The organism is Burkholderia seminalis, assembly GCF_001718535.1.
Lineage (GTDB): Bacteria > Pseudomonadota > Gammaproteobacteria > Burkholderiales > Burkholderiaceae > Burkholderia > Burkholderia seminalis.
This window is the reverse complement of the sequence record NZ_CP013400.1, coordinates 2628668-2744010: the sequence shown is the minus strand read 5'-3', so window position 1 is coordinate 2744010 and position 115343 is coordinate 2628668. Positions and strand designations below refer to the sequence as shown.

Genomic DNA, 115343 nt, shown 5'->3' with positions numbered 1-115343 from the left:
ACAACTTCATCTCGATCGCGCCCGGCACGATCATGAAGATCGGCCTCTATTCGAAGAAGGTGAAGCGCTTCGACGAACTGAAGGACGGTGCGCGCGTCGCGATCGCGAACGATCCGGTCAACGGCGGGCGCGGCTTGCTGCTGCTGCAGCGCGCCGGGCTCATCACGCTGAAGCCGGGCGCCGATTACCGCGCGACCACGCACGACATCGTCGCCAACCCGAAGCATCTGAAGATCATCCCGCTCGAGGCGTCGCAGCTCGCGCGCTCGCTCGACGACGTCGATCTCGCGCAGGGCTACCCGAGCTTCATCAAGCTTGCCGGCACGACCGATCCGAACAGCGCGCTGCTGTTCGACGGCACCGAGAACAAGAACTTCGCGATCCAGTGGGTCGTGCGGCCCGAGAGCGCGAACGATCCGCGCATCCGCAAGTTCATCGCGATCTACCAGCACTCGCCGGCCGTGCGCCGTGCGCTCGACAACGCGTTCGGCTCGCTGTACGCGATCGCGTGGTGACGGAGGCAGGCATGACGACGGCGAACCGCAAGAAGATCCTGCTCAACGCGTTCAACATGAACTGCGTCGGGCACATCAACCACGGGCTGTGGACGCATCCGCGCGACCGCTCCGCGCACTACACCGATCTCGACTACTGGGCCGATCTCTCGAAGACGCTCGAACGCGGCAAGTTCGACGGGATCTTTCTCGCGGACATCGTCGGCGTGTACGACGTGTTCGGCGGCGGCCCCGAAGCGGCGCTGCGCGAATCGGTGCAGGTGCCGGTCAACGATCCGCTGCTGCTCGTGCCCGCGATGGCGCAGGTCACGCGGCATCTCGGCTTCGGCGTGACCGCGAACCTGACCTACGAGCCGCCTTATCTGTTCGCGCGCCGCATGTCGACGCTCGATCATCTGACGAAAGGCCGCGTGGGCTGGAACATCGTCACCGGCTACCTCGACAGCGCCGCGCGCGGGATGGGCCTCGCGCAGCAAATCGGCCACGACGACCGCTACGAGCGCGCGGACGACTACATGGACGTCGTCTACAAGCTGTGGGAACAGAGCTGGGACGACGACGCGGTGATCCGCGATGCGCAGGCGCGCGTGTTCGCGCAGCCGGGCAAGGTGCGGCGCGTGAAGCACGACGGGCCGTTCTATTCGGTCGACGCGATCCATCTGAGCGAGCCGTCGCTGCAGCGCACGCCGGTGCTGTACCAGGCCGGGTCGTCGGCGCGCGGCGTCGAGTTCGCGGGCCGTCACGCGGAATGCGTGTTCGTGAACGGGCAGAGCAAGGCGGCCGCGCGCGCGGCGGCGCTCGACATCCGCGCGGCCGCCGCGCGGCAGGGCCGCGATCCGGCATCGATCCGGATCTTCGCGGGCGTGAGCGTCGTGACGGCCGAGACCGAGCGGCTCGCACGCGAGAAATTCGACGAATACCGGCGCTATGCGAGCCCCGAAGCCGGCCTCGCGCATTTCGCGAGCTCGACCGGCATCGATTTCGCGCAGTACGGCCTCGACGAGCCGATCTCGTACGTGAAGACCGATTCGATCCAGTCGGCCGTCGACGCGATCTCGCGCAAGAGCACGACCGGCACGTGGACCGTGCGGCGCATGCTCGAACAGATGTCGCTCGGCGGCCGTTACGCGCCGATCGTCGGCTCGCCGTCGCAGGTCGCGGACGAACTGCAGTCGTGGATCGACGAGACCGGCATCGACGGCTTCAACCTGACGCGCACCGTGATGCCCGAATCGTTCGAGGATTTCGTCGACTGGGTCGTGCCGGAACTGCAGAACCGCGGCGTCTACAAGGAAGACTACGATCCCGCGCCGACGCTGCGCGAGAAGCTGTTCGGCGCGGGCCCGCGCCTGCCCGCGTGGCACACCGGCGCGCAGCACCGGCCGGCCGCCGCGGCGCAAACCGAACCCGCGCATCCCGCGCATGCGTGAACCTGACGGAGCGAAGCGATGACGCAATTGTTCGATACGCTGGGTTTCATCGAGCCGTCGGCCGTGCGGGCCGGCGCGGGGGCCGCGGCGCGTGACGAAGCGGCCGCGCGATATGACGGCGTGGCCGTCTCGCTGGAGCAGGTCGGCAAGGTATTCGCGACGCCGCGCGGCCACGCTGCCGCGCTGCGCGACGTGACGCTCGACGTGCGGCGCGGCGAGGTGTTCGGGATCATCGGCCGCAGCGGCGCCGGCAAATCGACGCTGCTGCGGCTCGTGAACGGCCTCGAACGGCCGAGTTCGGGCCGCGTGCGCGTGCAGGGCGTCGACGTCGGCGCGCTCGACGAGGACGGGCTCGTCGCGCTGCGACGGCGCACCGGCATGGTGTTCCAGCATTTCAACCTGCTGTCCGCGAAGACGGTGTTCGAGAACGTCGCGCTGCCGCTGAAGATCGCCGGCGTGCCGAAGGCCGAGCGCGTGCGCAAGGTCGAGGCGCTGCTCGATCTCGTCGGGCTCGCGGCCAAGCGCGATGCGTATCCGGCGAGCCTGTCGGGCGGGCAGAAGCAGCGCGTCGGCATTGCCCGCGCGCTCGTGCACGATCCCGAGGTCCTGCTGTGCGACGAGGCGACGTCGGCGCTCGATCCGGAGACGACGCAATCGATCCTCGCGCTGCTTGCCGACATCAACCGCCGCCTCGGGCTGACGATCGTGCTGATCACGCACGAGATGGAAGTGATCCGCGCGGTGTGCGATACGGTCGCGGTCATCGAACAGGGGGAAGTGGTCGAAACGGGCGCCGTGTGGCGTGTGTTCGGCGATCCGCGCCACGGCGCGACGCGCGCGCTGCTCAGTACGCTGCAGCATGACCTGCCGGCCGAGCTGGCCGCGCGTGTGCAGCCGCTGCCCGAACAGGCCGCGTTGCCCGACGGTGCGCAGGTCGTGCTCGACGTCCGCTATACGGGCGAGAGCGGCGGCGAGCCCGACGTCGGCGCGCTCGCGGCGGCGCTCGGCGGCTCGGTGCGGTTCCTGCACGGCGGCATCGAGCGTATTCAAGGCCATGCGCAGGGGCGGCTCGTGATCGCGGCCGAGCCTGGCGTGGACGACACGGGCGCGCAGCCTGCGCGCCGCGCGGTCGCCGTGCTGCTCGAACGCGCACGGCGCCACGCGAATCACGCGGAGGTGCTCGGTTATGTTTGAGCTCTGGTGGCCCGAACTGCTCGACGCGATCCGCGACACGCTGTCGATGGTCGCGGCATCGGCCGCGATCGCCGCGCTGCTCGGCATTCCGCTCGCGGTGATCCTCGTCACTACCGCACCCGGCGGGATCTACGCGCGGCGCGGCGTGAACGCGGTGCTCGGCGCGCTCGTCAACGTGTTCCGCTCGACGCCGTTCATCATCCTGCTCGTCGCGCTGCTGCCGTTCACGCGCGTGCTGATCGGCACGACGATCGGCGTGTGGGCAGCCGTCGTGCCGCTGTCGATCGCCGCGATCCCGTTCTTCGCGCGGATCGCCGAAGTGAGCCTGCGCGAAGTCGATCGCGGGCTGATCGAGGCGGCGCTCGCGATGGGCGCGAAGCGTCGCCACATCGTGTGGCACGTGCTGCTGCCGGAGGCGCTGCCCGGCATGCTCGGCGGCTTCACGATCACCGTCGTCGCGCTGATCGGCTCGACCGCGATGGCGGGCGCCGTCGGCGCGGGCGGGCTCGGCGATCTGGCGATCCGCTACGGCTATCAACGTTTCGACACCACCGTCATGGCGACCGTGATCGTGATCCTGATCGCGCTCGTCTCGGCCGTGCAAATCACGGGCGACCGCCTGGTCCGACGCGTGACCCGGCGTACCTGAGCGACGCCACAAGCGTCCGCTCGTTTCATTCCTGATCCTGAGAGAACCTACCCATGACCTTGCCCATCGGCGCTCCGCGCGAGTGGAACGGAGCATTCGAGGAAGCGCTGTTCCTGGACGTGGCGCGACGCCACCGTCCGGACTTTCCGGCCAAGCTCGCGACACCGCCGCGCGAGCCGCGCAACGACGACGAACTGGCCGCCGTCGCCGACTACTACACGAAGATGGCGTCGCACGACCTGTTCATCGTGCAGGTCGTCGCGAAGGCGATCGACACGCTGTTCCGCGACGATCCGCATTTCCAGCTGATCCTGTCGCGCCAGCTCGGCGACGACGGCGCGCACGCGGTGATCGGCCGCGAACGCGTCACCGAACTGACGGGGCGCGATCCGCTGCCGGAAGTCGACCGGCTCGTCGCCGCGCACTGGGCGCGCATCGGCGACATCGCGGTGCGCGACGTCGCGGGTTTTCTTGCGTTCGAATGGCATTACGAGCTGCACATCCTCGCGAAGCTGTGGATCCAGCGCAAGACCGGCCGCATCGGCGACAGCGCGATGCGCGAGCATGGCGAGAACCGGATCCGGCCGGACGAGGAGTGGCATCGCGTGCAGATCGTCCAGTGGTGGTTCGACACGCTGAAGGCGCTGCCGGCCGCCGAGCGCGACGCGCTGATCGATCGCGTGATCGCGGCCGACGAGGAAACGCAGGCACGGCTCGACGGTTATCTGCACGACGAATACGCGCACACCGCGCACGTGTTCGGCGCCGATATCGCCGAATACCGCGCGATCTACGACGACTGGCGGCGCGAGATCCTGTCGCGCCTCACCGGCCGCCGGCTCGAGGCGCTGGTGCCGCTGTCGGGCGCAACCGTCGCACAGGAAGCCCTTGCATGAACGATCCACGCGGCCCGGCGACCTTCGCGCCGGATACCGATGCACCGGCCGTCGACCGCGACGCGCTGGCGCGCGCGATCGACGCGCTGCGCGTGACCGCCGCCGAGCGCGACCGAACGGGCGGTCACGCGGCGCAGGAGAAACAGTGGCTTGCCGACGCGGGCCTGTTGACGCTCGCGGTGCCGCGCGCGTTCGGCGGGCAGGAAGCCGCATGGCCCGAGATCTACGACGCGATCCGGCAGGTCGCGCGCGTCGACAGCGCGCTCGCGCATCTCGTCGGGTTCCAGTGCCTGCAGGTGGTGAGCGTCGACGTATGGGGCAACCCTGCGCAGCGCGAACGCTATCTGCGCGGCACGGTCGAGCAGCGCTGGTGGTGGGGCAATGCGGTCAATCCGCTCGATACGCGGCTCATCGCCACGGCGACGCCCGACGGCGGCTACCGGCTCGACGGCGTGAAGGGCTTCTGTTCGGGTACGCGCGGGTCGCAGCGCATGACGGTGTCCGCGCACGATCCGGCAACCGGCCGCACCGTGTTCGGCGTCGTGCCGACCGATCGTCCGGGGATCACGGTCAACGAGGACTGGGACCCGATCGGCCAGCGCCAGACCGACAGCGGCAGCGTGCGCTTCGACGGCGTGACGCTCGCGGCGGACGAGGTGCTGCATCGTTCCGAAGCGCCGCCGACGCCGCGCGCGACGCTGCGCACGCTCGTGTCGCAGCTCGTGCTGACGAACCTGTTCGTCGGCCTGGCGGAAGGCGCGTTGGCCGAGGCGCGCGATTACGTGCGGCAGCACGGCCGCCCGTGGATTCACGCGGACGTCGCGCAGGCGGAAGACGATCCGTACACGCTGCAGCGTGTCGGCGACATGCGCGTGCGCGCGATCGCCGCGGCGGCACTGGCCGATCGCGCGGCCGCTGCGTTGCAGCGCGCGTGGGCGCGTCAGGATGCGCTGACGGCCGACGCGCGCGCCGACGTCGCGCTTGCGGTATCGGAAGCGAAGATCGTCGCGCAGCGCGCGGCGCTCGACAACGGCGAAGCACTGTTCGACGCGTGCGGCGCGCGCGCGACGGCCGCGTCGCTCGGCCTCGACCGTTTCTGGCGGAATGCGCGCACGCATACGCTGCACGATCCGCTCGACTACCGGTTGCGCGATGTCGGCCGGTTCGCGCTGACGGGGGAATTGCCGCAGGCGTCGCTTTATACGTGACGGCAATACGGGCGCGGGGCCGCTGCGCGGCGGCTCCGCGCCGACGGTCCGGTGCGGGCGCTTGCCGTTCCGGCCGGCACGTCGTTCGATCGGAGCGCTGGACGTTCAAAATGATATGTTATATCGTTGCGATACAATATATCATCTGCTCCTCGACCTCCTCTTCCGGAATCGCCCGATGCGCACCGCACCCCGTCCGTCCACGCGGCTTCCCGTGACCGTCCTGTCCGGCTTCCTCGGCGCCGGCAAGACGACGCTGCTCAACCACATCCTCAACAATCGCGAGGGCCGGCGCGTCGCGGTCATCGTCAACGACATGTCCGAGGTCAACATCGATGCGGCGCTCGTGCGCGACGGCGGCGCGGGCCTGTCGCGCACCGACGAGAAGTTGGTCGAGATGAGCAACGGCTGCATCTGCTGCACGTTGCGCGAGGATCTGCTGATCGAGGTCGACCGGCTCGCGCGCGAAGGGCGCTTCGACCAGCTCGTGATCGAATCCACCGGCATCTCGGAGCCGCTGCCGGTGGCCGAGACGTTCACGTTCGAAGGCGAGGACGGCCGCAGCCTCGGCGAAGTCGCGCGGCTCGACACGATGGTGACGGTGGTCGACGCATTCAATTTCCTGCGCGACTACGCGTCGCGCGACAGCCTGCGGTCGCGCGGCGAATCGCTGGGCGACGAGGACGCGCGCACGGTCGTCGATCTGCTGGTCGACCAGATCGAGTTCTGCGACGTGATCGTGATCAACAAGATCGACCTGATCGACGCCGGCGCGCGCGAGCGGCTGGTCGCGCTGCTGCGCGGGCTGAACCCGCGCGCGCGGATCGAGATCGCCGAGTTCGGCAAGGTGCCGCTCGAGCGCGTGCTCGACACGGGCCTGTTCGACTTCGACGAGGCGTCGCGCGCGCCGGGCTGGCTGCAGGAGATGCGCGGCACGCATACGCCGGAGACCGACGCGTACGGGATCCGCAGCTTCGTCTACCGCGCGCGGCGGCCGTTCCATCCGCGGCGCTTCTTCGAGCTCGTCGAAAGCGAATGGCCGGGCGTCGTCCGCTCGAAGGGGTTCTTCTGGCTGGCCACGCATCCGACCGTCGCCGGGTCGTGGTCGCAGGCCGGGGCGGTCGCGCGGCACGGGCCGGCGGGTTACTGGTGGGCGGCCGTGCCGCCCGAGCGCTGGCCGCGGGACGCCGAGGCCGTCGCGCAGATCCGCGCGCGCTGGGACGAGCGCGTCGGCGACGCCCGCCAGGAACTCGTGCTGATCGGCATGGACATGGACGAGCCCGCGCTGCGCGCGCGCCTCGACGCGTGTCTGCTGACCGACGCCGAGATGGCCGCCGGCCCCGAACACTGGGCCACGTGGGACAACCCGTTTCGCGACTGGTCCTGACCTGAACGCGCGCTGCCTGCATCGATCCGGATGGACAAGGCGCGCCACCGGAATCCGAGCATGAATGCAGCCCTTCCCGATGTTTCCCTGACCGATGCCGCGCCCGGCCGCCGTCCGCTCGAATGGGTCGGCATGCAGGGCATCGACCTGCCCGTCGCGGTGGCCGAGCCCGGCTGCCGGCGCGACGTGCATGCCCGCGCCGACGTGCAGGTCGATCTGCCCGCACCGCACGTGAAAGGCATCCACATGTCGCGGCTGTACGGGCTGCTCGACCGGCTCGCCGACGGCGAAGCGCTGTCGCCGGCCGGTCTCGGGCGCGTGCTGCGCGCGATGGTCGACAGCCATCGCGACTGCGACACGCGCAGCGCGCGCGTGCGGCTGCGCTTCGACCTGCTGGCCCGCCGCCCCGCGCTCGTGACCGAGGGGCTGGCCGGGTGGAAGGCGTATCCGGTGCGGATCGACGCGACGCTTGCCGGCGAAGCGTTCGAGCTGCGCGCCCAGGTGACGGTCGCCTATTCGTCCACATGCCCGTGCTCGGCCGCGCTGTCGCGGCACTGGGTCGAACAGGCATTCCTGGCCGCGTTCGGCCGCGAGGATCGCGTGGCGCCGGCGGCTGTCGCCGCATGGCTGAAACGGCATGCGTCGGCCGCCACGCCGCACAGCCAGCGCAGCGAAGCCGTCGTCGGCGTGGCGCTGCCCGCCGCCGGCGCGACGCTGGGGCTGATCGACCTGATCGATCGCGTCGAGCACGCGCTCGGCACGCCGGTGCAGACGGCCGTCAAGCGCGCGGACGAACAGGCGTTCGCGGTGCTGAACGGCGGCAACCTGATGTTCGTCGAGGATGCCGCGCGCCGCGTGCAGGCCGCGCTGGACGGTCGTCACGCGAATCCGTGCGTCCAGGTGCGCCATCTGGAAAGCCTGCACCCGCACGATGCGGTGGCCTGGGCCGCGCCGATGGCGGAAGGCGCCGGCGCATGCTGATTCGCAAGCTGTTCCGGTTCGAGAATGCGCATGTCGTGCGCGGCTGCAGCACGCGGCGCTGCTCGCATTCGATCCACGGCCATTCGTACCGCGTCGAGTTGCTGCTCGAAGCGCACGCGTTGGACCACGGGCAGATGGTCTACGACTTCGGGCTGCTCAAGGGCGACGTGCGTGACCTGGTCGATGCGTTCGATCATGCGGTGACGCTGTGGTCGGACGACGATCCATGCTACGTCGAAAGCATGCGTCGTTTTTCCGAGCGCTGGGTGGTGCTGCCCGTGTCACCGAGCGCCGAACAGTTCTCGCGCGTGTTGTTTCGCCTCGTCGACGCGGCGCTGAGCGGCACGCGCATGTCGAACGGCGAAGCCGACGTGCGGCTGCATTCGGTCATCGTGCACGAGACCGAGACCGGCTACGCGCAGTGTTTTCGCGACGACGCCTTCAATCCGCGCATGGGCCCGATCGACCTCGATGCGATCGTGTTCGCCCCGGCCATCGCCGCGCAGTGGCGCGATCCGGGCCTGTTCGAGCGGCTCAGGCGCGGCCCCCTCCTTTCCCGGCAGGAATCCTCATGATCCGAAAGAACCCGCGCGGCGACCTGCCGCGGATTCATCCGAACGCCTTCGTCGACCCGACCGCCATCCTGTGCGGGCACGTGATCGTCGAGGAGAACGTGTTCATCGGCCCGTACGCGGTGATCCGCGCGGACGAAACGGATGCCGACGGCCGGATCGCGCCGATCGTGATCGGCGCGCATTCGAACATCCAGGACGGCGTCGTGATCCATTCGAAGTCGGGCGCGAGCGTGACGATCGGCCGGCACACGTCGATCGCGCATCGCGCGATCGTCCACGGGCCGTGCAAGGTCGGCGACGGCGTATTCGTCGGGTTCAACAGCGTGCTGTTCAACTGCACGATCGACGACGGCTGCGTGGTGCGCTACAACGCGGTCGTCGACGGCTGCCATCTGCCGCCGGGCTTCTACGTCCGTTCGACCGAACGCATCGGGCCGGAAACCGATCTCGCCGCGTTGCCGCAGGTCACGGCCGATGCGAGCGATTTCTCCGAGGACGTCGCGCGCACGAACAATGCGCTGGTGCTCGGCTACAAGCACATCCAGAACGAGTTCTGAGTCATGGGCGAGCGGATGGGACGTGACGCAACCGACACGCCGACGCGTCGCCACGTCGACCTGCTCGTGCAGGGCGGCACGGTGATGACGCCCAACGGCGCCGAACGGATCGACGTCGCGTGCGCGGCGGGCCGCGTGGTCGCGCTGGGCGCGTTGCAGGGCAGCTGGCGGGCCGACGTCGTGCTCGATGCGCGCGGATTGCATGTGCTGCCGGGCGTGGTCGACAGCCAGGTGCATTTCCGCGAGCCGGGGCTGACGCACAAGGAGACCTTCGAAGCCGGCACGCGCGGCGCGGTGCTCGGCGGCGTCACGACCGTCTTCGAGATGCCCAACACGCATCCGTTGACGCTGAGCGGGCAGGACCTGCAGGCGAAGCTGGACCTGGCGCGCGGTCGCGCGTGGTGCGACTACGCGTTCTATATCGGCGGCTCGGCCGTGAATGCGGAGCGGTTGCCGGCACTCGAGCGCCTGCCCGGCTGCGCGGGCGTGAAGGTATTCATGGGCAGTTCGTTCGGCGACCTGCTGGCCGACGACGCAACCGTGTTACGCCGGATCCTGCGCAACGGGCGCCGGCGCATGGCCGTGCATGCGGAGGACGAGGCGCGGCTGCGCGAACGCAAGGCGATCGTGGAAGCGAGCGGCGACGTGCGCGATCATCCGCGCTGGCGCGACGAGGACAGTGCGCTGATCGCGACGCGGCGCATCGTCGGGCTGGCGGCCGAAACGGGCCGTCGGCTGCATGTGCTGCACGTGTCCACGGCGGACGAAATGGCGTTTCTTCAACACCATCGGCGGCGCGTGACGGTCGAGGTCACGCCGCACCACCTGAGCCTCGCTGCGCCGGATTGCTACGAGCGGCTCGGCACGTTCGCGCAGATGAATCCGCCCGTGCGCGAGCGGCGTCACCGGGACGCGTTGTGGCAGGCCGTCCGCGACGGCGTGGTCGACGTGATCGGCAGCGATCACGCGCCGCATACGCGCGACGAAAAGCGCCGCCCGTATCCGCAGTCGCCGAGCGGGATGACCGGCGTGCAGACGCTGCTGCCGCTGATGCTCGACCACGTCCATGCGGGCCGCTTGAGCCTCGAACGGCTGGTCGACCTGACCAGCGCCGGGCCGGCGCGCATTTTCGGCATCGAGGGGAAAGGGCGCATCGCGGCCGGCTACGACGCCGATTTCAGCATCGTCGACCTGCAGGCGCGACGGATCATCCGCGACGAATGGATCGCCAGCGTGAGCGGCTGGACACCTTACGACGGGTGCGCAGTCACGGGCTGGCCCGTGCATACGGTCGTGCGCGGGCAGGTCGTCGTGCGCGACGGCGCGCTGAACGGGCAGCCGGCCGGGGAGGCCGTCACGTTTCTGGACGCCTAGATCGGCAGGCGAACCGTCTGCTTGATGCGCTTCAGCGGAATCTCGGTTTCGACGTTGCGGACGCCTTCGATCTGCGTGAGCGTTTCCATCTGGAAGCGCTGGTAGTCGTCGAGATCGCGCGCGATCACGCGCAGCAGATAGTCGTAGCTGCCGGCCATCAGATGACATTCGAGCACTTCGGGCGCCTGCTCCATCTCGCGCGCGAAGCGCTCGACCGTCGTCTTGTCCTGGCGCTCCAGCGTGACGCGCACGAACGCGCTGAATCGCAGGTCGACGGCGGCGGGATTCAGCAGCGCGACATAAGCGTCGATCACGCCCTGTTCCTCGAGCAGATGAACGCGGCGCAGGCAGGGCGTGGCCGACAGCCCGGCCTGTTGCGCGAGTTCGGCATTCGTCTGATTCGAATTCCGTTGCAATGCGCGCAGAATGCGCCGATCGATCGCATCCAGTTTGATTGACATTTTTGACTGCCATGAGCTTGATTGCTAGAGAATAGCGCCAAATCAGGCCGGTACAGTAGCCAAATTTGCATCCAATCTCCACGGAAGGGCGTCGATAATCTGACGACCGGCCGGGCGATTCCCGTCCGTCGGCCATCCCGTTCTGGAGTGCTCCCATGTCGCATCTATCCTGGTTGCCGTTCATTGCAACGTCGCTGCTGGTCATCGTCACGCCGGGCCAGGACATGGTTCTCGTGATGTCGCGCACGCTGTCCGGCGGCACGCGCGCGGGCCTTGTGACCGCCGCGGGCGTCAGCGTCGGGTTGCTCGTGCACACGATGCTCGCGACGCTCGGGCTGGGCGCGCTTCTTCAGGCATCCGAATGGTTGTTCACGGCACTGAAGGTGATCGGCGCGCTGTACCTGCTGTACCTCGGCATCACGTTGCTGCGTTCGTCGGGCGAACTGTCGCTCGCGAGCAGCAGCAGCGGCGGCGCGCAGGTGTCGCGGCTGCGTACGTTCGCGCAAGGCGCGCTGTCCAACGTGTCGAATCCGAAGGTCGCGCTGTTCTATCTGGCGTTCCTGCCGCAGTTCGTGCCGGCGGGCACCGCGCATCCGATGCGGTCGCTGTTCGTGCTGGGCGCGACGTTCGCCGGCCTGACGTTTCTCGTCAAGGGGCCCGTCGCGCTGTTCGCCGGCCTGCTGTCGGCATCGATCCGGCGCAACCCGCGCATCCTGACGCGCCTGCACCGCGTCAGCGGCGTGGTCCTGCTGGGGCTTGGCGTGAAGCTGGCGCTCGAGCGCCGCTGATGGCGGTCATGACGCGGGCAGGGTGTCCGCCAGCGCCCGCATTGCGTCGACCGTCTCCGGATTCGCCGGAAAGAACGCCTCGATCGCGAGTTCCGACAGCGTCACGTCGACCGGCGTGCCGAACACCGTCGTCGTACTGAAGAACGTCAGCTCGCCGGCCGCCGTGCGCAATCGCAATGGCACGGCGATATCCGCGAAATCGGCGCGTGCCGGCGGGGTGTCGGGCTGGCCGCCCGGCGCCGGATACGCGGCGAGCTCGTCGCGCAGCGCATGCAGCGTGCGGTCGCCGCTCGCGTCGATCTGCCGCTGCAGCCGATGCAGGATGTGCGCGCGCCATTCATGCCAGTTGGCGATCTGCGATGCGAGGCCGTCCGGATGCAGGCTCAGCCGCAGCACGTTGACGGGCGGCTGCAGCAGCGCCGGATCGGCCTGCGCGACCAGCGCGCCGAGCATCCGGTTCGCGGCGAGCAGCACCCAGTGGCGGTCGACCGCGAGCGCCGGGTAGGGCTCGTGGCCGCGCAGCACGGCTTCGACCGCGTGGCGCGCGGCGTCGAGTTGAGGATCCGAAAACGGCCGTTCGCGAAACAGCGGCGCGAAGCCGGCCGCGACGAGCAGCGCATTGCGTTCGCGCAGCGGCACGTCGAGGCGTTCGGCGAGGTGCAGCACCATCTCGCGGCTCGGCTGCGCGCGGCCCGATTCGACGAAGCTCAGGTGGCGCGCGGAGACTTCCGCGTCGAGCGCGAGCGCCATCTGGCTCAGGCGCCGGCGCTGGCGCCACGTGCGCAGCAGCGGGCCGACGCCGGACGCGCGGCCGGCGGACGGGGAGGGCGAATGGGCGGTGGCGGTCGGGTTCATGACGCGGATGATAGGCAATCTCGCGCACCTTGGGCATTACCTGTCAGGTAAGCATCGCGCCGCTCCCCGGGCCCTGGCGCGTCGCGGCGCTGCGTTACCATGGCGACCGTGCCACCTGAGAGGCGGCGCCGGACCCGCGAGACCAATCACGGGCCGGTGCCGCGCACATTCACGACAAGGCATTCCAGGGGAATCCAACAATGAAAAGACTTGCCGTCCGGCTCGCCTGCGTGGCGACGCTCGCACTTGCCGCGACCAGCGGCCACGCGCAGACCGAAGCTGCGCAGGTGGAAATGAGGGCCGCCGCCGCGGCCGCCAACGAAGCGGTCGTGAAAGGGCCGACCGACATCGACGTGAAACACGAAGCCGTGCTGAAGCTGAAGGCCGGCGAGTCGTTCGTGCCGGCCGCCGAGGCCGGCCGCTACCTGCGCTCGATGGGTAATTCGATCGACGAAGCCAAGCTGGTCGGCCTCGTGCTGCCCGACGACCCGGACGCCGACTGGATTTCGGTCGTGTCGTTCGAGCCGAGCGGCTATATCCGCGACGACGACGCGAAGGACTGGAAGCCCGACGAGCTGCTGAAGAGCCTGCAGGCCGGCACCGAGGAAAACAACCCGGCGCGCAAGGAGCGCGGCCTGCCCGAAACCGAGGTGGTCGGCTGGGCGAAGGCGCCCGCGTACGACGCGGCCACGCACCGGCTCGTGTGGTCCGCGATCATTCGCGACAAGGGCGCGGCGCCGAATGCCGCAAACGACGGCGTGAACTACCGGACGCTCGTGCTGGGCCGCGACGGCTACCTGTCGCTGACGATGGCGTCGACGCTTGCCGACCTGCCGAAATACAAGGCATCGGCCGACGACCTGCTGTCGAACATCAGCTTCAACGACGGCAAGCGCTACGCCGATTTCAACCAGTCGACCGACCACGTTGCCGAGTACGGGCTGGCGGCGCTGATCGTCGGCGTCGGCGCGAAGAAGCTCGGCCTGCTCGCGCTGATCGGCGCGTTCGCGGTGAAGTTCTTCAAGATCGGCGCGGTCGCGCTGCTGGCCGGCGGCGCGGCGCTCAAGCGCTTCTTCGGGCGCAAGCCGAAGGCCGCCGCGGTGCCGGCGGTCGCCGACGCGTCCGAGGCAGCCGCCACGGAGCGCAAGGAATGACGAAGCTGCTGCTGCTGATCTTCGGCGGCCTCAAGCTCGGCAAGGTGCTCGTGTCGGCGGGCACCATGCTGGCGTCGATCGCGGTCTACGCGCTGTTCTACGGCTGGCGGTTCGCGGCCGGTTTCGTCGCGCTGCTGCTGGTGCACGAGGCCGGCCACTACGTCGCCGCGCGGCGGCGCGGGCTCGACGTCGGGCTGCCGACCTTCATCCCGTTCGTCGGCGCATGGATCCAGCTGAAGGCGATGCCGCACGACGCGGAAACCGAGGCATACGTCGGGCTTGCCGGGCCGTTCGTCGGCACGCTCGGCGCGCTGGCCTGCTACGCGGCCGCGCGGCACACCGATAGCAACCTGCTGCTCGCGCTGTCGTACACGGGCTTCTTCCTGAACCTGTTCAACATGATTCCGCTGTCGCCGTTCGACGGCGGGCGGATCACCGCGGTGTTGTCGCCGCGCATCTGGTTCGCGGGCGTGCCCGTGCTGATCGCGCTGTTCGTGTATCGCCCGAGCCCGCTGCTGATCGTGATGGCGATCCTCGCGCTGCCGCAGCTGAAGCGCGCGTGGCGCTACGATCCCGACGCGCCGGAGAACCGCGTGTACTACGCGACGTCGATCGAGACGAAAACGACGTACGCGCTCTGCTACGTCGGCCTGCTCGCGTTCCTTGCGCTGATGACGTCCGGCGTGCACGACATGCTGCGCGTCGCGCATTCCGCGGCTTGATGCGAAAACGGCGGCCGCGCGAAAGCGGCCGCCGTTTGCATGGAACGTCGACCCTCAGGCGTCGCGATGACGCAATTCGACGCGCTTGATGTCCTTCACGATCACGAGATAGCTGAACACGGTGACGAGCGCGTTCAGCCCGACGAACACGAGCGCGCCGTTGAACGAGCCGCTCGCGCCGACGAGGTAGCCGATCGCGATCGGCGCGACGATGCCGGCCGTGTTGCCGAACATGTTGAACAGGCTGCCCGACAGGCCGATCGCCTCCTTCGGCGCGGTGTCCGCGACGACGGCCCAGCCGAGCGAGCCGATCCCCTTGCCGAAGAACGACACGGCCATCAGCGCGATCACCAGCGCTTCGCTGTCGACGTAGTTGCAGCCGATGATCGCCATCGACAGCGCCATCCCGCCGACGATCGGAATCTTGCGCGCGAGCGTCAGCGACACGCCGCGACGGATCAGCGCGTCCGACAGCATTCCGCCGAGCACGCCGCCGAGGAACCCGCAGATCGCGGGCAGCGACGTCATGAAGCCGGCCTTCAGCAGCGACATGCCGCGCGCCTGCACGAGATAGATCGGGAACCACGTGAGGAAGAAGTACGTGAGCACGTTCACGCAGTACTGGCCGAGGTACACGCCGATCAGCATCCGGTTCGACAGCAACTGGCGCACGTAGTACCAGCCGGCGACGCGGCCGCCTCCCGCGCGCGTGCCGCCGGCGTCGCGCGGCCCGGCGGGCCGGCCCGCCGATCGCACGAGCCCGCCGCCCTGTTCGATATGGTCGAGTTCCGCGCGGTTCACGGCCGGATGGTCGGCCGGGTCCTTCATGACGCGCAGCCACAGGAACGCGAGCGCGATGCCGGCCAGGCCGAGCCACAGGTACACCTGGTGCCAGCCGTACGCATGCGTGAGCCACGCCATCAGCGGCGAGAACACCACGGCCGCGAAGTACTGCGCGGCGTTGAAGATCGCCGACGCGGTGCCGCGCTCGGCGGTCGGGAACCAGCTCGCGACGACTTTCGCATTGGCCGGAAACGCGGGCGCCTCGGCGATGCCGACCGCGAAGCGCATCGCGAACAGCGCGGCGACCGCGAACGCGGCGCTGCCGCCGAGGCCGATCGTGCTCTGCAGCAGCGTGAACGCCGACCACAGGAAGATGCTCGCCGCATAGACGCGCCGTGCGCCGAAGCGGTCGAGCAGCCAGCCGCTCGGCAGTTGCGCGAGCACGTACGCCCAGCTGAACGCCGAGAAGATGTAGCCCATCGTCACCGGATCGATGCCGAACGCCTGGCGGATCGGCGTGCCGGTGATCGACAGCGTCGCACGGTCCGCATAGTTGAGCGTCGTGACGACGAACAGCATCGCCAGGATCCAGTAGCGCACGGCGGTCCGGCGCGCGGTGCGCGCGAGGTCGAGCGGAAGATCGCGAGGAGAAGTCTGATGGCTCACTTTGAATGTACGTCGTCGTATGACATGGCTGAAAGTTTATTGATAATGGCCGGATGCATAAACTTCGGGTTTTCCCTTTGAAGCGTGTCGCCACAGTGTGGGAAAGTCGTGAGAACCTGGCCGGACAAGGCTTGCGGGTGTATCGTCGGCGCCCTCGCAAACGGCGGACAGGGGGCGATGATGTCAGCGGACATCGTATCTGTTGCGCTACAATGAGCCATTCATTCCCGAACCACGGAGCACATCCCATGCAACTGACAGGAGAGATGCTGATCGGCGCCGACGCGGTGGCCGGCTCGGCCGGAACCTTGCACGCGTTCGACCCGACGCAGGGCGCGCCGATCGACGCGCCGGCGTTCGGCGTCGCGTCGCCGGCCGATATCGACCGCGCGTGCGAACTCGCGCGCGATGCGTTCGATGCGTACCGCGCGCAGCCGCTCGCGGCCCGCGCGGCGTTTCTCGAGGCGATCGCCGATGAAATCGTCGCGCTCGGCGATGCGCTGATCGAGCGCGCGCACGCCGAAACGGGCCTGCCCGTCGCGCGGCTGCAGGGCGAGCGCGGCCGCACCGTCGGCCAGCTCCGGCTGTTCGCGCGCGTCGTGCGCGACGGGCGCTTCCTTGCCGCGTCGATTGATCCCGCCCAGCCCGCGCGCACGCCGCTGCCGCGTTCGGACCTGCGTCTGCAGAAAGTCGCGCTCGGGCCCGTTGTCGTGTTCGGCGCGAGCAATTTCCCGCTCGCGTTCTCGGTGGCCGGCGGCGATACGGCGTCGGCACTCGCGGCCGGTTGCCCGGTGATCGTCAAGGCGCACGAGGCGCATCTCGGCACGTCCGAGCTGGTCGGCCGCGCGATCCGCGCCGCCGTCGCGAAAACCGGCATGCCGGCCGGCGTGTTCTCGCTGCTGATCGGCCCCGGCCGCGCGATCGGCCCGGCGCTCGTCAGCCATCCGGCGGTCCAGGCCGTCGGCTTCACCGGCTCGCGGCAGGGCGGCATGGCGCTCGTGCAGCTCGCGAACGCGCGTCCGCAGCCGATTCCCGTCTACGCGGAAATGAGCAGCATCAACCCGGTCGTGCTGTTTCCGGCCGCGCTCGCCGCGCGCGGCGACGCGATCGCGACGGGCTTCGTCGATTCGCTGACGCTCGGCGTCGGCCAGTTCTGCACGAACCCGGGCCTCGTGCTCGCGATCGACGGCCCCGATCTCGACCGCTTCGAAGCCGCCGCCGCGCAGGCGCTCGCGAAGAAGCCGGCCGGCGTGATGCTCACGCACGGCATTGCCGATGCGTACCGCAGCGGTCGCGGCAAGCTGGCCGAACTGCCGGGCGTGCGCGAAATCGGCGCGGGCGAGGCGGCGCAGACCGACTGCCAGGCCGGCGGCGCACTGTACGAAGTCGGCGCGCAGGCGTTCCTGGCCGAACCGGCGTTCAGCCACGAGGTGTTCGGGCCGGCGTCGCTGATCGTGCGCTGCCGCGATCTCGACGAAGTCGCGCGCGTGCTCGACGGGCTCGAAGGCCAGTTGACGGCCACGCTCCAGATGGACGCCGACGACAAGCCGCTCGCCCGCCGGCTGCTGCCGATCCTCGAACGCAAGGCCGGGCGCCTGCTCGTCAACGGCTACCCGACAGGCGTCGAGGTGTGCGATGCGATGGTGCACGGCGGGCCGTTCCCCGCGACGTCGAACCCGGCCGTCACGTCGGTCGGCGCGACGGCGATCGAGCGTTTCCTGCGGCCCGTGTGCTACCAGGACTTCCCGGACGACCTGCTGCCCGAAGGGTTGCAGGACGGCAATCCGCTGGCGATCCCGCGCTTGCGGGACGGGAAGGCGGAATAACGAGGGGCGGCCCGGCAATCGACGCCGGGCCGCTCCCCGGAGGGACGAAAGCGGAGGCGGCCGACGGGTCGCCTCCGCTTTTTTTGTGGTGTCTTCCGCGTTTCCCGAATTTCTCCTACAGTACCGGTGCCTCGGGCCGCCCGGCCTGCAGGCGAGCCTGAGAGACCGACAAAAGACAACGAGGGAACCCTCCATGAACATCAACAAGCGTGGCGATCACCTGTTCGCGGCCGGATTGTGGAAAGCGATCGGCGACGTCGCGAAATCCGTGCGCACCCAGATCGGCCAGTACAGCGAAGGGCGTGTGCTCGCGAACGCGTTGCAGGAATTCCAGCGCGACCTCGGCGGCAGCGAATTCGACGTGACGATCAACCAGGGGCGGCTCGTCACGGGTGCCGACGCCCATTCGCTCGTGTTCGGGCAGGCCGTTCGCCGTTTCCGGCAGGACATGGAAGCGCTGGTGTTCGCGCTCCAGTACCGGCGCAGCATCGACGAGCGCGACCCGAACCTGCGTACCGACGCGCTGATGCAGGCGAACAGCCAGCTCGCGACCGCGAAGCAGTCGGCGACGATCACGGTCGGCCGGTTCTTCGATGCGGTCGTCGACCGCGACGTGCTCGGGCAGATCCTCGGCGGCGAATCGAATGCGCGCGCCCGCGCGGGCACACCGGGGCAGATCGAGGCGACGCGGGTCAAGCTGGGGAACGTGCGCTACCGGATCGTCGGGATCATCGCGCAGATGTGACGGCGGCACGCATCGCGGTGGATGCGTGCATCGTCACGGAAAGGAAGGGCAACGAACGATCGCGGCCGGCGCGTGCCGGCCACGATGCAGGCGTGCCGGCCGCGGCGCCGATGAAGGCCCGCGCCGCCGGCGAACGCCGCTTACTGCGGGCCCATCTTCTTGATCAGCACGTCGAGCTCGGCGGCTTCCGCCTCGGTGAGGTCGACGAGCGGCGCGCGCACCGGGCCCGCGTCATGGCCGACGAGCCTTGCGCCAGCCTTCACGATGCTGACCGCATAACCGGCGCGGCGGTTGCGGATCTTCAGGTACGGCAGGAAGAATGCGTCGATCAGGCGGCCGACCGTCGCGTGGTCGTCCTTCGCGATCGCCTCGTAGAATTCCATCGCCGTCTTCGGGATGAAGTTGAACACGGCCGACGAGTACACCGGCACGCCGAGCGCCTTGTACGCGGCCGCATAGACTTCGGCCGTCGGCAGGCCGCCGAGGTACGCGAAGCGGTCGCCGAGGCGGCGGCGGATCGTGACCATGCTCTCGATCTCGCCGACGCCGTCCTTGAACCCGATCAGGTTCGGGCAACGGTCGGCGAGGCGCTCGAGCATGTCGGCGTTCAGCTTCGAATTCGCGCGGTTGTACACCACGACGCCGATCTTCAGCGCGCGGCACACCTGCTCGACATGGTCGGCGATCCCTTCCTGGCTCGCTTCGGTCAGGTAATGCGGCATCAGCAGCACGCCGCTCGCGCCGAGGCGCTCGGCTTCCTGCGCATACTCGATCGCGACGCGCGTGGCGCCGCCCGCGCCGGCGAGGATCGGCACCTTGCCCTTGCAGGTTTCCGTCGCGACGCGGATCACGTCCGAATACTCGCGCTGCGTGAGCGAGAAGAATTCGCCGGTGCCGCCCGCCGCGAACAGCGCGCTCGCGCCGTACGGCGCCAGCCACTCCAGGCGCTCGGCGTAGGTGGACGGACGGAAGTTGCCGTCGGCGTCGAAATCCGTCAGCGGAAACGACAGCAGGCCGTGGGAGATGATCTGTTTGAGTTCTTGCGGTGAAGTCATGATTGGGTCGTCCGTCTAGCGCGAGTGCTGGGTTCGTCGGGAAACGGCATGCGAGCCGAATTGGCGATGTCGTTGTATGTCATCGTACAACGAGGGAAAAGGTGGCGCAAGCGGTTTGCTGGCCGTTCAAGGTCAGGGTCTTTCCGGATCAGGGTTTACGCAGCATCGCGGGTTGAGGTTGAATGTCGTATGATGACTAACGATATCGCCGATAGCCTTCAGGAATTGCAATGACTGCTTCTCCTCTCTACATCCGCGTGCATCCGGCCGACAACGTCGCGATCGTCGTCAACGACGGCGGCCTGCCCGAAGGCGCGACGTTCGCCGACGGGCTGACGCTGTGCGAAGGCGTGCCGCAGGGGCACAAGGTCGCGCTCGTCGATCTCGCGGCCGGCGATCCGGTCGTCCGCTACAACGTGGTGATCGGCTATGCGCTGACGGACCTGCGGCGCGGCAGCTGGGTCAACGAGCGCACGATGCGCATGCCCGAGCCGCCGGGGCTCGACGACCTGCCGCTCGCGACGCGTGCCGCGCCGCCGCTCGAGCCGCTCGAAGGCTATACGTTCGAGGGTTTCCGCAATGCCGACGGCTCGGTCGGCACGCGCAACATCCTGGCGATCACGACGACCGTGCAGTGCGTGTCGGGCGTCGTCGAGCATGCGGTGAAGCGGATCAAGGACGAACTGCTGCCGCGCTACCCGAACGTCGACGACGTGGTCGGGCTCGAACACACGTACGGCTGCGGCGTCGCGATCGACGCCCCCGACGCCGACATCCCGATCCGCACGCTGCGCAACATCAGCCTGAATCCGAATTTCGGCGGCGAAGTGATGACCGTGAGCCTCGGCTGCGAGAAGCTGCAGCCCGAGCGCCTGCTGCCGCCCGGCGCGATTCCGGTGACCGCCGACGGCACGGCCGGCAACGGCGGCGTCGTGTGCCTGCAGGACGCCGCGCACGTCGGCTTCAACTCGATGATCGACTCGATCATGAAGATGGCCGAAGCGCATCTCGAGCGGTTGAACCGCCGCCGCCGCGAGACGTGCCCGGCGTCGGATCTCGTCGTCGGCGTGCAGTGCGGCGGCAGCGACGCATTCTCGGGGCTCACCGCGAACCCGGCCGTGGGCTTCGCGGCCGACCTGCTGGTGCGCGCCGGCGCGACGATCATGTTCTCGGAAGTGACCGAAGTCCGCGACGGCGTCGCGCAGCTCACGTCGCGCGCGGCGAACGAAGCGGTGGCGCGCGAGATCATCCGCGAGATGGACTGGTACGACCGCTACCTGCAGCGCGGCCGCGTCGACCGCAGCGCGAACACGACGCCCGGCAACAAGAAGGGCGGCCTGTCGAACATCGTCGAGAAGGCGATGGGGTCGATCGTGAAGTCGGGCAGCGCGCCGATCGCCGGCGTCGTGCGTCCCGGCGATCGCGCGCGGCAGAAGGGGCTGCTGTACGCGGCGACGCCCGCGAGCGATTTCATCTGCGGCACGCTGCAGCTCGCGGCCGGGATGAACCTGCACATCTTCACGACCGGCCGCGGCACGCCGTACGGCCTCGCGCAGGTGCCGGTGATCAAGGTCGCGACGCGCAGCGATCTCGCGCGCCGCTGGCACGACCTGATGGATCTCGACGCGGGGCAGATCGCGACCGGCGCGGCGACGATCGAGGACACCGGCTGGGCGTTGTTCCGGCTGATGCTCGACGTCGCGAGCGGCAAGCGCCGCACGTGGGCCGAGCAGTGGAAGCTCGCGAATGCGCTGACGCTGTTCAATCCGGCGCCGGTGACCTGATGCGCGCGAACGTGGCGGCACGCCGACGCGGGCGCCTTCGGGCGCCCGTTTTCGTTGGGGGCCGCGCGGGCACGCCGGTCGCGGCCGGCGCGATTTCCTTACCTCCCGCGTAATCGACCGCCCGCGCGAGCCCGGCGACGATAGCGGCACGCGGACACGAAACGTTCGCGACATCGTCCCTTCATCGACACCAGGAGTCTTGCCATGAACACCGCCCGATCCGCTGCGTCCGTTCACACCGGCCTGATCGACCGCTACATCGACGCATGGAACGAACCCGACGTCGCACGCCGCCGCGCGCTGATCGATGCGACCTACGCGAGCGACGCGGCGTATCGCGATCCGCTGATGAGCGGCGACGGCCACGCCGGCATCGACACGATGATCGCGGCGGTGCAGGAACGCTTTCCCGCCTGCCGCTTCCGCCGCACGACCGACGTCGACGGCTTCGGCCGGCACCTGCGGTTCTCGTGGGCGCTCGTGTCGCCCGACGGCGCGGCGATCGTGAAGGGTTCGGACTTCGGCACCGTCGACGCGTCGGGCCGCCTCGCATCGGTCACGGGTTTCATCGACGAAATGCCGGCCGCGGCGTCGTAATGCGGGGGATGCATGCGCAGCGGCCGCCGGGATCGGGTAACGTTACGCGGTTCCTTCCCGATCCCGGAGACTAGCCGACATGCTGAAGAATCTCGACCCGCTGCTGCACGCCGACATCCTGCACACGCTGCGCGCGATGGGCCATGGTGACGAAATCGCGATCTGCGATGCGAATTTCCCGGCGGAATCCGTCGCCGAGCATACCGTGGTCGGCCGCGCGCTGCGGATCGACGGCGCCGATTCGGCGCGCGTCGTGCGCGCGGTGCTGTCGGTGCTGCCGCTCGATACGTTCGTCGACACGCCCGCGTGGCGGATGGAAGTCGTCGGCGACGCGGCCGCGGTGCCGCCCGTGCAGCGCGAAGTGCAGGCCGAGATCGACCGCGCGGAAGGGCGCGCGGTGCCGCTGACCGGCGTCGAGCGTTTCGCGTTCTACGAGCGCGCGCAGCAGACGTACGCGGTGATCGTCACCGGCGAGCTGCGCGGCTACGGCTGCTTCATCTTCAAGAAAGGCGTGCTGTTGAGCGACGCCGGCTAAACGCGTTTTTCGATGCGCCGGGCTGCCGGTGCCGCGGCCGCAGTGTAAAGATTTGCTACAACCTTTTTCTTGGACACCGCGGAAAGACCCTCTATGCTGGCCCATTTGCCGCGCGCCCCGCAGGGCCGCGCGGCGCTCCCGAGCCGCATGGGCGCGCCCGTGCGGACGGCCGAATTGCATACGAGGAGAAAGGCATGACGCGTTCCGTCGATTCCGGCGTCATTTTTTTCGCACGCCTGGCGCTGGCGGCGTTGTTTTTGTGGGGCGGCATCATGAAGCTGCTCGGCTACGGTGATTTCATCGCGTATCTGCATGCGATGAACGTGCCCTATCAACAGGTCGTCGCGCCGATCGTCGTCGCGATCGAGGGGCTCGGCGGCCTGCTGCTGATCGTCGGCTACAAGGTGCGGCCGCTCGCGCTGCTGATGGCGGTCTACACGATCGCGACCGCGATGGTCGGGCATAATTTCTGGGACGCGACGAATGCCGCCGTCCAGCACGACATGGTGATCCACTTCTGGAAGAACGTCGCGATCGCCGGCGGTTTCCTGCTGCTGTTCGTCACCGGCGCCGGTGGCGCGAGCATCGACGCGCTGCGCCGCCCGAGTTCGTCGTACGGCGTGCTGCGTTGAACTGAATCGATCCGCGGCGTCGCGCCGCACCAAGTCCGCACCAAGTCAAAAGGGCCGAATCCCGCACGTCGCGGGATTCGGCCCTTTCCGCATGAAACCGGCGCTTGCGCGCCGACGTTCAGCGCGCGTCCTTCACGTCCTTCGCATCCTTCGAGAACTGCACGGCGATCGCGCCGAGCACGCAGATCGCCGCGACGTACACGACCGGCGCGAGCGGGTTCGACTTCATCATCAGCGACACGATCACCGGCGTGAGGCCGCCGAAGATCGCGTACGCGACGTTGTACGAGAACGAGATGCCCGAGAAGCGCACGACGGCCGGGAAGCTCTTGACCATCACGAACGGCACCGCGCCGATCGTGCCGACCATGAAGCCCGCGATGCCGTAGTAGAGCGGCAGCGTTGACGTGTCGGCCGCGACCTGCGCGAACAGCAGGTAGTAGCACGCGGCCAGCCCGATGCCGCCGATCGCGAGCACGCGCTTCGCGCCGATCCAGCCCGCGAGCGACCCCGCGGTGATGCAGCCGGCCGTCAGGCACAGCGTCGCGACGCTGTTCGCGAACAGCGTCGTCGCGGGCGTCAGGTGGAACTGCTTCTGCAGCAGCGCGGGCGTCATCAGGATCACGACGACGATCGCGGCCGACAGCATCCACGTGAGCAGCATCGACACGATCACCGCGCGGCCGTGGTCGCGCAGCACGGCCTTCAGCGGAATCTCGGCCGCGAGCGCCTTTTTCGCCTTCATTTCGGCGAACACCGGCGTTTCGTGCAGCCAGCGGCGCAGGTACACGGAGAACAGCCCGAACACGCCGCCCAGCAGGAACGGAATGCGCCACGCGAACGCGGCGACTTCCGCCGTCGAGTAGCGGGTGTTGATGCCAGCCGCGACCAGCGAGCCGAGCAGGATGCCGGCCGTGAGGCCCGCGGTCAGCGTGCCGCACGCATAGCCGATGTGGCGCGACGGCACGTGCTCGGACACGAACACCCACGCGCCCGGCACTTCGCCGCCGACCGCCGCGCCCTGCAGCACGCGGAACAGCAGCAGCAACACCGGCGCGAGGATGCCGATCGTGTCGTAGGTCGGCAGCAGGCCCATCAGCAGCGTCGGCACCGACATCATCAGCACGCTCAGCGTGAACATCCGCTTGCGGCCGAACAGGTCGCCGAAGTGCGCCATGATCACGCCGCCGAGCGGGCGCGCGAGATAGCCGGCCGCGAAGATGCCGAACGTCTGCAACTGCCGCAGCCAGTCGGGAATGTCGTGCGGGAAGAAGAGCTGTCCTATCGCCGGCGCGAAGAACACGAAGATGATGAAGTCGTAGAACTCGAGGGCGCCGCCGAGTGCGGCAAGGCCAAGGGTCTTGTAGTCGCTGCGCGTGAGCGCGCGTTCGGCGGCGCGAGGCACGCCGCTCAATTCGGAAGCTTGCATGGTCAGGACGGTCGGTTTTCGAATGTTGTTGTCGGTGCTGCGTCTCCAGGGCCCGCTATCGGCATGGACTGACAAGGCGCGGCTGGCGTCGTCGAAGCGTGCCGCGTGCCGGGTAAGGCACGAAACACGTACCGCCGCACCGGGATGGGGCACGGCGGAGACGAGGCGTCAAAGCGGGTGGGGGGATTCTACAGGAGCGCGAAATGCCTGCACGCGGGCGCGCGTCGAGGGCGGCTTCGGGCCGTGCGGCCGAAGCGTGCGCGGCGCGCGCGGCGGGTGAGCCGCCGCGCCGCGCGGAAGGGAGCGTGCGTCTCGGCCGCTTCAGTTGCCGGCGATCGTATCGACCGGCTTGAACGTGCCGTGCTCGACCTTGTAGATCGTGACCGGCGCGTCCTTCAGGTCGCCCTTCGCGTCGTACGCGATGCTCGGGGCCGACACGCCCTTGACCGACACCTTGCCGAGATACGGCGTGTACACCTTCGGATCGGTCGAGTTCGCGTCCTTCATTGCGGTGAGCAGCGCGATCGTGCCGTCGTACGAGTAGGGCGAGTAGGTGATCACGTCTTCGTTGAAGCGTGCCTTGTAGCGTGTCGCGTAGCCCGAGAAGCCCGGCATCTTTTCCTTCGGCAGCCCGCCCATGTAGACGATCGCGCCTTCGGCCGCGTCGCCGCCGACCTTCAGGAACGTCGGCGAGCGCGACATCTCGCCCGTCACGAAGGCCGACTTCATCCCGAGCTGACGCATCTTGCGGATCATCGGCGACGATTGCGCGTCGCCGCCGCCGTAGAAGATCGCGTCGGGATTCATCCCCTTCAGGTTGGTCAGGATCGCGGAGAAATCGAGCGCCTTGTCGTTCGTGAAGTCGCGCTTGACGATCGTGCCGCCCGCCGCTTCCACGGCCTTCGCGAATTCGTCGGCGATGCCCTGGCCGTAGGCCGTGCGGTCGTCGATGATCGCGATGCGCTTGAAGCGCAGCGTCTTCACCGCGTAGGTGCCGACGATGCGGCCGGCCTGCGCGTCGCTCGTCAGCAGCCGGTAGGTCGTCTTGTAGCCGCGCGCCGTGTATTGCGGCGACGTCGCCATCGAGATCTGCGGCAGGCCCGCGCGATCGTACAGGTCGGAGGCCGGAATGCTGGTGCCCGAGTTGAAGTGGCCGATGATCCCGCGGACGTTGTCGTCGATCAGCCGCTGCGCGACGGTCGTGCCGGTGCGCGGGTCGGCCTGGTCGTCCTGCGAGTCGAGCTGGAACGTGACGGGCTTGCCGCCGATCGTCGGATGCGTCGCGTTGAAATCGGCGATCGCAAGCTGCACGCCTTTCTGCATGTCCGTGCCGTAATTCGACTGCGGGCCGGTCAGCGGTGCGGCGAAACCGATCTTGACGACGTCGGCGGCGCCGGCGTGCGCGCCCGACAGTGCGCAGGCGGCGGCCAGCGCGACGTGCGATACCTTCAGCTTCACTTTCACTTCCCCTTGATGGCGTGGTTGGGCCGCCGCCGGCATGCGTGCCGGCGCCGGTAAACCGGGCGAGACGGTTCGGTCGGCAGGCCGATGCGAGGGCCGTGCAGGCCTGCCGCGGGCTGCCCGTGCTGCCCGTGCTGTGCCGGAATCGGCGTGCGCGACGGTGGATGCGGCGGGCCGTGCGTGCCGATTGCCGCAGCGGCGGGATGTCGTCTCGTGACCGTGAAGCAAGTCTAGATAGCGAAAATGCGGGCGTCTTGCGCGTTCGATGCGTGACCGGCGACGATATCGGCATATCGTCGATAACCCTGATATATGCTGAAATCGTCATGGTGAATGCGCAAACGCGCCAAGACGCGGGCCGTCCGCATTTTTAGGATGGCGGTTCCGGGTATGCGTTGCCGCGGGTGTCGTACGGCATGCCGGCGGCACGGGAATCGTGATCGCGGCCGGTCGTGCACACCTGCCACAGTAGTTGCGTGCGCAACTTGTATCGCTGGCCGATAGCGCTCGACCGCGATGCGGCCGCCCGCCGCCAACCAGCCTGCCCCGCGCTCGGCGCGACGCGATCGAAGGGGCGCTTCTATAATCGACGCCATCTGCCACTCGCTTCGCGGTTGCCGGGATGACGACCTTGCTTGCCGTACCGCCCATGAGCCCGTCCGAAACGCTGCGCTACCAGCCCGACAACGCCGATCTCGGCGCGATGCTCGCGCACTTCCGCCTGCTCGAACCGGTGTTCGATGCGCTGCCGGACGTCGCGTTCTTCGTGAAGGACGCGAGCGGCCGTTACGCGATCGTCAATCGCACGCTGGCGATGCGCTGCGGCTACAAGGACAAGCGCGACCTGCTCGGCAAGACCGCCGACGAGGTGTTTCCGCGCCGCTTCGGCCGCAGCTATTTCGAGCAGGACATGGCGACGATCAACGCCGGCCAGCAACTGATGGACCAGCTCGAGCTGCACCTGTATCCGGGCCGCCAGCCGGGCTGGTGCCTGACCTGCAAGGAACCGCTGCGCGACGCCGCGGGCAGGGTGGTCGGCCTCGCGGGCATCTCGCGCGACCTGAAGGCGCACGAGGGATCGCACCCGGCGTACAGCCGGCTCGCCGACGTGGTCCAGCACATCCAGGATCACTACGTGCAGCCGCTGAACCTGAAGCAGCTCGCGCAGATGGCCGGGATGTCGGTCGCGCAGCTCGAACGCTACTTCCACAAGGTGTTCCACCTGACGCCGCGCCAGGTGCTGCTGAAGACGCGGCTCGATGCGGCCACCGCGCTGCTCGTCACGCACGACAAGGTCACCGACGTCGCCGCGCTATGCGGCTATACGGATCACAGCGCGTTCACGCGCCAGTTCAAGGCGACGGTCGGCGTCACGCCGACGGAATACCGGTTGATGCTGCAGGAGCGGGCGGGGTGACGCGATTCGCCGGCCGGGCCGGCGAATCGCAGGGATCGGGGTGTGGCGGGGAATGCGGGGGAAACGGAGAAACGGGGAAGCCGTGAGAACGGCCGCTCAGCGGTAGCCGAGCCCTTTCAGGACGGCCGTGCCGTCTTCGGTCAGCCGGAAGCTCGGGGCCGTATCGGGGTCGAGCTTGACCATCTCGACCAGGCCGGCTTCCTGCAGCGCAGGCAGTTCGGGTTTCGCGTTCGCGCCGATCGGTGCATGCAGCAGCACGAGCAGCGTCGCGATTTCATGATGACTGAGCAGGCGGCGCAGCATCGTCTTCTTTGCAGGGGGCGCGGCCGGGCGGCCCGCGGGTGCTTCTACGGCGCTCATCGCTTTCCTCCTTTTCGAGATAACCATCGGGTACTGGTTGCGGATGGTGCCGTCGAAGACTTAAGCGATTCTTAAAACCGGGGCGGCCGGCGGAATGCTGCACTGCGGTACGCGTTACGGGATGTAACGCTAAACGCGGCGCGGGCTCCGGCCCGATCGCGGTGAGCCGCGCGGGCGGGCTCGCGGTTCTCTGATTCACCACGATGGTGCGTGCCGGACGCGAGGCCCGATTCGCTTCCTTCCCTTATTTCCTGCGCTGGGCCTGCGCGGCGAGCCGCACGGCCGCGTTCGTCGCGCCGTAGCCGTCGTACCCGCCGCGCCGCTCGACGATTTCGAGCGAGAAGCGGTTGTCGACCAGTTCCGTATACGCGTGCAGGAATTCGCCGCCGTGCTCGTCGCGGTCGTACAGCAGGTGGTGCGCGCTCAGCGTGTCGATCAGTTCGTCCGGCAGCGCGTAGCGTGCGGCGAGATCGTCGTAGTAATTGGGCGGGATGCGCAGGAACGGCACGCCGTCGGCCGCGAACGCGGCGACCGTCTTCACGATGTCGTCGGTCCGGAACGCGACGTGGTTCAGCCCCGTGCCGTGGTAGCGGTCGAGCGATTCGGCGACGGCCGTATGACGGTCGACCGACGCATTCAGCGCGATCCGCACCGAGCCGTCGGCGCTGCGCACCGCGCGGCTGCGCATCAGTCCGTACGGGTCGGGGACGAGCCAGCTGCGCTCGGCCTCGAAGCCAAACGCCGTCTTGAAGAACAGGATCCACGTGTCGAGCGCGTCGGCCGGCAGCGCGAGGCACACGTGGTCGATCCCCGTCAGCGGGCCGACTTCGCTCGGGCCGTCGATGTCGGTCAGCACGAAGTCCGATTCGTACAGCGTCGGCGCGTTCGGTGCTTCGTCGACGAAATACTCGAGGCTGCCGTCGGGCGCCTGCACGCTCGGCAGCACGCGTTCGTTCGGCCCGACGCGGCCCGAGAACGGCGCATACCCGAAGCCGGCCGCGCGTTCGAACGCCACTTTCGCGTCGTCGACGCGGAACGCCGACGCGCACAGCGACAGCCCGTGCTGCTGGAAGAACGCATCGGCGAAGGAGTCGCGCTCGGCGTTCAGCACGATCGACGCGGCGCCGTGCTGGAACAGCGTCACGTCCTTCGAGCGATGCCGGCCGGCGAGCCGGAAGCGCATCCGGCCGAGCCATTCGCCGACGATCGCCGCCGCCGGTGCGTCGACCGCGAATTCGATGAACTGGAACCCGACGTGCGCGGGCGGCGCCGGCGGCGCGAACAGCGGCTGGCCGGCGGCCGGCGCGCGGCCGTCCTGCGCGAGCCGCGTGCGCGTCAGTTCTTCCAGATAGAGCAGCGAGCGATGGCCGTCGGCGGCCGTGATCGCGGTCGGCGCCGCGCGGAAGCCGTCGTTGAAGATCTCGAGCGACAGCGGCCCCGTATAACCCGACTCGATCACCCGCGCGGTGAAGCGCGCGAGGTCGAAGTCGCCCTGGCCGGGGAACGAGCGGAAGTGGCGGCTCCATTCGAGCACGTCCATCGCGAGCTTCGGTGCGTCGGCGATCTGCACGAACGCGATCCGGTCGCCCGGGATGTCGGCGATCCCGTCCAGCGAATCGTCGAGCGACAGCGTGTGAAAGCTGTCGAGCGCGAGGCCGAGGTGCGGGCTGTTCACCGCATTCACGAGTTTCCACGCATGGCCATAGCGCTTCACGACGCGGCCCCACGCGAGCGCTTCGTACGCGGCGACCACGCCGGCCTGCCGCGCGGCCTCGGCGAGCGCGCCGAGCTGGTCGACGAGCAGCCCGTCGTCCGCGATCGTGTCGGCCGACACGCTGCTGCAGACGAGGATCCGGTCGGTGCCGAGCGCATGCATCACGTCGAACTTGCGCTTGATCCGGTCGAGGTTGCGCGCGAGCTGGGCCGCGCTGACGCCCTCGAAGTCGCGAAACGGCTGGAACAGCACGATATCGAGACCGAGATCGGCGGCCATGCGCCGGACGTCGGCCGGCGATCCGTCGAAGTAGACGAGGTCGTTTTCGAAGATTTCGACGCCGTCGAAACCCGCGGCCTGGATGGCGGCGAGTTTCTCGGCGAGCGTGCCGGACAGTGACACGGTGGCGATCGAGCGCTGCATGGCGATTCCTGCGGATGAACGGGGCATGGCGCCGGCCGAACCGGCCCTGAATGAACCAGTCGTTGAGTTCCCGATGGGCGCCATATCCCGAATTTACTGGGCTAGTGGTCCGTATTGTACAAACTAACTAGGTGGTACAAATTAGCGAAAACCCGAAAAGACAGCGCGCTTTCACGGGCGCACACTAGCGCCAAATTCCGATGTCTTCGGGGCGGTGCCGGTCGTGGTCCGTCCCTGTTTCAGGAGCAGAAATCACATGAGCAAGCCCAAGGTATTGGTGCTGAACGGCCCGAACCTGAACCTGCTGGGGACGCGCGAGCCCCATATCTACGGCGCGGAAACGCTCGCCGACGTCGAGCAGCGCTGCCGTGCGGCAGCCGAGGCGCTCGGGCTGGAGATCGAGTTCCGCCAGTCGAACGCCGAGCATCAGCTGATCGACTGGCTGCATGCCGCGCGGGTCGACACGGACGGCATCGTGATCAACCCGGCGGCCTATACGCACACGTCGGTCGCGCTGGCCGACGCGCTTTCCGCGATCGCGAAACCGGTGATCGAAGTGCATATCTCGAACGTGCATCGCCGCGAGGCGTTCCGCCACCATTCGTATGTGTCGGCCGTCGCCGAAGCCGTGATCTGCGGCTGCGGCACCGAAGGCTACGTGTTCGCGCTGCAGCGCTTCGCGACGCTGTTCGCGCAGGGAGCCGCACGATGAGCCGCCCGTCGTTTCTGATCGGCCTGATCGGCCAGGGCATCGGCGGGTCGCTGTCGCCCGCGATGCATGAGGAAGAAGGCTTCCGCCAGGGCTTCGGCTACGTCTACCGGCGCATCGATCTCGACGTGCTCGGCGTGACCGCCGACGCGCTGCCGGAACTGCTCGATGCCGCGCAGCGGATGGGCTACAACGGACTGAACATCACGCACCCGTGCAAGCAGCGCGTGATCGAACACCTCGACGCGCTGTCGGACGACGCGCGCGCGCTCGGCGCGGTGAATACCGTGCTGTTCAAGGACGGCAAGCGGATCGGCCACAACACCGACTGGTCGGGCTTCGCGAAATCGTTCCGCCGCGGGCTGCCCGGCGCGAAGCTCGATCGCGTCGTCCAGCTCGGCGCGGGCGGTGCCGGTGCGGCCGTGGCGCACGCGGCGCTGCAGATGGGCGCGGCCGAACTGACGATTTTCGATGTCGACGGCACGCGCGCCGCCGCGCTCGCGGGCGAACTGCAGCAGCGCTTCCCCGCCGTGCGCGTCGTGGCGGGCGGCGCGCCGTCCGGCGACGAACTCGCGGCCGCGATGCGCGCCGCGACGGGCCTGATCCACGCCACGCCGACCGGCATGGCCAAGCATCCGGGCTTGCCGCTGCCGGCCGAGCTGCTCCACGCGGGCATGTGGGTGGCCGACATCGTGTACTTCCCGCTCGAAACCGAACTGATCCACGCCGCGCGTGCAGCTGGCTGCGCCACGCTGCCCGGCGGCGGAATGGCCGTCTACCAGGCCGTCGACGCGTTCGAGATCTTTACCGGACGCACGCCCGACGCCGAGCGAATGTTCGATCACTTTCAGTCGCTCGTCGCGCGCTGACCCCTCACAAAACGAGAAACCAGGAGACAACCATGCAGCACACCACTCACACGAGTGCCGCGCCGGCGCAGGCGGCCGGCACGGTCCGGCGTACGTCCGCGCGCTACAAGATCCTCGCGTTGCTCGCGATCGGCACGATGATCAACTATCTCGACCGTACCGTGCTGGGGGTGGCTGCGCCGCAGCTCACCAAGGAGCTCGGCATCAATGCGGCCGTGATGGGCATCATGTTCTCCGCGTTCTCGTGGACCTATGTCGCGATGCAGGTTCCCGGCGGCCTGTTCCTCGACCGCTTCGGCAGCAAGATCACCTATTACTGGTCGATGACGCTGTGGTCGCTGTGCACGCTCCTGCAGGGCTTCGTGCCGGGCGTCGCGACGCTGCTCGCCTGCCGGCTCGGTCTCGGCGTGACGGAAGCGCCGTGCTTCCCGACCAACAGCCGCGTCGTCGCGACGTGGTTCCCGCAGAACGAGCGCGCGATGGCGACGGGCACCTATACCGTCGGCGAGTACATCGGCCTCGCGTTCTTCAGCCCCGTGCTGTTCGCGCTGATGGGCGCGTTCGGCTGGCGCTCGCTGTTCTGGGTCGTCGGCGCGGTCGGCATTGCCTTCGGCCTCGTCTGGTGGAAGTTCTATCACGAGCCGCGCAACCATCCGGGCGCGAATGCGGCGGAACTGGCCTATATCGAGGCCGGCGGCGGCCTCGTGCACGGTACGCGCAAGGCCGGCGACAAGGACGGCAAGGCCGCGCAGACGAAGTTCAGCTGGTCGATGGCCGGCAAGTTGCTGAAGAAGCGCCAGCTCGCGGGCATCTGCCTCGGCCAGTTCGCCGGCAACTCGACGCTCGTGTTCTTCCTGACCTGGTTCCCGACCTACCTCGCCACCGAGCGTCACATGGGCTGGCTGAAGATCGGCTTCTTCGCGGTGATGCCGTTCATCGCCGCATCGGTCGGCGTGATGTTCGGCGGGATCTTCTCCGACTGGCTGCTGCGCCGCGGCAAGTCCGCGAACCTCGCGCGCAAGCTGCCGATCATCGCGGGCCTGCTGCTCGCGTCGACGATCATTCTCGCGAACTACGTGAAGAGCAACGAGGCCGTGATCGCGATCATGTCGGTCGCCTTCTTCGCGCAGGGGATGGCCGCGCTCGGCTGGACGCTCGTGTCGGACATCGCGCCGGACGGCCTGCTCGGCGTGACGGGCGGCATCTTCAACTTCGCGGCGAACCTCGCGGGCATCATCACGCCGCTGGTCGTCGGCTTCATCGTCGCGACGACCGGCTCGTTCGTCGGCGCGCTCGTGTTCATCGGCGTGATCGCGCTGGTCGGTGCGCTGTCGTACATCTTCGTCGTCGGCGACATCAAGCGGATCGAGCTGTAAGTACCGGCTCCACGCACATCCGGTGCGTTAGCCCGGCGGCCCACCGGCCGCCGGGCTTTTTTGCGTGCGGCGCCGGCGGGCGTGCCGGCCGGCGCACCGCGCTCAGGCGCGCTGCAGGGCGATGCCGAGCGATTCGACGGCTTGCGCGATCGCCGCGACCGCGCGCCGGATATCGCCCGAGTCGATCGCGCCGATGCAGCCGACGCGGAACGTCTCGCGCTGCGTGAGCTTGCCCGGATACAGGATGAAGCCCGCGTCGCGCACTGCGTCGTAGAAGCGGCGGAAATCGTAGGCCGGATGGTCGGGGGCGTGGAACGTGACGATCACCGGCGCCTGCACGCGCGCGTCGAGGAACGGCACGAAGCCGAGCGCGCGCATCGATTCGACCAGCGTCCGGCAGTTGTCCGCGTAGCGTGCGCCGCGCGCCGGCTGGCCGCCTTCGGCGAGGTACTGGTCGAGCGCGGCGCGCAGCGCGGCAATCACGTGCGTCGGCGGTGTGAAGCGCCACTGGCCCGTCTTGCGCAGGTACGCGTACTGGTCGTGGAGGTCGAGCGCGAGCGACGGCGAGTTGCCTTCGCATGCGTCGAGCGCGTCGCGCCGCACGATCGCGAATCCCATCCCCGGCACCCCTTCGAGGCATTTGCCGCTTGCCGAGACCAGTGCGTCGATGCCGCTGTCCGCCAGCGCGATCGGCAATGCGCCGAACGAACTCATCGCATCGACGATCAGCCGCTTGCCGTGCCGCCGGCACACGGCGGCGATCGCATCGAGCGGATTCAGGATCCCGGCGCTCGTTTCCAGATGCACGAGCGCGACGTGCGTGATGCGCGGCGCGCGCGCGAACGCGGCCTCGACCGCGGCCGCGTCGACGGCCGCGTCCTCGCCGAACGGCAACGCGATCGCGTCGATGCCGAGCCGGCCGAGGATCTTCAGGATCCGCGCGCAATACGCGCCGTTGTCGGGCACGAGCACGACGCCGTCGCGCGGCACCAGCGTGCCGAGCGCGGCCTCGACCGAGAACGTGCCGCTGCCCTGCATCGGCACGCACACGTACGCGTCGCCGCCTTGCGCGATCGCGACGAGGTCGGCCCAGACGCTGGCCGTCAGCCGATTGAAAGCGGCGTCCCACGAGCCCCAGTCATGTTGCATTGCGTGGCGTGTCGTGGCGGACGTGGTGAGCGGGCCGGGCGTAAGCAGAATCGGATCGGACATGGTTTTTCTCCAGCGGCAGTCGAACGAAATGCCGGGCGGCATTTCTGAATGACTTGCATGATATTGGCAAAATGTGTCATTTTTTGGAAATTGTGGCATTCGTCACGGGTTTGTCATCGAACGCTGTGATCCTTCGGTTGCCGCGCGCAACCCACCGCAGCGCGGCGGCGCGGCAGGCCGTCGGTCGGCCAGCCCGGAGATAACAGGAGAGCCGGATCGTGCCCCGGCCGTTTGGTGTTCCGCCTACGGAGAAGTGAGATGACACTGCAGAAACCCTCGCGCGCCCCTGCCGGCGTGTTCCGCAAGCTCGCGCTGGCCGCCTGCGCCGCCGGTCTGCTGCAAGGCGCCGCGATGCCGGCGCAGGCGGCCAACGCGGTCGTGCTGTACACGGCGGACGGCCTCGAGAACCTCTATCGCGACGTGCTGCCGGCCTTCGAGAAGAAGGAAGGCGTCAAGGTCAACATCGTGACGGCGGGCAGCGGCGAGGTCGTGAACCGCGCGAACATCGAGAAGAATTCCCCGAAGGCCGACGTGATCGTCACGCTGCCGCCGTTCATCCAGCAGGCCGGCCAGATGGGCCTGCTGCAGGCGTACCAGAGCGTGAACTACAAGAACGTGCCGGCCATCGCGAAGGCCGAGGACGGCACGTGGGCGACGTTCGTGAACAACTACTTCTCGTTCGCGATCAACCCGGACGTCGTGAAGAACCAGCCGAAGACGTTCGCCGACCTGCTGTCGCCGGCCTACGCGGGCAAGGTCGCGTACTCGAACCCGGCCACGGCCGGCGACGGGATGGCCGTGCTGATCCTGACGACGTCGCTGATGGGCGAGGACAAGGCATTCGACTACCTCGCGAAGCTGTCGCAGAGCGTGAAGTTCCATACGAAGGGCACGGGCTATCTGAACGTGCTGCTGTCGCGCAACGAGATCAGCGTCGCGAACGGCGACCTGCAGATGGACCTCGACGACGCCGAACACGGCGCGCTGTCCGTCAAGCCGATCTTCCTGGCCGCGAAGGACGGCGACCAGCCGACCACGTTCCAGCTCCCGTACGGCATCGGCCTGATCAAGAGCGGCCCGAACCAGGATGCCGGCAAGAAGCTGATCGACTACCTGATGTCGACGGACGTGCAGTCGAAGGTGCCGGACATGTACGGCATCCCGGGCCGCACGGACGTGCCGCTGGCCGGCAAGAACGGCGAAGCGGTCAAGAAGGCGATCGCGGGCGTGAAGCTGATCCCGGTCGACTGGACCCAGGTGATGGCGAAGAAGCCGGTGTGGATCGAGCGCTGGAAGAAGGACGTGATCGGCAGCTCGGGCAAGCCGCTCGACGTCGTCAAGCCGAAGTGATCGGCGCACGCCGCCCGTATTAGCGAGCAAGAGGATGAACCCGGTGGAAACCGCCCTGACCCATCCCGGCGCATTCGGCGCCGCCGAACCGCGCGCGACGCTGCGGTCCGGCGCGCCGGGCGGCGTGCAGATCGAACACCTGAGCGTGCGCTACGGCGCACGCACGGTGCTGGAGGATCTGTCGCTGTCGATCGGTGCCGGCGAATTTCTGACCGTGCTCGGCAAGAGCGGCTGCGGCAAGACCACGCTGCTGCGCTTCATCGCCGGGTTCGTGAAGGCCGATGGCCTGACCGGCACGCTGACCGTGGCCGGACGCGATCTGACCTATGCGCCGCCGCACAAGCGCAATCTCGGTCTGCTGTTCCAGAATTACGCGCTGTTCCCGCACCTGTCGGTGTTCGAGAACGTCGCATTCGGGCTGCGCGCACGCGGCATGGCGTCGTCGGAAGTGACGCGCCGCGTTGCCGACGCGCTGAAGCTCGTGCAGCTCGGCGATGCCGGCCATCATCTGCCGGCGCAGTTGTCGGGCGGGATGCAGCAGCGCGTCGCGCTGGCGCGCGCGCTCGTGATCGAGCCGGACGTGCTGCTGCTCGACGAGCCGTTGTCGGCGCTCGACGCCAACCTGCGCGCATCGGTGCGCAGCGAACTGAAGGCGCTGCACGAGCGCCTGCCGAACCTGACCGTCGTCTGCGTGACGCACGACCGCGACGACGCGCTCGTGCTGTCCGACCGCGCGCTTCTGATGCGCGACGGCCGCATCGCGCAGCTCGGCACGCCGCAGCAGCTGTACGACGCGCCGCGGGACGGCTACGTCGCCCGCTATCTCGGCCCGGCGAACCTGCTGCCGCCGCACGTGATCTTCCCGCTCGGCGATCCGCGCCACGAAGTGCGCGGCAAGGTCGCCTGCGTGCGCCCCGAGCGCCTGACCGTGATGCCGCCCGCCGCGGGCGGCCTGCACGGCACGGTGTCGTCCGTCGAATGGCAGGGCGCGGACCTGTCGATCGCGGTCGTGATCGACGCGGCGCCCGACGAGCCCGTGCGCGTCACGATGCAACGCGGCCGCGGCGCGGCCCCCGAGCGCGGTGCGCGCGTGTCCCTGCATTGCGAGGCAGACGATGTCGTCCTTATCGAGCCCTGAAGCCGGCCTGCCGCCGCACGTGCTCGCGTCGGCCGCCGCGCATGCCGCCGCCGCGCGGCGCCGCAAGCGCAGGGGCGACCTGCACCTGGCCGCGCTCGCCATCGTCGTGCTCGGCCCGCTCGTCGTCTATCCGCTGGTGCGGCTCGTGCTGCTGAGCCTGTCGGGCGATCACGGGCTGAGTTTCGCCGCGTACCGGACCTTCTTCGGCAATCCCGATACGCGCGGCGTGCTGCTGACGACGCTCGGCGTGCTGTTCGCGAGCGCCGGCACCGCATCGGTGCTCGGCGTGCTGCTGGCCGCGCTGCTGTTCTTCAAGCCGTTCCCGGGCGCGTCGCTCGTCACGCGCTTCCTGGAGTTGTACGTCGCGTTCCCGTCGTTTCTCGTCGCGTTCACGCTGATCTTCCTGTACGGCTCGCAAGGGTCGATCAGCATCGCGCTGCAGCACCTGTTCCATCTCGAGACCCCGCCGCTCGATTTCCTGTTCGGCATCGGCGGCGTGATTCTCGCGCAGACCGTGTTTTACACGCCGTTCGTCGTACGGCCGACGCTCGCGTCGTTCGCGACGCTCGACCTGCGTCTGATCGAGGCCGCGCGCAGCCTTGGCGCGCCCGGCTGGATGCTCGCGCGTCGCGTCGTGCTGCCGATCGCGTGGCCGGGCATTGCCGCCGGCACGGTGCTGTGCTTCCTGCTGACGCTGAACGAGTTCGGCATTCTGCTCGTGCTCGGCAGCGCGCGGCTCGTCACGCTGCCGGTCGCGATCTACAGCAGCGCGACCGTCGATCTCGACCTGCCGACCGCATCGGCCGGCGCGGTCGTGATGCTGGCGTTGTCGCTGGCGCTGTACGCGGTTTATCGCCGGGTGAACCGGCGTGCGACGGGAGGGAACGATGTCCGCTGAATTTCGTATCGGGCAAGCCGTGCCGCGCCACCGGATCGGCCGGAGCGACGCGCTGCTCAAGCATGCGACGCGCGCCGCGCTCGCCGCGTTCGCGTGCTTCTGGCTGTTCGTGCTGCCGGTCGTCGTCGTCGCGCTGTCGAGCGTGTCGACGCAATGGTCGGGCACGATCCTGCCGGCCGGCTACAGCCTGCGCTGGTTCGAGCGGCTCGGGTCGCCGGAATACGACGCGCTGCTGACGAGCCTCGAAATCGGCTTCGGCGTGTCGGCGATCGGCACGATCCTCGGGCTGTGGCTCGCGCTTGCGCTCGAAGGGCGCGACCGGCGCGGCCTCGGCGCGGTGGTCGACGCGCTCGTGATGGTGCCGAACGGCGTGCCGAGCGTCGTGCTCGGGCTCGCGGTGCTGATCGCGTATCACCAGAAGCCGCTCGACCTGTCGAGCTCGGCGGCGATCGTCGTGCTCGTGCAGCTCGCGCTGATCTTGCCGTTCTGCTATCGCTGCGCGGCCGCCGCGCTGCGTCCGGAGTTGACCGTGCTGCGCGAAGCCGCCTCGAGCCTCGGTGCGCCGCCCGCGATGGTGCTGCGCCGCGTGCTGCTGCCGCAGCTCGTGCCGGCGCTGCGCGCGAGCCTCGCGCTCGGCTTCGCCCTGTCGCTCGGCGAGCTCGGCGCGACGCTGACGGTCTATCCGCCCGGCTTCGCGACCGTGCCGATCGTCGTGATCGGGCAGGTCGAGCGCGGTTACTACCTGCCGGCCTCGGCGCTGTCGTTGCTGATGCTCGGCGCGTCGCTCGCGGCGCTGCTGCTGATCGCGGCGCGGGTGCCGCGCGGCACGCGGGCGGCATCATGAACGCCGCGTTCGCATTGCGCCATCCCGGTGACGCGTCGGCGGCCGGTGCATCGACGGATCTCGCGGGCCGCTCGGTCGACGTCAACGGCCGGCGCTACCGGTTGCCGGTCGAGCCGACCGTCGTCGTCTGCGTCGACGGCTGCGAGTACGACTATCTCGAAAAGGCGGTGGACGCGGGCGTCGCGCCGTTCATCGGCCGGATGATCGCGGAAGGCACGGCCTGGCGCGGCGATTGCGTCGTGCCGACCTTCACCAACCCGAACAACCTGTCGATCGTCTGCGGCGTGCCGCCGTCGGTCCACGGGATCTGCGGCAACTATTTCTGGGATCCGGCCGCCGACGGCGGGCGCGGTGCCGAAGTGATGATGAACGACCCGGCCTACCTGCGGGCCGGCACACTGCTCGCGGCGGCGTCCGACGCCGGCGCGCGGGTGGCCGTCGTGACGGCGAAGGACAAGCTGCGCCGGCTGCTCGGCTGGCAGATGCACGGCATCTGCTTTTCCGCCGAGAAGGCCGCGCAGGCGAATCTCGCGGAAAACGGCATCGTCGACGTGCTCGACTGGGTCGGCCTGCCGTCGCCGGACGTCTACAGCGCGGCGTTGTCCGAATTCGTGTTCGCGGCCGGCGTGCGGCTCGCGCAGACGCGGCAGGTCGACCTGATGTACCTGTCGACCACCGACTACGTGCAGCACAAGTGCGAGCCGGGCAGCGCGGGTGCGAACGCGTTCTACGCGATGATGGACGGTTACCTCGCGCAACTCGACGCGCTCGGCTGGGCGATCGGGCTCACGGCCGACCACGGGATGAACGCGAAGCACGACCCGGCGACCGGCCGGCCGAACGTCATCTATCTTCAGGATGCGTTCGACGGCTGGTACGGCGCGCAGTCCGCACGCGTGATCCTGCCGATCACCGATCCGTACGTCGTGCATCACGGCGCGCTCGGCTCGTTCGCGACGATCTATCTCGCGCCGGATGTCGACCGCGCCGAGGCGATGTGGCGCGTCGGCGGCCTCGACGGTGTCGAGCTCGTGCTCGACAACGCGGAAGCCGCCGCACGATTCGAACTGCCGGCCGACCGGATCGGCGATCTCGTCGTGATCGGCCGCCGCGACATGACGCTCGGCACGCGCGCGCGCGAACACGACCTGTCGGGCCTCACCGTGCCGCTGCGTTCGCACGGCGGCGTGTCGGAGCAGGAAGTGCCGTTGCTGTTCAATCGGCGTATCGAGCGGGACGATCCCGCGCGTCGCCCGCGCAATTTCGACGTGTTCGATTTCGTGCTGAACCGGGTCGCGACATGATGGCGCATCCCCGACACGATCACCCGGCGTTTCGCGCGGAGGCGCTGCGCTGGTGCGGTACGCGCGCGATGCGCGAGCGTACGCTCGACGTGACGGACCCGTATACGGGCATGCGCGTCGGCACCGCGCCGCTCGCGAGCGGCGACGACGTGCGCGCGGCGTTCGATTACGCGCTGGCCTATCGGCCGAAGCTCACGCGCTACGAGCGTTCGCAGATTCTCGAACGGGCAGCCGCGCTGCTGCGCGAGCGCACCGAGGAAGCCTCCGATCTGATCACGCTCGAATCGGGGTTGTCGAAGCAGGATTCCCGCTACGAGATCGGCCGCGTCGCCGATGTGCTGAAGTTCGCGGCGGTCGAGGCATTGCGCGACGATGCGCAGAGCTTCTCCTGCGACCTGACGCCTCACGGCAAGGCGCGCCGCGTGTTCTCGCAGCGGCAGCCGCTCGACGGCGTGATCGTCGCGATCACGCCGTTCAATCATCCGATGAACCAGGTCGCGCACAAGATCGCGCCGGCGATCGCGACCAACAACCGCGTGATCGTGAAGCCGTCGGAGAAGGTGCCGCTGTCGGCGTTCTATCTGGCCGACCTGCTGTACGAAGCCGGGTTGCCGGCGCCGATGCTGCAGGTGCTGACCGGCGACCCGGCCGAGATCGCGGACGGGCTCGTCACGCATCCGCATGCGTCGCTGATCACGTTCACGGGCGGCGTGGCGATCGGCAAGGCGATTGCCGCGCGGGCCGGCTACCGGCGCATCGTGCTGGAGCTGGGCGGCAACGATCCGCTGATCGTGCTTGAAGACGCCGATCTCGAGCGCGCGGCGTCGCTGGCGGTGCTGGGTTCGTACCGGAATTCGGGTCAGCGCTGCACGGCCGTCAAGCGGATGCTGGTACAGCGTTCGATCGCGCCCGCGTTCACCGAATTGCTGGTCGAGAAGACGCGCGCATGGACGTACGGCGACCCGTTCGATCCCGCGAACGAAATGGGCACGGTGATCGACGAGGCGGCGGCGCGCCTGTTCGAGGCGCGCGTGGAAGAGGCGGTCGCGCAGGGCGCGCGCCTGCTGACCGGCAACGTGCGGCGCGGCGCGCTGTATGCGCCGACCGTGCTCGACAACGTCGATCCGTCGATGACGATCGTGCGCGAGGAGACCTTCGGGCCCGTATCGCCGGTGATCACGTTCGATACGATCGACGACGCGATCCGGATCAGCAACGGAACGGCGTTCGGGTTGTCGTCGGGGGTGTGTACCGACAGCACGGCGGCCGTCGTGCGGCTCGTGAACGAACTGAACGTCGGCACGGTGAATGTGTGGGAGGTGCCCGGATACCGGATCGAGCTGTCGCCGTTCGGCGGCATCAAGGATTCGGGGCTCGGTTACAAGGAAGGCGTCCAGGAGGCGATGAAGAGCTTCACGAACCTGAAGACGTTTTCGCTGCCTTGGGAGTAAGCGTATGGCATTGACGGTGGAGGAGATCCACGGGCTGTATCGCGAGCATGGCCATGTGGCCTATAGCGGAGAGCCGGTCACGCAGCTCGAGCATGCGTTGCAGAGCGGCTTGCTGGCGGAAGCGGCGGGCGCCGGCGAGACGCTGGTCGCGGCGGCGTTCCTGCACGACCTCGGGCATCTGCTGAATCGCCGGGGCGAGACGCCGAGCGCGCGCGGGATCGACGATCTGCATCAGTATTACGTGCTGCCGTTCCTGAGGCCGCTGTTTTCCGACGCGGTGCTGGAGCCGATCCGGCTGCACGTCGACGCGAAGCGCTGCCTGTGCCGCACGGACGCCGGCTACTTCGAGAGCCTGTCGCCGGACTCGGTGCGCAGTCTCGCGTTGCAGGGCGGCATCTTCAGTGAAGAGGACGCGACGGCATTCCTGCTGCGCCCGTTCGCGGAGGATGCGCTGCGTCTGCGCCGTTGGGACGATACGGCAAAGGAACCAGGCAAGGCGACACCGGATCTCGATCACTATATGGAGATCGTCGCGCGCCAGGCACGCACGGACTGACGGCGGTTCGGCCGCTTCCCTATAAGGCCCCGCACGCGGCAGCGTGCGGGGCCTTATATTTTTTGCGAAACCCCTTGCGCGATTGCCGACGGGTGCATAGAATCACGCCTCTTTCGCGCTCACGGAAACGCGGCGCGGAAGGAAGGGAAGCAGTGCGGTTGAGGCTTGGCAGGAACGGCCTCGGCGGTACGGAAGTTGAGCCCCGCGGTCGCAACGACGTAGTGCAAAAAGTTGTTGACGAACTGCGAAACACGGTTCATAATCTCGCTTCTCTGCTGCTGAAAACGCAGCGCTGCCGGGAAACGCGATGTTCCTCGCAGATTGCTCTTTAAAAATTAACAGCCGATAAGTGTGGGCGCTTGATGGCAGCGAGCTGATCCTCGGATCAGATAGCGAAAGTATCAAGAGTCTCACACTAAAGTAAGTCAGGTTTATGAAGTGATTCATATTCCTGTCAGCTTTGAGTGAGCGACCGGTTCTTAACCGAACCGAAAACAGTAACAGGTTTAAACTGAAGAGTTTGATCCTGGCTCAGATTGAACGCTGGCGGCATGCCTTACACATGCAAGTCGAACGGCAGCACGGGTGCTTGCACCTGGTGGCGAGTGGCGAACGGGTGAGTAATACATCGGAACATGTCCTGTAGTGGGGGATAGCCCGGCGAAAGCCGGATTAATACCGCATACGATCCATGGATGAAAGCGGGGGACCTTCGGGCCTCGCGCTATAGGGTTGGCCGATGGCTGATTAGCTAGTTGGTGGGGTAAAGGCCTACCAAGGCGACGATCAGTAGCTGGTCTGAGAGGACGACCAGCCACACTGGGACTGAGACACGGCCCAGACTCCTACGGGAGGCAGCAGTGGGGAATTTTGGACAATGGGCGAAAGCCTGATCCAGCAATGCCGCGTGTGTGAAGAAGGCCTTCGGGTTGTAAAGCACTTTTGTCCGGAAAGAAATCCTTGGCTCTAATACAGTCGGGGGATGACGGTACCGGAAGAATAAGCACCGGCTAACTACGTGCCAGCAGCCGCGGTAATACGTAGGGTGCAAGCGTTAATCGGAATTACTGGGCGTAAAGCGTGCGCAGGCGGTTTGCTAAGACCGATGTGAAATCCCCGGGCTCAACCTGGGAACTGCATTGGTGACTGGCAGGCTAGAGTATGGCAGAGGGGGGTAGAATTCCACGTGTAGCAGTGAAATGCGTAGAGATGTGGAGGAATACCGATGGCGAAGGCAGCCCCCTGGGCCAATACTGACGCTCATGCACGAAAGCGTGGGGAGCAAACAGGATTAGATACCCTGGTAGTCCACGCCCTAAACGATGTCAACTAGTTGTTGGGGATTCATTTCCTTAGTAACGTAGCTAACGCGTGAAGTTGACCGCCTGGGGAGTACGGTCGCAAGATTAAAACTCAAAGGAATTGACGGGGACCCGCACAAGCGGTGGATGATGTGGATTAATTCGATGCAACGCGAAAAACCTTACCTACCCTTGACATGGTCGGAATCCTGCTGAGAGGCGGGAGTGCTCGAAAGAGAACCGGCGCACAGGTGCTGCATGGCTGTCGTCAGCTCGTGTCGTGAGATGTTGGGTTAAGTCCCGCAACGAGCGCAACCCTTGTCCTTAGTTGCTACGCAAGAGCACTCTAAGGAGACTGCCGGTGACAAACCGGAGGAAGGTGGGGATGACGTCAAGTCCTCATGGCCCTTATGGGTAGGGCTTCACACGTCATACAATGGTCGGAACAGAGGGTTGCCAACCCGCGAGGGGGAGCTAATCCCAGAAAACCGATCGTAGTCCGGATTGCACTCTGCAACTCGAGTGCATGAAGCTGGAATCGCTAGTAATCGCGGATCAGCATGCCGCGGTGAATACGTTCCCGGGTCTTGTACACACCGCCCGTCACACCATGGGAGTGGGTTTTACCAGAAGTGGCTAGTCTAACCGCAAGGAGGACGGTCACCACGGTAGGATTCATGACTGGGGTGAAGTCGTAACAAGGTAGCCGTATCGGAAGGTGCGGCTGGATCACCTCCTTTCCAGAGCTTCTCGCACAAGTTGAGCGCTCACGCTTATCGGCTGTAATTTAAAGACAGACTCAGGGGTCTGTAGCTCAGTCGGTTAGAGCACCGTCTTGATAAGGCGGGGGTCGTTGGTTCGAATCCAACCAGACCCACCATTGTCTGGCGGTAACACACCTGAGGCATCTGTACTCAATGGGGGCATAGCTCAGCTGGGAGAGCACCTGCTTTGCAAGCAGGGGGTCGTCGGTTCGATCCCGTCTGCCTCCACCAATCACCAACGCTAAGTGCTTGGTTCACACGCTGAACCGAGAATTTTGCATTGGCGATTGAGCCAGTCAGAGGATATCAACAGATATCGGCTGTCGTTCTTTAACAATCTGGAAGAAGTAAGTAATTTGGATAGCGGAAGCGTCTTGAGATGGACGTGAAAACTATCCGGGTTGTGATTGTATCGATGTATCTCAAGATGATTCGAACTCTATGTTCGACTCAATTTGGAATACGGCACAACGCGAGAACTCAACCTGTAGCGGCTGTCGATGAGACAGACTCGTTATAGGGTCAAGCGAACAAGTGCATGTGGTGGATGCCTTGGCGATCACAGGCGATGAAGGACGCGGTAGCCTGCGAAAAGCTACGGGGAGCTGGCAAACGAGCTTTGATCCGTAGATGTCCGAATGGGGAAACCCACTCCTTTTGGAGTATCCATGGCTGAATACATAGGCCATGCGAAGCGAACGCGGTGAACTGAAACATCTAAGTAACCGCAGGAAAAGAAATCAACCGAGATTCCCAAAGTAGTGGCGAGCGAAATGGGATGAGCCTTGCACTCTTTATTTGTATTGTTAGCCGAACGCTCTGGAAAGTGCGGCCATAGCAGGTGATAGCCCTGTAGGCGAAAACAGTATGAAAGAACTAGGTGTGCGACAAGTAGGGCGGGACACGTGAAATCCTGTCTGAAGATGGGGGGACCATCCTCCAAGGCTAAATACTCGTGATCGACCGATAGTGAACCAGTACCGTGAGGGAAAGGCGAAAAGAACCCCGGGAGGGGAGTGAAATAGATCCTGAAACCGCATGCATACAAACAGTCGGAGCCTCGTAAGGGGTGACGGCGTACCTTTTGTATAATGGGTCAGCGACTTACGTTCAGTAGCAAGCTTAACCGTATAGGGCAGGCGTAGCGAAAGCGAGTCCGAATAGGGCGTTCAGTTGCTGGGCGTAGACCCGAAACCAGGTGATCTATCCATGGCCAGGATGAAGGTGCGGTAACACGTACTGGAGGTCCGAACCCACTAACGTTGAAAAGTTAGGGGATGAGCTGTGGATAGGGGTGAAAGGCTAAACAAACCTGGAAATAGCTGGTTCTCTCCGAAAACTATTTAGGTAGTGCCTCGTGTCTCACCTTCGGGGGTAGAGCACTGTCATGGTTGGGGGGTCTATTGCAGATTACCCCGCCATAGCAAACTCCGAATACCGAAGAGTGCAATCACGGGAGACAGACATCGGGTGCTAACGTCCGGTGTCAAGAGGGAAACAACCCAGACCGCCAGCTAAGGTCCCCAAATATAGCTAAGTGGGAAACGAAGTGGGAAGGCTAAAACAGTCAGGAGGTTGGCTTAGAAGCAGCCACCCTTTAAAGAAAGCGTAATAGCTCACTGATCGAGTCGTCCTGCGCGGAAGATGTAACGGGGCTAAGCTATATACCGAAGCTGCGGATGCGTGCTTTGCACGCATGGTAGGAGAGCGTTCCGTAAGCCTGCGAAGGTGCGTTGAAAAGCGTGCTGGAGGTATCGGAAGTGCGAATGCTGACATGAGTAGCGATAAAGGGGGTGAAAGGCCCCCTCGCCGTAAGCCCAAGGTTTCCTACGCAACGTTCATCGGCGTAGGGTGAGTCGGCCCCTAAGGCGAGGCAGAAATGCGTAGCTGATGGGAAGCAGGTCAATATTCCTGCACCATTGTTAGATGCGATGGGGGGACGGATCGCGGAAGGTTGTCCGGGTGTTGGAAGTCCCGGTCGCTGCATTGGAGAAGGCACTTAGGCAAATCCGGGTGCGCAATTCAAGGGTGTGGCGCGAGCTCCTTAGGGAGCGAAGCAATTGGAAGTGGTTCCAAGAAAAGCCTCTAAGCTTCAGTCTAACGATGACCGTACCGCAAACCGACACAGGTGGGCGAGATGAGTATTCTAAGGCGCTTGAGAGAACTCGGGAGAAGGAACTCGGCAAATTGGTACCGTAACTTCGGGATAAGGTACGCCCTTGTAGCTTGACTGGCCTGCGCCAGGAGGGTGAAGGGGTTGCAATAAACTGGTGGCTGCGACTGTTTAATAAAAACACAGCACTCTGCAAACACGAAAGTGGACGTATAGGGTGTGACGCCTGCCCGGTGCCGGAAGATTAAATGATGGGGTGCAAGCTCTTGATTGAAGTCCCGGTAAACGGCGGCCGTAACTATAACGGTCCTAAGGTAGCGAAATTCCTTGTCGGGTAAGTTCCGACCTGCACGAATGGCGTAACGATGGCCACACTGTCTCCTCCCGAGACTCAGCGAAGTTGAAGTGTTTGTGATGATGCAATCTACCCGCGGCTAGACGGAAAGACCCCATGAACCTTTACTGTAGCTTTGCATTGGACTTTGAACCGATCTGTGTAGGATAGGTGGGAGGCTATGAAACCGGAACGCTAGTTTCGGTGGAGCCGTCCTTGAAATACCACCCTGGTTTGTTTGAGGTTCTAACCTTGGCCCGTGATCCGGGTCGGGGACAGTGCATGGTAGGCAGTTTGACTGGGGCGGTCTCCTCCCAAAGCGTAACGGAGGAGTACGAAGGTACGCTAGGTACGGTCGGAAATCGTGCTGATAGTGCAATGGCATAAGCGTGCTTAACTGCGAGACCGACAAGTCGAGCAGGTGCGAAAGCAGGTCATAGTGATCCGGTGGTTCTGTATGGAAGGGCCATCGCTCAACGGATAAAAGGTACTCTGGGGATAACAGGCTGATACCGCCCAAGAGTTCATATCGACGGCGGTGTTTGGCACCTCGATGTCGGCTCATCTCATCCTGGGGCTGTAGCCGGTCCCAAGGGTATGGCTGTTCGCCATTTAAAGAGGTACGTGAGCTGGGTTTAAAACGTCGTGAGACAGTTTGGTCCCTATCTGCCGTGGGCGTTGGATATTTGAAGGGGGCTGCTCCTAGTACGAGAGGACCGGAGTGGACGAACCTCTGGTGTACCGGTTGTCACGCCAGTGGCATCGCCGGGTAGCTATGTTCGGAAGAGATAACCGCTGAAAGCATCTAAGCGGGAAACTCGCCTTAAGATGAGATATCCCTGGGGACTAGATCCCCTTGAAGGGTCGTTCGAGACCAGGACGTTGATAGGTCAGGTGTGTAAGCGCAGTAATGCGTTCAGCTAACTGATACTAATTGCCCGTAAGGCTTGATCCTATAACAAGTCTGCCTTGTGGATCGGCGCCGTGTGAAAGCACTGGCTGCAAGATCCAGAGCGACAAGTTGGATTCTCGTGTGTGATACACACAACCTAAATTACTGCTTCTTCCCAGATTGGTTGTGCTGCGAAGCAGCGCAACAACCCTCTTTGCCTGATGACCATAGCGAGTCGGTCCCACCCCTTCCCATCCCGAACAGGACCGTGAAACGACTCTACGCCGATGATAGTGCGGATTCCCGTGTGAAAGTAGGTAATCGTCAGGCTCCCTAAGCCAGAAACCCCCGCCCGAAAGGCGGGGGTTTTTGCATTTCGGCGACGGAAATGCGCGTGCGCGGCCACGTGCAATGCGGCCGAAACCGAGACGGCCAATGATCTGGAATCTGGCATCTGCCGGCCTCGAGCAATCCGCTCGCCAGACACCTCTCGAATTCCCCCGGCACGTCCTTCTACGGATCACGTCAATCCATCTTCAGTCAGCGCCCGGTCGATGTCGCTACACCAGGCGGCAATATCTGATGGCCGATGATGGGCGAAATTCGTCGACAATAATCGACAAATACCGCTTCTGTGAAAAAAGCCCCGCTTCATCTACCCACTTTCGACTCGCCCCGTCGAATTGATCGTGTGCGCCCGTCGGCGAATGCATCACGAACTCGTCATAAAAATCTATGCGCATAAAGTCCATTTTCGCGACATGCGTTGCAGAGCGGAGAGCAGGCCCTTCGGGGTAATATCGCCATTCGTCCCGATCGGCGGCGCTCGTTCGCATCCGCTGGCGATCGGGGTCTCCCGCATTCCGTTTCCTGCATCGTTCATGACTGACAGCCCTGCTCAAGGTGGTCGGACGACCGACTTCTTGCCGTATCTCGTCGCCGCAACGTTCTTCATGGAGTACCTCGATACGACCGTGATCGCGACCGCGCTGCCGCAGATGGCACGCTCGTTTGGCGTCGGGCCGAACGCGCTGAGCCTCGGAATGACGGCCTACATGCTGGCGCTGGCCGTATTCATCCCGATCAGCGGCTGGATCGCGGACCGCTATGGATCGCGCACGGTATTCGCGAGTGCGATCGTCGTCTTCACCGGTGCGTCCGTGCTGTGCGGGCTGTCCGACGGCGTCGGGACGTTCACGGCTGCGCGGTTGCTGCAGGGCGTCGGCGGGGCGATGATGGTCCCGGTCGGACGGATGATCGTCGTGCGCAGCACCGAGAAGGCCAAGCTGATGCGTGCGATCGCGACGATCACGTGGCCGGGCATCGTCGCGCCTGTGGTCGGGCCGCCGATCGGCGGCTTCATCACGACCTATGCGTCATGGCGCTGGATCTTCCTGCTGAACGTCCCGTTCGGCATTGCCGCGCTCGTCTGTACCTGGCTGATCGTCCGGAATACGCGGGCCGACGAACAACGGCCGCTCGACTGGGTTGGATTCGTGCTGGCCGGCGGCGCCTTGACTTGTCTGCTGATCGGCACCGAGGCGGCTGGGCAGCAGGATGTCGACTTCACGCGTGCGGGCGTCCTGGTGGGTGCAAGCGTGCTGTTCGGCCTGGCCGCATGGCTGCATGCACGACGTCACGCACATCCGCTGCTCGATTTCACGACGCTGAAGGTGCCGACATTCTCGGTGACGGTGATCACCGGTTCGGTCACGCGGATGGCGATCAATGCCGTGCCGTACCTGCTGCCGCTGCTGTTCCAGATCGGCTTCGGGCTGTCGCCGTTCCAGTCCGGCCTGCTGCTGCTCGCGAGCGCGCTCGGCAATCTGGGCATGAAGGCGGGAACGTCGTGGATTCTCGACCGATACGGCTTCCGGCGCGTTGCACTCGTCGACGTGACGATCGTCGGCGTCTTCACGATCGCGTGCGGTTGGCTGACCGCGTCGACGCCGCTGGCGATCACGCTGCTCGTCGTATTCGTCTACGGGCTGACGCGGTCGATGCAGTTCACGACGCTCGCGACGCTTGCCTATGCGGATATCCCGGCTCATCAGACGAGCGCGGCCAGCACGCTGTGGAGCGCCGCGCAGCAGATGACGATCGGGATGGGGATCGCGTTCGGTGCGTTGTCGCTGCGGGTCGCGGCGTTGGCGCGCGGCGATGCGGCCGGCATGCATTACGTGCTCGACGACTTCCGCTGGGCATTCGTCGCGGCAGGCGTGCTCGCACTGTTGACGTTGCCGGGCTATGCGCGACTGGCCTCGGACGCAGGCGACCGGCTGCGGGCGAACGTGGCGCGAGGATAGGCCCGGACTTCAAGTCGCATTGCGTTGCGACAGGTGAGCATGCCGGTTCCCCGTCGTTCACCTCGAGTGCCGATTCGTCATGGCTGAGATGGCCTGACGGTTATCACAATCGATCGTCTGTCGCCGAGGGTGAGTGAGCGGACCGAGGAGCAATGCTGGATCGTGACGCGGGCGGCAGGGTAACGCGGATAGCCGGGTAACGCTGCACATCGCACGCATTTACGCCGCCGAAATGCAAAAGCCCGCGCCGGATCGGGCGGGGCCTGGCTTGGCGGCGCAGGGCAATGGCGCGCGGCGTGTCCGGTTTGAATCCGGTGTGTGACGATCGGCACGCTCTCATCAGCGTCATCCCGATTCTTGCTACTGCGCGTCGTGAAAGATGAGGCCCAACGTGTGACGGTGGCCGCTGCGAATCCGGCTCACGCCGTGGCGCAGGTTGACGCGATAGACGCCGCGCGTCCCCTGCACGGGCCGGCCATGCACGGCGAAAATCACCGCGTCGCCTTGCATCAACGGCACCACTTCCGCGCGTGATTGCATGCGCGGCCGCTGTTCCGTCAGCACGAATTCCCCACCCGTGAAATCGCGGCCCGGCGCCGACAGCAGGATCGCGACCTGCAGCGGAAACACGTGCTCGCCATAGAGATCCTGATGGAGACAGTTGTAGTCGTCGGGACCGTATTGCAGGATCAGCGGCGTCGGTCGCGTCTGTCCTGCCGAGTGGCAGCGATCGAGGAAGGTCGTAGAGTCTTTCGGATAGCGGACGTCGATCCCGAGTGCCTGGTTCCAGCGATTCGCGATCGGCGCGAGATGCGGGTAGAGCGTCGCGCGCAGCTCGGCGATGACCGCTGGCAGCGGATACGCAAAATACTTGTATTCGCCGCGACCGAACCCGTGCCGCGCCATCACCACGCGTGAACGATAAAGTGCATCCCGCGGATACAGCGCCGCGAGCGCATCGCACTCGTCCGTCGAAATCAGGCCCGGCACATGCGCGCATCCGTACCGATCGAGTTCGGCGCCGACAGTCGGCCAGTCGAGGGTGTCGACGCGTCGCGCGATGTCCGGCGATGCGATGGCAGGTTGCAGATCGGCGATGTTCACGGGCGTCCCTCGGTTCGTCAGCGATGTGGCGCCGGGTCGCGCGAAACGCCCGGAAGCATTGCGTGCATGGTTGCGGCCACGGAGAAAGTCGACGAACCCAGTCTAACGACGTTCGTGTGCGGATGCGCTCCAGATCTTGCGCTTCAATTCGGAACGAGGAGGGGACGGCATGGTGCGCGCACGGACATTCGAACGCTGCGGCGGATCGGTGCGGAGGGGCGCGGAGGCGAGCGGTGAATCTTCCACGACAGGCGGCCGGCTGATACCGGCCACCCGTTGCAACCCGAATCAAGCCAGCGACCGGAACAACCAGTAGAGCCCGCCGGCAAGCGCGATCGACGCCGGCAGCGTCAGCACCCACGCGAGCACGAGGCTGCGCACCGTGCTCCATTGCAGTCCGGAGCCGTTCGCCGCCATCGTGCCCGCGACACCCGACGACAATACGTGGGTCGTCGACACGGGCAGGCCGTACACGTCGGCGGCGCCGATCGTCAGCATCGCGACGAGTTCGGCCGATGCGCCCTGTCCATACGTCAGATGCTGCTTGCCGATTTTTTCGCCGACGGTCACGACGATCCGCTTCCAGCCGACCATCGTGCCGAGGCCCAGCGCGATCGCGACGGCGACCTTCACCCAGGTCGGAATGAACTTGGTCGCGTGGTCTAGCTGCTTGCGATAGTTGTCGATCGCGAGCTTGTCGTCGGCGGCGAACGCGGGCTGACCGGACTTCTCGATCAGGCGGATGGCTTCGGAGACGAGATACATCGTGTTGCGCACGTTGTCGACGTCGCGCTGCGGCACGGCCGCCATCGAGCCCGACGCGCCGACCGCGGTCGCGAGCGACGTCGACAGTTGCTGCACGGCCGGCAGCACGGCGGGCGTCAGTTCGCGATGCTGAACGTAGTGCTCGACGTCGGCGCGCGGGTTCGCGGACGGCGCGACGCCGTTCGTGTACTTGCCGAACGTCGCGGCCGCCTGGTTCGCGACCGCCACGAAGGTTTGCGATTCGGCCGGCGTGACGGCCTTGTTCAGCGCATACGCGGTCGGCACCGTGCCGATCAGGATCAGCATGATGAGGCCCATCCCTTTCTGTCCGTCGTTCGACCCGTGTGCGAACGACACGCCCGTGCAGGTCAGGATCAGCAGGCAGCGAATCCAGAACGGCGGCGGCTGATCCTTCGGCGGCTCCTTGTACAGCTCGGGAATCCGCACGAGCGCTTTCAGCACGAGCAGCAGCAGCGCCGCGCACAGGAAGCCGACGATCGGCGAGACCAGCAGCGACTTGCCGACGCCGAGCGCCTGACCCCAGTCGACGCCGCTCGTGCCGGACGGCCCGTGCATCAGCTGGTTCATCAGCCCGACGCCGATGATCGACCCGATCAGCGTATGCGAGCTCGACGAGGGCAACCCGAAATACCAGGTCGCGAGGTTCCACACGATCGCGGCGATCAGCAGCGCGAACACCATCGCGAAGCCCGCCCCGCTGCCGACCTGCAGGATCAGCTCGACGGGCAGCAACTGCAGGATCCCGAACGCGACGGCGCCGCTCGAGACCATCACGCCGAGGAAGTTCCACATGCCCGACCAGATCACCGCGACGTTCGGCGTCAGCGAATGCGTATAGATCACGGTGGCGACCGCATTCGCGGTGTCGTGGAAGCCGTTGACGAATTCGAAGCCGAGCGCGATCAGCAATGCCGCGCCGAGCAACAGGTACGGAAACAGCGAGCCTTCGCGGACCGGCGACAGATCGTCGAACAGGTGCGTGCCGATATAGAGGGCGCCGAGCACGAGCACCAGCAGGAACACGGCATAGCCGATCTGCCTGGTACGTTCGATGGAGCCGGCGTTGTTCGGGGCGGACGAAGCAGGTTGATTCATGACGGCATCTCGTGAGGGAACCGCGTCCGATCCTAGCGGTGACCAGCAGTCAGTTTGATGACAGTCGGGACCACGAACGGTGTGTCTTACGGGATGTAAGCTGATTGGCCGAATGCTCGGCGCTGCGTCGCCCTGATCGCTCACATAGTGGGCGCAACGGTGGTTGACGCACCGGCGTCGCGTCGGTCGTCATCCGGCGCGACCCATGACCAGCCGTCCGGCGAAGCGGCGAACGTCGTGCATGACAGCGGCGCGATGTCGAGACGCGCGGCCGCCGCCGGATCCATCCGCAGCACATGCGCGAGGGCCGCACGGACGAGCGGCGCGTGCGTGATCGCGATCACGTCGCGACCAGGCGGCAGCGCGTTCAACCATGTGCCGACCCGATGCGCGGCGGCTGCGAACGATTCGCCGCCGTGCGGCGAGGCGGACGGATCGCCGATCCACGCGGCAAGTTCGCCCGGCAGATCGCGTGCGAGGTCGCTCAGGCGCTTGCCGCGCCAGTTGCCGTAGTCGATGTCGCGCAGCGCGTCGTCGACGTCGGCGCGCAGCCCGAGCGCATCGGCGGTCTGCCGCGCACAGCATGCGGGGCTGCACAGCACGACGAGCGATCCGCCGGCGCGTGACCACCGGCCGCGCCACGCGGCAGCTTCGGCGCGCCCGCGCGCGTCGAGCGGATCGTCGTCGGGGAACGTGCCGGTGCGCATCGCCCGGGTCGATGCGTGTGCGATCAGGCGCAACGAGGCATGCAGGGTCATGTCGATGGTCGGATGATCCGGAACGGGACGTGATTGTCACCGCGCGATCACTTCAATACGCGCCCGTTCGCGCGTACAATTCGCCCGATACGAAACGCGGAAGCCGGTGCAATTCCGGCGCGGTCGCGCCACTGTAACCGGAGAATCGACGATCCCGGAAGCCAGACCTGCCTTCGTACCCATCCATCATTTGTCGGGGCGCGATTCCCCTGAGGTGCATCCATGAGCGAAGCAGTGCTGAAGCCGGCGGTCGTGCCGGCCCCCATCCCCGTCCGTGAACTGTTGCCCTGGGCCGTATTCGTCGGCCTGATCCTGTTGCTCGCCCTGTATTTCGTCGGCGCGGAACAAGGCGCGACGTCGCTCGTGCCGGGCATGTATGTCCACGAGTTCGTCCACGACGGCCGCCATCTGCTCGGCTTTCCCTGCCACTGACGCGGAGCACACGATGGTCGGAAAGCTGCTCATGCGCGGGATGCTCGCAGGCATCGCCGCGGGTCTCATCACGTTCGGTTTCGCGAAAATCGTCGGCGAACCGCAAGTCGATCGGGCGATCTCCCTTGAAGAAAAACTCGATGCCGCCAAGGGCGACGAGCCCGGGCACGATCACGATCACGAGGTCGAACTGGTCAGCCGCCACACCCAGGCCGGTCTCGGCCTGCTGACGGGCGTCGTGACCTATGGCGCGGCTTTCGGCGGACTGTTCTCGCTGGTCTTTGCCTATGCGTACGGGCGCGGCGGCCGCCTGCCGGCACGGCAGCTCGCCGCGTGGCTCGCGCTGGCGGCGTTCATCGCCCTCGTGATCGTGCCGAACATCAAGTACCCGGCCAATCCGCCGGCGGTCGGCGACCCCGATACGATCGGCCAGCGCACGGGCCTGTTCTTCCTGATGATCGCGATCTCGATCGCGACGATGGTGTTCTCGGTCGGCGTGCGCCGCCACCTGCTGGCGAAGCTCGGTCAATGGAACGCGTCGATCGTCGCGGGCCTCGTGTTCGTCGCGATCATCGCGGCCGTGCAGCTGGGGTTGCCGTCGTTCGACGAGGTACCGGCCGCATTCCCGGCTGCCTTGCTGTGGAAGTTCCGCGTCGCCGCGCTCGGGATGCAGGCGATCATGTGGACGACGATCGGCCTGCTGTTCGGTGCCTGGGTCGAACGCAGCGAACGCATCGCGATGCGCGCCTAGCGCAGCATGCGCGGCGCGCTCCACGTCGATTCGCGCGCCAGCGCGACGAACGCGGCCAGATAGTCGATCGATGCATCCGCCTCGCGGATGCCGAGGAAGATCTGCTTCGCGATTCCCTTCTTGCCGAGCTTGACCGGCACGACCGGCATCCGGTCGGCGTACTCGTCGGCCAGCCATCTCGGCAGCGCGGCCACGCCGCGCCCGCTCGCCACCATCTGCAGCATGATGTCGGTCGTCTCGATCGACTTGTGCCGCCTCGGCACGATGCCGGCCGGCGTCAGGAACTGGTTGTAGATGTCGAGCCGGTCGGTTTCGACGGGGTACGTGATCAGGATCTCGTCGGTCAGCTGCTCGGGCGTGACGTAGTCGGCGTTCGCGAACCGGTGCGAGTCGGCGACCACCAGCACCTGCTCGTAATCGAACACGGGATCGAAGCGCAACCCCGGCTTGTTCAACGGGTCGGGTGTCACGAGCACGTCGACGTCATGGCCGAACAGCGCGCCGATGCCGCCGAACTGGAAGCGCTGCTTCACGTCCACGTCGACGTCGGGCCAGCGCGACAGGTACGGCGACACGACCTTCAGCAGCCACTGGTAGCACGGGTGGCATTCCATCCCGATGCGCAGCGTGCCGCGCTCGCCCTTCGCGTACTGCTTCATCCGCTCCTCGGCGAGTTCGAACTGCGGCAGCAGCCGGTTCGCCAGTTTCAGCAGGTAGTGCCCGCCCTGCGTGAGCCGCAGGCCGCGGCCTTCGCGGTCCCAGATCGGCGTGCCGAGCTGCTGCTCGATCTTCCGGACGGTATGGCTGAGCGCCGATTGCGTGAGGTGCAGCGCATTGGCGGCCGCGGTCAGCGAGCCCTGGCGCTCGACTTCACGAATGACGACGAGATGGAATCGTTCCAGCATGGATGGGGGGCACGCAATGAATGCATGAACAACTTTAATGGATGAATGAAATAATGCCATTTTATTTCATGTGTTGAAATCCCTATGATGGCTGCCGGATCTTCAATTTTTCTCTGGACGGCAGCTTCATGGTCACGACACACAATCTCGGTTTCCCGCGCATCGGCGCGAAGCGCGAACTCAAGTTCGGTCTCGAGCGCTACTGGAAGGGCGAATCGTCGCGCGACGCGCTGAAGGCGCTCGGCGCCGAGCTGCGCCGGCGCCACTGGCACGATCAGCGCGACCTGGACCTGGCGCCGATCGGCGATTTCTCGTTCTACGACCAGGTGCTCGACATGAGCTTCACGCTCGGCAATCTGCCGAAGCGCGTGCAGGACTTCCACGGTGACGCGCTCGACAACGCCTTCCGCGTCGCGCGCGGCCGGTCGGCGCAATCGGCTGAAGAACACGCGGCGTGCTGCGGCGGCGTCGCGGCCAGTGAAATGACGAAGTGGTTCGATACGAACTACCACTACATCGTCCCGGAATTCCACGCCGACACGAACTTCTCGCTCGATCCGTCGCGCCTGCTGCAGCAACTGGCCGAGGCGACCGCGCAGGGCGTGAACGCGAAGCCGGTGATCCTCGGCCCCGTCACGTACCTGTGGCTCGGCAAGGCGAAGGACGATTCCGATCGCCTCGCGCTGCTGCCGAAGCTGCTGCCCGTGTACGGCGCGCTGCTCGACACGCTGACCGCGCAGGGCGTCGAATGGGTGCAGATCGACGAGCCGATTCTCGTGACCGAACTCGATGCCGAATGGCGCCAGGCCTTCCGCACCGCCTACGCGGTGCTGGAAACGCGCCGCATCAAGCTGCTGCTCGCGACGTACTTCGGCCAGCTTCAGGACAACCTGACGCTCGCGGCGTCGCTGCCGGTCGACGGCCTGCATGTCGACGCGATCAACGCCCGCGCCGAAATCGACGCGCTGGTTCGTGAGCTGCCGGCCGAACGCGTGCTGTCGGTGGGCGCGATCAACGGCCGCAACATCTGGAAGACGGACCTGAATGCGACGCTCGACTGGCTCGAGCCGCTCGCGAAGCAGCTCGGCGATCGCCTGTGGCTCGCGCCGTCGTGCTCGCTGCTGCACGTGCCGGTCGATCTCGCGAGCGAGGACAAGCTCGATGCGGAAATCCGTTCGTGGCTCGCGTTCGCGCTGCAGAAGCTCGATGAGCTGAAGGTGCTCGCGACCGCGCTGAACGAGGGCCGCGACAAGGTGGCCGGGGCGCTCGCCGCGAACGCCGCCGCGATCGCTTCGCGCCGCCGCTCGCCGCGCGTGAACAATCCGGCGGTGAAGGCCGCGATCGCGCGTATCGATGCGCAGCTCGGCAACCGCGCGAGCCCGTATCCGCAGCGTGCGTCGAAGCAGTCGGCGCGCCTGAACCTGCCGGCCTTCCCGACGACGACGATCGGTTCGTTCCCGCAGACCGCCGAAATCCGCCACGCGCGCAGCCGGTTCAAGGCCGGCGCGCTGGACGAAGCCGGCTACCGCACGGCGATGCAGGCCGAGATCGAACGCAGCGTCCGCGAACAGGAATCGCTCGAACTCGACGTGCTCGTGCACGGCGAAGCCGAACGCAACGACATGGTCGAATACTTCGGCGAGCAGCTCGACGGTTATGCATTCAGCCAGTTCGGCTGGGTGCAGTCGTACGGGTCGCGCTGCGTGAAGCCGCCGATTCTGTTCGGCGACATCAGCCGCCCGAAGGCGATGACGGTCGAATGGATCACGTACGCGCAGTCGCTGACGGACAAGCCGATGAAGGGCATGCTGACCGGCCCCGTGACGATCCTCAACTGGTCGTTCGTGCGCGACGACCAGCCGCGCTCGGTGTCGTGCTACCAGCTCGCGCTCGCGATCCGCGCAGAAGTGCTCGATCTCGAGAAGGCCGGCGTGCGCGTGATCCAGATCGACGAGGCCGCGCTGCGCGAAGGGCTGCCGCTGCGCCGCGCGCAGTGGGGCGAATACCTGAAGTGGGCGGTCGAGTCGTTCCGCATCACCGCGAACGGCGTGCGGGACGATACGCAGATCCACACGCACATGTGCTATTCGGAGTTCAACGACATCATCGCGTCGATCGCCGACATGGATGCGGATGTGATCACGATCGAGACGTCGCGCTCGGACATGGAGCTGCTCGACGCGTTCGACGATTTCAGGTATCCGAACGAAATCGGGCCGGGCGTGTACGACATCCATTCGCCGAACATCCCGACGCAGGATCATATCGTCGGGTTGATGAAGAAGGCGGCCGAACGGATTCCGGCGGAACGCCTGTGGGTGAACCCGGATTGCGGGCTGAAAACGCGGCAGTGGGCGGAGGTGATTCCGGCGCTGACGAACATGGTCGCCGCCGCGAAGACGTTGCGCGCCCAGGCGCGGTAACGTAGCGCATGCTGCGCGCTTGCCGCCGGGATCGATGACCCGGCAGGCAACCTGCGCGCCGCGATGCGCCACGTGCTCCGTCACGCGTGTTCGTGACGGGGCGTGTCGGCGAGCGTTTCGGGAGACCGTGCGTCGGCGATCACGCGTCGTTCGCGTTCGAGATCGAGCGAACGCGACAGCACCGCATACACGGCACCCGCGACGGCCAGCCCGACGAGCCATGCGATATCGACGCCACCCAGCATGCGTGCGAACGGGCCGACGAAGACCTCGCGGTTCGCTTCGGCATCGAAGATGGAGAAGAACGGCACCATCGCGGCGAAGCCGGCCAGGTACGCGACGATGCCGCGCGGCTGCCACGCGCCGTAGAGTCCGTCCGGCGTGAAGAAGTGCGCGATCGCGTAGCGGCCGCGCCGCACGAAGAAGTAATCGACGAGGTTCACCGCGGTCCACGGCACGAGGAAGTAGAGCATCAGCGTCAGGAACGTCTGCAGCAGTGCGATGCCGTTGCCGCGGATCGCGAACACGCAGGCGAGCACGAACGTGCTGATCGCGACGATCGACGCGACGCGCGCGCGGCGTGTCGGCCGGATCGGCACGATCGAATCGGCGGCGGTCAGGACGGTCAGCATCGCGCTGTATGCATTGAGCGCGATGATCGGCAGGAAGCCGACCAGCGACATGATCGCGATCAGCTTGCCGAGGCCCGGCACCAGCGACGAGCCGACGTCGTTCATCGCGACCAGCGCATCGGCCGCGTGCAGCTTCTGCGCGAGCCATGCGCCGAGGCCGATCATCCAGGTGCCCGACAGCGACGCGCCGGCGAAGATCACGGCGATCAGCTTCGCGCGGCTCGTGTGCTTCGGCAGATAGCGCGAATAGTCCGACACGTACGGCGCATAGGAGATGTTGTAGCTCGCGGCAATCGCGAACTGTGTCGCGAAGGCGATCCCGTTGAAGCCCGGCGCGGCCGGCGCAACGGCGGCATGGGGCGGCGCCGCATGGCCGAACACGAGCGCGAGCGTGACGAGCGCATAGAGCGGCAGCGTCGCGATCAGCGCCCACGTGAAGGTCCGGTGCATCAGGTCGTGGCCGTAGATCGCGAGCAGTGCGCCGGTTACCACGGCCGCGACGGCGACGAAGCCGCCGTCGATTCCGAATACGCTGTGCACGCCGTCGACCATCAGCGATACGTTGACGACATTGAAGCCGACGAACACGAACAGCGTCGCGAGCAGCGCGACGATCACGCCGCGATAACCGAATTGCGCGCGCGACTGGATCATCTGCGGCAGGCCCATCTCCGGCCCCTGCGAGCCGTGGAACGCCATGAAGATCGTGCCGAACATGATGCCGAGCGCGCCCGCAAGCGTCGTCCAGCCCGCCGACAGGCCCATGCCCGGCCCGACGAAGCCGATCGAGATCGTGAAGAAATGGAAGTTGCCGAGAAACCAGAACGGGCCCTGGCTGGCGAGCTTCGCATGGCGTTCGTGTTCGGGGATGTAGTCGATCGAATGATGCTCGATCGTGAGGCCGGCCGGTACGGCGCGGCCGACATCGAGGGTGTCGGGGCGGTTCATGACGGCAATGTCTCCAGGGTCGCGCGGTCGTTCGATGCGACCGCGTGCGCGTGCCTGCCGCGACGCCGTTGCGGCAGGCAATCAAGGGCGGGGAAAGCAGCGGGCGGTGCGACGCGCCGCCCGATGAAAAACGGGCAGGCGAAGCGCCTGCCCGTCGTGCGGACGCTACGCGGTGCGCGCGCCGCGCGGCAGCGCCGCGTTCGTCTTGCCGGGCGCGCCGACATCGTCGATGCCGACGCGGCGCGAGATCAGCCACACGCACAGCGACGACAGCACGGCCGCACTCGTGTACTGGAGCGCCAGCGGCCACCATTGCGGCGCGGTGTTCTGCGCGATGATGGTCGCCACGAGCGGCGTGAGGCCGCCGGCGAGCGCGCCGCACACCTGGTACGCGATCGAGATCGCCGTGTAGCGGATCCGCGCGACGAAGATGCCGCTGACGAAGCCCGCGACGACCGCGTAGTAGCCCGATTCCGCCAGCGTCGCGAGGCCGACGCCGACCGTGATCGACAGCGGCGTGCCCATGTGCACGAGCGGCAGCATCACGAACGGGACGAGCGCGGCCCATGCGCCGGTGATCAGCAGCACGCGCGTGGTGCCGAAGCGTTGCGCGAGGAATGCGGCGGCGAGCTGCACGACGAACTGCAGCACCGCGACGATCGTCATGCAATGCAGCACCATCGACCGGTCGAGCGACAGGAACTGCGTCGCATAGCTGATCATGAAGATGTTGCTGAAATACACGCCGGCGATGCCGTATACGTTCGCACCGATCGCGAGCAGCAGCAACGGCCAGTACTTGAGCGCCTCGCGCAGCGGTTGTTGCGCGATGTTGCCGCTCTTCCTGACCTCCTCGAACTCGGGCGACTCGGACACGCTCGCGCGGATCACGAAGCCGACGATCAGCAGGACGGAACTTGCGAGGAACGGCACGCGCCAGCCCCAGCTCATCATGTCGTCCTTCGACAGCGTGCTGATCGCGCCGAACGCGAGCATCGACAGGATCAGGCCGCTGGCGCTGCCGAGCTGCGCGAACGACGCGAAGAACGTGCGCTTGCCTTCGGGCGCGTGCTCGCCGGCGAGCAGCACCGCGCCGCCCCATTCGCCGCCGACCGCGATGCCTTGCAGCACGCGCATCAGCACGAGCAGGACCGGCGCGATCACGCCGGCTTGCGCGTGGGTCGGCAGCAGGCCGATCGCGACGGTCGACACGGCCATCAGCATCAGCGTCGCAAGCAGCGAGCGCTTGCGGCCGAAGCGGTCGCCGAGATAGCCGAACATCACGCCGCCGAGCGGCCGTGCGAAGAAACCGACCGCGAACGAGCCGAACGACGCGAGCAGGCTGATGAAGCGGTTTTCGCCGGGAAAGAACAGCGGCCCGAACACGATGGCGGCGGCGGTCGCGTAGCTATAGAAGTCGTACCACTCGATCGTGGTGCCGACGAACGAAGCGAGCGCCGCCCGCTTCGGTTGCTTGACGGAAGTCCCCATCTTTATATGTGCTCCTCTGGAATCCTCTGATTTGGAATAGGGGGGGCGGGATCAGTCCCGGTACGCGACGCCCGGCAGCACGCACAGCAGCTCGTACGCGAGGTTCGCGCCGAGCAGCGCCGTGGTGCCGAACGGGTCGTACGGCGGCGCGACTTCGACGAGGTCGCAGCCGACGATGTTCAGCCCCTTCGCGCCGCGGATGATCTCGAGCGCCTGCGGCACCGTGAGGCCGGCGATTTCCGGCGTGCCGGTGCCCGGTGCGTAGGCCGGGTCGATGCCGTCGATGTCGAAGCTGATGTAGACGGGCGTGTCGCCGACGCGGGCGCGTACTTCTTCCATCAGCGGCGCAAGCGACTTGTTCCAGCATGCCTCGGCCTGGACGACGCGGAAACCCTGCTCGCGGCACCAGTCGAAATCCTCGGCCGCGTAGCCGGTGCCGCGCAGGCCGATCTGCGTGACCTTGTCGCCGTGCAGCAGGCCTTCCTCGACCGCGCGGCGGAACGGGGTGCCGTGCGCGATCTTTTCGCCCATCATCGTGTCGTTCACGTCGGCGTGTGCATCGACGTGGATCAATGCAACCTTGCCGTGCTTGCGGTGGATCGCGCGCAGGATCGGCAGCGCGATCGTGTGGTCGCCGCCGAGCGTGATCGGCTTGCAGTCGTGCTCGAGGATCGCGTCGTACGCGGCTTCGATACGCGCGATCGAATCGTGCAGGTTGTACGGGTTGATCGCGACGTCGCCGATATCGGCCACCTGCAGCGAATCGAACGGCGCGGCGCGCGTGGCCATGTTGTACGGGCGCAGCAGCACGGATTCGGTGCGGATCTGGCGCGGGCCGAAGCGTGCGCCGGTGCGGTTGGACGTGCCGAGATCGAACGGCACGCCGACGAAACAGGCGTCGAGGCCTTCGGCGCTCGCCACGTGCGGCAGGCGCATCATTGTCGCGATGCCGCCGCAGCGCGGCATTTCATTGCCGCCGAGCGGCTGGAAATGGGGGTGGTCGTTCATGGCTGTCTCTTCCGGTGTGGGGTTGCCGTATCATGCGACGCGGCCTGGCGCACAGTTTTACGCGCTCCGCCGGGAAAGAAGAATGCGAAGATATCGACGTAAACATCGATTTTCATCGATGTATGGAAGGGGATGAACGTGCTGGGGAATCTGTCGACCCTCGATCTGCGGTTGATCCGCGTGTTTCTCGCGGTCACGGACGCGGGCGGCGTATCGGCCGCGCAGGCCGTGCTGAACGTCGGGCAGTCGACGATCAGCGCGCAGCTGTCGTCGCTCGAGACGCGGCTCGGCTACCGGCTCTGCGAGCGCGGCCGCAGCGGTTTCCGCCTCACGCCGAAGGGCGAGCGGTTCCACGCGATGAGCCGCAAGCTGCTCGCGGCGCTCGACGAATTCGGGATGGCCGCGCGGCACATGGACCGCCAACTGGTCGGCACGCTGAACATCGGCCTGATCGGCCATACGCCGGTGAGCCAGAATGCGCGGATCGCGGAGGCGATCGCCGCGTTCCGCACGCGCGACGAAGCCGTGCGTTTCTCGATTTCGGTGCGCGCGCCGGGCGATCTCGAGGAGAAGCTGCTGAGCGACGAGATCCAGATCGCGGTCGGCTACTTCTGGCACCGCGTGCCGTCGCTGCACTACACGCCGCTGTTCATCGAGCGCCAGGTCGCCTATTGCGGCCGCGGCCATCCGCTGTTCGACGGGGCCGGCATGCTGACGCCGGCCGACGTCGCGGGCTTCGAATGGGCGTGGCGCTCGTATCCGCTGCCGGAGGCGCAGTTGTCGACCACGCCCGACCGCGTGACCGCGACGGCCGACAACATGGAAGCCGTCGCGCTGCTGATCCTGTCCGGCCACCACCTCGGCTACCTGCCGCAACACTTCGCGGCGCCGTACGTCGCGCAGGGGCTGCTTGCCCCGCTCAATCCGGAGGCGTTGCGCTACGACGTGACGTTCCACATGGTCGTCGCGCGCAACGGGCGCGGGAATCCGCTGGTCGAGGCGTTTCTCGAGGATCTCGAACGCGCGCATCAGGCGCCCGACGCGGCATGACGCCGCGGGCGCCAACCATGTGAACCAGCGTTACGCCGGGGCGGCTGGCGCAGCCGCGCCTCACGGTACCGGCAAGCCCGCGTCGTGCTTCACCTCGCGTAGCGACAGCGCCGACTCGATCGAAGTCACGCCCGGCAGCATCCGCAGCGAGTCGCGCAGGAACGTGCCGTAGTCGTCGAGGTCGCGCGCGACCACCTGCAGCAGGTAGTCGGCCGTGCCCGCGACGTTGTGGCACGCGAGGATCCGCTCGATGCCGAGCACTTCCCGTTCGAACCGGTCGGCGACCTTGCGGTCGTGCGTCGCGAACCGCACGAGCACGAACGCGACGACGCCGAAGCCGAGCGCCTGCCGCGACAGCTGCGCGCGGTAGCGCTCGATGTAGCCGTCGCTTTCGAGCCGCTTGAGGCGCCGCGCGCAGGGCGTCTCGGACAGGCCGACGGATTCGGCGAGGCGGGCGATCGGTATGCGGCCGTCGCGCTGCACCGCGGCGAGGATGGCGCGGTCGGTTTTGTCGAGCTCGGTCATGTTGGCGGAATCCTTGTATCGATTTCGTGATTGTGGCGGATTCCCCCAAGGATCGCCAATCCCGAGCCAAAGATGGCCAATAATCCCTCCTTCTTCAGCGGCAACATATCGTCATTGAAGGACGGGGCAGACCATGATTTCCACGCATTTGCTGTTGATTTATCTCGCCGCGCTGGCCGCCATTTATGCGGTGCCGGGGCCGGACATGGCGCTCGTGCTGCAGACCAGCATCGGCCGTGGCGTGCGGCCCGGGATGGCGGCGGCAGCCGGGTTGTCGCTCGCGCGCACCGCACACGTGACGCTGTCGGCCTGCGGCGTCGCGGCGCTGATCCGCGGCGCACCGTGGCTGTACGAGGTGATCCGCTATGGCGGCGCGTTGTATCTCGCGTATGTGGCGATCCAGGTGTTCCGCTCGCCGGTGTTCGCGCTCGGCGACGGCGATGCGGCGACCGCCGGCGAGCTGCGGCAGTCATTCGTGAAGGGGCTGCTGACGAACCTGCTGAACCCGAAGGCGCTGCTGTTCTGCTCGGTGCTGCTGCCGCAGTTCGTGCGACCCGAGGCCGGGCCGGTCGTTTGGCAGATGTTCGAGCTCGGCGCGCTGCTGGTCGCGGCCGGCGTGTGCTTCGACCTCGCGTGCGTGTTCGGCGCGTCGCGCATCGCGGCGTGGATGCGCGCGCATCCGCTCGCACAGACCGTGCAGCGCTGGACGTTTTCGGCGGCACTGATCGGATTCGCGCTGCGCCTTTCAATGGACTGAACGAGGCTCCGCGCCGTTGCCGCGCAGCCCGACTGGCCGCGCGCAATGCCGGCCTTCGCGCGCGTGCCTTGCTGCAGAAGGGGGGACGCGCAAATCGTCTGACTGTTCTAAACTTCCTCTAACTTCGCGCAAGCGCGAATCGACTGACCGAACGGAACCGACTTCCGCCGGCTGTGTCCGATTTCCTGGCTGTTCCGTGCAACGCGGTACCAAGGAGGGTCTGAACATGGCAAGGCATCTTCACGCCGACCGTGAACCCCGAATCGTCGCCGAGTCCAAATGTCTCGGCGCGTGCGATCCGGCAGAACGCATCCACGTCACGATCATGTTGCGGCGGCAGGAAGAAGGGCAACTCGATACGTTGGTCCACCAGCTCGCCACCGGCGACGCACAGGCGAAGCCGCTGTCGCGCGAAGCGTTCGCGCAGCGTTTCTCCGCCAATCCCGACGACATTCGCAAGACCGAGGATTTCGCGCATCGTCATCAGCTGACGGTCGATCGCGTCGATCCGGTCGAGAGCGTCGTCGTGCTGTCCGGGACGATCGCACAGTTCGAAACCGCATTCGGCGTGAAGCTCGAACGATTCGAGCATCGGTCGATCGGCCAGTATCGCGGCCGCTCGGGCCCGATCGCGCTACCCGACGATCTCGGTGACGCCGTCACGGCCGTGCTCGGCCTCGACAGCCGCCCGCAGGCGCGGCCGCATTTCCGGTTTCGTCCGCCGTTCAAGCCTGCGCGCGGTGCCGCGGGCGTGACGTTTACGCCGGTCCAGCTGGCGTCGCTGTACGATTTTCCGGCCGGTGACGGCGCCGGCCAATGTATCGCGATCATCGAACTCGGCGGCGGCTATCGCGCGGCCGACATCCAGCAATATTTCCGCGGGCTCGGGCTCAAGACGCCGCCGACGCTCGTCGACGTGAACGTCGGCACCGGCCGCAATGCGCCGACCGGCGACCCGAACGGCCCGGACGGCGAAGTCGCGCTCGACATCGAGATCGCCGGCGCGATCGCGCCCGCCGCGACACTCGCCATCTACTTCGCGCCGAACAGCGACGCGGGTTTCATCCAGGCCGTGAACGCGGCCGTGACCGACAAGACCAACCAACCTTCCGTGATCTCGATCAGTTGGGGCGGCCCGGAAGCCATCTGGCAGGCGCAGTCGGCGCAGGCGTTCAACCGCGTGCTGCAGGCGGCCGCCGCGCAGGGCATTACCGTGTGCGCGGCGTCGGGCGACAGCGGCTCGGGCGACGGGCTGCAGGACGGCACCGATCACGTCGATTTCCCCGCGTCGAGCCCGTACGTGCTCGGCTGCGGCGGCACGCAGCTCGATGCGCTGCCGGGGCAGGGCATCCGCAGCGAGGTCACGTGGAACGACGAGGCGGCCGGCGGCGGCGCGGGCGGCGGCGGCGTCAGCACGCTGTTCGACGTGCCGGCGTGGCAGCAGGGGCTTGCCGTGACGCTCGCCGACGGCAGCCGCACGCCGCTCGCGAAACGCGGCGTGCCCGACGTGGCCGGCGATGCGTCGCCGCAGACGGGCTACGAGGTATCGGTCGCGGGCACCGCCGCGGTGATGGGCGGCACGAGCGCGGTCGCACCGCTGTGGGCCGCGCTGATCGCACGGATCAATGCGGCGGCCGGCGCGTCGGCCGGCTGGGTCAATCCGGTGCTGTACAAGCATCCGGGCGCGCTGCGCGACATCACGAAAGGATCGAACGGCACCTATGCGGCCGCTTCGGGCTGGGACGCGTGCACGGGGCTCGGCAGCCCGAACGGCGCGCAGCTCGCCGCGATCCTCGCGCGCAAGCCGTCGAGCTGACGCGCGGGCCCACGCCTTTCCGTTCGACGCGGGTGTCCTGCCCGCGTCTTTTTTCACCTCCAGGAGCAGCACGATGGGCATCGATTCCGCATCTTCCGGCGGCGTGTATCCGCTGCATCACGGCGACCACAATTCGCATGGCGTGCCGCCGACCGTCAACCCGGTCGCGCTGAGCCACGGCCGCGACCAGCCGTTCTTCGACCCGGTCGCGTACGGCAACGGCCCCGACGACTCGGTGACCGACACGACCGAGGCGGCCGCGATCACGCATCACACCATCCTGATCGACGGCAAGCGCATCGCGTACACGGCGACGGCCGGCCATCTCGTGACGGTCGACCCGAGCAGTTCGCAGCCGGCCGCGAAGCTTTTCTACGTGGCGTTCACGGCCGACGGCGCGAAGGAAGAAACGCGCCCGGTGACGTTCTTCTATAACGGCGGCCCCGGTTCGTCGTCGGTGTTCGTGCTGCTCGGCTCGTTCGCGCCGAAGCGCATCAAGACGTCGATGCCGGGTTTCACGCCGCCCGCGCCGTACCAGATCGAAGACAACCCGGACAGCATGATCGACCACAGCGACCTGGTGTTCATCAATCCGGTCGGCACCGGCTATTCGGCGGCCGTCGCGCCGAACAAGAACCGCAATTTCTGGGGCGTCGACCAGGATGCGGATTCGCTGAAGCAGTTCATCAAGCGCTACCTGACGAAGAACAACCGCTGGAATTCGCCGAAGTACCTGTTCGGCGAATCGTACGGCACAGCGCGCAGCTGCGTGCTCGCGTACAAGCTGCACGAGGACGGCGTCGACCTGAACGGCGTCACGCTGCAGTCGTCGATCCTCGACTACCGGCAGGCCGGCAACCCGGTCGGCGCGCTGCCGACCGCCGCGGCCGACGCGTGGTATCACAAGAAGCTCGGCGTCACGCCCGCGCCGACCGATCTCGGCGCGTTCGTCGAGGAGGTCGCGCAGTTCGCGCGCACCGACTACCTGAAGGCGCTGCGCACGCTTCCGCATGCGGATCCGGCGGCCGTGCAGAAACTGTCGCAATACACGGGCATCGATGCGGCGACGCTGCAATCGTGGAGCCTCGATATCGCCGGCTACGACACGCGCGGCAATTCGCTGTTCCTGACGACGCTGCTGCATGCGCAGGGGCTCGCGCTCGGTTCGTACGACGGCCGCGTGACCGGAATCTCGTCGGGCATCGCCGGCAAGATCGATCCGAATTCGGGCGGCAACGATCCGACGATGACGGCCGTGACGGGCGTCTATACGGCGATGTGGAACAGCTACCTGAACGAGCAGCTGAAGTTCACGTCGAATTCCGCGTTCACCGACCTGAACGACCAGGCGTTCCGGAACTGGGACTTCGGCCACATCGACCCGACCGGCGCGCAGCAGGGCATCGATGCGCAGGGGAACGTGATTCTCTATACGGCCGGCGATCTCGCCGCGGTGATGGCGCTGAACGTCGACCTGAAGGTGCTGTCGGCGAACGGCTTGTACGATTTCGTCACGCCGTTCTACCAGACCGTGATCGACCTGCAGCAGATGCCGCTGGAGGATCTGAAGGTGCGGCAGAACCTGTCGGCGCGGTTCTATCCGTCGGGGCACATGGTGTATCTCGACGGCGGCTCGCGCACCGCGCTCAAGCGCGACCTCGCGACGATGTACGACGCGACGGTCAGCGATACGGGTGCGCGACTGCGGATTCGCGCGTTGCAGGCGAAGAAGGCGGGCGGGCACGCATAGCGCTGCCCGTGGTGGGCGTGCCGCGCGCGGCCTCGACGGCTCGCGCGCGGTATGCCGGTTGCGGCGGCCGGCTTACGCGGGCCGCCAGTCGAACGGCGTGTACGGCAGCGCGCGCTTGTGGCGCGAACCGTCGAAGAAGCGCAGCACCGTTTCGTACACGCGGTCTTCGACCGGCTTGCCCTCGAGGAAATCGTCGATCTCGTCGTAGGTCACGCCGTACGCGTGCTCGTCGGGCCGCAGCGGACGCAGTTCCTCGAGGTCGGCCGTCGGCACCTTCATCACGATCGTTTCCTCGCCGCCGAGCGCACGCGCGACCGCGCGCACGCGCCGCTTGCTCAGGCCCGCGAGCGGCAGGACGTCCGCGCCGCCGTCGCCGAACTTCGTGAAGAAACCCATCAGCGACTCGGCCGCATGGTCGGTACCGATCACGATGCCGCGCCGCGCGCCGGCCACCGCGTACTGCGCGATCATGCGTTCGCGCGCCTTGATGTTGCCGTGCACGAAATCCTGCTGCGCCGGCGTGTCGAATGCGTGGCCGGATGCGACCAGCGAGCGCAGCATCGCATCCGCGGCCGGCTTCACGTCGACCGTCAGCACCTCGTCCGCGCGCACGAACGCGAGCGCGCGCTGGGCATCGGCTTCGTCGTTCTGCACGCCGTTCGGCAAGCGCATCGCGATGAAGCGCGCATCGTAGCCGTCGGCGCGCAGGCGCTCGACCGACAGCTGCGCGAGCCGGCCGGCCGTCGACGAATCGACGCCGCCGCTGATGCCGAGCACGTAGGACCGCAGGCCGGTCGAACGAAGATAGTGCGCGAGGAAATCGATGCGGCGGTCGATCTCGGCCTCGGCGTCGAAGTGCGGGGCAACGTTCAGTTCGGCAATGATCGCGCGCTGGCGGCTGGCGTAATCGGCGGATGTCATGAAGAAAGTTCCGGAACGAAATGCAAGGCGCCCATCATAAGCGCAATCGCGGCGCGGTGCCGCGCCGGGCGTGCGTTCCGGAGGCTTCGCGTTGCTTCGGCGAGACGTACTGCGTCGCCGTGGTGCACGGTGCGCCGGGCGGGTGCGGGATGCCGGGCGAACGGCATGCGCGCTCGCCCCGCCGACGGGATGCGCGCCGGATGGCCGGCGTCAGCGCCGCGCCAGCACGACGCCCACCAGCGCGAGCGCGAAGCCGGCGAGCTGGATCGCCGCGAGCGTTTCGCCGAACAGCCAGTAGCCTTGCAGCGCGGCCAGCGGCGGCGCGAGGAACAGCAGCGACGTCGCGCGCGCCGCGTTGCCGCGGCGCAGCATCCACATCAGCATCGTGACCGCGCCGCCGGACAGGAACACGACGCCCCACACCAGCGACACCCATAGCGCCGGCGCGCCGATCCAGCGGGTTTCGTGAAGCAGCGCGACGAAGCCGGTCGCGACGATCGCCGCGCCGAAATTCTGCACGGCCACCGCCGTGCGCAGGTCGCTCTGCGCGAGCTTGCCTTTCTGGTACAGCGAGCCGGCCGTGATCGATCCGACCGCCAGCACCGATACGGCGACGACCAGCCACTCGGGCGCCGCACCCGGCGGCGACGCGACGCCGCCCGCGACCTTCGGCGCCAGCACGAGCGCGACGCCGACGAGCCCGAGCGCCATCCCGAGCCAGCCGCGCGCGGGCAGGCGCTCGTTGAACAGCGGGACCGCGAGCACGGCGGTGGCGAGCGGCTGCAGCGCGCCGAGCAACGCCATGACGCCCGCGTTCAATCCTTGCGCGACGGCCCAGTAGCTGGCGCCCAGATAGACGCCCTGCAGCAGCGCGCCCGCGATCAGATGGCGCGGCCATTCGCGGCGGGCCGGCCACGGTGCGCGCGCGGCGAGCGCCACGACGCCGAACAGCGCGGCCGTGCCGGCGAAGCGCGCGAGCAGGAACAGGTTGGGATCGGCGTAGGGTTTGATGGCCCGCGCGACGATGAAGCCGGTGGACCACAGCGCGACGAACGCGGCGGCGACGATCGAGGTAAGCATGCGTGACGGGCCACGAGCTGGCCGGACAGAATCGGAAAGTCGGCCAGTATCGGGGGAAGCGGGGCCGGCGTCTTGTCGAATCCTGCACTCATGCCGGGCGAGGCGTGGCCGTGCCGGTCGTCAACGTGCGCCGGGTTTGCGGCGCGGAAAGGGAGGGGGCCGCGCGGCGCGATGCGGCGCGGCCGGGCGTGAAGCCGCGGCGATCGGCCGGATCAGTCGATCGAGAACGTGTCGAGCGGCTGGTTGGCGCGCGCATCCGTCGCGAAGCGCGCGGCGAGCTGTTCATAGAGCCGGCGTGCCTCGTCGAGCGTCAGGTCGATCCAGTACGGATCGCCGGCCGCGTCGTTGAGGCGTTCGGGCGGAAACTGGATTTCGATCACACTGCCTTTGCGATACATGGCGCGAGCCCCTTTGCTTGATCCGTCATTCGGCGAAACGCAGAGTGTAGCAACCGGCGTCGCGCCGATTCGCGCGCATGAGGCAATACAGAATTTCGCTTTCGGGAAACGCGGCCGGCCCCGTTTCCCGCCGCCGTCAAATGCCGGTCAAACGGCCGTAATACAATGGCCGGCTCACCCATTACAGTCGCCTCGGGCGCACACGCGATGCTGGCGGAACAACGTCATCAATACATCCTGTCGGAGCTCGGACGGTCGGGCGCGTTGTCGGTCGCGGAACTCGTCCGTTCGCTCGACGTGTCGCGCGAGACGGTAAGGCGCGACCTGAATGCGCTGGCCGCGCGCGGCCTGCTCGTGATGACGCACGGCGGCGCGCTGGCCGCCGATCGCCGCGAGCCGAGCCTGTCCGAGCGCGAAGCCGCGAATGCCGAAGCGAAGCGCACGATCGGGCGGCGCGCGGCCGAATTCGTGCCCGACGATGCATCGGTGCTGATCGATTCGGGCAGCACGCCGCATGCGGTCGCGCTCGCGCTCACCGACCGGCACCGGCTGTCGATCTACACGAACGACTGGCGTACCGCGTTCGTGCTCGCGCGGCGCAACGGCAACCGCGTGACGCTGCTCGGCGGCGAGCTGTCCGACGACGAGGATGCGACCTTCGGGCTCGACACGATCCACCAGCTCGCGCAATACCACGTCGATTTCGCGTTCGTCGGCGCCGGCGGCATCACGCCCGACGGCGAATGTACCGACTACTCGCGGCTCGCGGCCGAGGTGCGCAGCCGGATGATCGCGGCGGCCGGCACGGCGATCATCGTCGCCGACCATTCGAAATTCGGCCGCGTGACGCCGGTGCGCATCAACGGCACGGCCGCCGCCCGCTATCTCGTGACCGAGCGCGCGCCCGACAAGGCCGTGCGCCGTGCGCTGACCGCGCGCGGGATCGAACTGCTCGTGTGCGACTGACGCGCGTCCGACATACAAGGTTCATCGAAGCGTCATTCCACGGGAAGACCCGCCGCCGACACTGACCCATTCACCTCGACCGGCCGTCAGGCCAGGGAGCAATGAATGACCGTCAGCGTGCGCAGCTATCTTTCCCCCACCCTGGTCCTGCTGGCCTTCGACTGGCCCGATGCGGCGGCGCGGCCCGATTTCCTCGGCTTCGCGATCCGGCGCACGCCGGGCTTCTGGTCGGCCGACGGCAAGACGCGTGCGCCGGACAGCTGGTTGCCGAACCGCCTGACGTTCGACGGCCCGGCCGCCGACACGCAGGGCGATGCGCCGACCGATCAGGCGCCGATCCAGAAATTCATGTGGTGGGATGCGCGCATCGATCCTCAGGACCGCGATGCATCGTTCCGCTACGACGTCTATCCGGTCGTCGGCACGCCGGCGAACCTGCAGGTGCTCGACGCGGAGGCCGGCGTGTGCGACGTCGTGCTGCCCGCGCACATCGAGGACGGCATCGGCACGTGGTTCAACCGCGCGGTGGTCAGCTCGCAGGCGTTTGCCAGGCAGGTCGCGGCGCTGGGTCTCGCGCCGAACGAGGCGCCGAGCGACGCACAGGCGCTGAAGTTGCGCACGTGGCTCGCGAACGACATGGAGCAGGTGTTCGCGGAGATGCTCGACCCGGCGTCGCGCGCGGCGTCGGCCGTCTATCACCTGACCGACACGCTGTGGGCGCTGCCCGCATTCGAAGCGTTCGGCCGCAAGCACGGCGAAGCGTCGCTCGCGATCGTCTACGACGCGCACGCGACGGCGCGCAAGGGCAAGCCGCCGCTGCCGTCACCGAACCAGCCGGCCGTCGACGCGCTGCAGGGCCTCGCGACGCTCGCGCCGCGCGACAGGACGCACATCATGCACGACAAGTTCATCGTGACCGACGCGCCGTCGAACCCCGCGCCCGCGCGCGTGCTGACCGGTTCCGCGAACTTCACGACCGAGGGGCTGACCGAGCAGGCCAACGTGCTGCACGCATTCGACTCGTCCGTGCTCGCCGCGCTGTACAACGACCGCGCGCATGCGCTCGCGAGCAATCCTTCGATTGCCGAGACGGCGAAGCTGACGTCGGGCTGGTCGGCGCCGATGACGATCGGCAGCGCGCAGGTGCGCGTCGCGTTTTCGCCGGAGCCGGCGGGGCAGCGTACGGAGATCGACACGATCGTCGCCGCGATCGCGGCCGCGAAGCATTCGGTGTCGTTCTGCCTGTTCATGCCGACCGACGCGGCGCTGCGCGATGCCTGTTTCGCGGCCGGCGACCGCGGGCTGATGATGTTCGGGCTGGTGAACCGGATCAGCGTCGGCAGCGCGACGAAGGCCGATACCGCGCGGCAGGCAGGCCAGACGCTCGATGCGGCCACGCTCGCGAACCTCGAGTTGTACCATCGCAGTCGCGACAACCGCGACGTGATCGATGCCGCGTATTTCTCGCCGGCCACCGTGCCGCCAGGCTTCACGCCGGAACTGCGGCTCTTTCCGGGCGAGCCGGCGCCGGCCTTTCCGCCCGTCGTGATTCATCACAAGTTCATCGTGATCGATGCGGAAGGCGCGAATCCGGTCGTGTACACGGGCTCGGCGAACATGAGCCGCAATTCCGAGCAGTACAACGACGAGAACTTGCTCGAGATCCGCGACACGCGGGTCGCGGCGATCTATCTCGCGGAATTCCTGCGGCTTTACGAGCACTATCGCGCGCGGGCGCTGGCGATCGATGCGCAGCGGCACGGCCCGGACGCGGGGACGGGCGCGCATGCGCGGCTCGCGCTCGCGCCCGATTCGCGCTGGGCGAGGAAGTATTACGTGCAGGGAAGCCCGGAAGAAAAGGCGCGGATCGCACTGGCGTCGACCGCGCCGACCAACTGACGCACCGAAGTGCGAAGGGCACGGCAGGTGCGTGCCCCGGCCGGCCGCCGCCGCTTACGCGGCGACGTAGCGCAGCACGGCGTCGGCGATCGTGTCGCGATGCCGCGTGCGCAGGCGCGGCGCCGACGGATCGCGGCCGAACGCGGCGCCGAACGTGTAGCGGTTCGACACGCGGTGGAAGCAGAACGAGCTGATCAGCAGGTGCAGGTCGAATGCATCGATGTCCTTGCGGAACGCGCCGCTGGCCGCACCGCGCTCGACCAGTTCCTCGAGCGTCTTGATGATGCTGACGTTGCGGTTCTTGAACGACTTCAGCTGTTCGAGATACTTCGCGCCGTGGATGTTCTCGATCGACACGAGGCGGACGAAGTCGCGATGCTTGTCGTGATAGTCGAACGTGAATTCGACGAGGCGGCGCATGCCTTCGCGCGGCTCCATGTCGCCGACGTGCAGTTCCTGCTCGAGCGCGCGGATGTCGCCGTACACCTTCTCCAGCACGGCCTCGTACAGGCCTTCCTTGCTTTCGAAGTAGTAATAGAGCATGCGCTTCGTCGTGTTCGTGCGCTCGGCGATCGCGTCGACGCGCGCACCGGCGAGGCCCATCGCGGAGAATTCCTGCGTGGCGACGTCGAGAATGTTGCGCTTGGTTTGCTCGGGATCGTATTTGCGCCGCGCTTCGGACGCAAGCGCTCGGGTGTCGGACGTGGCGGCCTTGCTTCCTGCTTTCATGTGACTTTGTTTTGGGTTCGCGGCGGCTAGGAAAAGGCATTCTAGCATGTGGGAAATGCCCGCCCGGCCGACCTTCCGCTCTAATCGGCCAGGCCGTCCGGCGGGGCCGTTTCGGCCGCCGCGCCCGCTCGGCGGCGGCAGGATGCGAGCGCGTCGCGGGCCTGGTAGGCGGTGTACGTGAGCTGCGCGGCGGCGAGGCCGGCCAGCCCGAACGTACGCGTGAGCCCGAACGCGGCGAAGCCGTCCGGCACCGGCCGGCCTTCGGCCAGCGCGGCGGCGAGCGTTTCGCCGGCCACCGTGGTCGGCGCCATGCCGTGGCCGCCAAACGCGATCGCGTGCCATACGCCGTCCGCGTCGCGGCCGATCTGCGGCATCTTGTGCCGGGCGTAGCTCATCAGCCCGCCCCACGCGTAGTCGACCTTCACGCCTTCCAGTTGCGGATACACGCGCAGCAGGTCGCGCCGCAGCAGGCGCGCGATCGCATCGGGGCCGCGGTCGAGCACCGAGATCCGGCCGCCCCACAGGATGCGCGTGTCCTTCAGCGGCCGGTAGTAGTCGAACGCGAAACGCGTGTCGTAGATCGCGTACGGCGCGTCGATCGCGTCGGGCAGCCGCGTGCCGAGCGGCTCGGTCGCGATCACGTAGGTCGCGATCGGCAGCACCGCGCGCTCGATGCGCGGCGACACGCCGCGCGCGTAACCGCCGCCGGCGAACACGACGTCTTTCGCGCGCACCGCGCCCTGCGCCGTGCGCACGACGTACCCGGCGCCTTCGCGCGCGATGCCGAGCGCGGCCGAGCGTTCGTACACGCGGGCACCGCCGCGCGAGGCGGCCGCCGCGACGCCGAGCACGTACTTGAGCGGATGGAAGTGGAAGGCGTTCGGCTCGAACAGGCCGCCGTAATAGCGCTGCGTCTTCAACCGCTCGCGCAGCGCGCCGGTCGGGACGGGTGCCCAGTCGACGCCGAGTTCCTGCTTCATCAGCGTGCGCACGCCGTCGAGCCGCGACGGATCGTCGAACCAGTTCGCGAGCATCACGCCCTGGTCGACGATGTCGCAGTCGATCCCGTAGCGGGCGATCCGCGCGCGGATCAGGTCGACCGCATCGACGGTGAGCCGGTACAGCCGGCGCCCTTCGTCGCGGCCGAGCGTGCGCAGCAGGTCGGCATTGTCGAGGCTGTAGCCGCCGAACACGAAGCCGCCGTTGCGGCCCGACGCACCGAAGCCGACCCGTTCGCCGTCGAGCACGACGACGTCGCGCACGCCGCGCTCGACGAGGCCGAGCGCCGTGCACAGGCCGGCGAGGCCGCCGCCGACGATGCAGACCTGCGTGTCGATCGTGCCGGTCAGTTGCGGGTAGGGCTGGCGGGTAACGGTGGCTTCGTAGAAGTTCTGCATGCGATTTCGTTGATTCGTGACGACGGGAAAACGGACGGCGCGCGTCGATCTTGCCTGAACGCGTGCGCCGCGTCGAATGGCGCTTGTCAGGGCGCCGGCCACCGCGTTCGGGCGGCAGCCGGCGCAATGCGTGACGTCAGGCTTCAGGCTTCAGGCGCCCGGCGTCGGGTTGGCCGGGCGCGCGACGTAGCCCGCGTAGCCGATGTCGGCCTGCGGGGCCGCTTCTGGCGTGGCGTTGCGTTCGATCCACGGCGCGATCTCCATGTCTTCGTAGCGTACGAGGCGGCACTTGCGCACCAGCGCGTAGCCGAGCCAGATCGCGACGAAGAACGGCAGGCCGATGTAGGTCGCGGCGACGCCGGCCCAGTCGATCTTGTCGGAGAGGAACGCCTGGTAGTCCTGGCCGAGCGCGACGACCGCGCACAGCGCGAACGCGAACAGCGGGCCGAACGGGAACCACTTCGACCGGTACGGCAGCTGATCGAGCCGGTAGCCCTGCTTCAGGAAACCCTTGCGGAACCGGTAGTGGCTGACCGCGATGCCGAGCCACGTGATGAAGCCGGCCATGCCCGACGTGTTCAGCAGCCACAGATACACGGTCTTGTCGCCGTACAGCGACGTGAGAAAGCACAGCGCGCCGACGGCCGTCGTCGCATACAGTGCATTGCGCGGCACGCCGCCCCGCGACAGCTTCGCGAAGATCTTCGGCGCACGGCCTTCGGTCGCGAGGGTGTAGAGCATCCGCGTCGACGCGTACATGCCCGAGTTGCCGGCCGACAGCACGGCCGTCAGGATCACCGCGTTCATCACGCCGGCCGCGAACGCGAGGCCCGCGTGGCGGAATACGAGCGTAAACGGGCTTACGCCGATGTCGGTCACGTCGCTCTTCAGCAGGCTCGGGTCGGTGTAGGGAATCAGCACGCCGATCACGAAGATCGCGAGCACGTAGAACAGCAGGATGCGCCAGAAGATCTGGCTCACCGCGCGCGGGATCGTCGTGCGCGGGTTCTCCGATTCACCGGCCGCGACGCCGATCATTTCGGTGCCCTGGAACGAGAAGCCCGCGATCATCGCGACGCCGAGCATCGTTGCCCAGCCGCCGGCGAACGGCGCGTCGCCGATCGTGAAGTTGCTCCAGCCGGCGCTCGGGCCGCCCTGCATGATCCCGAAGATCATCAGCAGGCCGACGCCGACGAACGCGAGCACCGTCAGCACCTTGATCAGCGCGAACCAGTATTCGGCTTCCCCGAAACCGCGCACCGACAACGCGTTGAGCGCGAAGATCAGCGTGAGGAACAGCGCGCTCCACCAGACGCCCGGCACATGCGGGAACCAGTAGTGCATCACGAGCTGCGCGGCGACGAGTTCCACCGCCAGTGTCACGGCCCAGCTGTACCAGTAGTTCCAGCCGAGCGCGAAGCCGAAGCCTTCGTCGACGAATTTCGCGCCGTAGGTCGCGAACGAGCCCGACACCGGCATGAACGCGGCCATTTCGCCGAGGCTCGTCATCAGGAAATAGACCATCAGGCCGATCACCATGTACGCGATCATCGCGCCGCCGGGGCCGGCCTGCGAGATCGACGCGCCGGATGCGACGAACAGGCCCGTGCCGATCGAGCCGCCGATCGCGATCATCCGCAGATGACGGGCCTGCAGCGCACGGTGAAGGGACGGCTTCGCGGGCGGCGAGCCGGACGGACGGGGCGAATCGGGGCGGGCGTCTGAATGCATGGCGGGCGCTGGGCGCTGTCTCCGGGATTGTTTTTTCGGTGACGAAGCGCGACGCGTTGCCGGACGCGGGCCGGGGCAGCGGTGATGCGGTGCGAAACGGGCCGCCGGGGGCCCGATGAGCCGGGCCGCGGGGCGTGTCGCCTTCGTCGGGCGTCCGGCCGCTTGTCATGGCGGCCGGCGGCGCGCCGGGTGCATGGCACCTCGACGCCGCCCCGATTGTGGGTGCCCGATGTACGGGCGGCAAACGATATTTCCGAACAGGGTGATGCAGCTTTGTCATCAACTCGCGCCACGTCGGGACGCGTCCCGTGGCCCGGTCACGAGCCTTGGAAAAGTCTCGTATCGGGACGGGAGCGCACGCGTTCTTCCTGCCAGGTTGTTGCGTTTTGGGAATGAAGTCGTGAGTTAATATCAATAGCGGCCCGACTTGTGGCCGCCGACAATGTGTTTCATGGATCGTGCCTCGCGAGGCTGGGGCGCGCCGTCCGGCCGGGCTTCCGGCGGCGGCGCGGCGCGATGCGCCGTACGCGGCGCACCGGGCCGGCCACGCGGCGCATCCGCTTGCACAGGGCGCGCGAACGCGCTCCAATCGAATCACGCGGGCGGCGCTGCCGCCGCACCGATCAATCTGTCCCTGAAGAGGAAGTGATGCAATTCAACGACATTCTTGCCGCGCTCGATATCGATCTCGCCCAGTGGAAAGGCAATGCGCTGACCGCGCGCTCGCCGCTCGACGGCGCGACGCTCGCGACGCTGGCTGTCGACACGCCGGCCGACGCGGAGCGCAAGATCGATGCCGCGCACGACGCATTCCTCAAGTGGCGCACGGTGCCGGCGCCGGTGCGCGGCGAACTCGTGCGCGTGTTCGGCAATGTCCTGCGCGAGCACAAGGCCGAACTGGGCCGTCTCGTCACGCTCGAGGCCGGCAAGATCACGTCGGAAGGCCTCGGCGAAGTGCAGGAAATGATCGACATCTGCGATTTCGCGGTCGGTCTGTCGCGCCAGCTCTACGGCCTGACGATCGCATCCGAGCGCCCGGGCCACCGGATGATGGAAACGTGGCACCCGATCGGCGTGTGCGGCGTGATCTCGGCGTTCAACTTCCCGGTTGCCGTGTGGGCATGGAATGCGGCGCTCGCGTTCGTGTGCGGCGATTCGGTCGTGTGGAAGCCGTCGGAAAAGACGCCGCTCACCGCGATCGCGTGCCACGTGCTGCTCCAGAAGGCGATCCGCGAGTTCGAGAAGACTCATCCGGGCGTCGCGCCGGCGGAACTGAGCCAGCTGGTGCTCGGCATGCGCGATGTCGGCGAGGTGCTGACGGCGTCGAAGAAGGTGCCGGTCGTCAGCGCGACGGGCAGCGTGCGGATGGGCCAGGAAGTCGCGAAGGTGCTGAGCCAGCGTCTCGCGCGCGGCATCCTCGAACTCGGCGGCAACAACGGGATGATCGTCGCGCCGAGCGCGGATCTCGATCTCGTCGTGCGCGCGGTCACGTTCGCGGCGGTCGGCACGGCCGGCCAGCGCTGCACGACGCTGCGCCGCCTGATCGTGCATCGCAGCCTGGTCGAGCAACTGCTGCCGCGCATCGAGAAGGCCTACACGTCGGTGAAGGTCGGCAACCCGCTGGAAGAAGGCACGCTGGTCGGCCCGCTGGTCGATCGTGCGTCGTTCGACGCGATGCAGAAGGCGCTGGCCGATGCACGCGAGCAGGGTGGCGAAGTGAAGGGCGGCGAGCGCGTCGACGTTGGTCATGCGGATGCGTACTACGTGCGTCCGGCAATCGTGCGGATGCCGAAGCAGTCGGCGGTGGTCGAGCGCGAAACGTTCGCGCCGATCCTGTACGTGATGATCTACGACAACTTCGACGATGCGATCGAACTGCACAACGCGGTGCCGCAAGGGCTGTCGTCGGCGATCTTCACGAACGACATGCGCGAGGCCGAGCAGTTCATGTCGGCGGCGGGCAGCGATTGCGGGATCGTCAACGTGAACATCGGCACGAGCGGCGCGGAAATCGGCGGCGCGTTCGGCGGCGAGAAGGAAACGGGCGGCGGGCGCGAGTCGGGTTCGGATGCATGGAAGGCTTATATGCGCCGCGCGACGAATACGATCAATTACAGCCGGCAATTGCCGCTGGCGCAGGGCGTGAAGTTCGACGTTTGATGTCGGTTGCCCGAATGGGGCACCATGTATGAGTGAGAAGGGCCGGTTGCCGCGGATGCGGTGACCGGCCCTTCGTGTTTCGGCGCGGGCGGCGCCATCGTCGATGACAAGCCCGCTCAGGCGATGCTCACTGCTCCGCCGCCGGCATGTTCTGCACGACCAGCATCTGCGGGCTCGACAGCGTGATCCCCGCCGCGCGCAGCTGCTTCAGGATCTCGAACAGCAGATCGCTCTTCGTCGAACTCGCGATCCGCGGGCTCGACACGTAGCCCGTCACGCTCAGCGTGATCCCGTCCGGCGTGAGCTGGCTGAACGTCACCGACGGCGCAGGCTTCTCGAGAATCGCCTGATGCTCGCGATACGCGTCGAGCAGCAGGTCGCGCACCTGCTCGGGATCGGTGTTCAGCGGGAACGTCAGCACCAGCGTCGCGACGCCCTGCGTGCTGTTGCCCATCGTCACGTTGCGCACGTTCTGCGAGATCAGTTGCGAGTTCGGCACGATCACGGTCGAGCGGTCGCTGAGCTGGATCTCGGTCGCGCGCACGTTGATGCGGCGGATGTCGCCTTCGACGCCCGCGATGCTGACCATGTCGCCCACCTTGACGGGGCGTTCGGTCAGCAGGATCAGCCCCGACACGAAGTTCTTCACGATCTCCTGCAGGCCGAAGCCGATCCCCACCGACAACGCGCTGACGATCCACGCGAGGTTGCTCCACCGCACGCCGAGCAGCCCGAGCGTCATCAGCACGAGCAGCACGTAGCCGACGTTGGTGAACAGCGTGATCAGCGACACGCGCATGCCCGTATCCATGCCGAGCGCGGGCATGAACTCGCTGTCGAGCCAGCGGCGCAGCGAGCGCAGCAGGTAGAAGCCGATCGCGAACCCGATCACGGCGTTCAGGATCCGGTCGGGCATGATGTTCAGGCTCTGCAGCCGCTGGCTGCCGATCATCGCGACCGCGCTGTCGAGCAGGTCGCCCGGCGTCGTGCCGAAGCCGCCCGTCACCAGCGCGATGGCCGCGATCAGCATCAGCAGGCTCGTGCCGAAGCCGGACAGGACCGTGCGCGCCTGATCGAGGTGGCGGTCCTCGAGCGCGAACAGGTGCTTGATCTGCTGGCCCGTCGACAGGCCCGACGAGAACAGGCTTTCGCTCGCATCGCGCGTCAGCTGGATCAGGATGTAGGTCGCGCACAGCACGATCTCGAACCACACGAGTTCGTACGTGATGAAGCGCGCGACCGTGATGTAGCCGATCAGGAGTGCGATCAATGATACGACGATCGCCAGCGTGACGCCCGCATGGATCAGCCCCGCGAGCGTCGAGCGCTGCTCGGGCGCTTCGCCGGCCGCCGCGAGCGCGCTGCGTGCGCGGTTCGCGCGCAACAGCGACGCGCCGACCGTCAGCGCCACGACGAGCGAGACGATGCCGCGGCCGAACAGCGTGACCGACAGGCTCGTGTCGACGATCCGGTTGATCGATTCGAGCGTGCCGGACACCAGCAGCAGCGCGGCCAGGATGCTGGGGAACGGTTTCATCGCGAGCGCGACGGGATCGGCGAGCGCGGGCAGTCGCCACGACGGATGCTTCGTACAGAGCAGGGCGCGGCCGAGTCCGGCGATCAGCGCGCAGGTTGCGGCGAGCTTCGCGAACTGGTCCCACAGATCGGTCAGCGACGGCGTGAGCTCGTAGCGGCGCGCGACGGCGAGGTAGAGGATCTGAACGGCGATGGCCGTGGCCAGGAACGTCGACAGCACGGTCGACAGCGCCAGCGCGCTGCGGCGCAGGCGCGTGGGCGGCAGACGGTTCAGCGCGATCCACGCGAGCCCGCGCTCGATGAGCCGGCGGCCGCCGAGCCACGCCGCGAACGAGGCGATCAGCAGCACCGTCGTGAGCGCCCGCTGCCCGGGTACCCATGACGAATGCAGCATGTCGAGCAGCTCGTCGTCGAAATCCTGGAGCCGCTGGCGATCGTCCGGCGAAAGGTGGAACAGCGGCAGCCAGAACTGCGCGCTGAAGATGCTGCCCGAACGGAACGCGAGCTGGTTCTTCAGCAGGCTGCGATGCAGTTTCGCGAACTGCTCGGTCAGGTTCGTGAGGCTGGCCTTCTGGTCGGCCGCCTGCTTCAGCGCCGCATCGATCTGCGTCTTGCGTGCGTCGAGCGTGGCCCGTTGTTTCGCGACGGCTGCCGTTTCCGGTGCGGCGCCTTCGGCGGGCGGCGGCCCGAGCACGTCGAGTTGCGCCTGGATCTGCGCGCGTTGCGGCGTGAGATCGCTTTGCAGTTTCGCGATATCGGTGCTCAGTTCCTGGGCCGAGTCGTCGAGCGCGTCCAGTTCCTTGCTGTTGGACGTCGTCGAGGTCTGCTGCTTGATGCGGTCCAGTTCGACCTGCATCTGCTTGAGCTGCGCGATGGCGTCGTTCAGCGAGATGGCCGGGACGGGGGCGCCGACGCCGCTTGCGCCGGGGGCCGAAGCGGCCGACGGAAATGCCGACGCGGTCGCGACCGCCGCGAACTGCAGCAGCGCGATCAGCGCGATTCGACAGGCGTACGTGGATAGTCGTTGTATGGACATGGAATGCTTACGATTTGCCGACGATGCCGGGTGCCGAAAAGCAGCCGGAAGCCGGTGGTTGGCCCGACTGCATGTTACCGGGGCGCGGGCCATCGATTTCCGAATCCGCATGGGCGACGTTTCGGCGCCGGGCAGGAGGGGCCGACCGCGGGAAATCCTGCTCGCCCCTGTCTTGTTAAGGGTGTGCCGACCGAATCGCGTCCGAAACCGCGCGATGTTGCCGTTCAGCCGCGGCAGGCGGCCGGACAGATGGTTACGAAATTTACATGAAGTTGGCCCGACGGCGGTTCGTGCTAATTGGGGCGCGAGTCATGGCGGCATACGCTGCCGATGCTGAGCTTTCATTTCTCTGTCGCTTCATCGTCGGTAAAATGCCGCGGGTCGCGGGCAGGCGTCCGGGACATGAGAAGGGGGAGGCCGCCTGCCGCGCGGCGAAAAACGAACAACGAAAAGAAATCCTGAGAGCATGGCTGACCGATGTTCATCCGGACGACGTCGTCGCATCCGGTGAAGGTTTCAACGCGTGGCTGATCAGCGTGACGCATGGCTACGTGGACGTCGATCGATTGAAAACGGTCGCGAGCATGATTCCGGTGCTCAACAACCTGATGGCGCTGGCCGATGCGCTCACCGACATCGTCGATCGTCCACAAGCGAGGCGGCGAACTGCTCGACTATCTCGGACTCGCGATCAACCTGATCGGCGTGATTCCATTTCCGCCCGTACTGGCGCCCATGCGCCTCACGGCGCGGCCGCTTCTGGCAACGTCGATTGGACGATAGGGAATCTTGTTCGACGTTGTGCCCGGTCAGCCAGCTATAACGAACCGGCTCGCTACATCTGTTCCAATGCGGCCGATGCGCCCGTGCGTCAATTGATTGATGTGCTCAGCCCCCCGCCTCGCTAAAATGCGCGAAGCCGCTCGCCAGATCCCCTCTGCTGGCGCCAACGACAATCAAGAATCCGGAGACTCGCCACCATGGCATCCACCCAGCCCGACCCGCTCACGGCAGCAGGCGCCGCCCGCCCTGCGGCGATCGACCCCGGCTCCATCTCGGCGCGCCTCGACCGCCTGCCGCCGACCCGCAGCGTCTGGAAGCTCGTCGTGCTGCTGAGCCTCGGCTTCTTCTTCGAGCTCTACGACCTGCTGTACAGCGGCTACGTCGCACCGGGCCTTGTGAAAAGCGGCATCCTGTCGGCGACGACGCACGGCCTGTTCGGCACCACGGGCGTCGCGAGCTTCATCGCCGCGCTGTTCTCCGGGTTGTTCATCGGCACGATCGCATGCGGCTTCCTCGCCGACCGCTTCGGCCGCCGCGCGATCTTCACGTGGTCGTTGCTGTGGTACACGGCCGCCAACGTCGTGATGGCGTTCCAGGACACCGCGGCCGGGCTGAACTTCTGGCGCTTCGTCGTCGGTCTCGGCCTCGGCGTCGAGATGGTGACGATCGGCACGTACATCTCCGAACTCGTGCCGAAGCAGATCCGCGGCCGCGCGTTCGCGTGCGAGCAGGCGGTCGGCTTCGTCGCGGTGCCGGTGGTCGCGTTCCTCGCGTACCTGCTCGTGCCGCATGCGCCGCTCGGCCTCGACGGCTGGCGCTGGGTCGTGCTGATCGGCGCGCACGGCGCGCTGTTCGTGTGGTGGATTCGCCGAGAGTTGCCGGAAAGCCCGCGCTGGCTCGCGCAGCAGGGGCGCGTCGACGAAGCCGACCGCATCATGCGCGCGCTCGAGGCGAAGGTCGAAGCCGAATACGGGCGGCCGCTGCCGCCGCCCGCGCCGGCCGAACCCGTGCCGCCGCGCGGCAGCTTCCGCGATATGTGGGTGCAGCCGTATCGCAGCCGCACGATCATGATGACGATCTTCAACGTGTTCCAGACGGTCGGCTTCTACGGCTTCGCGAACTGGGTGCCGACGCTGCTGATCAAGCAAGGCATCACGATCACGTCGAGCCTGATGTATTCGAGCGTGATCGCGCTCGCGGCGCCGATCGGCCCGCTGATCGGCCTCGTGATCGCCGACCGCTTCGAGCGCAAGTCGGTGATCGTCGCGATGGCGGCGGCGATCGTCGTCTGCGGGCTGCTGTTCAGCCAGACGACGGTGGGCGCGTTCCTGATCGTGCTCGGCATTGGCCTCACGCTCGCGAGCAACATCATGTCGTACAGCTTCCACGCATACCAGGCCGAGCTGTTCCCGACGTCGATCCGCGCACGGGCAGTCGGCTTCGTCTATTCGTGGAGCCGCTTCTCGGCGATCTTCTCGTCGTTCGTGATCGCGGCCGTGCTGAAAGGCTTCGGCACGTTCGGCGTGTTCGCGTTCATCGCGGGCGCGATGGTGATCGTGATGATCGCGATCGGGTTCATGGGCCCGCGCACGAAGGGCATCGCGCTCGAAACCATTTCGAAGTAGTCGGCAGGTACGCACGCGTGTCGCGTCGTTTGTGCGACATGCGTGCGAAATGGTTTCAATGGGAACAACGCGTCGCCGGGATGATTTGGCATGCAAATTGATTTGACGGGGAGTCGTTTCATATCGAACGCGACGAACCGCCAAGCGTGACACGCAACGAAGCCGCAAACGGCAACGAGTTGAAACAAAGCGTGACGAAGCGCAAATCCACCGCCAAACCACGACTTCCGTCGCTGCCTATTCTTCCGTCGGCGCGTAAAATGAAGGGCCTGACGACTCATTAGCCGCCATCGGACCGCACGCGTTGCATCAGCGAACGGCTCCGCCGCGAAGAGGCGTCGGCGCCGGGCGCGCATGATGCGCCAGACGTGTCGATGGCTTGCGCGGAAGATGCGCCGCTCGCAACAGCACCACGCGGCGGCCGGATCGGCCGATGGCTTCGAACGTATGATGCTTTCCAGCTTGTCGCGGCGAATTTCGAAGTCGCGCCGTCGTACCCGCACAGTCGCCGCGTATGCGTCGCTCGCTGTCGTGCTGCCCGTTTCCATTCTTGCCGGGTTGCCTGCCTTCGCCGCATCCGACGCTTCGTCGTCCGTTGCTCCGTCATCCTCATCAGTGGCATCGCCCGCGTCGACGGCTTCTCATGCGCACCCGGGCTCGTCCGTGCATGCGTTGCCAGGTACATCGCCCGCGCCGTCCGCCCCCGCGGCATCGCACGTGCATCATGCAGCGCCGGCCAGCGCGGCATCGGCCGCTTCCGGCGCTTCTTCCGCAGCTTCTACAGCCGAACCCGCATCGGCTGCATCCGCCACCACCGCCAGCGAGGCCGAAGCCCCCGCGCCGACCCCGCCGCGGCGGCATCCGCCCCTATCGGCCGAGGAAGCGAAGAACGCGACGGCGCGCGCCGTCGACATGCGCAAGCGCTTCACGCAGGAAGTCACCCGCCGATTGAACGTGCCCGCGAGCGAACAGCGCGCCTACGGCGAGCGGCTCCAGAAGGCGCTCGTCGACGCGGACCTCGGCGACCTCGCCGGCGAATACGTCGCGATGGTCGACCGCGCACCGAACGTGCAGGCGCTGTTCATCTACTTCCGCGCCACGCCGGCCAATGCGTGGCTGATGATCGGCGCCTCGCCGGTCGGTACGGGGCTGCCGGGCAAGTACGACCATTTCCTGACGCCGCTCGGCGTGTTCCATCACTCGCCCGACAACATGGATTTCCGCGCCGAAGGCACGACGAACGAGAACGGCATTCGCGGTTATGGCCGCCGCGACATGCGCATCTACGACTTCGGCTGGGTGGACGGAGAACGCGGCTGGGGCAAGGGCGGCGTGTCGCCGATGCGCTTCCAGATGCATGCGACCGATCCCGACCGCCTCGAAGCGCTGCTCGGCATCCGGCATTCGAAGGGCTGCGTGCGGATTCCCGCGTCGCTGAACGCATTTTTCGACCACCACGGCCTGCTCGACGACGATTACCAGGCGCGTGTTGAAGCCGGCAAGTCGCTGTGGGTGCTGCCGCGCGATCGCGACATCACGCCGATCGCGGGTCGTTATCTGGTCGTGATCGACAGCGCGCGCAAGGCGCGCCCGGCCTGGGCGCCGATGCCGGGGCGCAACGCATGGTCGAAGGTGCCGAAGGGCGGCGACACGGCGGACTGATCGCCGGCCGCCGAACGCGGAGGGAATGCAGGGATGAGAATAAATCCGTTTTATTGATACATAAGAAAAGCAAACTTTTATTATCCGATCCGGGTTCGTATAGTCGAGTCCAGTTTCGCGGAACCCCGCCGCGCCTGGCCCACCACCGACCACACGACCCGCATGAAAACTCTCTACAAGCTCGCTCCGCTCGCGATGCTCGGCGCCTTCGCGACCCATGCCGGTGCGCAAAGCAGCATCACGCTGTACGGTCTCATCTCGGCCGGCGTCGGGTTCGCGACCAACCAGGGCGGCAAGAACGCCTGGCAGGCGCTGTCCGGCACGAACCAGAACCCGCGCTGGGGGCTGAAGGGCAAGGAGGATCTGGGGCAGGGGCTGTCCGCGGTCTTTCAGCTCGAGAACGGCTTCAACGTGATGACGGGCACGGCCGCGCAGAACGGCCGCGAGTTCGGGCGCATGGCCTATGTCGGCCTCGCCGACCGCACCTACGGTTCGCTGACGTTCGGCCGCCAGTACGATGCGATCCACGACTACATCGGGCCGGTGATCATCGCGAGCAACGGCGTGAACATCGGCGACAACGACAACGGCTACAACGACATCCGCGTGCAGAACTCGGTGAAGTACGTGAGTCCCGTCTACTACGGCCTGAAATTCACCGCGCTGTACGGCTTCAGCAACGCGACCGGCTTCGCGAACAACAGCGCGTACAGCTTCGGGCTCGGCTACGAGCAGGGCGCGCTGCGCTGGAGCGCCGTCTATGCGCAGTACAACCATCCGTACAGCGCGACGAACCAGGACGGCGCGATCGCGAACGACTATGCGTCGCCGCTGCTGATCTTCAGCAAGAGCGCGATGTCGCCGGCCGCGTATGCCAGCCGGCAGCGGATCGCGGGCACGGGCGGTTTCTACACGATCGGCCGCGCGCAGTTCGCCGCGATGTTCACCGACGTGCGCTACGATTACCTCGACAATTCGCATCTGCACCTGCAGAACCTGGGGGTGAACGTCGTCTACACGATGACGCCGCAGCTCTTCCTCGGCGCCGCGTACGCGTTCACGAACGGCAAGTACGACGTGATCGACAAGCGTCCGAAATGGCATCAGGTGAACCTGCAGGCCGACTACTTCCTGTCGAAACGCACCGACGTCGCGCTGACGGTGATCGCGCAGCAGGCGGCCGGCGACGCGGACCACGCGCAGATCTTCGCGTACGCGCGCTCGACCGGCACGCGCCAGATGATGGCGACGCTCGGCGTCCGGCACGTATTTTGAGCGCCCCCAATCCTGCCGCCTCGCGCCTGGCCCCCCGGAGGCAGGAAAACGTGGGGCGGCCCGGCGTTTTCTCGAGAGCCCGACCATGACACATCCGATCGCATCCCGCCGCACCTTCCTGAAACTGTCCGCCGCGCTGGCCGGCACCGCGCTGCTGCCCGAGGCGGGCGCGTTCGCGGCCGGCGGCGACGCTGCGCGCCGCACGGTGATCATCGATACCGACCCGGGGCAGGACGACGCCATCGCGATCCTGCTCGCGCTGGGCGCGCAGGACCGGCTCGACGTGCGAGCGCTGACGGCCGTCGCGGGTAACGTGCCGCTCGACCTGACCGAACGCAACGCGCGGATCATCCGTGACTGGGCCGGCCGCACGAAGACGCTGCCGGTCTATGCGGGCTGCCCGCGCCCGCTCGTGCGCGATCTCGTGACGGCCGCGAACGTGCACGGCAGGACGGGGCTCGAAGGCGTCGAACTGCACGAGCCGCGCGCGCCGCTTGCTGCCGGCCACGCCGTGTCGTACCTCGTCGATACGCTGAGCCGCGCGGCGCCGAACAGCGTGACGCTGTGCGCGCTCGGCCCGCTGACCAACCTCGCGACCGCGCTGGTCGAGGCGCCGCGGATTCGCGGCGCGCTGCGCGAAATCGTGCTGATGGGCGGTGCGTTTTTCGAGCGCGGCAACATCACGCCGGCCGCCGAGTTCAACATCTACGTCGATCCGCAGGCGGCCGAAGTCGTGTTCGGCAGCGGCGTGCCGATCGTCGTGCTGCCGCGCGACGTCGCGGTGAAGGCGCCGATCACGCCGGCGCGCGTCGCGCCGTTCCGCACGCTCGGCAACCGCTGCGGCGCGATCGTCGCGGACATCATGGATGCCGAGCTCGCATACAACAAGAAGCGGCGCGGCGTCGAAGAGGCGCCGATGTACGACCCGACGGCCGTCGGCTATCTCGTCGATCCGACGCTGTTCGGCGGGCGCAAGGTGAACGTGGTGGTCGAGACGACCGGGCAGTGGACGCTCGGCGAGACGATCGTCGACTGGAACGGGCGCAGCGGCCGTGCGGCGAATGCAACGTGGATCAACGAGGTCGATGCGGACCGCTTCTACGCGACGCTCGTCGAGCGCGTCGCGAAGCTGCCTTGAGCGCAGCGCGCAGGGCGCCGCGCGGTGAACGCGATCAGATGTGCTTCGCAATCCACTCGCGGCACGCGCGCACATGCGGGCCGCGATCGTCGGCGGCGAGCGAGATCAGCGAGATCGCTCGCGTGACGCGCGGTTTGTCCACGCGCAGCGCGACGAGTTCGGGATCGTGCAGATGCATCGTGTAGAGGCTCGGCAGCACGGCGGTCGCGAGGCCGTTGCGCGCAAGTGCGTAGAGCGGTTCGGTGTATTCCATCCGGTACGTGACGTTCAGGCGCAACTTGCCGGCGCCGCCGGTGCGATGCAGCGATTCGCTGACGCTGCCGCGCACGAACACCGCGAGCTCGCGATCGACGAGCTTCGCCCACGTGACGCTCTTCGCGCGGGCGAGCGGATCGTCGTGCCGCACGACGATCACGATCTCGTCCTCGAACAGCTGCTGGTAGCGCAGCGTGCCGTCGTCGCTGTCCGGCTCGCGCACGCCGATGCCGAGATCCGCGACGCCGTCGCGCACGGCTTCGACGAGCGCGCTGTTCGGCAGGTCGGTGAGCGTGAAGCGCAGCGTCGGACGCGTGCCGCGCAGCGTGTTGAGCGCGGGCAGCAGGCGGCCCGCGACCGACGGAATGAACGCGATGCGCACGGTCTGAATGCGTTCGCCGATGAGCCGCGTCATGTCGTCGAAGGTGCCGCGGGCCTGGTTGAGCAGGCGTTCGGCGAGCGGCAGCACGGCTTCGCCCGCGGTGGTGAGCGTAAGGCGATGCGCGGTACGCGCGAACAGGCGCCCGCCGAGCAGGAATTCGATCTGGCGGATCGACGCGGTGAGCGCGGGCTGGGTGAGCGACAGCGCCTGCGCGGCCTGCGTGAAGCTGCGTGCGTGGGCGAGCACGACGAAGTGCTGGACCTGCCGCAGCGTGAGCGCGGGCAGCAGCGACGAGCGGTCGGACGACATCGGGCAATAACGGTCGGGATGCGGTACGCGGCAGTATAAGACCGCGCCGTGGGAACCGACACAGGACAATATTCGGAATCACAGGAGAACCACCATGTCAGCGACTGACACGATCCCGGCGCGCGCGCCGGCCAACTGGCTCGAACGCCGCTTCGCGCTCGCCGCGCGCGGCACGAGCGTGCGCACCGAGACGATCGCCGGCGTCACGTCGTTCCTCGCGGCCGCGTACCTGCTCGTCGTGATTCCGTCGCTGCTCGCGACCGGCGGAATGGAGCGCGGCGCGGCGACGACGGCGACCATCGTCGTGTTCGTGTTGTTCACGACGCTGATGGGGCTCTACGCGAACCTGCCGTTCCTCGTCGGCCCCGGCATCGGCGGCTCGGTGATCATCGGCGTGACGCTCGCGACGACGGAACACGTCGGCTGGCAGACGGGCCTCGGCATCGCATGCGTGTCGGGCGTGCTGTTCTTCCTGCTGACGATACTCGGCGCGCGCGGCGTCGTGGTGCGGCTGATTCCGGTGCAGATCAAGCTCGGGCTCGGCGCGTCGATCGGATTGTTCGTCACGATGCTCGGGCTGCGCAACGCGGGGATGGTCGTCGCGAATGCGAAGACCAACGCGTTCGCGCTCGGCGACTTCTCGCGGCCGGGCGCGCTCGTCGCGCTGACCGGCCTCGCGGTGGCGATCGTGCTGCAGGCGCGCAAGGTGCCCGGTGCGATCCTGATCGCGATCCTCGCCGCGGCCGCAGCCGGCGTGCCGCTGGGCGTCACGCACCTGCCCGCGTCGTTCGTGTCGCTGCCGCACAGCATCGCGCCGATCGCGTTCAAGCTCGATATCGGCAGCGCGTTGAGCCTTGCGGCCGCGCCGTACCTGTTCGCGTTTTTCGCGGCGGAATTCTTCTCGACGCTCGGCACCGCGCTCGCGGTCGGCGCGAAGGCAAACCTGCTCGACGAGCAGGGCAACCTGCCGAACATCAACCGGCCGTTCCTCGTCGACTCGCTCGCCGCGACGCTCGGGCCCGTGTTCGGCATCCCGGCGCTCACGGCGCTGATCGAATCGGCCGCGGGCGTCGAGGCCGGCGGCCGCAGCGGGCTGTCGTCGCTGGCCGCGGCCGTGCTGTTCGCCGCGATGCTGCTGTTCGTGCCGGTCGCGCTCGCGATCCCGAAGGAGGCGACGGCGCCGGCGCTGATCCTGATCGGGCTGTCGATGTTCGCGACGATCCGCCATACGCATTTCGACGATTTCACCGATGCGCTGCCCGTGATGTCGATGGTGCTGCTCACGCTGATGTCGAACAGCTTCGGCACCGGCATCGCGGGCGGGCTGCTGTGCTACGTGCTCGTCAAGCTGCTGGCCGGCCGCTGGCGCGACGTGTCGTGGGGGCTCGTCGTGCTCGCGATTCCGCTCGGCTATTACTTCTGGACCGTCGTGAAGCCGCACTGAGGGACGGCTTTCGCGACGCACAGGCACTACCGAAAAAAGAGACTGACATGAAGGGAACACCAGGCAACGTCCCGCCCGCGCGCACGGGCATCGAGATCACGCCGGCCCACCGGGCCTTCTTCCACGCACTGCCGAAGGTCGAGCTGCATTGCCACCTGCTCGGCGCGGTGCGGCACGACACGTTCGTCGCGCTCGCGGCGCGCAGCGGCGCGCCGATCGAGCGCGCGGAGATCGATGCGTTCTACGCACGCGGCGAGAAGCCGGTCGGCGTGCTGCACGTGCTGCGGGCGCTCGACAAGTATCTGCTCACGCAGCCCGACGATTTGCGGCGGATCGCTTACGAGTATCTGGAAGATGCGGCCGCGCACCATGTCCGGCATGCGGAATTCTTCTGGAATCCGACAGGTACGGTGCGCGTGTCGGGCATCGCGTATGCCGATGCGCAGGCCGCGATCGTGACGGCGATCCGCGATGCCGCGCGCGATTTCGGGATCAGCGCGCGCCTGATCCCGAGCATCGACCGCGAGCAGGATCCCGACGAGGCGGTCGAAATCGTCGAGTGGATGAAGGCGAATCGCGCGGACGAAGTCGCGGGGATCGGCATCGACTATCGCGAGAACGACCGGCCGCCGGAACTGTTCTGGAAGGCGTACCGCAATGCACGTGCGGCCGGTTTCCGCACGACCGCGCACGCGGGCGAGTTCGGGATGCCGTGGCGCAACGTCGAGACGGCCGTCGATCTGCTGCAGGTCGATCGCGTCGATCACGGCTATACGATCGTCGACAACCCCGACCTGTGTGCGCGCTATGCGGAGCGCGGGATCGTCTTCACCGTCGTGCCGACGAATTCGTACTATCTGCGCACGCTGCCGCCGGAGCAATGGGCGGAACGGCATCCGATGCGCAAGATGCCGGGCCTCGGGCTGAAGATCCATCCGAACACCGACGACCCGACGCTTCACAAGGTCAATCCGAGCGAAGCGTGGGAACTGATGCTCAGCCATTTCGGCTTCACCGTGGCCGACCTGAAGCAGTTCATGCTGAACGGGATCGACGGCGCGTGGGTCGATGACGTGACGAAGGCTGCGTGGCGCGCCGCATGGGCGCCGGAGTTCGACGCGCTGGCCGCCACGCTCGCGGCGGGCTGAGTACGCGCGCGCACGCTGTTCGGCCGGTAGCTCGACCGGTCGGCGCTTCGTCCGGATGGGTTCAGGCCGTGCCCGGCCGAAGCAGGATGCCGCGCACGTGTCCCGGCGTCTTCCCGGGCCGCTGTGCGCCGCGGGCTGGCATACCTCGGTCGCGTTCGCTATATTGGCGCCCGGCGGCGCCCGATCGTGTCGCCGCCGCCGCGCGCGCCCGCGCCGGCATTCCGACAACAATACGAACGCTGAGAGGCCCGCCGTGCGCATTCCCGTTTTCTGTCTGATGTTGTGCGTCTCGCTGTCCGCGCGAGCCGGCAGTGCCTGCGATGGGCTGCTCGGCGATTACGCGCGGGCCGCCGGCAAACCCGCGACCCTGCGCGTCGAGAAGGCGGGTGACGACTTCGTGCTGCGCGCGCGTGAAGCCGGCCGCTGGAGCGTCGAAACGGCCCCGGCGCAGGTGGCGGAGCTCGATATGGACGGTCCGGAGAAGCCGCCCGCCGACGCGTGCGTGCTCGACGTGCCGGGCGGCCAACTGATCCGGATGCCGATCGGCTCGCCCTATCAGGTCACGTCGATCACCGGCAGCAGTTTCACGACGAAGCATTCGACCACGGGCGTCCTGCTGCTGATCGTGCAAGGCTTTCAGGTCGACGGCATCGAGCTTCATCCGGTCGCGCGCAGCGGCGAGTCGCCGCCGGCGCCGTGACGCCGGTCGCCGGGCGCTGACGACGCGCCGGTAAAACGGGCCGCGGGCGCCGCGATCAGCGGAAGAATCTCAGCCAGTCGAACAGGCCCGGATGCTGCACGCGCCGTCTCGGCGCGGGCGCGCTGCGTGGCCGGAAATCGGGCGAGAACTGCGCGTGCGGATCGATCGCGCGCGCCCGCAGCGCCGCCTCGTAGAACGAGCCGACGATCGGCAGCGCACTGTGCGCGCCCGCGCCCCAGTAGTCGCTGCGCAGCGTCACGCTGCCGTCGTCGAAGCCGACCCACGCGCCGGCCACGAGCTGCGGATGCATCAGGATGAACCAGCCGTCCGCGTTGTCCTGCGTCGTGCCCGTCTTGCCGGCGACGTCGACACGGATCCCGTAGCGCGACCGGATGTCGGCGCCGGTGCCGCGATCGACGACGTCGCGCATCACGTCGACGAGCGTCTGCGCGGCCGGCGCCGGCAGCGCGCGTTCGGGCGGCGCGCTGCCGAACGCGGCCAGCACCTTGCCGTCGCGGTCCTCGATGCGCGTGATCATCTGCGGCGCGACGTACACGCCGCGGTTCGCGATCGTGCCGTATGCGGACACCATCTCCTTCAGCGTCACGGGGCTCGTGCCGAGCGCGAGCGACGGCACCGCATCGAGCGGGCTGTCGCGCACGCCCATCGCGCGCGCCAGCTGCGCGACCTTCGCGGCGCCTTCGTGCTGCATCACTTGCGCGGTGACGCGGTTGCGCGACAGCGCGAGCGCGTCACGCAGCGTCATCGGCTCGCCGGTCGGCGGTTCCGTATCGGTCGGGCGCCACACGGCGCGCCCGTCGACCGGAATGGCGACGGGACGATCGACGAACGTATCGTCGGGCCGCATGCCGTCCGCGAACGCCGCGCCATAGACGAACGGCTTGAAGGTCGAACCCGGCTGGCGCCGCGCCTGCACGACGTGGTCGAACGGCTCGCTGCCGAAATCGGGGCTGCCGACCCACGCGCGGATCGCGCCGTTGCGCGGATCGATCGCGACGAAACCGGCCTGCACCTGCGTCTTGCGTTCGCACAGCGCGCGCATGAACGCGCGGTTGGCACCGAGCTGCTTCAGCGCCGGCACGTCGGCGAGCCCGGTGTCGCGGGCCTGGCGATACTCGGGCGTCTGGCGGATGAAGCCGCGGAACAGGTCGTTGCGCAGCCCGCAGCCGGACGGGCCGCGCCATGCGCCGTCGGCGACCGCCTGCAGCCGCTCGGTCTGCCGCGTCAGCGCCTGCGTGGCCATGTCCTGCAATTGCGCATCGAGCGTCGTGCGCACGACGAGGCCGTCGGCGTAGAGATCGTAGTTGTTGCGGTCGGCCCACGCGATCAGCCACTTGCGCAGCTGTACCGCGAAGTGCGGCGCGAGGCTCGGCTGCGCCGTCTGCGGTTCGAAGTCGACGCGCAGCGGCTGGCGCTGCAGTTTCGCGAGCTGCGGCGGCGTGAGCATGCCCATCTGCGCCATCCGGCCGAGCACGATGTTGCGCCGCTGGACCGCGCGCTCCGGATTCAGCACCGGGTTGTAGTAGCTGTTGCCCTTCAGCATCCCGACGAGCGTCGCGCTTTCCGCGATGTCGAGCTGGTCCGCCGACTTGCCGAAGTAGGTGCGCGCGGCCATTTCGACGCCGTAAGCGTTGTACAGGAACGGCACCGTGTTCAGGTAGGTTTCGAGGATCTCGTCCTTGCTGTACACCGATTCGATCTTGAACGCGGTGATCAGCTCCTTCACCTTGCGCGTGAGCGTCGGCGCGCGGCCGACTTCGTCCGGATACAGGTTGCGTGCGAGCTGCTGCGTGATCGTCGAGCCGCCCTGGCGGTTGCCCGAGAAGGTATGCAGCCCGGCGGCGAGCGTGCGGCGCAAGTCGATGCCGTGATGCGAATAGAAGCGATGGTCCTCGGTCGCGATCAGCGCGTCGACCATGTGCGGCGAGATCTGCTTGAGCGGCACCCATTCGCGGTTCACGGGCCGGAACTCGGCGATCAGCTGGCCGTCGGCGGACAGCACGCGCGCCGGGCGGTCGATGCGCGCCTTGCGGATGTCGCCGATGCTCGGCGTGAACGGGACGAACGCGAGCAGGACCAGCAGGCCCAGCACCGGTATCGCGGCGAGCGTCAGCGCCACGCCGCGCCGCGTCGGATGGCGCAGGCGCTGCAGCACGGCCGCGCACAGCGTGCGCAGGCGCGCGCGGCAGGCGGCGGCGAGCGGTGCGACACGGGCGCGGCAACGGAGCCACGCATCTCGGAGAAACGGCACGAAGCGATTCAAGGCGGCAAGGGCGGATGGAAGACGCGCGATCCTAGCAAACGGCGCCCGCACACCGGCGGCAGAAACGGCCGTTTGCTTGCAGGATTTACAGACGATTACGTTTGTTGCCCGCCGACAACCTTTTAAGGTGCGCGCGGCCGCGATTGCGCCGACGAAACCACGTCCGCGAGCCGTTGCGCGGCGGCTTCCATCTGCGCGCGGTCGAACCCGCCGAAGCCGAGCACGAGCCCCGGGCGGGCCGTGCCGGGCGCGAACATCGGCGACACCGCGCGCACCGCGACGCCGGCCTGCGCGGCACGGGCGACCACGTCGAGATCGTCGATACCTTCGGCAAGCCACAGCACGACGTGCATGCCCTGGTCGCCCGGCTGCACCCACGCGCGTTCGCGCGGCAGCCGCGCGCCGAGCGTGTCGATCAGCAGCGCGCGCTGTTCCGCATACACGCCGCGCACACGGCGGATGTGGCGGTCGAGATGGCCTTCCGCGATGAAGGCGGCCAGCACGTGCTGATCGGCGGTCGGCGCATGGCGATCCATCAGCACGCGCGCGCCGCAGAACGCGGGCACGAGATCCTCGGGCGCGATCACGTAGCCGAGCCGCAGCGACGGAAACAGAATCTTGCTGAACGTGCCGAGGTAGATCACGCGATCGGGGGCGAGCCCTTGCAGCGACGGGAACGGGTAGCCTTCATAGCGCAGCTCGCTGTCGTAGTCGTCTTCGACGACCCACGCGCGCTGCGCGCGCGCCCAGGCGAGCAGCGCGTTGCGCCGCGCCATGCTCAACGGCATGCCGAGCGGGTACTGGTGCGACGGCGTGACGAACGCGGCGCGCGCCTCCGGCGCGAGCCGCATGCCGGCGTCGACGTCGAGGCCGTCGGCGTCGACCGGCACGCGCACCATCGCGTCGCGCCGCCCGGTGCTTTCGAGCAGTGCGGTGATGCCGCGATAGGCGGGATTCTCGACCCATGCGCGGTCGTTGTCGCCGAGCAGCACCTGGCGCGCGAGATGCAGCCCCTGCTGCGTGCCGCTCGTGATCACGACCTGGCCGGCATCGCAGCGCACCGAGCGCGACCGGCGCACGTAGTCGGCGATCGCTTCGCGCAGCGGCAGCGCGCCCTGCGGATCGGCATAGCCGGACGGCGCGCCGGCGCCGCGGGCGCGCAGGCGGTTGCCGAGCCGGCGCCAGATGTCGTCGGGGGCGGTGAGGCCGACCGGCACCGAGATCGCGAACGGCATGGCCGGCAGCGGGCTGAATTCGCGGGCGATCCGCGCGAAGGTGGCGGCGGGCTCGGGCAGGCCGGCGTGCGCCGGGCGCTGGCGTCGCGCGGGCGGTGCGGGCGCGTCGCCGGACGGTGGTTCCGCGAGCGCGTTCGCGACCCGCGTGCCCGCGCCGCCGCGCGACTCGAGAAAGCCCTCGGCGACGAGCTGGGCATAAGCATCGACCACCGTGCCGCGCGCAACCTGCAGCGCCGCCGCTAGCAGCCGCGTGGACGGCAGCGCGTCGCCCGGCCGGACGTCGCCGCGCCGCACGGCGTCGCGCAGCGCCTGCGCGAGCTGACGGCTCAGGTCGCCGGCCGCGCGGTCGAGCGTGCCGAGCGACGGGATTTCGACGATCCGGGCCGTTCTTGCCATGATTCTGGTCTGCTGAAATTGTTCCAAACCGGCTCTACAGCATAAACCAGTTTGAGGTCACAATCGCCGCATGACGGGCCTGCGCCCGCGCCATTTCCCATCCCGTTCGACCGTGGAGCCGACATGTACGTCCCCGCCGATTTCAACGAGCCCGATCCCGACGCGCTGCGCGAGCTGATCGTGCAGCATCCGTTCGGCAGCCTGATCACGCAGGGCAAGAACGGGCTCGACGCGAACCACCTGCCGTTCGAGCTGTTGCCCGACGATGGCGGGCTCGGCGAACTGCATGCGCACGTCGCCCGCGCGAATCCGGTCTGGCGGGACGTCGCGGACGGCGACGAGGTGCTCGTGATTTTCCGCGCCGGCGACGCGTACATCTCGCCGAACTGGTACCCGAGCAAGCACGTCGCGCACCGGCAAGTGCCGACGTGGAACTACGTGGTCGTGCATGCGCATGGCCGCATCACGGTGCGCGACGACGAGAAGTTCGTGCGCGGCGTGGTCGCGCGGCTGACGCGCACGCACGAGGCGTCGCAGCCGGTGCCGTGGAAGATGGGCGACGCGCCGAAGGACTACATCGACACGATGGTGCAGTCGATCGTCGGGCTGCGGATCGAGATCACGCGGCTCGTCGGCAAGCGCAAGCTCGGGCAGAACAAGGCCGGGGCCGATATCCGGGGCGCCGGTGAAGCGCTGGTCGCGGACGGCAACCTCGCGATCGGCGAGGCGATGCTCGCGGCGGCGGACGCGAAACGCACGTGAGCGAGTGAGCGCATGACGGGCGTGCACGCATGTGCAGATGCGCGCCGCGCCCGCCGCGCCGGTCACTGCGTGCGCGTCGCATCCTTCGCCGGTGTGCCGGCCTGCGCGAGCGCCCGGCGGATCGCGGCCTCGGTCTTGTCGTACCCGCCTTCGCCATAGCGCGTATAGACGACCTTGCCGTTCGCATCGATCAGGTACAGCGCGGGCCAGTACTGGTTCCCGTATGCGCGCCACGTGTCGTAGCGGTTGTCCTGCGCGACCGGGTACGAGATGCCGAAGCGCTTGACCGCCTCGGCGACGTTCTTCGCATCGCGTTCGAACGGATATTCGGGCGTGTGCACGCCGACCACGACGAGCCCCTGGTCGCGATACTTCCGGTCCCATTCCTTCACGTACGGAATCGTATGAATGCAGTTGATGCACGAGTACGTCCAGAAATCGACGAGCACGACCTTGCCGCGCAACTGGCCGAGCGTCAGCGGCGCGCTGTTGTGCCAGCGGTCGATGCCGGTGAAATCGGGGGCCGGCGTGCCGGCCAGCGACGCCGGCATGCCCGCGTCGTCGCGGGTGCCGGCGAAGGCGGCGAGCCCGGCCGTGGCGGCGAGGGCGATGACGATGGCGGCGGTCTTGAGTCGGGGCAGCATGGCGTTCTCCTGAGCGGGGTGGCCGCGGCTGGACGGCGGCGGCCGGACGGGTTTCGACAGGCCCCATTAGGCGGCGCCGACGTATCCGCGATGTGTCCGGCCGGCGGCGCGTGTGCAATGTTGTGTGTCGCCGCGGCCGCGCGATACATTGGGATACAAACGCGCGCCTGCCATGCGGTATAACAGCGGACATCGCCTGCCCGAACCACGACACCGACCACGACTCATGGACAAGATCGACCACGTGCTGATCGTCGACGACGATCGCGCGATCCGCGAACTGATCGCGGACTACCTGGAGAAGAACGGCATGCGCGTGTCGCTGGCCGCGAACGGCCGCGAGATGCGCAACGTGCTGGACGACGGCGCGCCCGACCTGATCGTGCTCGACCTGATGATGCCGGGCGAGGACGGTCTCACGCTGTGCCGCGACCTGCGGGCCGGCAAGTTCCGCACGGTACCCGTGCTGATGCTGACCGCGCGCGGCGAGGAAACCGACCGCATCATCGGCCTCGAGATGGGCGCCGACGATTACCTGGCCAAGCCGTTCGCGGTGCGCGAACTGCTCGCGCGGATCCGCTCGGTGCTGCGCCGCGCGCGCATGCTGCCGCCCGGCATGCAGGTGACGGAAACGGCCGAGATGCTCGCGTTCGGCGAATGGCGGCTCGACACGACCGGGCGCCACCTGCTCGACGCCGAAGGCACGCTGGTCGCGCTGAGCGGCGCCGAATACCGGCTGCTGCGCGTGTTCCTCGACAACCCGCAGCGCGTGCTGACGCGCGACCAGTTGCTCAACCTCACGCAGGGGCGGCAGTCCGACCCGTTCGACCGATCGATCGACCTGCTCGTGAGCCGGTTGCGCCAGCGGCTGCGCGACGGCGCGCGCGAACCGCGCTACATCAAGACGCTGCGTAACGAGGGCTACGTGTTCTCGTCGGCCGTGACCGCCGTCGACGGTACGCCATGAGCGCGCGTACGCCGTGGCACTGGCCGCGCTCGCTGTTCGCGCGGCTCGTGCTGATCCTGTGCGTGGGCCTCGCGCTCGCGCAGACGCTGTCGTTCTGGCTCACCGTCACCGAGCGCGACCAGGCGACCACCAACCTGATGATGGGCTATATCGAGCGCGAGGTCGCGAGTTCGGTCGCGCTGCTCGACCACTTGCCGCCGGCCGAGCGCGCCGCGTGGCTGCCGCGTCTCGCGCGGCGCAGCTATGCGTTCATCCTCGGGCCCGGCGAGACGGGCACGCCGCCGGAAGCGCGGCTGTCGGCGCGCGTCGAGCGTTCGATCTCGGACGGCATCGGCGGCGACTACCCGCTGACCGCGAACGCGATCCCCGGCGATCGCGAACATCTGCAGGTGCACCTGCGCCTGACCGACGGGTCGCCGCTGACGATCGACATTCATCCGATGTCGACGGTGCCGCTGTCGGGCTGGCTGCCGGTCGTGCTCGTGCTGCAGCTCGCGGTGCTGGCCGCGTGCTGCTGGCTCGCGGTGCGGCTCGCGACGCGGCCGCTCAAGCAGCTCGCGCAGGCCGCCGACGCGCTCGGCCCCGACCTGAAGGGCGAGCGGCTGGACGAAGGCGGGCCGTCGGAGGTCGCGCGTGCCGCCCGGGCATTCAACGCGATGCAGGACCGCATCGCGCAGTACATGGCCGAGCGCATGCAGATCCTCGCGTCGATCTCGCACGACCTGCAGACGCCGATCACGCGCATGCGGCTGCGGGTCGACGTGATGGACGACGACACGCAGGGCGCGAAGCTGCGCCAGGACCTGATCGAGATGGAGCACCTGGTGAAGGAGGGCGTCGCGTACGCGCGGACGCTGCACGGCACCGAGGAAGCCGCGCGCCGCATCGATCTCGACGCGCTGCTCGACAGCATCGTGTGCGACTACACGGATGCGGGGCAGGACGTCGCGCTGCACAGCCGCGCGCCGCTCGCGCTCGTCACGCGGCCGAAGGCGCTGCGCCGCATCGTGGGCAACCTCGTCGACAACGCGCTGAAGTTCGCGGGCGCGGCCGAGATCGACGTGCAGGCCGCGCCGGACGGCGGCGCGGTGATTGCCGTGCTCGACCGCGGGCCCGGCATTCCGGCCGATCAGCTCGACGCGGTATTCGAGCCGTTCCGGCGCGTGGAGACGTCGCGCAACCGCGACACGGGCGGCACGGGGTTGGGTCTGGCGATCGCGAAGCAACTCGCGCTCGCGATGGGCGGCACGCTGACGCTGAACAACCGGCCCGATGGCGGCGGGCTCGAAGCACGGCTCACGCTGAGGCGCGCGGAGTGAGCCGACGCGGCGCGTGAGCGTCGCGGTGCCGGGTGCGCGCCGAAGCTGAAGCGCGGACGGAAGCGGATGCCGGCGCGCGCAACGTTACGTGCGCTGCAGATGCGCGTCGACGAGCGGGGCGAGCGCTTGCGCATGCACGGCCGCGAGGTCGTGCCGGCCGCCCGCCACGACATGCAGCCGCGCATCGGGCAGCCGTTCGAGCAGGCGCCGGCCGGCCGCGACGGGGCTGATCGGATCGTCGTCGCCCCACAGCAGCAGCGTCGGTTGTGCGATGCGGCCGATGTCCCGCGAGAAGTCCGCGCGGAACGTCAGGAACCAGTCGGGCAACTGCGGGTTCGCTTCGGCGAAGCCGGCCCGCCAGTCCTGCGCACCGAGCCCTTCCATGTCGAGCCCGCCGGACGTGACCGTCAGCACGAGGTGCGTGACGAGCCCGGGCTTGTCGAGCGCCGCGCGCATCGCGATCACGCCGCCCATCGACTGGGCGATCACGGCGGTCGGCCGGTCGATCTTCTCGAGGACATCGCGCACGAGGCCGTCGAAATCGTCGACGGCCGGATCGCGCGGCGTGTCGCCGAAGCCCGGATAGGCGACGATGCGCCGTTCGGCCGGATGCGTGAGCAGGCCGGCCAGCGGCTGCCAGAAAGCGGTGCTGCCCGATGCGCCGGGCAGGAAGAGCAGTTGCGACGGAACGGGCATGGCGTTCGGTTTTCCTGAAAGGGACGTGAAGCAGGGCGGCGCGGCGCGTGCGTCTCAGCACCGGCCGGTGCGCAGCGCGACGGTCCAGTCGTCGCGCCCGCGCGAGGCCGCGGTGACGGCGGCCGTGTGCCAGTCGTATTCGACCGCATGGAATTCGACGCTCCAGCCGGCCGCCGTGCGCGACACCATCGCGTAGCGCGCATGCGGCGAGCCTGTTTCGATGCGGTGCGGATGCGGCAGGTCGTCCTCGTACGCCTGCAGCCCGACGCTGCCCGGGTTGACGATCAGCCGGCCGTCGTCGAGCTTCGCGGTACGCGGCACGTGCGTGTGGCCGCACAGGATCAGCGACGCCGCTTCGTGGCCCGCGCGCCGCGCGACTTCGTCGGGCGTGGCCGCGCGGCAGCCGTCGGGCGTGACCGTCTCGAGGAAGTAGACGAGATCGCTGGCCGGCGTGCCGTGCACCATCAATACGTCGTCGTCGAGCATCATGCGTTCGGGCAGCGCGGCGATCCAGTCGAGCTGGTCGTCGCGCAGCGTGTCGTGCGCCCAGCGATCGGATAGCCGCATCGCTGCGCGGTCGCAGGTGAGCAACTGCCGCTCGTGATTGCCCTTGATGGTCGGCAGATCGAGCGCGATCAGGCGGTCGGCCGTTTCGGCCGGATGGAGCGCGCCCGACACGATGTCGCCGAGATTGACAATCATGTCGGCGCCGCGGCGGCGGACGTCGTCGAGCACCGCGTCGAGCGCGGCGAGGTTGCCGTGGATGTCGGAAAGCGCGGCGATCTTCATGGCGGAGCGTCGATGAGGGGAACGGCGATTGTCGCCAATTCGGTGCGGGTCGTCCAACAATCGCATCATGGCACCGGCGCGCGATGCCGCGTACGGTGCGTCAGTCGGTCGCGAGGCGCGCGTACATCGCGAAATCGCCCGGCGTGCCGCGCACCATCTTGTAGGCGCGCAACAGTCCTTCGTAGCGGTAGCCGCACTTCTGCAGCACGCGCGCGGAGCCCGCGTTGCTGGTCAGCACGACGGCCTGCATCCGCATGAAGCCGCCCGTGGTGAACGCCCATGCGGTGACGGCTTCGCACACGGCGCTCGCGATGCCGCGCCCCCAGTGCGACGGCGCGAGGTCGTACGCGATCTCCGCCGAGCGGTTCACGGTGGACACCGTATGCAGCCCGACCGTCCCGGCGAGCGTGCCCGATGCGGTGTCGACGATCGCGAGACGCCGGATCGAATCCGGGTCGGCCGATTCGATGTTGTCGAACAGCGGCAGCAGATCGTCGGGTGCGCGCAGGTTCCAGCTCGTGTGGCGGAAGACGTCGGGGTTGGACAGGTACGCGTACCACGCGTCGAGGTCCGCGCGGTCGAGTTGCCGGAGCGACAGGCCGGGGAAGCCGGAGCGGGGCGGTCGATCGATTTTCATCGCAACCGGCTTCTATGCCGCATGGCGCCGGTACAGCGCGAGCGACCCGGCGAGCGCGAGCAGCATCGCGCCGCACGTGCGTTCGAGCCACAGCGCACCCGCGCGTTTCAGCAGCCGCACCGCGCGGGCGCCGAGCAGCGCGTAGCCGAACATCACCGCGCCGTCGAGCAGCGCGAACGTGACCGCGAGCGCGACGTACTGCGGCGCGAGCGGCGCGGACGGATCGAGGAACTGCGGCAGGAACGCGGAGAAGAACAGATAGCCCTTCGGATTCGTGACAGCGGTCAGGAAGCTCTTCGCGAAGATCGACGCGTTGCGATCGGGCGCCGCGCCGGCGGACGCGGCGGCGACGTCGAGCGAACCCTTCGACATCAGCAGCCGGATGCCGACATACGCGAGGTACGCGGCGCCGAGCCATTTCACCACCGAGAACCAGAACGCCGATGCCATCAGCAGCGCGCCGAGGCCGAGCGCGACCGCGACGATCAGCACGACGTCGGACAGCATCGCGCCCGCGAAGCCATAAGCCGCGCGGCGCACGCCGTAACGCGAGCCGTTGGTCAGCGCGAGCAGCACGGTCGGGCCGGGTGTCGCGATGCCGACGAACGCGACGGCGGCGAAGATCAGCAGGGTCGTTTCATGCATGACGGCACTCCTGGGGAAAGGGTGCGTTCGATTATCGGGGGCGCCGCCCCGTGCTGTACAGGCGCGGCAGCGATCAACGACGGCCGTGTCGCGACTATCTCGATTTTGGCAAAAAACTGTTGTCATTATTCCGCTTTGGGTCGGAACCGGTTCCAACTACCATGGCGGCCGCAGCGGGCATGCCCGCCGCGTCGTCGCGCGCGGACGCGGCCGGCCTCGCACCGCCGGCGGATGTCGGCGCCCGTGCGCGCTACTCGCAACAGTCAGCCAGAACAACGGGTTCGACGCCCGGAGACATAACATCATGAACAAGCAACTGATCGCAGCGCCGCTGCTGCTCTCGCTCGCGGGTATCGCCGCCGCGCAAAGCTCCGTCACGCTGTACGGCATCGTCGACGCGGGCGTGACCTACCGCAGCAACGAACGGGTTGGCTCGGCGGGGGCGTACACCGGCCATTCGAGCGTCGGTCTCACGACCGGCAACCTGTCCGGCAGCCGCTGGGGCATCAAGGGTTCCGAGGATCTCGGCGGCGGCATGCGCGCGCTGTTCGTGCTCGAGAACGGCTTCGACATCGCGAACGGCACGTCGGGCCAGGGCGGCCGCCAGTTCGGCCGCCAGGCGTTCGTCGGCGTCGGCAGCAACCGCTACGGCACGATCACGCTCGGCCGTCAGTACACGTCGCTCGACGATTTCGTGAGCCCGGTCGGCCCATCGTCGTTCATCGGCGGCTTCGGCGCGCACCCGGGCGACATCGACGATCTCGACCAGACCGCCCGCGTCGACAGCTCGATCAAGTACACGAGCGCGAACTACTCGGGCTTCACGTTCGGCGCGCTGTACGGCTTCGGCGGCCAGCCGGGGAGCATGAAGCAGCGCAACACGTGGAGCGTCGGCGCCGCGTACGCGGCTGGCCCGCTGCGCGTCGGCGTCGGCTACGAGCGCTCGGACAACAGCAAGACGGGCGCGACCGACCCGACGGCCGGCAAGTGGCAGAGCACCGACGACGGCCTGTTCAATTCGTCGATCAACGAAGGTTATGCAAGCGCGCAATCGCAGCAGGTGATCGCGACGGGGGCGACGTACGACTTCGGCCCGGCCGTCGTCGGCGTGAACTACAGCAACGTGCAGTACCGCGGCGGCGCGCAGTCGCTGTTCTCCGGGCATGCGACGTTCAACGTCGCCGGCGTGTTCACGCGCTGGAACGTGCAGCCGCAGACGCAGCTGTTTGCCGGCTACAGCTACACGCGCGGCAGCGACGTCGACGGCATCGACAACCGTGCGCAGTATCACAACGTCACGCTCGGCGCCGTGTACGACCTGTCGAAGCGCACCAGCGTGTACCTGCTCGGCGCGTACCAGCATGCGTCCGGCACGACGCTCGACGCACTCGGCCGGCCGGTGGCCGCGACCGCGTCGGTGTCGGACAAGGCGAACGGTCATTCGTCCGATTCGCGATCGCAGGCGATCGTGAGCCTCGGGCTGCGCCAGAAGTTCTGACGCGGCGATCGTTGCGCGTGCAACGGGGACCGCTGCTGCTACGGGCATCGTTGACGGCATGCTCCTATACCGTCGCCTCCCTTTTCGAGGAGACGACATGACCCGAACGCTTTCCGCGCGCTGCCTGTGCGTGCCGTGACGGTCACGCTGTGCGGCGAGCCGGCGGCGCGCGCGAACTGTCATTGCGCGACGTGCCGCGATTTTTACGGCACGCCGATGCTGTCGGCTACTGCATGGCCGCCGGAGCAGGTGACGATCGACGGCGGTCACGCGACGTTCCCGCATCCGTCGATGTCGATGTCACGGGCGTGGTGCGCATCGCGCGGCGAGATCGTGTTCGGGACGAACCGGCCCGGCATGCGCGTCGTGCCGAACAGCTTGACCGCGCGTGCGCATGGCGGGCCGCTGCCGGACCACTTGCAACCGTCGATGCACCTGTTCTACGGGCCACGCGTGATCGACGTCGCCGACGCGCTGCCGAAATACGTCGACGGCTGGGGCGGCCCGACGCTCGACCCGGCAAGTTAAGCGATCGCCGCCCCGTGCCGGTCCGGCCGGCGCGCGGTTTTTCCCGCCGCATTCCTCCTTTCCCTCCCGCTTTCCCTTCCGCGCGCGAAATCACGAACAGCCGATCGCGTCGAATAATATTTTTCTCCTTTCATTTTAATTTCTATTTGTAATAATCGAAAAGAATTCCGGGATGAAAAAGCAATACGGTCATATAAGAAAAAATGACGCATTTGTATCGGATGACCCGGAAGAAAATGCCGGCGTATACCTCGAGATCGTGTGACCGTCAGGCCGTCGTGGCGCGGTTTTGCAGATTTTGCGATCGTTGACGAAAAAGCGCCGGACGGCAAAAGGCGTGGAGTGAATAATTCGGAGTAACGGCGAATGCGCATTTGCCTGAATCACCAATATTTCATGCGCCGCGATTTACAGTGTCGACCATTGTTCGTCTGGGAGCATTATTCATGTCAATGAAACAAATCCGCGCGGCGTTGCTGGGAATGTGCATGGCGCTGCTGGCGCCGGCGGGCCACGCGCAGGCGCAATACTCGACCGACTGGCTTGCGAACACGTACGGCACGCTGGCCGCCCACGTCGGCAACGGCGCGCGCTCGATGTGGGTCGCGCCCGAAGGCGTGATCTACACGGCGTCGCGCTGGGACGAGAACGCGGGCGGCGTCGCGATCTACCAGAACGGCCAGCCGCTCGGCACGATCGGCATCCACGACGAATTCCAGGGCGGAGCGATCACCGGCAATGCCACGTCGCTGTTCGTCGCGCTCGGCTACAACCGCACGTTCGGCAGCGGCTCGGTGGGGCGCTACAACCGAAGCTCGAACCAGCGCGACCTGCGCATCCCGGTCAGCACGTGGACGGGCATCCAGTACGCGGACGTGATCACGGGCCTCGCGACGGGCGGCAACCTGCTGTACGTGAGCGACTTCTACGGCAACCGCGTGCGCGTCTATACGACCGACGGCGTATGGCAGCGCGACATCGGCGTCACGGGTCCCGGCGCGCTGGCGCTCGATGCGGCCGGCAATCTGTGGGTCGCGCGCAAGAGCGCGGGCGTCGTCGCGCAGTTCAGCGCGGCCGGTGCGGCGATGAACACGCTTCAGATGGCGGCCGGCGCGCGGCCGGCGTCGTTGTACTTCGATGCGTCGATGGGCCAGTTGATGGTGGGCGACGAAGGGCCCGACATGAACATCAAGGTGTACGGCGGGCTGCCCGGGATGCCGGTGCAGGTCGGCACGTTCGGCGTGCAGGGCGGTTATCTCGACACGACGACGGGCATCAAGGGGCAGGTCGGCGACAAGCGCTTCACTCGCGTCGCGGCGCTCGGCAAGGATGCGGCCGGCAACCTGTACGTGCTGAACAACGCGTGGGGCGGCGGCTGGGATCTCGGCCGCAACGGCAGCACCGATCTGCATTCGTACAGCCCGGTCGGCACGCTGCAATGGAAGCTGCAGGCGTTGAACTTCGAGGGAATCGCCGCGCCCGATCCGGTGACGGACGGCACGTTGTTCTTCAGCGGCAACAACGTGTACACGGGCACCGCGGGCGGCACGTTCGTCGCGAACACGGTCGACCCGTTCACCTACCCGAAGGACCCGCGCCTCGACATGAACGACTATCAGCGCGGCCAGCACTTCGGCCAGCTCGTGAACGTCGGCGGCAACCGGATCCTCGTCGCGTCGGGCCAGAACCCGGGCAACTTCAACTTCTATTACTTCAACACCGCGAGCGGCTACATCGCGATCCCGGCCGGTTCGCTGCCGGGCAAGCCGTTCAACACGACGCTGCAGGTGACGGCCGGTTTCGACATCGACGGCAACGGCGACGTGTGGGCCGGGCTGAACGGATCGAACGTGATCGCGCGCTACCCGATGACGGGCTTCGACGCGACCGGCAAGCCGTCGTGGGGCAAGCCGACGACGACGCCCGTGCCGACCGGCGTCGCGCCGGTCACGCGCATCATCTACCAGGCCGACAGCGACACGATGATCCTCGCGCAGGGCCTCGCGGGCAATTGGGACTGGACCGCGATGAACGGGCACATCGAGGTCTATCACGGCTGGAAGAACGGCAACACGAGCGCGCCGAACCCGGTGATCAACCTGACGAGCGCGAACCCGAAATCGATCGCGGCGGCCGGCCACTACCTGTTCGTCGGCTACGTGCACACGGTGCCGAACATCGACGTGTTCGACCTGAACACCGGCGCGCTCGTCACGACGCTGACGAATTCGAACACGTCGGCGATGGACGTCGGCAACGACGTCGATTCGATGTACGGCGTGCGTGCCTACCTGCGCTCGACCGGCGAGTACGTGATCACGAAGGACAACTACAACGGGTCGAACATCGTCGTTTATCGCTGGCGCCCGTGACCGCGCCGGCCATCCCGTTGCGTCAGAACGATACCGTCGTCGTCAACGTGACGAGCCGCGGTTCGCCGACCGCGACGATCAGGTTGTTGTTGCTCGACGGGTAGTAGGTCTTGTCGAGCAGGTTCTTCACGTTGAGCTGGAAGCGCGTCGGGAATTTGCCGATCGTCGTTTCGTAGGCGGCGAACGCATCGACGGTCACGTAGCCGGGCAGCGTGAAGCTGTTCGCCGTATCGCCGGGGCGTGCGCCGACGAGGCGCGCGCCGCCGCCGAAGCGCCAGCGGCCCGGCAGGTTCGCGATGGCCGTGTCGTACACCGCGAACAGGCTGCCCGTGTGGCGTGCGACGTTGACGAGCGGCGTGTTGCTGTCGCGATCGTTCGCGTTCGTATACGCATAGCTGCCGATCACGCTCAGGTGACGCGTGATCTGCCCGGCGACGTCGAGCTCGATCCCGCGCGAGCGCGCGGTACCGATCGTCGACGTGAGGTCGCCGACCGTGACCGCGACGTTGCGCTTGTCGATCTGGTAGACCGCGAGCGTGCCGGTGATCGCGGGCTTCAGGCTGAACTTCAGCCCGGCCTCGAGCACGCGGCCGTATTCCGGCGCGAGCGGTGCCGCGACGTTCGATGCGACGTTCGGCTTGAACGAACGGCTCACGTTCGCATACGCGGTCAGCTCGGGCGTGAGCGCATAGGCGAGCCCGAACTGCGGCAGCCAGACGCTGCCGCGCGACCGGTCGGCGAACACGAACGGGCGCCCCATGCCCGATTCCTGCTGCCAGTTTTCCCAGCGCAGCCCGCCCACTGCCGTGAGGCGGTCGGTGATCTTCACGGTATCCTGAACGATCGTCGAATACGCATGCACGACCGAGCGCGAATCGCTTTGCTTCGCGTTGGGCGTGCCGCCCGGTGCGAGCAGGCCGTACGCGGGATCGTAGAGATTGAAACCGGTCGTCGCCTTGCCGCGGATCGTGTCGCCGCGGAAGCTGCGCTGCCGCTCGTATTCGCCGCCGATGTAGAGCGCGTGGTTCATCCCCGCCAGCGTCACGTTGCCGAGCAGGCCGAGTGTCGCGATCTGGTCGGAATCGTTGCGCCCCAGGTTCGCGTCGGACGAGCGCGTCAGCGCGCCGGTCCTGCTGTTGAACGCGGTGGCGCGCGTAATGTACTGATCGTAGCGGTCGCGGCCCCAGCCGTAGGTCGCGCGTACACGCCATGCGTCGGAGAAGCGGTGCTCGATGCGCGTACGCAGCGTTTCCTGGATGCCGCTGCTTTGCGACCACGCTTCCTCGTAGCGGCGATAACGCAGCGTATCGTCGAGCTGGCCGTTCACGAGCACGGTGCCGCGATCGAACGGCGTCGTGTAGTCGACGTACTGGTAGCTGACGTCGATCGACGTGTTCGCGTCGTGCCACGACAGCGCGGGCGCGATCAGCGCATTGCGTTCGCGGCCGAAGCTGCGCCAGTAGCGGCTCGTGTCGTATTCGCCGGTCAGCCGGAACGCGAGCGTGCCGCCCGCGACCTGGCCCGGCTTGCCGAGCGGGCCCGTGAGGTCGAACTGCGCGCTGCTGCCGCCATGGCTCGTGCGCGACGCGGAGATCGAGCCGCCGAACGTGTCTTCCGGCTTGCGCGTGACGAGGTTGATCACGCCGCCCGGATCCTGCATCCCGTACAGCAGCGACGCGGGCCCTTTCAGCACTTCGACGCGATCGATCGTCGCGAGATAGCTGTGCAGCACCGGCGTGCGCACGCCGTCGACGAGCACCGAGCCGTCGTTGTTCGATCCGAAGCCGCGCTTGATGAACGCGTCGCGCGTGCCGCCGAGCGTGTTCGTCTGCGTGACGCCGCTGATGTTGCCGAGCACGTCGTCGAGCGAGCGCGCCTGCTGGTCCTGCATCACGCTGCTGCTGACCACCGCGACCGATTGCGGAATCTCCTTCAGCGAACGGTCGTCGCCGCCCGCGATGCGCGTGGTGCGCGGCTGATAGCCGACCGTCGGATCGGCCGTTGCCGACGCGCTGACGCTGATCGCCGGGAGTTCATGTTCGGTTGGCGTCGCGGGAGTCGATGCGGGCGTGACGGGTTCGGCGTTGGCCGCATGCGCGCCGCTCGCGACGCAAAGGGTGAGCAGGGCAGGCAGGCGGGTGCGCCACGGACGCTGGGTCCGGGCACGGCGAGGCGTTCGACGGGATGGCATGAATCGAGGCAGGAGGAATACCAAGGATCGTGTTGCGGGCCGCGGCGTTTGGTTGCGGCCAGGTTGTGCATGATATATTTAATGAGAATCATTTGCAATTGTAATGGGATGGCCGGCAACGCACGGGACCCAGTTGCCGGGCCATCGACCGTCTGCTACCGTAGCGGCCAAAATCAGACGCAGTAAAAATCAACGAGAGAGCCGGGGGCCGCACCATGTCATCTTCCAGTCACGTCGCGTTCCGCGCGGCGCCGTGCACCGCGCACGACCCTGCGCGTGATGAAGTGATCGCAGCCGTGTTCCGCCATTCGAACGATTAAAGCAACGAAAGCGAATGCAACCGGCGCAAGCGCCGGGCTTCGACGACTTCAACCACCACGCTGGACGGGAGACCACCGATGAAGAAGATTTCCGCGCCGTTCGCGGCGGCCGCGCTTGCGGCCTGCGCGCTGCTGGCGGGCGTTCACGAGGCCGCTTGCGCGGCTTCGGCCGCCGAACCCGCGATCGATGCGCATTACGGCGCCGTGATCGAGGCCTATACGCAGGACATGGCCGCCGCGAAGACGAAATACGACGGCCGGCGCCTCGTGTTCGTCGGCGCCGTGATCCGGATGGGCAGCGACCCGGCCGGCACGTACTTCGGCGCGCTGACGGCCGACGGCGAGCAGTTCGATACGCATTTCGACGTGGCCGACCAGGCCGCGCTGAAGCCGAAATTCCCCGGCGGGGAGATCAAGCCGTTCGTCACGTCGGCGGCGTTCCGGTTCAGCTGCGTGAACGAAGGCTATATCGATGCGCCCGTATTGCCGGGGTTGAAGCTCTCGCACTGCCGGCTCGCCGATTGACGAGGCGCCGGTGCGGCGTCCGGCGTTCAGAACTTCTGCTGGATGCCGGCCATCACGCCGAGCTGGTTCATTCCGGTACCGACCGTCCCGCCGGCGGCGACCGCGTTCGCGGCCAGCGCGCTGTTGAACATGTAGCCCACCGACGTATAGACGGTCGTCCGCTTCGACAGGAAATAGTTCGCGCGGCCGACGAGCAGCGTCGCATTCGTGCCGCCTTCGCGGTTTTCGCGGCGTTGCAGGTAGCGTACGCCCTGGAGATCGAGCGCGAGGTAGGGCGTCGCGTAATACGTCCCGCCGGCGAACACGATATCGGCCTGCAGGTGTTCGGCCGCCGCAAGGTTGCGGCGGATCCACCCGGCGCCCAGTTTCGCGGGGCCGATCTTCACGTAGCCGGCGACGATGTCGCGCGTGTCGGTGTACGCCGGATTGCTCAGCGGCGCGAGCGCGCCGCCGCCGCCGCGCATCACGTCGTGCGATGCGGCGAGCCCGAAATGGCTCGCGTCGTACGCGAGCATCGCCGTGTATTGGCGGCAGGCGACGATGTCGCCGGGCACCTGCCCGGCGCAGCCTGTCGCCGACGGCCCTGCCGGCCCGGCCGCGTCGCGGCCGAAGCTGTAGGTGGCGCCGAGCGTCACGCCGTGGAACGTGCCCTTGTAGCCGATCGCATTGTCGCTGCGCGCGTTCGGCAGATAGGAGTCGAAATCCGCCATGGAGTGAATCGACGGGCCGATCACGTCGGCATTGGTCAGCACGATCATCGACATGTTCATCTGGCGGCCAAGCGTCAGCGCGCCGAACGGACCGCTCACGCCGACGTTCGCCTGTCGCCCGAACAGGCGCCCGCCGTAATTCAGCGCGCCGGTGCCGGGCTGGAAACCGTTCTCGAGCACGAAGAAGGCCTGGTAGCCGCCGCCGAGATCCTCGGTGCCTCTCAGCCCCCACCGTGACGGCACCTCGCCGGTCAGCGTCGGCATGCCCGTGAACGATCCGCCGCGCGCGGCGTTGTTGTAGTAGGACACACCGGTATCGATGATCCCGTACAGCGTGACGCTGCTTTGCGCGCAGGCCGGCCCGGCCAGCGCCATCACCGTCGCGAGTGCGACGCCCAGTTTCGTTTTCATGGCTGTCTCCAAACATTATGTAGATATGCTTATCGATTTTTTGAGTGCCCCGGGCGTGTCCGGGAGGCCGACGGGTATCGGCAGGACTGCGGGCGTTCCGTGTTACGACAGCGCCGGGTCGCGTTGCCGGCGCGGTGCCGCGGCGCGCGTGCCCGCCACGGCGACGGCGATCGCCGCGCCGGCCATCGGTACGAGGAACGCGAGGTAGAGATGGGAGACAGCCCAGCCGTCGTCCAGCAGCGCACCGACGGTCATCGGCGACAGGATCGCGCCGAGGCGGCCGATGCCGACCGCGAGGCCGATGCCGGTCGTGCGGATTTCCGCGGGGTACGGCGTCGGCGACAGCGCATACATGCCGGCCACGCACGCATTGATCACGGCGCCGAGGAACACCGCGACGATCATCCCGACGCCGAGCGAGCCGGTGTTCGCGCCGAACACGACCATCAGCGCGCCGCCGAGCAGCAGGGTCGCGGCGAGCAGGTTGCGCAGGCCGAACCTTGTCGACAGCAGGCTGAAGAGCGACGCGCCCGCAATGCCGCCGAGGTTGAGCAGGACGCCGCCGGTGACGCCCTGCGATGTCGACAGCCCGGCCTGGACCAGCAGCTTCGGCGTCCAGCTCACGACGAAGTAGAAGCTGCCCATCACGAGGAAGAACGCGATCCACAACGCGATCGTGCGGCGCGCGAGCGGTGCGCGCAGCACGGCGGTCCAGCCCGACGCGGGGCTTGCCGTGTCGATGGACGAGGGTGGCAGCGCGGCGATCGGTGAGCGCTTCATTCGCGCGAGGATGCGGTTGATTTTCCGCAGCGCGTCGTCCGGACGCCGTGCCAGCAGGAAGTCGAGCGATTCCGGCAGCATCGCGAGCACCATCGGGATCGCCAGCAAGGTCAGGATGCCGCCGAACGCGAACACGCTGCGCCACCCCCACGTCGACAGCAGGTAGCCGGCGACGACGCCGCCGGCGGTGGCGCCGATCGCATAGCCGGTCGACTGCATGCCGATCGCGGCGCTGCGCCACTTGTTCGACGCGTACTCGCCGCTGATGACGGTCAGGCTCGCCAGCATGCCGCCGATGCCGAGCCCCGTGTACGCGCGCGCGACGGCGAGCTGCAGCGTGCTGTGGGTGGCCGCGCAGGCGAGCATCCCGGTCGAGATCACCGTGAGGCAGAGCAGGATGATGCGGCGGCGGCCGACGCGGTCGGCCAACGGCGCGATCAGCACCGAGCCGATTCCCATGCCGGCCAGCCCGGCACTCAGCAGCAGGCCGATTTCCTTGCCGCTCAGTTTCCATTCGGCCGCCAGATGCGGTGCGGCAAACGCGATGGCCAGCACATCGAAGCCATCGAGCATGTTCAGCACGACGCAGGCCGTGACCGCCATCGTCTGGAACACGCTCATCGGGGATTCGTCGATCGTATTGCGGATACTTGCGCTCACGTCAAAGATCCTTGAAAAATAGTACGACTAATTAAATGGGATGAAATCGAAACCGGCGGCAACGAATGGGACGAAAGCGAATGCCTGGGCGGACGAGCCTTCCGGCGAACGCCCGTTGTGTCCGGCAGGCGTGATTCGCGCGCCGGCGCGACGCTTACGCGGGTTCCGGTTGCAGCAGCCGCTCGATCACGCGCCGCGCGCGATTGGGGCCCGCGTCGACATGAATGTCGATCTGGCGGCTGCCCGGAAAGCGCAGCTGATTCCGGTATTGCGCTTCGATCACGGTCTTGTCTTCGTCGAACGTCGCCGCGGACTGCTCGATGACCGTTTGCGCGACGCGCTCCACGTCGTGTTGCGGGTTGGTCGCGACGGTCCAGAAGTAGTGCGTCGTCGTTTCCGTCTCGGGCGTGATGCCGTGGAAGCCGCGCATGTGAAAGCCGCCGCGCGCCGGATCGTGCAGGTCGCCGGTGCCGGCGTCCATCGCGCCGGTCCAGATCCGGATGTGCGACACGTGGAACTCGATTTCCTGCCAGCGATCGACGCGGCCCGCGAACGGCCAGGCGGCGGTGTAGGTCGGCGGCGGGTCGGAATCCGGCATCCGGCGAACCAGCGTCACCGTGTCGCCGTCGCTGCTGACGCGGGTTTCCGCGCCCATGTGCAGCGACGCGTTGCCGCCGATCGTTTTCAGATGGACATAGCCGAGGTGGCTCAGGTCCATCAGGTTGTCGTGAATCAGTTGATACGGCGCATCGTAATGGTAGTTGCCGCCGCCGAACCGGTATTGCGGATCCGCGTGGAACGCGTAGCGCGGCGGCGCGCCGGCCGGTTTCGCGTGCGCGTCGGCGCCGATCCAGATCCACACGATCGCATCCTGCTCCTGCACCGGATACGACGACACGCACGCTTTCGCCGGAACCCGGTCCTGGCCGGGGATCTCGATGCATGCACCGCCGCGGTCGAACAGCAGCCCGTGATAGCCGCAGCGCAGGCCGCGTGCTTCGAGCGAGCCGCACGACAGCGGCAGCGACTTGTGGCAGCAGCGATCCTCCAGCGCGCCGACTTCCCCGGACGGCAACCGGAACAGGACGACCGGCCGGCCGAGCAGCGTGCGGGCAACGGGTTGGTCCGTCAGTTCGGACGACAGCGCGGCGACCCACCATCGGTCGAGCGGGAAGGGCGTGGTAGTGACCGGTGGCCGGGCACGTTGCTCCATGGATCGTCTCCAGTATTGTGGTTGGCCGCCGCGGATCGGGCGGTCCGTCTACAGATCGAGTACCAGCAGGTCGCTTCGCGATCGCGAACAGCACGGCATGAACTGGTCGCCGGCCGCCTGTTCCTCTTCGGTCAGATACGAGTCGCGATGATCGGGCTCGCCTTGCAGCACGCGCGTCACGCAGGTGCCGCATACGCCTTGCTCGCACGACGTCAGCACGTCGACGCCGTTCGCCGCCAGCGCCGCGACGACCGTGCATTCGGCCGGCACGTCGATCACCTGGCCGCTGCTCGCGATCCGGACCTGGAACGCGCGGTCCGCACCGGACGACGCAACCGCGCCGCCGAAGAACTCGTAGTGCAGCCGCGCTTCGTCCCAGTGGCGCGCGCGCGCGGCGTTCAGTACCGCGTCCATGAAGCCGCGCGGGCCGCACACATACAGGTGGGTGCCTTCCGGCGCGGCGGCAAGCACGGTGGCCAGATCGAAGCGTTGCGCGGGGTCGCCGTCGTCGACGTGGAAGCGGGTGCGATCGTGAAACCCGGCTGCGTGGATTCGCGCGACGAACGCCATGCGATCGGTCGAACGCGCGCAGTAGTGCATGTCGAACGGCTGGCCCGACGAGAACAACCGTTCCGCCATGCTGAGGATCGGCGTGACGCCGATCCCGCCCGCGAGCAGCAGGTGGTGCGGCGCGTCGGGCGCGAGCGGAAACTGATTGCGCGGCACGCCGATCCGTACGATGTCGCCTTGGCGGACTGCGTCGTGAATGGCGCGCGACCCGCCGCGCCCGTCGGCGTCGCGCAGCACGGCGATCTGATAGCGATCACCGTGCTCCGGGTGGTTGCACAGCGAATACTGGCGCACGAGGCCGCCCGGCAGATGCACGTCGATATGGGCGCCGGCGTCGAAGCGGGGCAGCGGCGCACCGTCGTCGCTGACGAATTCGAAGCCGCAGATGTCGCGCGCTTCCTGCCACTTGCGCGCGACGCGCACCGTCAGGGTCGCGGCGCTCATGACGCCGCCTTGACGGGCGCGACCGGGATCACGGGCCGCTGCGGGGTCGACACGTTCTCGTCGACGAGCAGCCGCTCGATCACCTTGCGCGACATTACGCCGCCGGCGTCGATGTTGAGCTTGAGCAGCTTGCGATCGGGCCACTTCTCCAGGTTGCGCTGCTGGCGCTCGAGCATCTCGAGATCCTCGGCGAAGATCTTGCCCTGGCCTTCGCGGATCTCGGCGGTCAGCGCGGGGTCGTCGGGCCGGAAGTTGCGCGCCATGCCCCAGAAGTACCAGATCGAGGTGTCCGTCTCGGGCGTGATGAAGTCGACCACGATCGACGACGCCTTCAGGTCGGCCGGCGCGTCGT

The 115343-nt window shown here is 67.4% G+C and carries 94 protein-coding genes, 2 tRNA genes, 3 rRNA genes, 1 pseudogene and 1 riboswitch (2 of these 101 running past the window's edge); of the genes and pseudogenes, 62 read left to right on the top strand and 38 right to left on the bottom strand.

Annotated features, from left to right (window positions below):
- The 11 genes from WJ12_RS32735 to WJ12_RS32685 all read left to right on the top strand — a co-directional run.
- Positions 1 to 515: the 3' portion of a MetQ/NlpA family ABC transporter substrate-binding protein gene (locus WJ12_RS32735; RefSeq protein ID WP_034187798.1), read on the top strand. 316 nt of this gene lie to the left of the window's left edge; only the last 515 of its 831 coding nucleotides appear in the window; its start codon lies beyond the left edge, outside the window; the stop codon is at positions 513 to 515.
- A gap of 11 nt (positions 516 to 526) precedes the next feature.
- Complete coding sequence (locus WJ12_RS32730) at positions 527 to 1945, top strand: LLM class flavin-dependent oxidoreductase (protein ID WP_059558953.1); 1419 nt, start codon at positions 527 to 529, stop codon at positions 1943 to 1945.
- Between the two features lie 18 nt (positions 1946 to 1963).
- Entirely contained in the window at positions 1964 to 3139 is a 1176-nt protein-coding gene (locus tag WJ12_RS32725; RefSeq protein ID WP_059558950.1) for a methionine ABC transporter ATP-binding protein, read from the top strand.
- Positions 3132 to 3788: a methionine ABC transporter permease gene (locus WJ12_RS32720; protein ID WP_034187801.1), complete on the top strand. Its 657-nt coding sequence runs from the start codon at positions 3132 to 3134 to the stop codon at positions 3786 to 3788. The genes WJ12_RS32725 and WJ12_RS32720 overlap by 8 nt, the downstream gene beginning before the upstream one ends.
- A gap of 53 nt (positions 3789 to 3841) precedes the next feature.
- Complete coding sequence (locus WJ12_RS32715) at positions 3842 to 4684, top strand: hypothetical protein (RefSeq protein WP_034187802.1); 843 nt, start codon at positions 3842 to 3844, stop codon at positions 4682 to 4684.
- Positions 4681 to 5892: an acyl-CoA dehydrogenase family protein gene (locus WJ12_RS32710; protein WP_059558948.1), complete on the top strand. Its 1212-nt coding sequence runs from the start codon at positions 4681 to 4683 to the stop codon at positions 5890 to 5892. The genes WJ12_RS32715 and WJ12_RS32710 overlap by 4 nt, the downstream gene beginning before the upstream one ends.
- A gap of 178 nt (positions 5893 to 6070) precedes the next feature.
- Entirely contained in the window at positions 6071 to 7279 is a 1209-nt protein-coding gene (gene zigA, locus WJ12_RS32705) for a zinc metallochaperone GTPase ZigA (protein WP_197423878.1), read from the top strand.
- 60 nt (positions 7280 to 7339) lie between these two features.
- The gene (folE2, locus tag WJ12_RS32700) at positions 7340 to 8260 is read left to right on the top strand and encodes a GTP cyclohydrolase FolE2 (RefSeq protein ID WP_185732971.1); all 921 of its coding nucleotides are present in this window, start codon (positions 7340 to 7342) and stop codon (positions 8258 to 8260) included.
- Complete coding sequence (locus tag WJ12_RS32695) at positions 8254 to 8835, top strand: 6-pyruvoyl trahydropterin synthase family protein (RefSeq protein WP_059558943.1); 582 nt, start codon at positions 8254 to 8256, stop codon at positions 8833 to 8835. The genes folE2 and WJ12_RS32695 overlap by 7 nt, the downstream gene beginning before the upstream one ends.
- On the top strand, positions 8832 to 9392 hold the full coding sequence (locus WJ12_RS32690; protein WP_034187807.1) for a gamma carbonic anhydrase family protein: 561 nt from the start codon (positions 8832 to 8834) through the stop codon (positions 9390 to 9392). Before WJ12_RS32695 ends, WJ12_RS32690 begins: the two co-directional genes overlap by 4 nt.
- Positions 9393 to 9395: 3 nt before the next feature.
- Positions 9396 to 10766 (top strand): dihydroorotase, encoded by a 1371-nt coding sequence (locus WJ12_RS32685; RefSeq protein WP_059558941.1) that lies wholly within the window; start codon positions 9396 to 9398, stop codon positions 10764 to 10766.
- Here the strand turns inward: WJ12_RS32685 and WJ12_RS32680 are convergent.
- Complete coding sequence (locus WJ12_RS32680; RefSeq protein ID WP_034187809.1) at positions 10763 to 11227, bottom strand: Lrp/AsnC family transcriptional regulator; 465 nt, start codon at positions 11225 to 11227, stop codon at positions 10763 to 10765. The genes WJ12_RS32685 and WJ12_RS32680 overlap by 4 nt on opposite strands.
- 155 nt (positions 11228 to 11382) lie before the next feature.
- On the opposite strand from WJ12_RS32680, the gene WJ12_RS32675 reads away from it, so the two are divergent.
- Positions 11383 to 12015, top strand: a complete 633-nt coding sequence (locus WJ12_RS32675; RefSeq protein WP_049032008.1) for a LysE family translocator — start codon at positions 11383 to 11385, stop codon at positions 12013 to 12015.
- A 6-nt stretch (positions 12016 to 12021) separates the two neighbouring features.
- Here WJ12_RS32675 and WJ12_RS32670 read toward each other — a convergent pair whose 3' ends face one another.
- Positions 12022 to 12870: a helix-turn-helix domain-containing protein gene (locus WJ12_RS32670; protein ID WP_034187811.1), complete on the bottom strand. Its 849-nt coding sequence runs from the start codon at positions 12868 to 12870 to the stop codon at positions 12022 to 12024.
- Between the two features lie 200 nt (positions 12871 to 13070).
- Here WJ12_RS32670 and WJ12_RS32665 point away from each other — a divergent pair, with 200 nt between their 5' ends.
- Together WJ12_RS32665 and WJ12_RS32660 are read left to right on the top strand one after the other, a co-directional pair.
- Positions 13071 to 14024, top strand: a complete 954-nt coding sequence (locus WJ12_RS32665) for a DUF2167 domain-containing protein (protein WP_049032009.1) — start codon at positions 13071 to 13073, stop codon at positions 14022 to 14024.
- Positions 14021 to 14746: a site-2 protease family protein gene (locus WJ12_RS32660; RefSeq protein ID WP_059558938.1), complete on the top strand. Its 726-nt coding sequence runs from the start codon at positions 14021 to 14023 to the stop codon at positions 14744 to 14746. Before WJ12_RS32665 ends, WJ12_RS32660 begins: the two co-directional genes overlap by 4 nt.
- A gap of 54 nt (positions 14747 to 14800) precedes the next feature.
- Here the strand turns inward: WJ12_RS32660 and WJ12_RS32655 are convergent, their stop codons facing one another.
- Complete coding sequence (locus tag WJ12_RS32655) at positions 14801 to 16195, bottom strand: MFS transporter (RefSeq protein ID WP_069246013.1); 1395 nt, start codon at positions 16193 to 16195, stop codon at positions 14801 to 14803.
- A 248-nt stretch (positions 16196 to 16443) separates the two neighbouring features.
- Here WJ12_RS32655 and WJ12_RS32650 point away from each other — a divergent pair, with 248 nt between their 5' ends.
- Positions 16444 to 18021, top strand: a complete 1578-nt coding sequence (locus tag WJ12_RS32650) for an aldehyde dehydrogenase (NADP(+)) (protein ID WP_059558933.1) — start codon at positions 16444 to 16446, stop codon at positions 18019 to 18021.
- Between the two features lie 193 nt (positions 18022 to 18214).
- Positions 18215 to 18766, top strand: a complete 552-nt coding sequence (locus WJ12_RS32645; RefSeq protein ID WP_034187816.1) for a hypothetical protein — start codon at positions 18215 to 18217, stop codon at positions 18764 to 18766.
- A 140-nt stretch (positions 18767 to 18906) separates the two neighbouring features.
- Here WJ12_RS32645 and kdgD read toward each other — a convergent pair whose 3' ends face one another.
- Positions 18907 to 19821: a 5-dehydro-4-deoxyglucarate dehydratase gene (gene kdgD / locus WJ12_RS32640; RefSeq protein ID WP_059558930.1), complete on the bottom strand. Its 915-nt coding sequence runs from the start codon at positions 19819 to 19821 to the stop codon at positions 18907 to 18909.
- 230 nt (positions 19822 to 20051) lie between these two features.
- Here kdgD and garD point away from each other — a divergent pair, with 230 nt between their 5' ends.
- The 4 genes from garD to WJ12_RS32620 all read left to right on the top strand — a co-directional run bounded on the left by garD (position 20052) and on the right by WJ12_RS32620 (position 23369).
- A complete protein-coding gene (gene garD, locus WJ12_RS32635; RefSeq protein WP_049028983.1) occupies positions 20052 to 21605 on the top strand; it encodes a galactarate dehydratase in 1554 nt (517 codons plus the stop codon).
- Between the two features lie 204 nt (positions 21606 to 21809).
- Entirely contained in the window at positions 21810 to 22202 is a 393-nt protein-coding gene (locus WJ12_RS32630; RefSeq protein WP_034187819.1) for a nuclear transport factor 2 family protein, read from the top strand.
- A gap of 79 nt (positions 22203 to 22281) precedes the next feature.
- Entirely contained in the window at positions 22282 to 22737 is a 456-nt protein-coding gene (locus WJ12_RS32625) for an RbsD/FucU family protein (RefSeq protein WP_034187820.1), read from the top strand.
- Between the two features lie 194 nt (positions 22738 to 22931).
- Positions 22932 to 23369, top strand: a complete 438-nt coding sequence (locus WJ12_RS32620; RefSeq protein ID WP_049028982.1) for a DoxX family protein — start codon at positions 22932 to 22934, stop codon at positions 23367 to 23369.
- A gap of 118 nt (positions 23370 to 23487) precedes the next feature.
- Here WJ12_RS32620 and WJ12_RS32615 read toward each other — a convergent pair whose 3' ends face one another.
- Complete coding sequence (locus WJ12_RS32615; protein WP_034187822.1) at positions 23488 to 24798, bottom strand: MFS transporter; 1311 nt, start codon at positions 24796 to 24798, stop codon at positions 23488 to 23490.
- 321 nt (positions 24799 to 25119) lie between these two features.
- Positions 25120 to 26298 carry a branched-chain amino acid ABC transporter substrate-binding protein gene (locus tag WJ12_RS32610; protein WP_059558927.1) on the bottom strand — a complete coding sequence of 393 codons (1179 nt, stop codon included), beginning with the start codon at positions 26296 to 26298 and terminating at the stop codon, positions 25120 to 25122.
- Between the two features lie 583 nt (positions 26299 to 26881).
- On the opposite strand from WJ12_RS32610, the gene WJ12_RS32605 reads away from it, so the two are divergent.
- On the top strand, positions 26882 to 27676 hold the full coding sequence (locus WJ12_RS32605) for an AraC family transcriptional regulator (protein ID WP_049028981.1): 795 nt from the start codon (positions 26882 to 26884) through the stop codon (positions 27674 to 27676).
- A 96-nt stretch (positions 27677 to 27772) separates the two neighbouring features.
- Here WJ12_RS32605 and WJ12_RS32600 read toward each other — a convergent pair whose 3' ends face one another.
- Both WJ12_RS32600 and WJ12_RS32595 read right to left on the bottom strand, forming a co-directional pair.
- The gene (locus tag WJ12_RS32600; protein WP_006489463.1) at positions 27773 to 28036 is read right to left on the bottom strand and encodes a hypothetical protein; all 264 of its coding nucleotides are present in this window, start codon (positions 28034 to 28036) and stop codon (positions 27773 to 27775) included.
- 244 nt (positions 28037 to 28280) lie between these two features.
- Positions 28281 to 30173: a bifunctional sugar phosphate isomerase/epimerase/4-hydroxyphenylpyruvate dioxygenase family protein gene (locus tag WJ12_RS32595; RefSeq protein WP_059558924.1), complete on the bottom strand. Its 1893-nt coding sequence runs from the start codon at positions 30171 to 30173 to the stop codon at positions 28281 to 28283.
- Between the two features lie 256 nt (positions 30174 to 30429).
- Here WJ12_RS32595 and aroQ point away from each other — a divergent pair, with 256 nt between their 5' ends.
- Genes aroQ through WJ12_RS32580 form a run of 3 tightly spaced genes read left to right on the top strand, consistent with a single transcriptional unit; the run spans position 30430 to position 33127 of the window.
- On the top strand, positions 30430 to 30885 hold the full coding sequence (gene aroQ / locus WJ12_RS32590; RefSeq protein ID WP_059558922.1) for a type II 3-dehydroquinate dehydratase: 456 nt from the start codon (positions 30430 to 30432) through the stop codon (positions 30883 to 30885).
- A complete protein-coding gene (locus tag WJ12_RS32585; RefSeq protein ID WP_059558920.1) occupies positions 30882 to 31751 on the top strand; it encodes a shikimate dehydrogenase in 870 nt (289 codons plus the stop codon). The genes aroQ and WJ12_RS32585 overlap by 4 nt, the downstream gene beginning before the upstream one ends.
- 32 nt (positions 31752 to 31783) lie before the next feature.
- The gene (locus tag WJ12_RS32580; protein ID WP_034187827.1) at positions 31784 to 33127 is read left to right on the top strand and encodes an MFS transporter; all 1344 of its coding nucleotides are present in this window, start codon (positions 31784 to 31786) and stop codon (positions 33125 to 33127) included.
- A gap of 102 nt (positions 33128 to 33229) precedes the next feature.
- On the opposite strand, the gene WJ12_RS32575 is transcribed toward WJ12_RS32580, so the two are convergent.
- A complete protein-coding gene (locus tag WJ12_RS32575; protein WP_059558915.1) occupies positions 33230 to 34339 on the bottom strand; it encodes a 2-aminoethylphosphonate--pyruvate transaminase in 1110 nt (369 codons plus the stop codon).
- Between the two features lie 258 nt (positions 34340 to 34597).
- Here WJ12_RS32575 and phnS point away from each other — a divergent pair, with 258 nt between their 5' ends.
- The 13 genes from phnS to WJ12_RS32510 all read left to right on the top strand — a co-directional run bounded on the left by phnS (position 34598) and on the right by WJ12_RS32510 (position 49590).
- Positions 34598 to 35689, top strand: a complete 1092-nt coding sequence (gene phnS / locus WJ12_RS32570; RefSeq protein WP_034187829.1) for a 2-aminoethylphosphonate ABC transporter substrate-binding protein — start codon at positions 34598 to 34600, stop codon at positions 35687 to 35689.
- Between the two features lie 34 nt (positions 35690 to 35723).
- Positions 35724 to 36827 carry a 2-aminoethylphosphonate ABC transport system ATP-binding subunit PhnT gene (gene phnT, locus WJ12_RS32565; RefSeq protein WP_049029895.1) on the top strand — a complete coding sequence of 368 codons (1104 nt, stop codon included), beginning with the start codon at positions 35724 to 35726 and terminating at the stop codon, positions 36825 to 36827.
- Positions 36805 to 37725, top strand: coding sequence for a 2-aminoethylphosphonate ABC transporter permease subunit (gene phnU / locus WJ12_RS32560; protein ID WP_049029894.1), 921 nt, complete (start codon positions 36805 to 36807; stop codon positions 37723 to 37725). Before phnT ends, phnU begins: the two co-directional genes overlap by 23 nt.
- Positions 37715 to 38569 (top strand): 2-aminoethylphosphonate ABC transport system, membrane component PhnV, encoded by an 855-nt coding sequence (gene phnV, locus WJ12_RS32555; protein ID WP_059558912.1) that lies wholly within the window; start codon positions 37715 to 37717, stop codon positions 38567 to 38569. The genes phnU and phnV overlap by 11 nt, the downstream gene beginning before the upstream one ends.
- A complete protein-coding gene (gene phnA / locus WJ12_RS32550) occupies positions 38566 to 39873 on the top strand; it encodes a phosphonoacetate hydrolase (RefSeq protein WP_059558909.1) in 1308 nt (435 codons plus the stop codon). Before phnV ends, phnA begins: the two co-directional genes overlap by 4 nt.
- The gene (gene phnY / locus WJ12_RS32545) at positions 39870 to 41324 is read left to right on the top strand and encodes a phosphonoacetaldehyde dehydrogenase (RefSeq protein ID WP_059558906.1); all 1455 of its coding nucleotides are present in this window, start codon (positions 39870 to 39872) and stop codon (positions 41322 to 41324) included. Before phnA ends, phnY begins: the two co-directional genes overlap by 4 nt.
- A gap of 4 nt (positions 41325 to 41328) precedes the next feature.
- The gene (locus tag WJ12_RS32540; protein ID WP_059558904.1) at positions 41329 to 41880 is read left to right on the top strand and encodes a phosphonate degradation HD-domain oxygenase; all 552 of its coding nucleotides are present in this window, start codon (positions 41329 to 41331) and stop codon (positions 41878 to 41880) included.
- A 508-nt stretch (positions 41881 to 42388) separates the two neighbouring features.
- Positions 42389 to 43921: ribosomal RNA gene (locus tag WJ12_RS32535) — 16S ribosomal RNA — on the top strand.
- A gap of 63 nt (positions 43922 to 43984) precedes the next feature.
- A tRNA-Ile gene (locus WJ12_RS32530) sits at positions 43985 to 44061 on the top strand.
- 39 nt (positions 44062 to 44100) lie between these two features.
- Positions 44101 to 44176: transfer RNA gene (locus WJ12_RS32525), tRNA-Ala, on the top strand.
- Between the two features lie 289 nt (positions 44177 to 44465).
- Positions 44466 to 47347: ribosomal RNA gene (locus WJ12_RS32520) — 23S ribosomal RNA — on the top strand.
- A 154-nt stretch (positions 47348 to 47501) separates the two neighbouring features.
- Positions 47502 to 47614, top strand: a 5S ribosomal RNA gene (gene rrf, locus WJ12_RS32515).
- Together the 16S, 23S and 5S rRNA genes with 2 tRNA genes alongside form the textbook arrangement of a ribosomal RNA operon.
- Positions 47615 to 48165: 551 nt before the next feature.
- Entirely contained in the window at positions 48166 to 49590 is a 1425-nt protein-coding gene (locus WJ12_RS32510) for a DHA2 family efflux MFS transporter permease subunit (RefSeq protein WP_034190629.1), read from the top strand.
- A 360-nt stretch (positions 49591 to 49950) separates the two neighbouring features.
- Here WJ12_RS32510 and WJ12_RS32505 read toward each other — a convergent pair whose 3' ends face one another.
- The 3 genes from WJ12_RS32505 to WJ12_RS32495 all read right to left on the bottom strand — a co-directional run bounded on the left by WJ12_RS32505 (position 49951) and on the right by WJ12_RS32495 (position 53333).
- Complete coding sequence (locus tag WJ12_RS32505) at positions 49951 to 50694, bottom strand: 2OG-Fe(II) oxygenase (RefSeq protein WP_034190628.1); 744 nt, start codon at positions 50692 to 50694, stop codon at positions 49951 to 49953.
- A 288-nt stretch (positions 50695 to 50982) separates the two neighbouring features.
- Positions 50983 to 52575: an inorganic phosphate transporter gene (locus tag WJ12_RS32500; protein ID WP_034190627.1), complete on the bottom strand. Its 1593-nt coding sequence runs from the start codon at positions 52573 to 52575 to the stop codon at positions 50983 to 50985.
- 140 nt (positions 52576 to 52715) lie between these two features.
- Positions 52716 to 53333: a histidine phosphatase family protein gene (locus WJ12_RS32495; RefSeq protein ID WP_059557421.1), complete on the bottom strand. Its 618-nt coding sequence runs from the start codon at positions 53331 to 53333 to the stop codon at positions 52716 to 52718.
- A gap of 50 nt (positions 53334 to 53383) precedes the next feature.
- Positions 53384 to 53522: riboswitch (cobalamin riboswitch) on the top strand.
- A gap of 33 nt (positions 53523 to 53555) precedes the next feature.
- Here WJ12_RS32495 and WJ12_RS32490 point away from each other — a divergent pair.
- On the top strand, positions 53556 to 53765 hold the full coding sequence (locus WJ12_RS32490) for a CbtB domain-containing protein (protein ID WP_006488502.1): 210 nt from the start codon (positions 53556 to 53558) through the stop codon (positions 53763 to 53765).
- 13 nt (positions 53766 to 53778) lie between these two features.
- Positions 53779 to 54516 carry a CbtA family protein gene (locus tag WJ12_RS32485; RefSeq protein ID WP_059557423.1) on the top strand — a complete coding sequence of 246 codons (738 nt, stop codon included), beginning with the start codon at positions 53779 to 53781 and terminating at the stop codon, positions 54514 to 54516.
- On the opposite strand, the gene WJ12_RS32480 is transcribed toward WJ12_RS32485, so the two are convergent.
- Positions 54513 to 55421: a LysR family transcriptional regulator gene (locus tag WJ12_RS32480; RefSeq protein WP_034190624.1), complete on the bottom strand. Its 909-nt coding sequence runs from the start codon at positions 55419 to 55421 to the stop codon at positions 54513 to 54515. The two genes, WJ12_RS32485 and WJ12_RS32480, sit on opposite strands and share 4 nt — an antisense overlap.
- 128 nt (positions 55422 to 55549) lie before the next feature.
- Between WJ12_RS32480 and metE the strand changes: the two genes are divergently transcribed.
- Positions 55550 to 57844, top strand: a complete 2295-nt coding sequence (metE, locus tag WJ12_RS32475) for a 5-methyltetrahydropteroyltriglutamate--homocysteine S-methyltransferase (RefSeq protein WP_059557425.1) — start codon at positions 55550 to 55552, stop codon at positions 57842 to 57844.
- An 80-nt stretch (positions 57845 to 57924) separates the two neighbouring features.
- On the opposite strand, the gene WJ12_RS32470 is transcribed toward metE, so the two are convergent.
- From WJ12_RS32470 to speB, 3 genes are all read right to left on the bottom strand, one after another.
- Positions 57925 to 59424: a purine-cytosine permease family protein gene (locus tag WJ12_RS32470; RefSeq protein WP_059557427.1), complete on the bottom strand. Its 1500-nt coding sequence runs from the start codon at positions 59422 to 59424 to the stop codon at positions 57925 to 57927.
- 165 nt (positions 59425 to 59589) lie between these two features.
- Positions 59590 to 60915 carry an MFS transporter gene (locus WJ12_RS32465; RefSeq protein ID WP_034190621.1) on the bottom strand — a complete coding sequence of 442 codons (1326 nt, stop codon included), beginning with the start codon at positions 60913 to 60915 and terminating at the stop codon, positions 59590 to 59592.
- A 51-nt stretch (positions 60916 to 60966) separates the two neighbouring features.
- Positions 60967 to 61923, bottom strand: coding sequence for an agmatinase (gene speB, locus WJ12_RS32460; protein WP_059557429.1), 957 nt, complete (start codon positions 61921 to 61923; stop codon positions 60967 to 60969).
- Positions 61924 to 62061: 138 nt separating this feature from the next.
- Between speB and WJ12_RS32455 the strand changes: the two genes are divergently transcribed.
- Entirely contained in the window at positions 62062 to 62973 is a 912-nt protein-coding gene (locus WJ12_RS32455) for a LysR family transcriptional regulator (RefSeq protein ID WP_034190634.1), read from the top strand.
- Between the two features lie 60 nt (positions 62974 to 63033).
- On the opposite strand, the gene WJ12_RS32450 is transcribed toward WJ12_RS32455, so the two are convergent.
- On the bottom strand, positions 63034 to 63498 hold the full coding sequence (locus tag WJ12_RS32450) for an Lrp/AsnC family transcriptional regulator (protein ID WP_059557431.1): 465 nt from the start codon (positions 63496 to 63498) through the stop codon (positions 63034 to 63036).
- Between the two features lie 133 nt (positions 63499 to 63631).
- On the opposite strand from WJ12_RS32450, the gene WJ12_RS32445 reads away from it, so the two are divergent.
- The 3 genes from WJ12_RS32445 to WJ12_RS32435 all read left to right on the top strand — a co-directional run bounded on the left by WJ12_RS32445 (position 63632) and on the right by WJ12_RS32435 (position 67821).
- Complete coding sequence (locus tag WJ12_RS32445; protein ID WP_049029964.1) at positions 63632 to 64255, top strand: LysE family translocator; 624 nt, start codon at positions 63632 to 63634, stop codon at positions 64253 to 64255.
- 226 nt (positions 64256 to 64481) lie between these two features.
- Positions 64482 to 66071, top strand: coding sequence for a S53 family peptidase (locus tag WJ12_RS32440; protein WP_034190618.1), 1590 nt, complete (start codon positions 64482 to 64484; stop codon positions 66069 to 66071).
- Positions 66072 to 66144: 73 nt separating this feature from the next.
- Positions 66145 to 67821 (top strand): S10 family peptidase, encoded by a 1677-nt coding sequence (locus WJ12_RS32435; protein WP_034190617.1) that lies wholly within the window; start codon positions 66145 to 66147, stop codon positions 67819 to 67821.
- 72 nt (positions 67822 to 67893) lie between these two features.
- On the opposite strand, the gene nadE is transcribed toward WJ12_RS32435, so the two are convergent.
- The 3 genes from nadE to WJ12_RS32420 form a co-directional block, all read right to left on the bottom strand.
- The gene (gene nadE, locus WJ12_RS32430; RefSeq protein WP_034190616.1) at positions 67894 to 68742 is read right to left on the bottom strand and encodes an ammonia-dependent NAD(+) synthetase; all 849 of its coding nucleotides are present in this window, start codon (positions 68740 to 68742) and stop codon (positions 67894 to 67896) included.
- Between the two features lie 210 nt (positions 68743 to 68952).
- A complete protein-coding gene (locus WJ12_RS32425) occupies positions 68953 to 69822 on the bottom strand; it encodes a DMT family transporter (RefSeq protein ID WP_059557433.1) in 870 nt (289 codons plus the stop codon).
- A gap of 212 nt (positions 69823 to 70034) precedes the next feature.
- The gene (locus WJ12_RS32420; protein ID WP_006480515.1) at positions 70035 to 70220 is read right to left on the bottom strand and encodes a hypothetical protein; all 186 of its coding nucleotides are present in this window, start codon (positions 70218 to 70220) and stop codon (positions 70035 to 70037) included.
- Positions 70221 to 70427: 207 nt separating this feature from the next.
- Here WJ12_RS32420 and WJ12_RS32415 point away from each other — a divergent pair, with 207 nt between their 5' ends.
- On the top strand, positions 70428 to 71186 hold the full coding sequence (locus WJ12_RS32415) for a DeoR/GlpR family DNA-binding transcription regulator (protein WP_034190614.1): 759 nt from the start codon (positions 70428 to 70430) through the stop codon (positions 71184 to 71186).
- A 105-nt stretch (positions 71187 to 71291) separates the two neighbouring features.
- Positions 71292 to 73085 (top strand): phospholipase D-like domain-containing protein, encoded by a 1794-nt coding sequence (locus WJ12_RS32410; RefSeq protein ID WP_059557435.1) that lies wholly within the window; start codon positions 71292 to 71294, stop codon positions 73083 to 73085.
- Between the two features lie 54 nt (positions 73086 to 73139).
- On the opposite strand, the gene WJ12_RS32405 is transcribed toward WJ12_RS32410, so the two are convergent.
- From WJ12_RS32405 to WJ12_RS32395, 3 genes are all read right to left on the bottom strand, one after another.
- Positions 73140 to 73814 carry a TetR/AcrR family transcriptional regulator gene (locus tag WJ12_RS32405; protein WP_034190612.1) on the bottom strand — a complete coding sequence of 225 codons (675 nt, stop codon included), beginning with the start codon at positions 73812 to 73814 and terminating at the stop codon, positions 73140 to 73142.
- An 80-nt stretch (positions 73815 to 73894) separates the two neighbouring features.
- Positions 73895 to 75211: an NAD(P)/FAD-dependent oxidoreductase gene (locus WJ12_RS32400; protein WP_049033381.1), complete on the bottom strand. Its 1317-nt coding sequence runs from the start codon at positions 75209 to 75211 to the stop codon at positions 73895 to 73897.
- Positions 75212 to 75361: 150 nt separating this feature from the next.
- Entirely contained in the window at positions 75362 to 76942 is a 1581-nt protein-coding gene (locus tag WJ12_RS32395) for an amino acid permease (RefSeq protein ID WP_059557436.1), read from the bottom strand.
- A 648-nt stretch (positions 76943 to 77590) separates the two neighbouring features.
- Between WJ12_RS32395 and amaB the strand changes: the two genes are divergently transcribed.
- Complete coding sequence (gene amaB, locus WJ12_RS32390) at positions 77591 to 79102, top strand: L-piperidine-6-carboxylate dehydrogenase (protein WP_049033787.1); 1512 nt, start codon at positions 77591 to 77593, stop codon at positions 79100 to 79102.
- A 127-nt stretch (positions 79103 to 79229) separates the two neighbouring features.
- Here the strand turns inward: amaB and WJ12_RS32385 are convergent, their stop codons facing one another.
- Positions 79230 to 81674, bottom strand: a complete 2445-nt coding sequence (locus tag WJ12_RS32385; protein ID WP_049033790.1) for a DUF3772 domain-containing protein — start codon at positions 81672 to 81674, stop codon at positions 79230 to 79232.
- A gap of 266 nt (positions 81675 to 81940) precedes the next feature.
- Here WJ12_RS32385 and WJ12_RS36995 point away from each other — a divergent pair, with 266 nt between their 5' ends.
- From WJ12_RS36995 to WJ12_RS32360, 5 genes are all read left to right on the top strand, one after another.
- Positions 81941 to 82582: a hypothetical protein gene (locus WJ12_RS36995; protein ID WP_226104066.1), complete on the top strand. Its 642-nt coding sequence runs from the start codon at positions 81941 to 81943 to the stop codon at positions 82580 to 82582.
- Between the two features lie 72 nt (positions 82583 to 82654).
- Positions 82655 to 84082: an MFS transporter gene (locus tag WJ12_RS32375; protein WP_059557439.1), complete on the top strand. Its 1428-nt coding sequence runs from the start codon at positions 82655 to 82657 to the stop codon at positions 84080 to 84082.
- Positions 84083 to 84439: 357 nt separating this feature from the next.
- On the top strand, positions 84440 to 85744 hold the full coding sequence (locus tag WJ12_RS32370; RefSeq protein WP_059557483.1) for a hypothetical protein: 1305 nt from the start codon (positions 84440 to 84442) through the stop codon (positions 85742 to 85744).
- Positions 85745 to 85906: 162 nt separating this feature from the next.
- Positions 85907 to 87019 (top strand): porin, encoded by a 1113-nt coding sequence (locus WJ12_RS32365; protein WP_034190605.1) that lies wholly within the window; start codon positions 85907 to 85909, stop codon positions 87017 to 87019.
- Between the two features lie 85 nt (positions 87020 to 87104).
- Complete coding sequence (locus WJ12_RS32360; protein ID WP_059557441.1) at positions 87105 to 88157, top strand: nucleoside hydrolase; 1053 nt, start codon at positions 87105 to 87107, stop codon at positions 88155 to 88157.
- 34 nt (positions 88158 to 88191) lie between these two features.
- On the opposite strand, the gene WJ12_RS32355 is transcribed toward WJ12_RS32360, so the two are convergent.
- Entirely contained in the window at positions 88192 to 89103 is a 912-nt protein-coding gene (locus WJ12_RS32355) for a LysR family transcriptional regulator (RefSeq protein ID WP_034190603.1), read from the bottom strand.
- Between the two features lie 94 nt (positions 89104 to 89197).
- Between WJ12_RS32355 and WJ12_RS32350 the strand changes: the two genes are divergently transcribed.
- The 3 genes from WJ12_RS32350 (at position 89198) to WJ12_RS32340 (ending at position 92395) form a co-directional block, all read left to right on the top strand.
- Positions 89198 to 90547, top strand: a complete 1350-nt coding sequence (locus tag WJ12_RS32350; RefSeq protein WP_049033794.1) for an NCS2 family permease — start codon at positions 89198 to 89200, stop codon at positions 90545 to 90547.
- A gap of 47 nt (positions 90548 to 90594) precedes the next feature.
- On the top strand, positions 90595 to 91695 hold the full coding sequence (gene add / locus WJ12_RS32345; RefSeq protein WP_034190601.1) for an adenosine deaminase: 1101 nt from the start codon (positions 90595 to 90597) through the stop codon (positions 91693 to 91695).
- A gap of 97 nt (positions 91696 to 91792) precedes the next feature.
- The gene (locus WJ12_RS32340; RefSeq protein WP_226104067.1) at positions 91793 to 92395 is read left to right on the top strand and encodes a hypothetical protein; all 603 of its coding nucleotides are present in this window, start codon (positions 91793 to 91795) and stop codon (positions 92393 to 92395) included.
- Positions 92396 to 92450: 55 nt separating this feature from the next.
- Here WJ12_RS32340 and WJ12_RS32335 read toward each other — a convergent pair whose 3' ends face one another.
- Entirely contained in the window at positions 92451 to 94679 is a 2229-nt protein-coding gene (locus tag WJ12_RS32335; RefSeq protein WP_059557443.1) for a penicillin-binding protein 1A, read from the bottom strand.
- 122 nt (positions 94680 to 94801) lie between these two features.
- A complete protein-coding gene (gene pdxR, locus WJ12_RS32330; RefSeq protein WP_059557445.1) occupies positions 94802 to 96310 on the bottom strand; it encodes a MocR-like pyridoxine biosynthesis transcription factor PdxR in 1509 nt (502 codons plus the stop codon).
- A 123-nt stretch (positions 96311 to 96433) separates the two neighbouring features.
- Between pdxR and WJ12_RS32325 the strand changes: the two genes are divergently transcribed.
- Positions 96434 to 97072, top strand: a complete 639-nt coding sequence (locus WJ12_RS32325) for an FMN-binding negative transcriptional regulator (RefSeq protein ID WP_034190597.1) — start codon at positions 96434 to 96436, stop codon at positions 97070 to 97072.
- 62 nt (positions 97073 to 97134) lie between these two features.
- Here WJ12_RS32325 and WJ12_RS32320 read toward each other — a convergent pair whose 3' ends face one another.
- On the bottom strand, positions 97135 to 97716 hold the full coding sequence (locus WJ12_RS32320) for a thioredoxin family protein (protein ID WP_059557447.1): 582 nt from the start codon (positions 97714 to 97716) through the stop codon (positions 97135 to 97137).
- 226 nt (positions 97717 to 97942) lie between these two features.
- Between WJ12_RS32320 and WJ12_RS32315 the strand changes: the two genes are divergently transcribed.
- Both WJ12_RS32315 and WJ12_RS32310 read left to right on the top strand, forming a co-directional pair.
- Complete coding sequence (locus tag WJ12_RS32315; protein ID WP_034190595.1) at positions 97943 to 98683, top strand: response regulator; 741 nt, start codon at positions 97943 to 97945, stop codon at positions 98681 to 98683.
- The gene (locus WJ12_RS32310; RefSeq protein WP_059557449.1) at positions 98680 to 100002 is read left to right on the top strand and encodes an ATP-binding protein; all 1323 of its coding nucleotides are present in this window, start codon (positions 98680 to 98682) and stop codon (positions 100000 to 100002) included. Before WJ12_RS32315 ends, WJ12_RS32310 begins: the two co-directional genes overlap by 4 nt.
- A gap of 84 nt (positions 100003 to 100086) precedes the next feature.
- On the opposite strand, the gene WJ12_RS32305 is transcribed toward WJ12_RS32310, so the two are convergent.
- The 4 genes from WJ12_RS32305 to WJ12_RS32290 form a co-directional block, all read right to left on the bottom strand.
- The gene (locus WJ12_RS32305) at positions 100087 to 100698 is read right to left on the bottom strand and encodes an alpha/beta fold hydrolase (protein ID WP_034190593.1); all 612 of its coding nucleotides are present in this window, start codon (positions 100696 to 100698) and stop codon (positions 100087 to 100089) included.
- A gap of 54 nt (positions 100699 to 100752) precedes the next feature.
- Positions 100753 to 101487: a metallophosphoesterase family protein gene (locus tag WJ12_RS32300; protein WP_059557451.1), complete on the bottom strand. Its 735-nt coding sequence runs from the start codon at positions 101485 to 101487 to the stop codon at positions 100753 to 100755.
- A gap of 100 nt (positions 101488 to 101587) precedes the next feature.
- On the bottom strand, positions 101588 to 102124 hold the full coding sequence (locus tag WJ12_RS32295) for a GNAT family N-acetyltransferase (RefSeq protein WP_049035485.1): 537 nt from the start codon (positions 102122 to 102124) through the stop codon (positions 101588 to 101590).
- A 12-nt stretch (positions 102125 to 102136) separates the two neighbouring features.
- Entirely contained in the window at positions 102137 to 102769 is a 633-nt protein-coding gene (locus tag WJ12_RS32290) for a LysE family translocator (RefSeq protein ID WP_059557453.1), read from the bottom strand.
- Between the two features lie 304 nt (positions 102770 to 103073).
- Here WJ12_RS32290 and WJ12_RS32285 point away from each other — a divergent pair, with 304 nt between their 5' ends.
- The 3 genes and pseudogenes from WJ12_RS32285 to WJ12_RS32275 all read left to right on the top strand — a co-directional run bounded on the left by WJ12_RS32285 (position 103074) and on the right by WJ12_RS32275 (position 107167).
- Positions 103074 to 104267, top strand: coding sequence for a porin (locus WJ12_RS32285; protein WP_059557455.1), 1194 nt, complete (start codon positions 103074 to 103076; stop codon positions 104265 to 104267).
- Positions 104268 to 104364: 97 nt separating this feature from the next.
- Positions 104365 to 104795: pseudogene (locus WJ12_RS32280) on the top strand (GFA family protein).
- Between the two features lie 446 nt (positions 104796 to 105241).
- Positions 105242 to 107167 carry an NHL repeat-containing protein gene (locus tag WJ12_RS32275; RefSeq protein ID WP_034190587.1) on the top strand — a complete coding sequence of 642 codons (1926 nt, stop codon included), beginning with the start codon at positions 105242 to 105244 and terminating at the stop codon, positions 107165 to 107167.
- A 22-nt stretch (positions 107168 to 107189) separates the two neighbouring features.
- On the opposite strand, the gene WJ12_RS32270 is transcribed toward WJ12_RS32275, so the two are convergent.
- Positions 107190 to 109358 carry a TonB-dependent siderophore receptor gene (locus WJ12_RS32270; RefSeq protein ID WP_059557457.1) on the bottom strand — a complete coding sequence of 723 codons (2169 nt, stop codon included), beginning with the start codon at positions 109356 to 109358 and terminating at the stop codon, positions 107190 to 107192.
- 398 nt (positions 109359 to 109756) lie between these two features.
- On the opposite strand from WJ12_RS32270, the gene WJ12_RS32265 reads away from it, so the two are divergent.
- Positions 109757 to 110203 carry a hypothetical protein gene (locus WJ12_RS32265; RefSeq protein ID WP_034190585.1) on the top strand — a complete coding sequence of 149 codons (447 nt, stop codon included), beginning with the start codon at positions 109757 to 109759 and terminating at the stop codon, positions 110201 to 110203.
- 26 nt (positions 110204 to 110229) lie between these two features.
- Here WJ12_RS32265 and WJ12_RS32260 read toward each other — a convergent pair whose 3' ends face one another.
- The 5 genes from WJ12_RS32260 to WJ12_RS32240 form a co-directional block, all read right to left on the bottom strand.
- Complete coding sequence (locus WJ12_RS32260; RefSeq protein WP_059557459.1) at positions 110230 to 111324, bottom strand: porin; 1095 nt, start codon at positions 111322 to 111324, stop codon at positions 110230 to 110232.
- A gap of 102 nt (positions 111325 to 111426) precedes the next feature.
- Positions 111427 to 112764 (bottom strand): MFS transporter, encoded by a 1338-nt coding sequence (locus WJ12_RS32255; RefSeq protein ID WP_059557461.1) that lies wholly within the window; start codon positions 112762 to 112764, stop codon positions 111427 to 111429.
- Between the two features lie 154 nt (positions 112765 to 112918).
- A complete protein-coding gene (locus tag WJ12_RS32250; protein ID WP_034190582.1) occupies positions 112919 to 113977 on the bottom strand; it encodes an aromatic ring-hydroxylating dioxygenase subunit alpha in 1059 nt (352 codons plus the stop codon).
- Positions 113978 to 114025: 48 nt separating this feature from the next.
- Positions 114026 to 114991, bottom strand: a complete 966-nt coding sequence (locus WJ12_RS32245; RefSeq protein ID WP_059557463.1) for a PDR/VanB family oxidoreductase — start codon at positions 114989 to 114991, stop codon at positions 114026 to 114028.
- Positions 114988 to 115343 carry the 3' end of an aromatic ring-hydroxylating dioxygenase subunit alpha gene (locus WJ12_RS32240; RefSeq protein WP_059557487.1) on the bottom strand. The gene runs 724 nt beyond the window's last position, so 356 of the gene's 1080 nt are visible here — the last part of the coding sequence; the start codon falls outside the window, past its right edge — the gene reads right to left on this strand; the stop codon is at positions 114988 to 114990. Before WJ12_RS32240 ends, WJ12_RS32245 begins: the two co-directional genes overlap by 4 nt.

Bases quoted from the DNA above. Each gene is read 5' to 3' on its own strand.
- WJ12_RS32730 (WP_059558953.1), top strand. From the start codon at position 527: ATGACGACGGCGAACCGCAAGAAGATCCTGCTCAACGCGTTCAACATG.
- WJ12_RS32725 (WP_059558950.1), top strand. From the start codon at position 1,964: ATGACGCAATTGTTCGATACGCTGGGTTTCATCGAGCCGTCGGCCGTG.
- WJ12_RS32720 (WP_034187801.1), top strand. From the start codon at position 3,132: ATGTTTGAGCTCTGGTGGCCCGAACTGCTCGACGCGATCCGCGACACG.
- WJ12_RS32715 (WP_034187802.1), top strand. From the start codon at position 3,842: ATGACCTTGCCCATCGGCGCTCCGCGCGAGTGGAACGGAGCATTCGAG.
- WJ12_RS32710 (WP_059558948.1), top strand. From the start codon at position 4,681: ATGAACGATCCACGCGGCCCGGCGACCTTCGCGCCGGATACCGATGCA.
- zigA (WP_197423878.1), top strand. From the start codon at position 6,071: ATGCGCACCGCACCCCGTCCGTCCACGCGGCTTCCCGTGACCGTCCTG.
- folE2 (WP_185732971.1), top strand. From the start codon at position 7,340: ATGAATGCAGCCCTTCCCGATGTTTCCCTGACCGATGCCGCGCCCGGC.
- WJ12_RS32695 (WP_059558943.1), top strand. From the start codon at position 8,254: ATGCTGATTCGCAAGCTGTTCCGGTTCGAGAATGCGCATGTCGTGCGC.
- WJ12_RS32690 (WP_034187807.1), top strand. From the start codon at position 8,832: ATGATCCGAAAGAACCCGCGCGGCGACCTGCCGCGGATTCATCCGAAC.
- WJ12_RS32685 (WP_059558941.1), top strand. From the start codon at position 9,396: ATGGGCGAGCGGATGGGACGTGACGCAACCGACACGCCGACGCGTCGC.
- WJ12_RS32680 (WP_034187809.1), bottom strand. From the start codon at position 11,227: ATGTCAATCAAACTGGATGCGATCGATCGGCGCATTCTGCGCGCATTG.
- WJ12_RS32675 (WP_049032008.1), top strand. From the start codon at position 11,383: ATGTCGCATCTATCCTGGTTGCCGTTCATTGCAACGTCGCTGCTGGTC.
- WJ12_RS32670 (WP_034187811.1), bottom strand. From the start codon at position 12,870: ATGAACCCGACCGCCACCGCCCATTCGCCCTCCCCGTCCGCCGGCCGC.
- WJ12_RS32665 (WP_049032009.1), top strand. From the start codon at position 13,071: ATGAAAAGACTTGCCGTCCGGCTCGCCTGCGTGGCGACGCTCGCACTT.
- WJ12_RS32660 (WP_059558938.1), top strand. From the start codon at position 14,021: ATGACGAAGCTGCTGCTGCTGATCTTCGGCGGCCTCAAGCTCGGCAAG.
- WJ12_RS32650 (WP_059558933.1), top strand. From the start codon at position 16,444: ATGCAACTGACAGGAGAGATGCTGATCGGCGCCGACGCGGTGGCCGGC.
- WJ12_RS32645 (WP_034187816.1), top strand. From the start codon at position 18,215: ATGAACATCAACAAGCGTGGCGATCACCTGTTCGCGGCCGGATTGTGG.
- kdgD (WP_059558930.1), bottom strand. From the start codon at position 19,821: ATGACTTCACCGCAAGAACTCAAACAGATCATCTCCCACGGCCTGCTG.
- garD (WP_049028983.1), top strand. From the start codon at position 20,052: ATGACTGCTTCTCCTCTCTACATCCGCGTGCATCCGGCCGACAACGTC.
- WJ12_RS32630 (WP_034187819.1), top strand. From the start codon at position 21,810: ATGAACACCGCCCGATCCGCTGCGTCCGTTCACACCGGCCTGATCGAC.
- WJ12_RS32625 (WP_034187820.1), top strand. From the start codon at position 22,282: ATGCTGAAGAATCTCGACCCGCTGCTGCACGCCGACATCCTGCACACG.
- WJ12_RS32620 (WP_049028982.1), top strand. From the start codon at position 22,932: ATGACGCGTTCCGTCGATTCCGGCGTCATTTTTTTCGCACGCCTGGCG.
- WJ12_RS32615 (WP_034187822.1), bottom strand. From the start codon at position 24,798: ATGCAAGCTTCCGAATTGAGCGGCGTGCCTCGCGCCGCCGAACGCGCG.
- WJ12_RS32610 (WP_059558927.1), bottom strand. From the start codon at position 26,298: ATGCCGGCGGCGGCCCAACCACGCCATCAAGGGGAAGTGAAAGTGAAG.
- WJ12_RS32605 (WP_049028981.1), top strand. From the start codon at position 26,882: ATGACGACCTTGCTTGCCGTACCGCCCATGAGCCCGTCCGAAACGCTG.
- WJ12_RS32600 (WP_006489463.1), bottom strand. From the start codon at position 28,036: ATGAGCGCCGTAGAAGCACCCGCGGGCCGCCCGGCCGCGCCCCCTGCA.
- WJ12_RS32595 (WP_059558924.1), bottom strand. From the start codon at position 30,173: ATGCAGCGCTCGATCGCCACCGTGTCACTGTCCGGCACGCTCGCCGAG.
- aroQ (WP_059558922.1), top strand. From the start codon at position 30,430: ATGAGCAAGCCCAAGGTATTGGTGCTGAACGGCCCGAACCTGAACCTG.
- WJ12_RS32585 (WP_059558920.1), top strand. From the start codon at position 30,882: ATGAGCCGCCCGTCGTTTCTGATCGGCCTGATCGGCCAGGGCATCGGC.
- WJ12_RS32580 (WP_034187827.1), top strand. From the start codon at position 31,784: ATGCAGCACACCACTCACACGAGTGCCGCGCCGGCGCAGGCGGCCGGC.
- WJ12_RS32575 (WP_059558915.1), bottom strand. From the start codon at position 34,339: ATGTCCGATCCGATTCTGCTTACGCCCGGCCCGCTCACCACGTCCGCC.
- phnS (WP_034187829.1), top strand. From the start codon at position 34,598: ATGACACTGCAGAAACCCTCGCGCGCCCCTGCCGGCGTGTTCCGCAAG.
- phnT (WP_049029895.1), top strand. From the start codon at position 35,724: ATGAACCCGGTGGAAACCGCCCTGACCCATCCCGGCGCATTCGGCGCC.
- phnU (WP_049029894.1), top strand. From the start codon at position 36,805: ATGTCGTCCTTATCGAGCCCTGAAGCCGGCCTGCCGCCGCACGTGCTC.
- phnV (WP_059558912.1), top strand. From the start codon at position 37,715: ATGTCCGCTGAATTTCGTATCGGGCAAGCCGTGCCGCGCCACCGGATC.
- phnA (WP_059558909.1), top strand. From the start codon at position 38,566: ATGAACGCCGCGTTCGCATTGCGCCATCCCGGTGACGCGTCGGCGGCC.
- phnY (WP_059558906.1), top strand. From the start codon at position 39,870: ATGATGGCGCATCCCCGACACGATCACCCGGCGTTTCGCGCGGAGGCG.
- WJ12_RS32540 (WP_059558904.1), top strand. From the start codon at position 41,329: ATGGCATTGACGGTGGAGGAGATCCACGGGCTGTATCGCGAGCATGGC.
- WJ12_RS32510 (WP_034190629.1), top strand. From the start codon at position 48,166: ATGACTGACAGCCCTGCTCAAGGTGGTCGGACGACCGACTTCTTGCCG.
- WJ12_RS32500 (WP_034190627.1), bottom strand. From the start codon at position 52,575: ATGAATCAACCTGCTTCGTCCGCCCCGAACAACGCCGGCTCCATCGAA.
- WJ12_RS32495 (WP_059557421.1), bottom strand. From the start codon at position 53,333: ATGACCCTGCATGCCTCGTTGCGCCTGATCGCACACGCATCGACCCGG.
- WJ12_RS32490 (WP_006488502.1), top strand. From the start codon at position 53,556: ATGAGCGAAGCAGTGCTGAAGCCGGCGGTCGTGCCGGCCCCCATCCCC.
- WJ12_RS32485 (WP_059557423.1), top strand. From the start codon at position 53,779: ATGGTCGGAAAGCTGCTCATGCGCGGGATGCTCGCAGGCATCGCCGCG.
- WJ12_RS32480 (WP_034190624.1), bottom strand. From the start codon at position 55,421: ATGCTGGAACGATTCCATCTCGTCGTCATTCGTGAAGTCGAGCGCCAG.
- metE (WP_059557425.1), top strand. From the start codon at position 55,550: ATGGTCACGACACACAATCTCGGTTTCCCGCGCATCGGCGCGAAGCGC.
- WJ12_RS32470 (WP_059557427.1), bottom strand. From the start codon at position 59,424: ATGAACCGCCCCGACACCCTCGATGTCGGCCGCGCCGTACCGGCCGGC.
- WJ12_RS32465 (WP_034190621.1), bottom strand. From the start codon at position 60,915: ATGGGGACTTCCGTCAAGCAACCGAAGCGGGCGGCGCTCGCTTCGTTC.
- speB (WP_059557429.1), bottom strand. From the start codon at position 61,923: ATGAACGACCACCCCCATTTCCAGCCGCTCGGCGGCAATGAAATGCCG.
- WJ12_RS32450 (WP_059557431.1), bottom strand. From the start codon at position 63,498: ATGACCGAGCTCGACAAAACCGACCGCGCCATCCTCGCCGCGGTGCAG.
- WJ12_RS32445 (WP_049029964.1), top strand. From the start codon at position 63,632: ATGATTTCCACGCATTTGCTGTTGATTTATCTCGCCGCGCTGGCCGCC.
- WJ12_RS32440 (WP_034190618.1), top strand. From the start codon at position 64,482: ATGGCAAGGCATCTTCACGCCGACCGTGAACCCCGAATCGTCGCCGAG.
- WJ12_RS32435 (WP_034190617.1), top strand. From the start codon at position 66,145: ATGGGCATCGATTCCGCATCTTCCGGCGGCGTGTATCCGCTGCATCAC.
- nadE (WP_034190616.1), bottom strand. From the start codon at position 68,742: ATGACATCCGCCGATTACGCCAGCCGCCAGCGCGCGATCATTGCCGAA.
- WJ12_RS32425 (WP_059557433.1), bottom strand. From the start codon at position 69,822: ATGCTTACCTCGATCGTCGCCGCCGCGTTCGTCGCGCTGTGGTCCACC.
- WJ12_RS32420 (WP_006480515.1), bottom strand. From the start codon at position 70,220: ATGTATCGCAAAGGCAGTGTGATCGAAATCCAGTTTCCGCCCGAACGC.
- WJ12_RS32415 (WP_034190614.1), top strand. From the start codon at position 70,428: ATGCTGGCGGAACAACGTCATCAATACATCCTGTCGGAGCTCGGACGG.
- WJ12_RS32410 (WP_059557435.1), top strand. From the start codon at position 71,292: ATGACCGTCAGCGTGCGCAGCTATCTTTCCCCCACCCTGGTCCTGCTG.
- WJ12_RS32405 (WP_034190612.1), bottom strand. From the start codon at position 73,814: ATGAAAGCAGGAAGCAAGGCCGCCACGTCCGACACCCGAGCGCTTGCG.
- WJ12_RS32400 (WP_049033381.1), bottom strand. From the start codon at position 75,211: ATGCAGAACTTCTACGAAGCCACCGTTACCCGCCAGCCCTACCCGCAA.
- WJ12_RS32395 (WP_059557436.1), bottom strand. From the start codon at position 76,942: ATGCATTCAGACGCCCGCCCCGATTCGCCCCGTCCGTCCGGCTCGCCG.
- amaB (WP_049033787.1), top strand. From the start codon at position 77,591: ATGCAATTCAACGACATTCTTGCCGCGCTCGATATCGATCTCGCCCAG.
- WJ12_RS32385 (WP_049033790.1), bottom strand. From the start codon at position 81,674: ATGTCCATACAACGACTATCCACGTACGCCTGTCGAATCGCGCTGATC.
- WJ12_RS36995 (WP_226104066.1), top strand. From the start codon at position 81,941: ATGAAGTTGGCCCGACGGCGGTTCGTGCTAATTGGGGCGCGAGTCATG.
- WJ12_RS32375 (WP_059557439.1), top strand. From the start codon at position 82,655: ATGGCATCCACCCAGCCCGACCCGCTCACGGCAGCAGGCGCCGCCCGC.
- WJ12_RS32370 (WP_059557483.1), top strand. From the start codon at position 84,440: ATGCGCCAGACGTGTCGATGGCTTGCGCGGAAGATGCGCCGCTCGCAA.
- WJ12_RS32365 (WP_034190605.1), top strand. From the start codon at position 85,907: ATGAAAACTCTCTACAAGCTCGCTCCGCTCGCGATGCTCGGCGCCTTC.
- WJ12_RS32360 (WP_059557441.1), top strand. From the start codon at position 87,105: ATGACACATCCGATCGCATCCCGCCGCACCTTCCTGAAACTGTCCGCC.
- WJ12_RS32355 (WP_034190603.1), bottom strand. From the start codon at position 89,103: ATGTCGTCCGACCGCTCGTCGCTGCTGCCCGCGCTCACGCTGCGGCAG.
- WJ12_RS32350 (WP_049033794.1), top strand. From the start codon at position 89,198: ATGTCAGCGACTGACACGATCCCGGCGCGCGCGCCGGCCAACTGGCTC.
- add (WP_034190601.1), top strand. From the start codon at position 90,595: ATGAAGGGAACACCAGGCAACGTCCCGCCCGCGCGCACGGGCATCGAG.
- pdxR (WP_059557445.1), bottom strand. From the start codon at position 96,310: ATGGCAAGAACGGCCCGGATCGTCGAAATCCCGTCGCTCGGCACGCTC.
- WJ12_RS32325 (WP_034190597.1), top strand. From the start codon at position 96,434: ATGTACGTCCCCGCCGATTTCAACGAGCCCGATCCCGACGCGCTGCGC.
- WJ12_RS32320 (WP_059557447.1), bottom strand. From the start codon at position 97,716: ATGCTGCCCCGACTCAAGACCGCCGCCATCGTCATCGCCCTCGCCGCC.
- WJ12_RS32315 (WP_034190595.1), top strand. From the start codon at position 97,943: ATGGACAAGATCGACCACGTGCTGATCGTCGACGACGATCGCGCGATC.
- WJ12_RS32310 (WP_059557449.1), top strand. From the start codon at position 98,680: ATGAGCGCGCGTACGCCGTGGCACTGGCCGCGCTCGCTGTTCGCGCGG.
- WJ12_RS32305 (WP_034190593.1), bottom strand. From the start codon at position 100,698: ATGCCCGTTCCGTCGCAACTGCTCTTCCTGCCCGGCGCATCGGGCAGC.
- WJ12_RS32300 (WP_059557451.1), bottom strand. From the start codon at position 101,487: ATGAAGATCGCCGCGCTTTCCGACATCCACGGCAACCTCGCCGCGCTC.
- WJ12_RS32295 (WP_049035485.1), bottom strand. From the start codon at position 102,124: ATGAAAATCGATCGACCGCCCCGCTCCGGCTTCCCCGGCCTGTCGCTC.
- WJ12_RS32290 (WP_059557453.1), bottom strand. From the start codon at position 102,769: ATGCATGAAACGACCCTGCTGATCTTCGCCGCCGTCGCGTTCGTCGGC.
- WJ12_RS32285 (WP_059557455.1), top strand. From the start codon at position 103,074: ATGAACAAGCAACTGATCGCAGCGCCGCTGCTGCTCTCGCTCGCGGGT.
- WJ12_RS32275 (WP_034190587.1), top strand. From the start codon at position 105,242: ATGTCAATGAAACAAATCCGCGCGGCGTTGCTGGGAATGTGCATGGCG.
- WJ12_RS32270 (WP_059557457.1), bottom strand. From the start codon at position 109,358: ATGCCATCCCGTCGAACGCCTCGCCGTGCCCGGACCCAGCGTCCGTGG.
- WJ12_RS32265 (WP_034190585.1), top strand. From the start codon at position 109,757: ATGAAGAAGATTTCCGCGCCGTTCGCGGCGGCCGCGCTTGCGGCCTGC.
- WJ12_RS32260 (WP_059557459.1), bottom strand. From the start codon at position 111,324: ATGAAAACGAAACTGGGCGTCGCACTCGCGACGGTGATGGCGCTGGCC.
- WJ12_RS32250 (WP_034190582.1), bottom strand. From the start codon at position 113,977: ATGGAGCAACGTGCCCGGCCACCGGTCACTACCACGCCCTTCCCGCTC.
- WJ12_RS32245 (WP_059557463.1), bottom strand. From the start codon at position 114,991: ATGAGCGCCGCGACCCTGACGGTGCGCGTCGCGCGCAAGTGGCAGGAA.